Raw genomic sequence first — 115,343 nt, forward strand, 5'->3', positions numbered from 1 at the left:
CTGAAGGAATCATGGATTGCAAAGCGGTGATAAGAAAGCAGACGGTCTCTTCGGCAAGCCATTGCCCGAGCTGTAACATTTCATTTGTTAAAACGGGATAAGGATCAAGCATTTCAGAAATCGGCTTCACTCTGTCAAGCTCCGTATTTTCAGTAATTTCCCATATAAAACCTTGAATCTTTCTCGGCCCAAATGGAACGATCACCCGCATCCCTGGTAAAATTAAATCGATCAGTTCTTCAGGAATACGATAATCAAAAGCCTTATTCGTCTGACCTGCAGTGACATCTACAATTACTTTTGCATACATCATTAAGCGTCCTTTATTAACATATTTTCTATCCGTGCAAGTATTTCTTTTGCTGTTTCTGTTTTTGTCATTAACGGCATGTCTTCTGGATTTTGCTCTCGTTGTACAATAATGACTCTATTCGTTTCAGAACGGAAGCCAGCGTCTTCTGAAGTAATGTTATTTGCAATTACCATATCAAGATTTTTGCGTTCTAATTTGTCTTTTGCGTATTCAACTATATTGTTTGATTCAGCAGCAAATCCAATTAATAATTGATGTGTTTTTTTCTTTCCTAATTCAGCTAAAATGTCTTTTGTACGTTCCATAGGAATGTCCATATCACCATTTTGCTTTTTTGCTTTTTGAGCAAGAATGGTTTTTGGTTTGTAATCAGCCACAGCAGCTGATTTAACAACAATGTCCATAGAGGAATAGATTTTGGTGACTTCATTATACATTTCTTCGGCTGTTGTGACGTTTATCCTTTTTACTCCTGGGAGAGCATTCAGGTGAACAGGCCCTGCAATAAGGGTAACATCTGCACCCATTGCAGCTGCTTCGGCAGCAACCGCAAATCCCATCTTTCCAGTGGATGGATTCGTAAAAACGCGGACCGGATCGACATATTCATAGGTTGGCCCTGCTGTAACCAGCAGCTTTTTCCCTGCTAATGGAGTATGAGCTTTTTCTTCTGCTTCCAAGAAAGCTACTATTTCATCCGGTTCTGCTAAACGTCCTTTGCCTACCCATCCACAAGCAAGATAACCATCACCTGGTTCAATGAAAGTGTAATTGCGTTCTTTCAGCGTATTCATGTTCTCCACTACAGCTGGATGCTGATACATATTTACATTCATCGCAGGAGCAAAATAAACAGGACACGTAGCAGCTAGAAACGTTGTCAAAAGCATATCATCAGCAATCCCGTGTGCTGCTTTTCCAATTACATTAGCGGTGGCCGGTGCAATAATAAAAAGGTCTGCCCAGTCGGCTATATCAATATGAGCTACTTTTTCGGGATCTTTTTCAGCAAACGTATCATCATACACTCTTTCCCTGGTTAAAGCTTGAAACGTTAACGGTGTAACAAATTGTTTTGCGTGCTCTGTCATAATGACTTTTACCGAAGCACCGGCCTGGGTTAACTTACTTGCAAGAGCTGCTGCTTTAAAGGCAGCTATACCACCGCTTACACCTAATAAAATATGTTTATGTTGCAGCATAAATATTCCTCTCCATTTATGTTTTATTTTCAAAACGTTCTTGGAAGTAAAACAACAACCTATAAGTATTATAGGTTGTTGTTATCTTAAGATCCCTCTGTATGTTTATAACCTAACTTTCCATGCTCGATCTCTTCAAGAGCAATGCCGACCAATTTTGATGATTCATAATCATCAATCAGCGGGTCTGCTTCTTCCATTTCTTTTAAGTCACGGGCGCGCCGTGCAGAAATAGTAACCAATGTATACTTTGAATCAATGTGCTTCATTAACGTATCAATAGAAGGATATAACATGAACTATTCAACCTCCGCTAATTGTTTATATTTTTCTATTAAACGGTCTTTTTTGCAATGTTCTGCTGTTACAATCGCTTGAATTCGATCCACTGCTTTATCTACTTCATCGTTTTCCACAACATAATCATAGTTTTCCATCATCTCTAATTCTTCACGAGCAACTGTCATTCTTTTATTAATCAAGTCTTCGTTTTCCGTTCCTCTTCCAACAATGCGGCTTCGCAATTCAGCAAGGCTTGGCGGCATTAAAAAGATAAAAATACCTTCTGGATATCTTTCTTTTACTTTTTTGGCACCTTGCACTTCAATTTCAAGAATAATGTCTCTGCCTTTTTCTATTGTCTCTACCACGTAATCAAGCGGTGTACCGTAATAATTATCTACGTACTTTGCCCATTCAAGCAGTTTATTTTCTTCAATCATCTGCTCAAATTCCTGCTTTGTTTTAAAGAAATAGTTTACTCCGTTTGCTTCCCCTTCTCGAGGCTGTCTTGTTGTAGCAGAAACAGAATATTCTATCTCCGTATCCACGCCGCGCAGGGCATTACACACTGTTCCTTTTCCCACGCCAGCTGGACCGGATAAAACAATCAGCAGCCCTTTTTCATCTTTCATTCTTTCCAACGCCTTTCTTGCCAAAATCCAATCAAATGTTGTTGTTAGTCGTCTGACATATCATCTTTTGTATTTAAACGCTGTGCAACCGTTTCCGGCTGTACAGCAGATAAAATCACATGATCACTGTCTGCAATAATGACTGCTCTTGTTCTTCTGCCATACGTTGCATCAACGAGCATATTTCTGTCCCTGGCTTCCTGAATAATACGTTTAATAGGAGCAGACTCGGGACTAACAATAGAAATAATACGATTAGCTGATACAATGTTACCGAAACCGATGTTTATAAGTTTAATGTTCACTAGTATCCCTCACTTCATCAGGAGCGACAGCTACGCTCTATTTTTACCACTTAACTATAAATATATACGAAAATGCGTTCGCTGGCTACTCTATATTCTGTACTTGTTCTTTAACTTTTTCTAGTTCACTTTTTAAATCTACCACGAGATGGCTTAGTGATGCACTATTTGCCTTTGACCCGATTGTATTGATTTCCCTGTTCATTTCCTGGCCCAGAAAGTCTAATTTTCTTCCTTTTGCTCCATCCGCTTCTAGAGAGAGAATAAACTGATCATAATGAGAAAAAAGCCGGGTTAACTCTTCATCAACGTTGATTTTTTCTGCAAAAAATGCAACTTCTTGCAAAAGCCGGGTTTCATCTGGTTCATATTCACCGTCGATAAATTCTCTAATCCTTTCATACAGACGTTCTCGGTAAAGAGAAACGACTTCTGGTGCCTGTTCTTGAAGCTGCGAGGTTAGATGGTGCATGTTTTCGATCCGTTTTCTCACATCGTTTTGAAGCCTGATTCCTTCTTCAACTCTCATCTTGTGAAGTTCATTCGCTGCTTTTGAAACAGCTTTCTCAATGGCTTCTTGCCACTCTTCTTTCATTTGTGGACTCTCTTCAATTGGAGCAATATCAGGATGAAGTAAAAAATCCTGCAGTCTTAACTTGGATTCAAAGACATTCAGCCGGTCCAGCTCTTCAGCTTGGTCTATATACTGGTCTAAAAGAGACCAGTCCACATTCACCTCTTTTGTAGATGGGGAAATCCCTTCTAATGTTATAAAAACATCTATTTTTCCACGTTCCACTTTCTCTAACACACACTTGCGCAGGCGGTCCTCTAGAGATAACAGCTGCCTTGGCATTCGAAATTGTATATCACAAAATCGATGATTAACTGATTTCATTTCAACTAGAATACTTCCGCCGTCCTGTTCTAGGATCGCACGGCCAAATCCTGTCATGCTCACTGACATGTCTATCACATCCGCTTCTCCTATTCTAACTAATTTTACCACCTGCCACAAGCGCATGAAAAGGGGAACCAGCTCAATCCCATAATTTTTTTATTATGAGGCTTTCGCTTTTCTTACATTAGTCTGACGAAAAAGTGTCTTTCCTGCAAGTGCAAAGGTAGGTATAGAAGCAAGTGCGAGAACAAGCGCCCATTCCATTGCACTAAGGGGAGTGGTATGAAAAATCGGCTGAAGCATTGGCGTGTAAATAACAAGTAAGAGCAAAAAGATTGATGATAAAACAGCTGCTGTTAAATATTTATTTTCAAATGGATTTCTATCAAAGATTGTCTGATTGGTACGGCAGTCAAAAACATGGATAAGCTGAGCCATAACAAGCGTAGAGAAAGCAATCGTCTGTGCTCTAATTAAATCATTTGGCTGTTCATGAAGAGCTGTCATAAACCCAAGCAATGTCACACATCCAATTAAAAATCCTCTAGAGATAATTTTCCATCCCATTCCACGAGCGAAAATACTTTCCTTCGCAGACCTAGGGGGCCGTTTCATTACATTGTTTTCCGGCTGATCGAGTCCTAGGGCCATGGCCGGCAGACCATCTGTAATTAAATTAATCCATAGAATTTGTATAGCTACAAGGGGAAGCGGCATTCCAAGCATAACAGCAAAAAGCATAACTAATATTTCTCCAACATTAGATGCGAGCATATAACGAATGAACTTACGGATATTTTCATAAATATTGCGGCCTTCTTTGATTGCCGAGCGAATAGTAGAGAAATTGTCGTCGCGTAATATGAGAGCCGAGGCTTCTTTTGCTACATCGGTTCCTGTTTTCCCCATTGCAATACCGATATCTGCAGATTTAAGAGCAGGAGCATCATTTACTCCATCACCTGTCATTGCAACAATGTGTCCCTGTTTCTTTAAAACATTTACAATATTTAATTTATCTTCCGGACTAACCCGTGCAAACACATATGCTCGCTGCATAAGTTTTTGTTTTTCTTTATCGGTTGCTTGATTCCACTCTTTTCCGGTAATAACAAGGCCATACTCTGGCAATAAGCCGATGTCTCTTGCAATCGCTGCTGCTGTATCTTTATGGTCTCCTGTAATCATAATTGTTTTAATACCAGCTTGACGACATTCCATAATCGCATCTTTTGCTTCCTGGCGAGGAGGGTCAATCATCCCCTCTACTCCAAGAAAAATAAGATTTCTTTCGGCGGCATCAGCACTATTGATGGTCTCTCCTGCTTTTAGCGGCCGATACGCAACCGCAATCGTACGCAATGCTTTATTTGCCATATACCCGATCGTCTGCTTCACTTCATTTTTCTTATAAGTGGATAGCCGTTCTATTCGTCCGTTCGTATCAATATGAGAAGCTCTTTCAAGCAAAATATCGGGTGCTCCTTTCGTAATAATAAAAGATTCACCCTTCTTGTTTTTCACGAGTACAGACATGCGCTTTCGTTCCGAATCAAACGGGAAATCACGTTCCACTTTATGATTAGATAAAAGCATATTAAGTTCAATCCCGCACGAAGCAGCTGCTTCTAATAAAGCATTTTCTGTTGGATCTCCCTTCATATCACTGTTTGCTGCGGTTTGTGAATGAGTCGAATCAACAGTAATTTGAGTACAAAGTGCACCATACGTTAATAGTTTTTCATTTTTTGTTTTTTGAAAAGATTTTTTTGGTTTTCGAAGCGACAGCCCGCTTCCATCCCATAACGCCGTCACTTTCATTTTATTTTGAGTCAGCGTACCTGTCTTGTCCGAACAAATAACCGAAGCACAGCCCAGGGTTTCAACCGCTGGCAGCTGTCTTACAATCGCATTTCTTTTTATCATGCGTTGTACACCAAGAGCTAACACAACGGTTACAATAGCCGGCAGTCCTTCAGGAATAGCTGCAACTGCAAGTGACACGCCGGAAAGAAACATTTTATACATAGGCTGGCCTTGCATAATACCAAGCACAACTACTAATCCTGTAAGGATAAGCGCCCCTGTAATTAACATCGTTCCTAAGTGAGCAAGCCTTCGTTGCAGAGGGGTTTCATTTTTCTCCGAAGAGCTGAGTAAATGAGCGATTTTTCCCATCTCTGTTTTCATTCCTGTAGCTACAATAACCCCAGTCGCATACCCTTTTGTAATCAATGTACCCGCAAACACCATATTTTGTTTTTCACCAATTGAAATGTCATCTTCATTTAAAACATCCGCTGTTTTTTGGACCGGGAAAGATTCACCTGTTAAGGCTGATTCTTCTGCAGTTAAACCGTTCGCTTCGAGCAGCCGAATATCAGCACTTACTTTATCCCCGCCGGTAAGCTTCACTATATCTCCAGGTACTGCTTCCATTGAAGGTATTGTTTTCCATTGGCCATTTCTTCTCACTGTTATTGTCGGAGAAGCCAATTCTTTTAAAGCATCAAGAGACTTTTCCGCTTTATTTTCTTGAATAAACCCGAGGATTCCATTCATAATGACAATAAAAATTATGGTAATTGCGTCAATATATTCTCCTAACGCAGCAGAAATTGCAGTTGCCCCTAACAGGATGAGAATCATAGTATCCTGGAACTGGTTTAAAAATAAAAGCCAGCCTGGTACCTTTTTCTTTTCTTCAAGTGTATTTGGTCCTACTTGTTTTAAACGAGCTTTAGCCTGTCCATGATCTAATCCTGTTCCGGCAGTGACTTGTAATATGTGTTCCAATTTTTCTTTTGGTTGCTGATGCCAGTTCATTCCATCCCTCACCCCTGGTTAAACGTATCAACACATCATATTCAGACAAGCCGCAATTCATGCTATACTAATTAGAAAAGCGAAGTGCGCTTAAGGTAAAGGTACTTCTACTAGAGACGCCTATGTCAACACTAAACTGACTTCTGCAGGGTGCCTAAAGTATAAGAAAGAGCGCCTTCGTAGGTAGAAGCCGTTAAACAGAGCGTTTCTTTTCCCAATGATTGAAAGTGATATGCTTTCTTAGTATTAGAGAGAGGATGTACTATACATATGTCTTTTGACGGAATTATGACAAGAGCGGTTATCCATGAATGCGAACAGCATTTATTAAACGGCAGAATAACAAAAATTAAACAACCATATAAAACAGACCTGCTTTTAACTATTCGTGCAAATCGAAAAAATAAACAGCTGTTAATTTCTGCAAACCCGAGCTTTTCAAGAATGCATTTGACCAATGCTTCCTTTGAAAATCCTCCTGAACCGCCCATGTTTTGCATGCTGCTTCGCAAACATATTGAGGGCGGTTTTATCAGGGAAATCAAACAAAATGAAATGGAGAGAATCGTCACATTTGTGATAGAAGGAAAAAATGAAATCGGAGATGTATCTATCAAGCATTTAATTATTGAAATTATGGGCAAACATAGCAACATTATGCTTGTCGAAGAAGAATCCAATCAGATTTTAGACAGCATGAAACATCTGCCTCCTTCTGTAAACAGACACCGGACGATATTACCTGGTAGAGAATACATTGGACCGCCAAAACAGCATAAAGCAGATCCATTAGCAGCAGACGAAAACGAGGTCCTTCGAAAGCTCGACAGCAATCAAGGAAAAATCGACCATCAGCTTGTCCAAGCGTTCACTGGACTTTCCCCGCAAACGGCTAAAGAAATTGTTCACCGCGCCGGCCTTGGCAGCACGGAAAAAATCGCTGCTTCGTTTACGGATGTAATGAAAAACGTTAAAGAGCACCACTACTATCCTCAAATAAAAAGTACGGACGGAAAGGAATACTACTCTGTCATAGAGTTAACACACCTAAAAGGCAGCACAAAAGTTTTCGATTCTGTCAGCGAACTGCTCGACCGTTTTCATTCTGGAAAAGCAGAAAGAGATCGTGTAAAACAGCAAGCTCATGACTTAGAACGACTTTTACGAAATGAATGGCAAAAAAATAAGAAAAAGATTAAAAAGCTTGAAAAAACAGTGCAGCAAGCCGAAAAAGCCCATGACGCCCAAAAGTACGGGGAATTGCTCACTGCGAACCTGCATTTAATCAAAGGGGGAGAAAAAGAAATAGAGGTCATAGATTATTATGATGAAAACGGCGGAACCCTTATCATACCTCTTAACCCTGAGAAAACTCCTTCAGAAAACGCTCAATCTTTTTTCCGTAAATACAATAAAGCTAAAACTTCTCTTGAAATGGGAAAAAAGCAAATCAAGCAGACAAAAGAAGAAATGGTTTATCTTGAACAATTAATTCAACAATTAGAGTCTGCTGCTCCTTCTGATATTGATGAAATTAGAGAAGAACTTTCGGAACAAGGTTATGTGAAAAAGCGTGCCAAAAAAGGCAAGAAAAAACATAAACCAGCAAAGCCGGTTCTTGAAAAATATGTTTCTAATGACGGCACCGAAATATTGGTAGGAAAAAACAACAAACAAAATGAATACTTGACGAGCCGAGTCGCTCATAAAGAAGACACATGGCTGCATACAAAAGAAATTCCCGGCTCTCATGTTGTCATTCGCAGTAATTCATTAAGCGAACAAACGCTCTTAGAAGCAGCAAACATCGCTGCATATTATTCCAAAGCGAAAGATTCAGCTTCCGTTCCAGTTGACTATACAAAAATTAAGCACGTGAGAAAACCAAACGGCGCAAAACCCGGTTTTGTCACCTATGAACAGCAGTCTACTGTCTTTGTGACACCTGATGAGGATTTAATTTTAAAACTGCGGGACTCTAGCAGCTAAAACTCATTATTAAATAAAGTCAGTCACAAATGAGGGGATATTAGCGTGTGCTGAAAAAATAATCCATTGATCTTTTCTGGATACATCTCTGTTCATTGAAGAACGTTATTAATCAACGCTTCCTGCTAATAAAAGCTGTATCAAAGAGCCGTCCCCTGCTTGGACGGCTTTGTTTTAGGAAGGTTTAACTTTAGGCGGTTTCTTCTTAATAGGCGGAAAACCAAGATTTTCTAATCCTACTCCGATTCGATTTTTGTCAAAAGGGCCAGTACGTCAAGTGCTGTTTCTTGTTCCAATTTTTTAGTACCATTCTCATATAAAAGTTCACTTAACTGTACGCTGTCAAATCGATGCCTTCTTGGAGCAACATTCGCCCATTTGAGAAAAGTTTTTTTTCAAAAGCCTTGAAATAACTCGTCAGACGCAATTTTTCAGCCGCTAGAGGATCGATCCATTTGGCGTGTCGGGTTTAACAATATACTCACGCCTTTCGATTTTGTTACCGCTCTATAACCAGCGTCGAAATACATCAAGAGTTCCGTCTTTAAAAGGCAGCGCATAAGCGTCCCCTACTATAAAAGCGGAAGATGTTCTTTCAGCTCGAGTCTTTGCCAACTCTCTCGCTTTTTTTATCATTCCTTCTGACAAGTCCACTCCTGTTAAGAGAGATGCTTCGTTAACATCTTTAAATAACAGTCTTTCTGTACCGCAGCCCTATGTCTAAAATTTTCTTTTTTTCCCGCGATCCACTTTTATCTTTTAAAAGTTTATGAAGATTGGACAACCAGTTGGTTTGTGCCATGTTATCAAAGAATGCAACTTGTTCGCTGAATTCCTTCCCTGTCATTTTACGCATGATTAATTTCCTATCTACCACGATTATTGCTCATCTGTCTGCACAACGCCCTGTACCGAAGATATGATGTGGGTTTTTACAGATAAGAATATTATTACGTTTACTTAATCTCTTCAAGAAGGAACTTTCCACGATTGGGTGTAAGGCAAGAAGAGAACATTCTAGATAAATTCAGCTTGCCGGAAAGTCCAAATAACAGGAGTCTTAATCTTTCCTTATATTTTATTTCTATAACAAAGTTAAACTTAATGAAAATAAAAAAAGAGTGCGAAAAAAATTTCACACCCTCATGCATATAACCTATTTACTAGACGAAATGCTCGCTTTTAACCAGTTTTCACTTTCAGGATTCTTCCTCCACATTTTCAGTCTTGTATGTTGTTGTTCCGTTATATATTGGTCCTCAAGAGCTGCCTCAAGCAATGTTTCGTAATCTGTCAGTGTATGACTCTTCAAGTTAGCATCGTTCAGCATACTTTTCCCTTTTTCTAAACCATAAGTGAAAATAGCAGCAGTTCCTAACACTTCTGCTTTTTCTGCCTGCAAAGCTTCTTGTACCTTAATGACACTTCCCCCTGTAGAGATGAGATCCTCCACAATTACTGCTTTGGCACCTTCTTGCAGAAACCCTTCGATTTGATTTCCTTTTCCGTGCGATTTCGAAGAACTGCGGACATAAATCATCGGAAGTCCCATTTTATCAGCAACCAGGGCAGCATGAGGAATTCCGGCAGTAGCTGTACCGGCAATAACGTCTGCTTCCGGGTATTCTTTTTCGATTAAAGCTTTTAACCCTTCTGCAATACTTTGACGAAGAGCAGGGTAGGAAAGGGTTAGTCTGTTATCACAATATATCGGCGATTTTATTCCTGATGACCAGGTGAAAGGTTCATCTGGTTTTAAGCTGACTGCTTCTATTTTTAATAATTCTTGAGCTAACCATTGTTTCATGTTTCATTCCTCCACTGCTTTTTTATTTCGTTATATTGCTGATACGGATTGTCAGCACGCGTAATGCTTCTTCCTACGACGATGGCGTCACTACCGCGCTCGCTTGCTTCACCCGGGGTTACTACCCGTTTTTGATCATCTGCACTATTGTTTGAAAGTCTAATACCTGGGGTGACACAAGCAAAATCGGAGCTTACATGTTGTTTAATATACGGCGCTTCATGCGCTGAACAAACAACACCTTGAAGTCCGGCTTGCTTTGCATTATCCGCATAATGAATGACGGTGTCTTGCAGTGATTTGTCAATAGCAAGTTCGTTTTTCATCATTTGCTCAGACGTACTTGTCAGCTGGGTAACAGCAATACAGTCGGGAGAATTGTTATTCGCTCCAGAAGCTAATCCCTCTCTAGCTGCTTCCATCATTTTTATACCGCCGGATGCATGTACGGTCATTAAATCTACCTGTAAGGAAGCAAGCTGCCTTGCTGCTGCTTTTACTGTGTTAGGAATATCGTGGAGCTTTAGGTCCAAAAACAGCTGATGACCTGCTACTTTCCACTCTTCTACCAATGCAGGGCCTTCTCGGTAAAATAATTCCATTCCTACTTTAAGAAATAATTTTTCGTTCCCAAAAGAAGTGAGAAATGCATTTGCTGATTGCTTGTCTTTAAAATCCATTGCTATAATTAACGGCTTATTCAAAAAGAATTCACTCCTTTTTGCCGGAGCTCCTGAATATTTTCCAATCCTTTTACTTTTACCCAATCTTCTAATTCATCAATAAGCTCAGGGCAAATAAATGGGTTAGTAAAGTTTGCTGTTCCAACTGCTACAGCATCTGCACCTGCAATCATAAACTCAATTACATCATCAAGTGTTGAAATGCCGCCCATCCCGATAATTGGAAGTTCTGTTTGTTTGCGAACTTCATAAATCATACGAATGGCAATCGGCTTAATCGCCGGGCCTGACAGGCCGCCGGATTCATTTGCCAGCAGTGGTTTTCCTGAGTGAATTTCTATTTTCATCCCTGATAATGTGTTGATCATGGATAAACCATCGGCTCCAGCACGTTCAACTGCTCGAGCTAACAAGGTGATATCGGTAACGTTGGGAGAAAGTTTGACATAAACCGGGCAGGTGGACACCGCTTTGACCCGTCTCGTCAGTTCAGCAGCAAGTTCAGGATCTGTGCCAAAAGCAATCCCGCCTTCTTTTACATTCGGACAGGAAATATTGAGTTCTAATGCCCCTACTTGGTTTGTTTCAGAAAGGTTGGCTGCTACTTCCTCATAATCTTCCATCGTCGTACCGGCAATGTTTGCTAGCAGCGGTGTATCATACGTTTCAAGCCAGCTTAACTTTTCTGAAATAACTTTTTCAAGACCGGGATTTTGCAAACCAATCGCATTAAGCATGCCTGCTGGTGTTTCTGCTACCCTTGGCGTCGCGTTTCCAAATCTGGGATGATTAGTCGTTGCTTTTAAAGCAATTGCTCCCAGTTGGTTTAAATCATACAATTTAGCAAATTCTTCCCCAAACCCAAAACAGCCAGAAGCAGGCATTATAGGGTTTTTCATAGATAAACCGGGCAGATTTGTTTGAAGACGGGTCATAGTACCACCTCTCTCCACGGAAATACGGGGCCATCGCTGCAGACTTTCCGATATTCGGTTCCATCTGGGTCATTTTGCGTGTGACACACGCAGGCAAAGCAAGCACCGATCCCGCAGCCCATTCTCTCCTCGAGTGAAAGGCTGCCTTGAACGTTCGGGTAGTTTTCTTCTAAAGCTTTTAACATAGGTGTCGGTCCGCAGGCATATAATCGGTTAAACTGTAATGATTCTCTATCAATCACATCGGTGACTAAACCTTTATTACCAGCACTGCCATCGATGGTGCTCACATATACATCGCCGGCTTCTTTAAACCTATTTTCATAAAAAACGGATGCAGCGTCAGCAAAACCGAGAACCGTAGTGACCTTTACACCCCTTTCAACAAGCGCAAGAGCAAGGGAGTAAAGCGGAGGAACACCAACGCCTCCGCCGACAATTAATGCCGTTTCTTCTTGTTTCGTTTCTTCTAAAGAAAAACCGTTTCCGAGCGGCCCAAGAACATCCACGGAATCATTTTCTTTACGCTGTGATAAAAGCGTCGTTCCTTCTCCTTCTGTCCGGTAAATAATCGTCAGCTCATTATTTTGTTTATTGCTATTACAGATGCTGATCGGACGACGAAGTAAAGGCATAGGCTGTGATGAAGGTTTTATATGCAAAAACTGTCCTGGTGCTGTGATCTCCTGCACTATTTTTCCCTGTAGTGTCATTTCAAAAATATTTTCGGCAATTTCTCTGTTGGAGACCACGATCATGTCTTCTTTTCTCACACTGTCACCCCGTTTGCAGGAACCGCTTCTCTTTTTTCCATTGCCGGCATTGCCTCAGCAGAAAATGTGATCATTTCGAGCACTTTTAAGAGAGCATCTGCAGTATCAATAGAGGTCATGCAAACGACTTCGTTTTCTACAGCTTCCCGTCGTATTCTAAAGCCATCTCGAGCGGGCTGTTTTCCTTTTGTGAGCGTGTTAATAACAAATTGAGCTTTTCCTTCCCGGATAATATCTAACAAATTCGGAGAAGATTCTTCTAATTTATTTACGACTGTTACAGGAATGTTTTCTTTTCTTAAATAGTCTGCTGTTCCTTTGGTTGCGAGCAGATTGTAACCGATTTGGTGAAAACGGCGGGCAAGCGACAATGCTTCTTCTTTATTTTTATCTGCAATTGTAAACAAGACAGAACCATGTTCTGGAATATTCATGCCAGAAGCGATTAATCCTTTATATAATGCTTTTTCAAGTGATACATCTCGTCCCATTACTTCACCTGTTGATTTCATTTCCGGTCCGAGCGTAATATCTACTCTGCGCAGTTTGGCGAAAGAAAATACCGGTACTTTTACAGATACTTCTTTTTTCTCTGGCAGCAGGCCGTCACTGTATCCCTGCGTCCAAAGGCTTTTTCCAGCCATGACTCTCGTTGCGATTGAAGCGATCGGCACTCCCGTAATTTTACTTAAAAAAGGAACGGTTCGGCTTGCTCTTGGGTTTACTTCCAGAACATATACTTCGTTTTCATGGATAACAAATTGAATATTGAGCAGTCCTTTAATATTAAGCCCTTTTCCTATCGCTACCGTACGTTCTACCAATTTTTGTTTCATTTTCTCAGAGAGTGTTTGCGGAGGATACACGGCAATAGAGTCCCCGGAGTGCACCCCGGCGCGCTCGATGTGCTCCATAATCCCTGGAACGAATACGTTTTCTCCATCTGCTATTGCATCAACTTCTATTTCTTTACCGATCATATAACGGTCAATTAGTACGGGATGCTTTTTATTTACCTTAACTGCTCGGTCCATATAGGACAACAGTTCATTTTCGTTATCAACAATTTCCATAGCTCTTCCGCCTAATACGTAGGACGGCCGCACTAGTACTGGATAGCCGATATCAGCAGCAATCCCTACTGCTTCTTCAGAAGAGGTCGCTGTTCGTCCTAGAGGCTGCGGGATGCCTAACTGCTGCAAAGAGTATTCAAATTTATCACGGTCTTCTGCTCTATCCATATCTTCAAGCGTCGTGCCGAGAATTTTTACTCCTCGTTCATGAAGGCCGTCTGCTAGGTTAATAGCGGTCTGGCCGCCAAACTGAACGATAACTCCTTCTGGTTTTTCTTGTTCGACTACATGCATGACATCTTCAAGCGTAAGCGGCTCAAAATACAGTTTGTCGGAAACGCTGAAGTCAGTAGATACGGTTTCTGGGTTGTTATTAATAATAATTGCTTCATATCCTTCTTCTTGCAGCGCCCAAACCGTGTGAACTGTAGCGTAATCAAATTCTATTCCCTGTCCGATGCGGATAGGACCAGAACCCAGCACTAACACGGAAGGCTTATTCGTTCGGCCGCTTTCATTTTCCTGTTCATAAGTTGAATAATAGTATGGGGTTTCTGATTCAAATTCTGCTGCACACGTGTCCACCATTTTATAAACCGGCATGATTTGGCTACGTTTCCTGGCTTCATAGACTTCTGTTTCTGTCCATTCCCACTTCGCTGCGATAAATTCGTCAGAAATCCCCATTTCCTTTGCGAGCTTTAGCATGTCTGGATTACCTGGATGATAGGACAGTTCTTCTCCAGTAGTAATAATTCCCGCAAATTTCTCAAGAAAGAAACGATCTATCTTGGTCAGACCGTGAAGCTTTTCAATCGACCATCCTCTTCGAAAGGCTTCTCCAATTACAAACAGTCTTTCATCTTCCGCTTTAATGAGTTTTTCTTCGAGCGATTCATTGGAGTAATCCGCATATACCGGGTCGCTTAAATGGGGTTTGTTCATTTCCAATGAACGAATCCCTTTCATGATCGACTCTTCAAACGTTCTTCCAATTGCCATTACTTCACCGGTTGCTTTCATTTGTGTGCCTAGTTTTCGATTTGCTGCTTCAAACTTATCAAATGGCCAGCGCGGTATTTTCGTAACGACATAGTCCAGTGCTGGTTCGAAGCTTGCATACGTTGTTCCGGTTATAGGATTTTTTAGTTCATCGAGCCGGAAGCCTGCTGCTATTTTTGCTGCCAGTTTTGCAATTGGATAACCGGTTGCTTTAGAAGCAAGAGCCGACGAACGGCTGACGCGCGGATTAACTTCGATAATATAGTACTCGAAACTGTGCGGGGAAATCGCACACTGTACATTACAGCCGCCTTCAATTTCCAGCGCCCGAATAATTTTTAAGGATGAATCTCGAAGCATTTGGTATTCGCGATCTGATAATGTTTGGCTTGGAGCAGCAACAACGGAGTCACCGGTATGAATGCCGACCGGGTCAATGTTTTCCATGTTACACACGACAATGCTTTGTCCTGAACCATCTCTCATTACTTCATATTCAACTTCCTTGAATCCGGCAATGCTTTTTTCAAGTAAACATTGGTGTACAGGGCTGTATTTTAAACCTGAACTTACGATTTCATGTAATTCATCTTTATTATGAACCAGACCCCCGCCTGTTCCACCTAGCGTGTAAGCTGGACGTACAATGACAGGATAGCCGATTTCTTCTACAAATTTTTCTGCTTCTTCCATGTTGTGAATAATTTCGCTTTCGGGTACTGGTTCATTTAATTCTTTCATCAGGGAGCGGAACACTTCTCTGTCTTCTGCTTTTTGAATGGCTTCAAGCTCTGTTCCTAAAAGAGAAATATTATATCTTTCTAAAACTCCTTCGTTATAAAGCTCCATCGCCATATTCAAACCTGTTTGTCCGCCTAGAGTTGGAAGCAAAGCATCCGGCTTTTCTTTTCTAATGACCCTGCTGACAAATTCAAGCGTGATTGGTTCGATATATACTTTATCTGCCATGTTCGTATCCGTCATGATCGTTGCAGGATTTGAATTTACGAGAATAACTTCATAACCTTCTTCTTTTAACGCCTGACAAGCCTGAGTGCCTGCATAGTCAAATTCTGCTGCCTGCCCGATGACAATCGGACCGGAACCGATAACGAGAATTTTTTTAATATCTGTTCGTTTTGGCATATTTCTCTCTCCTTTAATACTTAGATGGATACCGCTTGATGCTTATCTATCATGTCAATAAAATTGTCAAATAAATCATTGGAATCTGCTGGTCCCGGGCATGCTTCCGGATGATACTGCACACTGAATGCCGGGTAATGGTGATGAGCGACACCTTCTACCGTTCCATCATTTACATTAACATGGGTAAGCTGAAGATCTGTTCCCATTAACGAATCTCTGTCTATTGTGTAGCCATGGTTTTGTGACGTAATATCGACACGGCCGTTTCTGACATCTTTTACTGGATGGTTTCCGCCGCGGTGTCCGAATTTCAGCTTTGACGAGCTGGCGCCGCAAGCAAGACACAGAAGCTGATGACCAAGACATATTCCAAAAATCGGCACTTGGCCAAGCAATGCCTTTAACGTTTCAGCAGCTTCTGGCACATCAGTCGGATCTCCTGGGCCGTTACTTAGCATAATACCGTCTGGATTAAGCTTCATTACTTCTTCTGCTGTGGCATTATAAGGAAGCACAAACACATCACATCCGCGTTCAATAAGATTCCTGGCAATACCATGTTTGGCTCCATAATCCATTAAAACAACTCGCCGTCCAGAACCTGGTGCGTGATAAGCGTTTTTCGTAGATACTTTTTTCACCTTATCTTTTGATGGCTGCAATGCTTGCAGCTCTTCGATGATATCTGCCTCATCGGCTTTTTCATTACAGATGCGTCCATAGAGCGTACCGTGGTTGCGGATTAAGCGGGTAAGCATTCTTGTATCAATTCCCGCTATGGCAGGAATATCTTTTTCCTTCAGCCAGGCATCAAGACTTGCCGCACTCCGGAAATTACTTGGATGTGAAGCGGATTCTCTTACAATCAGCCCTCCAGCTGAAGGGTTCAGTGTTTCAAAATCGTCACGGTTAATCCCATAATTTCCGATGAGCGGATAAGTCAGCGTTATAATTTGATCGCAATAAGAAGGATCAGACAATATTTCTTGATAGCCTGTCATACTAGTGTTAAAAACCACTTCTCCTGAAGTATCTCGTGAACTTCCTAATGCTTCTCCTGTAAATACGGTACCGTTTTCTAGTATTAATTTCCGTTTCATGATTGACGTGCTCCTTCCTTTTCAAATACTATCTTGCCGCCGACCATCGTGATAATCGGAGCCCCTTTCATTTTCCATCCTGCAAATGGTGTATTTTTCCCCTTTGATACAAAAGTATTTGGGTTAATCACTTCTTCTTTCTCTAAATCTATCAACGTTATATCAGCTTGGGCTCCAACGGTCAACGCACCGGCATGAAGGCTGAAAACTTGAGCTGGTTTTCGAGTTAAGCTGTCGAGTAATTGTTCAAGAGTGCAGACTTCTTTTTCGACAAGATGTTTATATAAAAGCGGAAACGCCGTTTCTGATCCGGTAATTCCGAAAGGCGATTTTTCCATGCCTTGTGCTTTCTCTTCTTCTGCATGAGGAGCATGGTCCGTTGCAATAAAATCGATCGTCCCATCGAGCCAGCCTTCGATTAATGCTTCTTGATCTTCCTTTGCGCGAAGCGGCGGATTCATTTTAAAATTAGGATCTAAATCTGGGATATCATCTTCTGATAAGAGCAGATGATGCGGTGTAACCTCTGCCGTTACATGAATACCTGCTTTTTTGGCATCACGTATGACCCGGACTGATTCTTTCGTACTGACATGGCAGACGTGATAATGAACACCTGCCGCTTCAGCTAGCAGTACATCTCTTGCAATATGCACCGATTCACAAACAGAAGGAATCCCATTTAGTTGATGTTTCTTTGAAAAGCTGCCTTCATGCACGCTTCCTTTATTGATTAAAGTATTTTCTTCACAGTGAGCAACGATAGCTTTGCCAACACGGGCCGCTTCTTTCATAGCTGAAAGCATCATCGAAGCGTCTTGAATACCTACCCCATCATCAGTAAACGCAAACGCTCCTGCCTCTTTTAACCCTTGAAAATCTGTTCGTTCTTTACCAAGCTGTCTAGTTGTAATAGAGGCGTATGGTAAGACATTAACCTGAGCCTTGTCATGAATACGATCCCACAGCTGCTCCAGTTCTTCCGGTGTATCCGGTACAGGACGCGTATTTGGCATCGGACAAATTGTCGTAAATCCACCTTTTGCAGCAGCTGCTGTACCTGTTTCAATCGTTTCTTTATGCTCACCACCTGGCTCTCGCAAATGAACGTGAACGTCAACGAACCCTGGGGATAACAGTTTTCCTTCAGCATGTAAAAGTACATCTGCATTTTCAGGGGCACGTCCTATAGAAGCTATCTTTCCATCTTTTATTTCCACATCGTTATGTTCTAATTTTCCTTCTTCTGTAAACAATTCTGCGCCTTTAATCCATCCGTTCATTGTAAAATTCCTCCTCTATTGTGATCAAGCACATGGCTTAACAAGGCCATTCGTACGAAAACACCATTTTTCATCTGCTTAAAGATTCTCGAACGTGCACACTCCACGAGTTCGTCTGCTATTTCTACATCTCGGTTAATGGGGGCTGGATGCATGATGATACTATTTTGTTTCATCTTTTTCTCACGCTTTGCAGTTAGACCATAAAGTTCGTGATAATCCGCTGGGCCGGCTACCATTTTCACCGCGTGGCGTTCATGCTGTATACGAAGCATCATCATCACGTCTGCTTTTTCAACAGCTTCATCCATTGACACATATCGATGCATCAGCTCTTTTGACATCCATTCTTTTGGGCCGCTTACAAAGACGTGAGCCCCGAGCCTCTCAAGCACTTCTAGGTTGGACCTTGCTACCCGGCTATGAAAAATATCACCTGCAATAACGATATTTAAGCCTTGAAAAGTGCCAAATTCTTGTTTTATCGTAAGCAGATCTAAAAATGATTGAGTAGGATGATGACCGCAGCCGTCCCCTCCGTTAATGATAGGGATGTTTATTTTATCTATTAGTTCATCGAAATAACGCTCTTTACTGTGACGAATGACTACAACATTAGCTCCTATGCTTTCAAGTGTCTTCACCGTATCATAAAGAGTCTCTCCTTTTTTGACACTTGACGTATCGGCTTCAAAAGGAAGAACGTCCAGACCTAGATTTCTTTCAGCTGCTTCAAAACTTATTTTTGTGCGGGTACTCGGTTCGAAAAAAAGATTTACTGCAAAAAGCCGCTGAGCAGGAAAAGGTTTGGAGCTCCGTGATAGTATTTCCGCTCGGTCCAGCAGATTATGAATCTCAGTTACTCCCCAGTCCTCCATTGTTAACACATGTGTTGGCTGCAGCTGTTTTCTTTTTCTTTCAAGCTCGGTTTGCATCATCATTACATCATCATCCTCCTCAAAAGAAATGGTTTATCGGTAAAACCGCTAGGCACTCAAATAAAAAGTTAAAAATGTAACCCCTGAAGGCTCTCCTCAGGGGTTAAAGATACAGGGATCCCTTTTGTTGCTAAAGGGTATTAGAAAGCATGTGCTTTTCGTCAGCTTATACTTTCTCACACTGTATATTCACCCTTGAGAGTCTCTCTGTACTCTTTTAAAAGATGGATCAGGCTGCGTTGTTATTCTCTTCTTCTTTTAGTTGTTCTTCTAGGGAAGCAAACATAGCACCGTTTCCTTGGCCGTATTTTTTCCCTGGAAGGATGGCATTTAACAATATACCGATGATCGTTGCTAATGCCATGCCTGCAATTTCTAAATTATCACTGATTTGGATAAAGGCACCGCCAATCCCTGTTACTAAGATTACAGAAGCAATGATAAGGTTGCGTTTTATTCCAAAATCAATTTGGTTATCAATTAACATTCTCATGCCTGAAGAAGCGATAATTCCGAAAAGCAGGATGGAAATGCCCCCCATAACCGCTCCTGGAATACTTGTAATTAAAGCTTCAACTTTCCCTACGAATCCAAAGAGTATGGCTAGTACAGCCGCTCCTCCGATCACAAATACACTGAACACCCTTGTAATGGCTAAAACACCAATGTTTTCGCCGTACGTTGTATTCGGCGGCCCTCCGACAAAGGAAGCGATGATAGTAGCTACACCATCTCCAAGGATCGAACGATGCAAGCCGGGCTTTTTCACAAAGTTCTTTCCTGCTACTTTACTTAACACCATCTGATCTCCGATGTGTTCTGCTAATGTCACAATGGCAATTGGCGCCATAATAGCTACAATGCTCCAAGACCATTGCGGTGTAAAGGTTGCAAAAGGTGTTACGAAGTCGGGGACACGCAGCCACGGTGCTGCAGCAATTTCAGTAAAATTAACAAGCCCCATAAATGCTGCCATCGTATAACCACCGGTTATGCCGAACAATATAGGAATGAGGTTGAAAAATCCTTTGAAAAAGATAGAAGCAACAATCGTTATCGCAAGTGTAACAAGCGCAACACTAAAATGAAGCATAGGCTGGACATACGTTCCGCTTTCCTCATCAAAGTTCATTGCCATTTCGATGGCCGTACTTGCAAGCCCTAAACCGATCACCATAATGACAGGCCCTACCACAATCGGCGGCAGCAAGTTCATCAGCCATTGTACACCTGTCCATTTAATAAGAAGTGCAGTGATACCGTAAATAACCCCTGCTGTAAACGAGCCGATCATTACACCTTCAGGCCCGCCTATAGACATGGCCGCGATCACTGGCATAATGAAAGCAAAAGAAGAGCCGAGATAAGCAGGAATCTGCCCTTTTGTTATAATCAAATATGCCAGCGTTCCAAGACCGCTTGAAATAAGAGCGATTGCTGGGCTCAAACCAGTTAATACCGGTACAAGAATTGTAGCTCCAAACATTGCAAATAAATGCTGCAAGCTTAATATTAACCATTGATTCCACTTCGGCACTTCATCCACACGTAATTTTACGTTGTTTTCCATTTCATTTACCTCCCGATTTGTGATCGCACTTGTTGTCTCATCTCGGCTAAGGTATTAAAAAACTCCTTGCCCGAGAGGACAAAGAGGTACAAATCGCAAGCGGGGACGACAAAAATCTGCCGCTTGATTTATACCTCTTTTCAGCCTCACCGGACTGAATTAAAGAGGTGCGTAATTATTCACACTTAATTTTTTTGCCGAATGGTCACTTCGTCTGTTTTATCTGCTTCCTTCAATTTGACGGCAATGACTTCTTCTTTTGAGGTTGGTATATTTTTCCCAACATAATCAGGTCTAATTGGAAGTTCACGGTGACCTCTATCAATTAAAACAGCGAGCTGGATTTGAGAAGGTCTGCCAAGATCCATCACCGCATCCATTGCTGCTCTTACCGTTCTTCCGGTGTAAAGTACATCATCTACTAAAATGATTTTTTTATCATGAATAGTAATAGGAATGTCGGTACCTTTTAATTCTGGATCAGCGCTTTCTGTTTGATGGCTCAAATCGTCCCGGTACAGAGTAATGTCTGCTGTACCTACTGGAATATCTTTTCCTTCAATCCGTGATATATTTGCTGCCAGCCGCTCGGCTACGTAAATTCCTCTCGTTTTAATTCCAACAAGAATGCAGTCTTCTATGCCTTTATTTTTTTCTATAATTTCATGAGAAACGCGGGTTAACGCTCTTCGTATTGCCTGCTCATCGAGTAATACTCTTTCTTCTGTTTCCATCGTAACCTACCGCCCTATCTTTTTTATCTAAAATCAAGTAATATTGGAAGCTTATTGCATGTTTCCCTTCCGTTCACTGCCGCTTGACACTTATATAAGAAAGTTCGGAAGCTGCAAATTCTTCATCTATTGGTGAAAATCCGATAATCGCGATTTCAGCAGAAGTTTATTTTCTTATAAGCAGCACTGCAGGGAAAGAGCGTCTCTTGTTTAGGTTCTTATACTTTTTTTCTTTAGCAAAGTTACACTTTCCTAAAGAAAAAAATCCTCCCGCCCGACTGGGTGAGAGGATGGGTTACCTATATACAGACATAGGGATACCGCTTCGTTATTATGCGGTCTGTACACAAGCTCCTTCTCAGCCTCACGGGACTGTTTTTAAAGGGTGCTTTTAGTTGGTATTGTGCTGTTATCTTGATATTGATTATGGCAAATCTAGAAACAAAGGTCAAGACCTTTTTCGAAGATCTTCTATAATTTTTGACATGTCTTCTGGCAAAGAAGTTTCAAACTCCATATATTTGTTCTTTACAGGATGTACAAAGCCCAGTTTTGCTGCATGTAGAGCCTGGCCTGCAATCGGCAGCGTTTTGGTTCTTCCGTATTTTGGATCACCTGCAACTGGATGGCCAATGTAGGCCATATGTACACGAATCTGATGGGTACGGCCCGTTTCAAGCCGGCATTCCAAAAACGTATAATCTTTCCATTGTTCTAAAACAGTAAAATGCGTGACAGCATCTTTTGCATTTTTTTCGGTAACAGCCATTTTTTGACGGTCTTTTGGATCTCTTCCAATCGGTGCTTCTATCGTACCGCGTTCGTGCGGGATGGTCCCATGAACAATTACCTTATATAGTCGTTCCATTTTTTTATCCTGTAACTGAACACTTAACTTCTCATGCGCTTTATCATGCTTTGCTGCCACTAATAACCCTGTGGTGTCCTTGTCAATTCGGTGCACAATTCCAGGCCGCAATTCCCCATTGATACCTGACAAATCATCACAATGATACATCAAAGCATTTACGAGCGTACCAGAATAATGTCCAGGAGCAGGGTGAACAACCATTCCTCTTGACTTATTTACGACTACAATATCGTTGTCTTCATAACGAATATCAAGAGGAATATCTTCTGCGGTTATTTCGGGTTCTTCAGGCTCTTTTGGATACACTGCAATCGTGTCTCCTGCCTGCAGGACGTAGTTACGTTTTATGTTTTTTTCATTCACCTGTACATAGCCTTCTTTTATCCATGCTTGAATGGTTGTTCGTGACCAGTCATTTTGTTTTCCAGAAAGAAATTTATCTATCCGTTCTCCTGCTTCTGTTGTCTCGATAAACCATTCGAATTCTTTCATGCTTTTTTCCTCTTTTCTTTCCACTCATCTGCTGTAATTTTAATAACTAGTAGAAGAACTCCAACCACCAATGCAGAATCGGCAATATTAAAAATCGGATAGTTATACGTAAAAATATAAACGTTAAAGAAATCAACAACTTCCCCAAAAAGAAGGCGGTCAATAAAATTACCAACCGCGCCGCCTAAAATAAGGGCGAGAGGAATACCAAAAAGCTTGCTGTCGTTTCCATATTTTTGCAGATGATAAACAACAGCAATAATAACGATGACCGTAACAATGAAAAATAGCCACATCTGCCCTTGGAGAATGCCAAAAGCTGCTCCGGCATTACGATGGGACGTCAAATAAAAAAAATCTGGAATCACTTCTATATTTTCACCAATGTCCATATTTTCAACGACTAAAAACTTTGTAATTTGATCCAAGCCAATAATAAAAACAGTTAATAAATAATAAACGATTAGCATGCTACCATCCACCCTGTTTTTCTGCCTTGCCTGCAAAAATAAGTTTCATACACCTGTTTATTATACAGATGGATGTAAAATCTGTCCGGAAACCAAGTCATAGTACGGCGCCCGGAGTTTATTCATTAGACGTGACTGTAGTGTTCTTTTACGATATCTGTACATTTATCACACAAACCAGGATGTTCAGTATCCTTTCCAACCGTTTCTGTTACGGTCCAGCAGCGTTCACATGTTTCTCCTTCAGCAGGTTTCACTTCTACAGCAACATGTTCCAGGCTTTCAGCAGAAGAAGGTGCATCAGCTTTTGTTCCAGCAATGGACGCATTGGATACAATAAACAATTTAGTTAAATCGCCTGCTTCTTCTAATACTTTTTTAAGCTCAGGCTCTGGGTAAAGTGTAATGGATGCAGTGAGTGACTTTCCAATCACTTTCTCATTTCGAGCATTTTCTAGTGCTTTTAATATGTCATCACGTGCAGTCATGACATAATCCCATTTTTCTTTTAGTTCATTCGCTTGGCTTACATCTTTTTCTTCCGGCATATCTGTCAGCTGTGCACTTTCGGCTTCTACCCCTGGGATAAAGGCCCATACTTCATCAGCTGTATGCGGAATAATCGGAGCTGCTAGTCGAACGAGCGCTACAAGCGTATCGTACATTACTGTCTGGATCGCACGACGATTTTTGCTATTTGGTGCATCAATATATAACGTATCTTTAGCAATATCCATGTAAAACGAACTTAATTCGATCGTACAGAAATTATGAAGCGTGTGAAAAACAGTAGCAAACTGATATTCATCATAGCCCTTTTTCGATTTATTGATCAGATCTTGAAGCTTCACGAGCATATAGCGGTCAAGCTCAGGCAAATCCTTTTCTTTAATACGGTCTTTTGCCGGATCAAAGTCATGCAGGTTTCCAAGTAAAAAACGGAAGGTGTTTCTTAGTTTACGATAAGCTTCTGCAACTTGTTTTAATATTTTATCAGAAATGCGGACATCAGCCTGGTAATCTACAGAAGCAACCCATAAACGCAAAATATCTGCTCCGAGCTGTTTCATTACTTTATTAGGAATGACGACATTTCCTACAGATTTACTCATTTTACGGCCTTCTCCATCAAGGGCAAAGCCATGACTAATAATAGCTTTGTATGGGGCCTGGCCGGTAGTTGCTACACTCGTCGATAAGGAAGAGTTAAACCATCCCCTGTATTGGTCCGAACCTTCAAGATACACATCAGCCGGGCGCTGCAACTGCTCTTTTTCCTCAAGTACTGCTTGGTGGGAGGAGCCGCTGTCAAACCATACGTCCATAATATCCATTTCTCTTGTGAATTCACCATTCGGGCTGTATTCAGATGTGTACCCTTCTGGCAGCAGATCTTTTGTTTCCCATTCAAACCAAATATTAGAGCCGTGTTTGCGAAATAGCTCAGAAACATGATTAATCGTTTCATCGGTTACAATTTCTTCTCCATCTTCTCCGTAAAAAATCGGGATCGGCACACCCCAGGCCCGCTGACGAGAAATACACCAGTCACCGCGGTCACGCACCATGTTATAGAGGCGCGTTTCCCCCCATTCCGGAAGCCAAGTAACATTTTTAACCGCTTCTAGTAAATCGTCACGAAAATCTTCAATCGATGCAAACCATTGCGCGGTTGCCCTGAAAATCACCGGCTTTTTCGTACGCCAGTCATGTGGATACGAGTGTGTTATAAACGTAAGTTTTAATAAAGCTCCAAGTTCTTCTAATTTTTGTGTAATTGGTTTATTTGCTTCATCATAAAACAGTCCTTCAAAGCCAGGAGCGTCTTTTGTAAAGTAACCTTTGTCATCCACCGGGCACAATGTTTCAAGACCGTACAGCTGTCCAACAACATAGTCGTCTTCCCCGTGTCCAGGTGCTGTGTGTACACAGCCAGTTCCGGCATCAAGGGTAACGTGATCGCCTAGAATAACAAGAGAATCTCGCCCATAGATAGGATGAGACGTCATAATATGTTCAAGTTCTTTACCTTGTACTGTTTTTAGAACCGTTGGATTCTCCCATTCAAATTCTGATTGCAGCTGATCTATCAACTCTTGCGCAACTACATATTTTTCACTGCCTGCTTGCACAACAGCATAAGAGAGTTCTGGGTGAACCGTAATTGCAAGGTTGGCTGGAATCGTCCATGGTGTTGTTGTCCAGATAATAAATTTTTCGTCACCATCTAGTACATTTTTACCTTCTTTTACATCAAAACTGACATAAATCGAAGGAGAACGTTTATCATGATATTCAATTTCAGCTTCCGCTAAAGCTGATTCAGAAGACGGAGACCAGTATACCGGCTTTTTACCTTTATAAATATAGCCTTTCTTCGCCATTTCCCCAAATACTTTAATTTGCTGAGCTTCATATTCTTTTGTCAACGTGATATACGGATTATCCCAATCTCCCCGCACACCTAGACGCCTAAATTGTTCACGCTGGCGGTCAAGCTGTTCTAAAGCATACTCTTCGCAGGCCTTTCTAAATTCTGCTATCGTCATTTTTTTTCGGTCTACTTTTTTCTTTTTTGTTAAGGCTGTTTCAATAGGCAGACCATGTGTGTCCCACCCAGGAACATAAGGTGCATGATAACCATTCATCGATTTATATCTCACGATGAAGTCTTTTAAAATTTTGTTTAATGCGTGCCCCATGTGAATGTCGCCATTAGCGTATGGAGGACCGTCATGAAGAACAAATAGAGGCCGGTCTTTCGTACGTTCTTGTACTTTTTCATATATATTTTGTTCATCCCATTCTTTCTGTTTTTCTGGTTCCCGGTTGGGAAGATTCCCTCTCATCGGAAAATCGGTTTTAGGCATTAATAATGTTTCTTTATAACTCATTAACTGTCTTCCTCCTTTATTAAAAAACGACTGCCTTTCTCATTTAAGGTGTTGATTCTTTTAAACAGTAAAAGACCTCCCCATCCCTATCAAGGGACGAGAAGGTCTCGCGGTACCACCCTAGTTATGCTGTACAAAAACAGCATCCACTCTTTTATGTTAACGGTTTGTACCGCCAAAGCCTAGAGAGTGCCGTCACTCTTCGGCTCTGGAACTCCAGGGTGATGTCCAGTTTTGATCATTCACCGTGCTTTCACCATCCACGGCTCGCTAAACGAAAAAATCAAAATGGCGCGTCCCTTTCTTTGTTTTTATATTTTTTGACTGTGAAAAAATGATAAGACGGTCACAGTATAAGCTAAACAACGGTATTTCGCAAATATGGATTCTGCAGCTTACCGAGTTTTTCAAATTTAAAAAAATTATAGAACATACAGCCTGTATTAGTCAAGCTGCCTTTGCCTATCTGTTTCTACCTCTTCTTGGCTTTGTTCTTCTTCTGTATCTATTACAGTATCCCAATCATCATTATGTAACATTTCAAGCTGCGCTTCAATCAGCATTTTAAAACGCATCCGATAAACAGAAGCTTGTTTTTTCAATTCTTCAATTTCAAGTTCAATTTTACGAGACTTATTTAAGGCATCGTTAATAATGCGATCTGCATTTTTCTCAGCTTCTTTAATAATCAATTGTGATTCCTTTTTTGCGTTGCGACGCACTTCTTCAGCGGATTCCTGAGCTACAAGAATAGATTTGTTCAGCGTTTCTTCAATATTAGAAAAGTGTTCTAACCGCTCTTCTAGTTCATTTACTTTTGAAAACAATTCGTTTTTTTCACGAATCACGTTTTCATAATCTTTTATGACCTGATCTAAAAACTCATTGACTTCATCTTCGTCGTATCCCCGAAAGCCTCTGGTGAATTCTTTATTATGAATATCCAATGGCGTCAAAGGCAATTTGCCGCACCTCCATTCTGCTATTATTCAGTAACATGATATTTCGACAGCGCCTGTAAAAATCCTGCCTGTCGTTTACGGATCTTGCTTTTTTCCATAACTAATTTTCCAGCGGCCTTTTTTTGTTTTTCCTTCCGTATGAAGTAATTTTCTTCTTCCAAGACCGCGTACGGAAACATAGTCACCTGGCTTTAAGGGAAAGGATGCTTGATCGACTGATTTCCAGTTGACTTTTACGCGCCCCTTTTCTATAAAAGGGGTCGCTTTGCTGCGGGATAGACGATACATTTCAGCAACCATAACATCGAGACGAAATGATGAAACCGTTGTCTGTACCTCTTCCCAGTGGTCTTCTATCGGCAGCATTTGTTGAAATGGAATGTTATCAAGCGAGATAGAAGCCTTTCCTATTTTTTGAAGATTCATTTCTATAAAAATAGCTATGTCCCTTGCAGCGATAAATTGAAAACGTCCGCTGCCTTCTAAAATATCGCCGTATTTGCTTCGCTTTAGCCCGAGCCCGGTTAGGGAACCAAGTACATCTCGGTGGCCGATAGTCACAAATTTAGACGGATACTTCAGCTCAAATAAAATTAGTTCAAAATCCTCTGGTTCTGCTTTTTCATAAAAAGGATAAAGCAGTGCCCGCTTTCTTTCACACCCGTTTGCTCCTCCCCAAAAAGAGAGATGAACCGTTTCGTCTTTTCCGACAATGGAAGTGAGTATATCTTGTTCACGCGGGTCTAAAAAATCTGTCAGCTTTCTTTCATATTTTGTTTCTACTGCATCTTTCCATTCCATAACTTGTTCAACAAAAGCATGTTCTTCTTTTCTAAAGTGTACAAATACAGACATCGTTTTCTCCCTAGAAAAATAGTGCTTGTACGCCGTAACGTGCGAAATGAAGAGCAATAATAGCAACGATAGGAGAAATATCAATCATTCCAAGAGGCGGTATAATTTTTCTAAACGGTTCCAAATACGGTTCTACTAGAGACCCGAGCAGCTGCCCAAACGTCGATTCACGCGCATTTGGAAACCACGACATTAAAATATAGATAATAATGAGATAAGAATAAAGCGTCATACCTGTCAGCAGTATCGATCCTATGGTATTCATTTTCTGCATTCTCCTTTACTACAATCAATCCTGTGTATCGTATAAAATCTCTGATATAGCTCCAGAAACATCGACGTTATCCGGTGTACATAGAAAAATATTTGTACCTACTTTTTGGATGTCTCCTCCGATAGCATAAACAGTGCCGCTCAAAAAATCAACAATTCTGCGCGCCTGCTCTTTCTGAATGCGCTGGACATTAATGATTACAGATTTTCTATTTTTCAAGTGGTCTGCAATATCCTGAGCTTCATCATATTGGCGGGGTTCCATCAGCATTACTTTTGCTGACTGCTGCACACTTTGCAGACTGACCACATTTTTCCCTTTCCCTTCTTTTCTTTCTTCATACGCTTGCATTCCTTCTGTCATTTCTTCCTCTTCTTCTACTACCTCGTCTTCAAGTTCGAAAAAGCGCTTAAATTTAGATTTGAAGTTCATTCTATTCCCTCCTTTTCGCCTTTAGCCACTGCTTTATTCATGACCTACTAACGTAGAGCCAAGACGAATAAATGTGGCGCCCTCTTCAATGGCGATATGAAAATCGTTAGACATTCCCATCGATAATTCTTCACAAGGAGCGTATTCTAAACGGAGTTCATGAATTTCATCACGTAATTCTCTTAACCTGCGAAAAACGGGACGAGTATGTTCCGGATCTTCTTCATAAGGAGCCATAGTCATCAACCCAATCACTTTAAGAGACGAATATTCTTTAAGTTTATTAATAAAATCAAGCGTCTCTTCAGGTGAAAGACCGGATTTTGACGTTTCCCCAGAAGTATTAACCTGGACAAAACACTGAAGTTTCTTGCCCTCTGGACAACGCTTTTGCAATTCTTTCGCCAAAGACAGCCTGTCCAAAGAATGGATATAATCATACTTATCGACGAGGTGTTTCGCTTTCTTTGATTGAAGGGAACCAATAAAATGAAACTCGGCTTGTCCATGAAATGCTTCCCATTTCTGTAGTGCCCCTTCAAGTCTGTTTTCCCCAATATGATGAATGCCTGCTTCTATAGCTTCTTTTGTTTTTTCAAGTGTGACATATTTAGTAACTGCAATAATCGTTACATCATCAGTGTGCCGGTTTGAGCGGCTGCATGCTTCTTTTATTGTCTGCTGAATATGAGCTAAGTTGTTTGTTACCGTCACTATTTCTTTTTCTCCTTTCTACTTATTTTCCTTTAATCCTATGAAAGACATCATTCGGCCGGTTCCTCCGCCATCTCTTCGATGAGAGAAAAATAATTCTTTTTCGCTATATGTACAATAGCTGCTTACAAAAATGTTTTCTGAAGGAAGACCGGCAACTTCTAATAAAACTTTATTCATTTCTTTCATATCCAGCTGAAACCGGCCTTTTTGTGTAGAATACCAAGGGACAGGTTTGTAGGATGGAATGAGTTTTTCCAATTGAGAAATGACTTTATCATCTACTTCATACGCCTCTTGAGAAATAGATGGACCGATAACAACATAGATGTCTTCTATATTTATTTTTTCGGTTTGCACCCATGTGTTTACAAACTTCCCGCCAATATTAAGTGCGGTTCCTTTCCAGCCAGCATGAGCAAGTCCCACAAATTCGGCAGCTGGTGCAAAAAAGATTAAAGGCACACAATCAGCATAAAAACTTACAAGCAGTAATCCTTTTTCGTTTGTATACATCCCATCTGCCTCACCAGCTGCAGACTGCCGGGATAACGCCCCTTTACCTTTATCCTCACCCCTGATCTTTATTATCTCATTGCCATGTACTTGTTCTGAAGCAGTCCAGCTTGAAAGTGGAAAACCTAATTCTTTTCCAATATTCTTTCTGTTTGCTATAACAGTTTGCGGTTCATCTCCAACATGAAAAGCGGTATTTAACGAATCAAACGGCTTAACCCCTTCGCCGCCTTTTCTTGTTGTTATTCCAGCTAGAAGAGAAGGTTCTCTTTTAAATGGTTTACTGTTTACGCTAAGAATTCTTTCACTTTTTTTAGAAAAAGGATCTTTTTCCATCATACCTCTTCCTTCGTACAAATTCGTCACAATCAGTCTATTTATTTTAACATATTTTGTGCTGTTCCCATAGAAAATTCCTGTAAGACCTTGTTCAAAGCGTTAGAGGCAGCAGTGTTATTCTGCCTCTCCTTCATATAAATTTACCAAAATAACATCAGAACCAATTTTGACAATCTGTGTCCAAGGAACGACAAATTCATTATCACGGTTAAAAAGCGTCATCATTTTCGCAGATCCGCCTACAATGATCGCATCTACTTGACCAGTTTCAACATTTATATCGACATCTCCTGCATGACCGAGCCTTTTGCCTGTATGCATATTCACTATATCTTTTGCTTGTAATTCTGAAATTCTCATCTCCCCGGCTCCTTTACCCAAAAGTTGAATACTACATATATATGTATCACCCCTCTAGAACATATCCTCTAAATAGAAAAACTTATCTTTGTCCCAACCGCCCCCTAAATTTTTGAATTTTTGACGTAAAAATTACCCCGCCTGCTTTTAGGCGAGGTAAAGAAGGGTTAAATGCTTGCTGAGCGGTTCATTTGTTTAATAGCTGCTTTTTCAAGTCTTGAAACCTGAGCTTGTGATATACCAATTTCATCTGCGACTTCCATTTGTGTTTTTCCTTGGAAAAACCTCATACTTAATATCATTTTTTCTCTTGCTGTCAACTGCACCATTGCTTCTTTCAATGCAAGATGCTCCAGCCATTTTTTATCTTGCTCTTTATCATCACTAATTTGATCCATTACATAAATCGGATCTCCGCCGTCATTGTAAATGGGCTCAAATAAAGAGACAGGATCCTGTATAGCATCCAGTGCAAAAACGACTTCTTCTTTAGGCATTTCCAGTTTCGCTGCAATCTCTTGTACGGTCGGCTCTTCTTCGCGTGCTCTTTCAGCCATCAACTGATCACGAACTTGAAGGGCTTTGTAAGCTGTATCCCGCAAGGATCTTGATACTCTAATGGGATTATTATCACGAAGATAACGTCTTACTTCCCCTATTATCATAGGAACAGCGTACGTCGAAAATCTTACATTTTGAGAAAGGTCAAAGTTATCAATGGATTTCATTAGTCCAATGCAGCCAACCTGAAACAAATCATCCATATGTTCTCCACGGTTGTTAAATCGTTGAATGACACTAAGAACAAGACGAAGATTACCATTTACTAATTCTTCTCGAGCTTGTTCATCTCCTTGCTGCATTTGCCTGAAAAGTGCTCTCATCTCTTTATTTTTTAGAACGGGAAGTTTAGAAGTATCAACACCACATATCTCCACCTTGCTACGTGCCACTGTAGTCCCTCCCAAGCAATGATGTAGGGGATGCAATACACACCCCGCTATTCTTGTATGTTCATGTTCAGTATTTCCTCGCAAAGGAAAATTATGCAGACACCAATAAACATAAAAGGAGGCTGTTCTATATCCTTCGTGTCAAAAATTCCAGCAGGAGCACACTTTTCATACATGATAGCCTGCTTTTTTGACTCGAAAAAAATTTTGAACAGCCTCTATATTAAGAGAAGGAATCACACCATTTTATTAAATTCTTTTCGTAATCTTTTGATTATTCTTTTTTCTAAACGAGAAATATATGATTGCGAAATGCCTAATAAATCAGCAACATCTTTTTGTGTTTTTTCTGGTTTTCCCGCCAGCCCGAAACGCATTTCCATGATTTGTTTCTCCCGTGGATTTAAGGTGCTGAGAGCTCTTCTTAGAAGCCTGCGGTCTACTTTATCTTCAATGCCCTTTGTAATAATATCTTCTTCTGTACCAAGAATATCAGAAAGAAGCAGTTCATTACCGTCCCAGTCAATGTTAAGCGGTTCATCAAAAGATATTTCCGAACGTAATTTGTTCGTACGGCGCAAATGCATTAGAATTTCATTTTCAATACAGCGGGATGCGTACGTAGCAAGCTTTATTTTTTTTTCTGGATTAAAAGTGTTTACAGCTTTAATAAGCCCAATCGTGCCGATACTAATTAGATCTTCAATGTTTATACCAGTGTTTTCAAATTTACGGGCAATATACACAACTAATCGCAAGTTACGTTCAATTAAAACCGACCTGGCAGCTTCATCATCTTTAGGAAGCAAACTGATTAAATGGGCCTCTTCTTCTTTGGAAAGAGGCGGCGGTAGAGCTTCACTGCCCCCAATATAATATAGTTCGTCCGGTTTTAAACCAATCTTTTGCAGCAGCCTGTACCATAATAGTTTAAACTTTAGTTTCAGCAAACGTATGACCTCCTACAAAAATAGTTTTACGCACTTTCATGTGCAGAAGCCTGCAGAGGATCAGAAGGAAATATCATTTGAAAATCTTCATTTGAAGATAATGACTGCGACTCTAGACCGACTAATATCGTATCAAAATCAATTTGTCTTTCTTCATATTGAACCGTAACCAAATCTGGTTTCAATGCAAACATCATTTGCATATTTTGCCCTGCTGTTCTATAAGGAACCAGCCTCCACCTCCCTTCCCACCAGGTTACGTATTCTAAATCTTCGATCCGTTTATGGTGAAGCATATTCTGCAGCTGTTTAAACTGTTCTTCAGGCAGTTCTTTTTGCAATAAAGAAATTTGCATCACCATAACTGGCGACCGAGTGACCGGATCCTTTAATTGATTGCCCGTATCAATTAAAGCTTCGCCTTTCCAAGTTGTATTTTCTACTTTAATTGTCACTGTCGCTAACTTAGACCATTGCATTTTTCTAGCTGTTGTCGTGTTGTCTGTCCATTTAAATGTCAACCACAAAACAGGGACCGAAAACACAATAAGTATTATGGAAAAACTGCTGTACATCGAAGCAGCATACTCAGATAAAAATCCTTCTCTATGCTGCAAAGAAAAACGCATGGTTTCTATAGCTGTAATTGTCCCGGCTGCTAAGAAGCTCATAACGTAAAACATAAATAAACTTTGCAAAAAGGCGAAAAGAGACGGAAAACCAAACGCAGCGGAGACTAAAATAATAGATAACAAAACCTTGCCTAACGGATGCACCAGCCATAGCTCAAATGGAGTAAGTACAATAAAAATACTGCAGGATCCGATGACAGAAACGATAAACAGACGTTTTAATGAGAGTTTTCGTTTGATCAACCGCGCAGTCCCAGTGAATAACACAAGATGAATGATGACATTTAATCCAAATAACAAGTCAAGATAATATATTCATATCACCTTCTAGCATTCATCTGTTGATAGAGTATTTCCTATTATATATATAAACTATTTAAAAGTCTGTCAGTTCATGACAGTTTTTTTCTCTTCTTTTCAGTTATTTTGTCATTAGAAAAACGCCTCTTGAGAAATACGTCTAAATTCAGGGCAAGAGTATACTATTTTGATCCTTTAACAAAGTTAAATCTTCCTAAAGTGTTAGAAAAACTTGACTTACCGCCAAGTCCAATGGCGGAAGTCATTGTTTTGCTTATACTTTGATCCTTTAGCATAGTTAATCTTTCAAAGTACAAAAAGAGCTGTCCCTGTAAGCCAAAAAGTCGGCTTAAGGGACAGCCCTTGTAAAATATTCTAAGGTTATTTTCTTCTGCGGCGGTTGCGCAGAAATGTTGGTATATCTAATGTTTCTGTTTCTTCTTGCGGCTGCTGCTCTTTTACAGGTTCATTGACTTCTTCTTGTTGTGGCGGGCGTTCTTGCTGCTGAGCATTCATGCGCGGTGTTACTCCTGCAGCAGGCTGGCTTCGTCTTTGCTGTAGACTTGACTGCCGCTGCGTTTGTTTTTCCTGTTTTTCTTCATTATCTTCAAATCCGGTTGCAATGACAGTGACCACAATTTCATCATTTAAATTTTCATTAATAACAGAACCAAAAATCATATTCACTTCATGATCAGATGCATCTGAAACAATCTCTGCTGCTTCATGCACCTCAAATAAGCTGAGATTCGTTCCGCCTGTGATATTCATCAAGACTCCTTGTGCACCGTCCACTGACGTTTCTAGAAGAGGGCTTGATATCGCTTTTTTAGCGGCTTCTGCTGCTCTGTTTTCACCTGTAGCTATACCAATTCCCATTAACGCCGAACCTTTTTCACTCATAATGGTTTTCACATCAGCAAAATCAAGATTAATAAGACCCGGTACTGCAATTAAGTCTGATATACCTTGCACACCTTGACGGAGCACGTTATCCGCTTCGCGGAACGCTTCAAGCATTGGAGTATTTTTGTCTACTATTTCTAGTAATCGATCATTAGGAATAACAATTAACGTGTCTACTTTTTCTTTTAAGGCTGTAATGCCAGTGGAAGCCTGTCCGGAACGTTTCCGGCCTTCAAAGGTAAACGGCCTGGTTACAACACCAACCGTTAATGCGCCAATTTCTTTTGCTACTTCAGCAATAACAGGCGCTGCACCTGTACCGGTTCCGCCTCCCATACCAGCCGTTATAAATACCATATCTGCTCCCGTTAGAGCTTCTTCAATCTGTTCTTTGCTTTCTTCTGCTGCTTTCTTTCCAATTTCAGGGTTAGCGCCGGCACCAAGACCTCGCGTTAGTTTACCGCCAAGCTGAAGTTTGGTTTCAGCTTCTGATAATTGGAGAGCTTGGGCGTCGGTATTTACCGCAATAAACTCTACTCCCTGAAGACCATTTTCAATCATTCGATTTACAGCGTTGGAGCCGCCGCCGCCAACACCTATTACTTTAATTTGGGCTAGTTGTTCCATATCCATCTCAAATTCCAACATTCAAGGTCCTCCTAATTCATCAGTTCTATCCATGCAGCTTTGCACCTTATTCAAAGAATACTTTAAAGAAATTTTTCACCTTATTTTTCATTCCAGGGTCATCAGGATTTTTTTCTTGTTTTGGTGCTTTTTGCTGATTCGTGCTCTCTTCTGGTTCATTGTTCTTAGTAGAAGAAACCGAAGCAGCTGTCTCCTTACCCTGCATTTTAACATTTCGGTGAGCAAATTCAATCAGACCGATTCCTGTTGTATAAACAGGCTCTCTAACTCCGATATAGTCAGGAACAGCCATTCGGACATTATGGCGCAATACGTCCCTAGCAAGTTCAAGTGCTCCCGGTACCATGACAGATCCTCCCGTGAGTATATAACCTCCAGGAAGATCAGAAAAACCCATTTTATATACTTCATCATCAACCAGTTCTAATATTTCCTCTAAACGCGGCTCGATGATATGAGCTATTTCATATTGAGAGTATTCTTCCGTATTTTCATTGCCAATTGTTTTCATTTCGAAAGTAACTTCATCAGAGGCCTCATCAATAAAGGCATGTCCTTGTTCTTTTTTTACTCTCTCCGCTTCTTCTGTGGTCGTGCGAAGTCCAACAGAGATATCGTTAGTAATATGATCTCCGCCGATTGCTAATACGGACATAGCCTGCATCATTCCGTTTTGGAAAACAGAGATGGTCGTAGAGCCTCCGCCAACATCCACAAGTGCTACTCCTAAAGACTTTTCATCTTTAGATAGAGCTACAGTGCCTGCAGCAAGGGGCTGCAAACAAATATCAGCAACTTCTAGTCCAGCTTTTTCTACGCATCGAAGCAAATTATGTAATGCTGTTTTAGCTCCTGTAATAATTATTCCCTCTAATTCAAGGCGGACTCCAAGCATTCCCCGCGGATCATTGATTCCTTCTAGACCATCTACAATAAACTGTGTTGGAATAACATCAATGACTTCTCGTTCAGGCGGGATCGACAATACTTGAGCTGCATCCATTACGCGCTCAATATCATCATTTCTGATTTCTCGGTCAGGGCTCGAAACGGCAACTACTCCACTGCATGCCTGCATATCAATATGATTGCCATTCACTCCCACAATTACTTGATCCACCTGAAGTCCTACCATACGTTCTGCTTGATCGACAGCCTGTTGGATTGACCTTACTGTTTCATCGATATCAACAATAGCTCCTTTTTTTAATCCGGTGGAAGGAGCATTGCCTACTCCTATCACTTTTAAGGAGCCTCCGGACATTTCTCCTATTATAACTCGAACGCCGGACGTACCGATATCAAGGCTGACATAGATATCTTCGTTGTTCATGTATTGGCACCTCCCGTTGCATATCTTAACTGCATCTATTATTCTTTCTTTTTCTGTTTTTTTCACCTTCCTTCCATCTTAGCATGTGAAAAGATGGTTGGTGTGAAAAAACTAACAAAAAATTATTTACGATTGTTTTTCAATATTATTACACTTCAACAACTAAAGTTGAAATCCTTTGAATAAGAGTGAAAAACTATTCAGCAAGTTTCAAAGATCCATTATTTTATCTTCCACTGTTTTAAAAGCTCTCGTCTCATTATAGCAATATTTCGAAAAAGCCTTACACCAAAAGCAAAAACTGCTGCTAAGTATAAGTCTACACCAAGTTGGTCCCCCAGAAAAGCTAAACTTAAAGCAAAAAAAAGATTTATAATTAAACCAGAAATGAATAAGGAATCTTCAAATTCTTTTTCCAAACTGGCTTTACACCCGCCAACCAATGTATCTAAAACTGCTAAAATGGCTATGGTGATATAAACTGAATATCCAGCAGGAATGTGAACACCTGTCAATAATCCAATCACGACTCCTAGAAACACACCGACGACTGGCAGCCACATGACCTAGTCCTCCTCTACTGCTTCCATATGACGCACTCTTCGTATTTCATCATAAGCAGGAATGGTTACTTCGTCTTTCACTGTTGAGACGGGCTCCACATTTTCAAATGAAAAATATTCCGCCGACTCTGAAACAATAAATTGGTTATGAACTTGTTCTGGGTCATCAGCAATTATTTTTATTTGGACAGGCAATGCCGGCAGTCTATTTCCATTAATGTGAGCTGCCCCTCCAATGTCACGGAAAGCAGTCGTTTCCAAAATTCTTTCTCCTTCAATGGAAATTTCTTTCGCTCCGAAACTATATAGTTCATTCACAAGACGGCGAAGTAGTACAGGTGTTAAACTCACTTCACTGCTGCTTGTATTAGCATGAGTTGCACCTGCTTTCTTCAATTCTATGGTGATGCCTGGCCCGCTCACTTCTGTAAGACCTGCTTTTTCTTCAAGATTAGCTACGGCTTCTTTCATTGCAAACTCTCTGCTGTTTTTCTGTTCAGCTTTATATTCTTCAAGTAAACGTTCATTTTCTCTTATTCTTTCATATAACTCCTGCCTATGCTCTTGTTCTTCTCGAAGGGTCTGCCGCAGCTCTAGAATATCCCTGCTGTTGTCTGCTGCATTCGTTGGAGAGATATTTTGCAGCTGAGTTACAGCGGCAAAACCAACTCCAACACTCACAACAAGAAGGATTGCTTTTATTATGAAACCCATATTATTCACTCTCTCCTACTACGGCTTCCATCATCACTTGATTTTGTTTTTGTGTACGTACTTCTACATTCTCATTAACAAGCTTGTCCTTCACTCCGCCAGATAACTCCAGTGCCGCTTCAAGTTGTTCAGGGTCTCCTACAGCCTGGATCACAAAAGGAGCAGCAGACGTGCTGCTGTCCACTTTAATCACAGGGCCGATACATTGAATATAAGAATTTCGAGTAATACGAAACCCATTAATAGAAATAGCTTCTGCATCTGCTAACACTAATTCATCTACAACTTCTTGTATATGGCGCTCGTGAACTATGTAATCATTAGGGTTGCTGCCATCCGGCACATATGTATGATCATTAAGTGTTACTTCTATTCCGGGCCCCTTTACCGGTACTTCTCCCGTTAGCATACGCAGTCTTTCTAGATCTTCTACCAAATTAAAAGAAGACACTTCTTCCCCGGCAATCTCTTCTTCTATTTCCCGAACTTCCCCTTGCAGAGTACGCCATTCTTCTTCTAATTCCTTGTTTTGTTCCTGTTCTTCTAATACGGAATTTCGCAGCCGGTCTTCTTCCCACAATGCTTGTCCTTCTTCTACTATATTATTTTTTTCCGCTGCCGTTTGATAAGATAGTGTTAATAAAAAACCTAGCACCATAAATAATATAGTGAGCATCCGGACTTCACTCTTCTTCAACATTTTCCTCCTCTCCAGCGCTTTCTGCTTCGGTTTCTTCTATGCCTTCTGATTCTTCCGTTTCATCTGTTTCTTCCTCCGTGCTTTCAAAATAAGGGCTCATTTTCATATGAAGCACACCTGGCGTATTTGGGCTGATCTCTCTTGCCACAGAAGGATACGAAGACATATAACTTGCAAAATTATGGATGGTGGTGGCTACTTCTATGCCATCATTCATATATAAAACAAGTGAACCGCTGTCTTCTTCTTGTACATAAGACACTTCTGAAATCCGGTTTAATATCCCTTCGCCTAGTTGACTTAATTCTTGCGCAAAGGCTTTAAGCAGTCTTTCTTCCTCAAAGTTTTGCAGAACCGGAGCGTCTGCCGGAAGAACAGAAGTAGTATTGTCATGAAGGACCTCTCCATTTTTCAAGATCGGGATGTACTGATCTCCGGTTTCTACATAAGCCATCCGTTTATATTCGTCTATATCAATTTGAATTGTAGAGGGGAATGATCTGCTTACTGCAGCATCTTCTACCTCAGTAAATTCTTTTAATTTAGCTGCTGTTTTTCCCGTATCTATATTCCATATACTTATGCCTTCCTGAATTTCGCTTGCGTTAATAATTTCTTCTTTGTCTACATGGACATTCCCATCAACCTGAATATTCCTTACATGACTTAAAGGTGATTGAAAATAAATAACCATTAAAATCAGAATAAAAAAGATGGAAAGATATATGATCAAGCGTCGGTTAGACCTCTTCTTCCGCTTCTCTTTCAGAGCAGGAATACGATCATCAATTGTCACTACCTTTTTATCCGGCATCTTTTTTATCCCTCCTTAAGTAAAGCGCAAGCGCCCTTGTTTTAAATGACGTTCGGCTAAGTTCCTCACGTCCTGTGAGAACGCCGAACTGGCTTGCCCTGGATGGGCTGACTTCTCCGTTGTGAATTCGTCGCCAAAAACGCCACGTCCTGTGGCATTGGCGACATTAGTACGTCCTGTACGTCGACGTTCACGCCTTTAGCAGAAGTTCCTTTTTCCTGGGAGCCCCCGACAGGTAAATGTTCTCCAGGCAATAAAGGGGCTCTTTGCCTTTAATGAACTGGAGGTTATTTAACCCGAGAGGTTGAGCGCTGAAACTAGACATCAAAGCGCAAAATTTTATACTTTCCTATCTGATTAGAAAAACTCGGCTTACCACCGAGTCCTATGGCGGAAGTCGTTTTTTTACTTATACTTTGTTCCTTTATCAAAGTTAAACATTCCTAAAGTATAAGAAAAGCGGAAGCACACTGATTTAATTTCCAAATAAGACAGGCGGTTACGCCTGTCTTTTTACGAGCTCCACCTCTGTATTCATATCTACCTGATACCGATCACGAATGGTGTCTTGTACATGCTTTATAATCGCTAACACATCAGCTGCTTTGGCTTCATTCACATTAACAATAAAATTCCCGTGAAGCTCTGAGATTTGTGCACCTCCAACCTGGTATCCTTTTAAGCCGGCTTTTTCTATTAAAGCGCCGGCATGATCTGGCAGCGGGTTACGAAACACACTGCCTGCACAGGGATAATTCCATGGCTGGGTTTCACGGCGATAACTTTTATGGCCTTGCATTTCTTCTACAATTGACTTTTTATCGCCTTGTTTCATTTGAAGTTTAGCTTCAACACAAATTCCTTTCTCTTTTTGCAGCCGAGAGGTGCGATAGGAAAAGTTCATATCTTCGTTATTTACCCATTCTAATCTTCCGTCAGGAAATAACACTCGCGCTTCTATTAAAATATTCGACATATCTGAACCATGAGCACCAGCATTCATAAAGACAGCACCACCAACGGTTCCAGGAATTCCACCCGCAAATTCAAGTCCCGAAAGACCCTCTTTACTAATAATAGTAGCAAGTTTAATAAAAGAGTACCCGCCGCCAACACGAAGAGTTTCCCCTTCTATCTCCAAATGACTAATATTTTGGCCCAGTTTTATAACTGCTCCTTCGACTCCATCATCATCTACAAGCAAGTTCGATCCTCTGCCAATAGCTCTCCACGGAAGATTATTTTTGTTTATAATTTCCATCGTTTTAACAAGCCCATCTATGCCGTCCGGTTCGATAAAAATATCGGCTGGGCCGCCTATTTTCCAAGTAGTATGTTTGGAAAGCGGTTCTTTTCCCACTACTTTTCCGACATTTTCCTTTTCTAATTCATTTATTATTTCTTTCATTACCTTCTGATAACCTCCTTTTTTAAGAAGATAAAAACAAATGGAGTTGTTTTCCCATTCCCTTTTTTCTTATTAGGGCGTCATTAATTCTTCCATTAACCGGTATATGTTTTCAGCAGCACGAGGCGCAGCTAATTTTAACGCGGATTTATGCATGGTTTGCCATTTTTCATCATTTGCTAATACCTCATCTATATCTTGTAATAATATATTTGCATCCAATTCTTTTTCCGCCCGTAATATCGCAGCTCCGTTATCACTTAATGCTCTTGCATTTTTTTCTTGATGATTGTTTGTTACATACGGACTTGGAATAAGAATGGATGGCAGACCTAAAGCTGTAATTTCTGCCAGTGTAGTTGCGCCAGCTCTTGTAACCATGAGGTCTGCATGAGAAAGAACAGCAGGCATATTATGAATAAACGGTTTAATCACGACATTCTCCGGATTTCCAGCTTTTTTCACTTCTTCTATTACTTTATCATAATGAGCAGATCCAGTTACATACAAATATTGCCATTTTTTACTGCCTACAGTAGGTAATGCTTTAAGAAAAGCTTCATTTATAGGTCTTGCACCGCGGCTGCCTCCCACAATGACAACTGTTTTCTTTTCTTCTTTCAATCCTAACTCAGGCAGTGGATTTTTCGGTTTCTCTCCTGAAACTTCTGATGCTCTTGGGTTTCCCGTGTAAGTTACTTTTTCAGAAGGGAAGAAGTGCGAGGATTCCTCAAATGACACAGCCACTTTATCTACATACCTGCTTAAAAATTTATTGGTAAGGCCAGGCACACTATTTTGCTCATGAATAATGGCAGGGACTCCCATCTTTGAAGCAGCATAAACAACAGGACCAGCTACATAACCGCCGGTTCCTATAACAATATCGGCTCCAAAGTCTTCAATTATTTTTTTTGCTTTACGTGTTCCTCGAATAAAACGCCATACAGTTTTAACATTATGCAATGATAGTTTACGCCGGAATCCGCTAATCGTGATGGTTTTAATTGGGATTCCAGCTCTTGGTACAATGTCGCTTTCTAGTCCATTTTCAGTTCCTATATATAAACATTCACTGTGCGGTGCAAATTTCTTTATCTCTTTTACAAGCGCAAGTGCCGGGTATATATGACCTCCGGTTCCACCACCTGTCACAATTACTTTCATAACATCCTCCTGATTCATTATCTAACGATGATAATTCGTTCGATACCTCGTAATATTTAATAGTATACCAACAGCTACCAACATAAGTGTAAGAGAAGACCCTCCATAACTTAAAAACGGAAGGGTAATTCCCGTTACAGGAAACAGGCCAGTAACGACCCCGATATTTATCAGAACCTGTATAAATATCATGCCGCATATGCCCGTTGCAAGAAATGCTCCAAACATATCTGGAGCAGTAAGAGCTGTAGCAATTCCTCTCCATAACAGTATTCCAAAAAGGATTAGCACAAAACCAGCCCCAATAAAGCCAGCTTCTTCTGCCAATATAGCAAAAATAAAATCCGTTTGAGGTTCCGGAAGGTAATAATATTTTTGTCTACTGTCTCCAAACCCTAATCCAAATAAACCTCCAGGTCCAACGGCATATAGCGATTGAATAATTTGAAAACCTGCTCCTAATGGATCTGACCATGGATCTAAAAAAGAAGTAATACGCTGTATGCGGTAAGGAGCAGATAATATCAAACCAGCAAACCCAGCAATACCCAATGCACCTAGAAAAACAAAGTGACGAATACGGGCTCCTGCAACAAATAATAAAACGAAACAAGTTCCAGCCATAACCGTACCTGTACCAAGATCAGGCTGAAGCATGATTAAGCCAAAAGCTGTGAATATAAGCAGAAGTGAAGGCAGCATCCCTTTTCTAAAGGAAGTTATTTTTTTATGGTGCTCCATTAAAAAATGGGCCAAAAAAATAATCATTCCAAGTTTCATAAATTCAGAAGGCTGAATAGAAAAGGCTCCGGCTCCAATCCAGCTTCGTGCTCCGCCCCGTACCATCCCGATACCTGGGACGAGTACAGCTATTAACAAGAAAAAGCAAATGACCAGAATAACAACGGACCAGCGCTGCCAAAACCAATAATCTATTTTGGAAATGAATATCATTGCTGCCACACCAACACCGGCGAAAATAAGCTGTCTTTTTAAAAAGTAGAATGAATCCCCTTGTACAAATTCACCCCATACAGAGCTTGCACTATATACCATGAAAAGTCCGGCTGCGAGCAATCCTATAACTGCAGCAAGCAGTACCGTATCTAAAGGGCGTACCGTTTTTTCCATTTCCGTTCACCTCTCGCTTACATTGAACTGTTCTTCTTTCAATGTATGCTTTTAAGAGGTGAACATGCTTACCTGCTCGGACTCCCCCGCGTTAATTTACGTTTGCTTCAAATTTTCTACTGCTTTTATATATTGACTTCCTCGTTCTTCAAACGTCTTAAATTGATCCCAGCTTGCACAAGCAGGTGAGAGAAGCAAAATATCTTTTTCGTCTGTAAATGAGTAGGCTTCGCTCACTGCTTCATCTAGTGACTCCACGACTGAAATATTTTCTACGCCAGCACATTGAGCTGCCTTTTTAAGCTTATCTTTTGTTTGTCCGTAGAACACAGCTGCTTTAACCGTTTTTAAGGAAGGAATCAGGTCATCGAAACCATTGCCGCGATCAAGTCCTCCAGCGATTAAAATAACTGGATCTTCAAAGGCTTCTATCGCTTTTTGGGTAGAAAGTATATTTGTCGCTTTTGAATCATTGTAAACTTTACGGCCAGAGACCTCTCCGACATATTGCAGCCGATGTTCAATTCCTTTAAAATTTCTTAGCACTTCACGTACCGCAGATAAACTTGCACCATGAAGCATTGCTCCAGCTATAGCAGCCAGCATATTTTCCTGATTATGCTTACCTGGCAGTGCCGCTTCGCTTAAGGGAAGTACTTCTTTATTTTGAAAGTAAAGAGACCCATTTTGCACGCAGGCTCCCGTACTTACCCATTTTGAAACAGAAAATGGGATTAATTGAGCCTTTGATTTTTCAGCAAGATCGGCTGCTGACTGGATGTCGGCATTATATACTGCATAATCATCAGGGCCCATATTGGCAAAAATTTTCCCCTTAGAATACTCATAATCTTCCCGTCCGCCGTGATAATCAAGATGAGCATCAAAGACATTTAAAAGCACTGCTGTGCGAGGGTGAAAATGTTCGGTTCCCTTTAATTGAAAGCTCGATACTTCTGTAACCATTACTTCTTCTTCTTGGACAGTTTGGGCTACTGTACATGCTACTTTACCGATGTTGCCAGCAATATGAGCAGGAACAGCGCTCTTTTTTAACATGTCATAAATAAGGGTTGTAGTAGTGGTTTTTCCGTTTGAACCTGTAATAGCTAGGATATCACCTTTCGAAACAAAGTCTGCCAGCTCAATTTCTGTCACTACTGGCAGTCCTAGAGAAAGTGCCTTTTCTATCAGAGGAGTGTCATATCGTATTCCTGGATTTTTCACTACATAATCAACTGAATCATCCAACAAAGACAGGGGATGGCTTCCTGACACAAGTTTTATGCCTTCCCTTTCTAATTCTTGTTCTTCAGCTGTTCCTTGAAGATTTTTAGCGTCATTTACTATTACCTCAGCACCTAATGTATTTAATAGTTTTGCAGCTGCCATCCCGCTTTTAGCAAGGCCAAGTACCAGTACGTTTTTTCCGTTAAACCAGCTTTTATTCATTATACCCACACCTCAATATATATCCCGAGTACAGCACAAACCATTCCAACAGCCCAAAAAGTGACTACAACGCGCCACTCAGACCATCCTGTCAGTTCAAAATGATGATGAATCGGGCTCATTTTAAAGATTCTTTTACCTCTTAATTTAAAAGAAAGTACTTGCATAATAACCGATAGTGTTTCAGCAACAAACACACCGCCGATTAAGATCAACAACAGTTCAAGTTTCGTGAGGATGGCAAGAGATGCAATTGCTCCACCAAGGGCAAGAGACCCAGTATCTCCCATAAATACTTTTGCTGGATGGGCATTAAACACTAAAAAGCCTAAAACAGCGCCCACAACAGTGGAAGCAAATACAGCCGCTTCTCCCATGTCTGCATTCCATGCAAGTACGGCAAATGCCCCAAACGCAATTGCTCCCGTTCCTGCCAAGAGTCCATCAAGTCCATCGGTTAAATTGACAGCATTCGATGCTCCTACAAGCATAACGATGACAAGTACCACATAAAACCAGCCAAATTCAAGTGACCAGCTCGTTCCTGGAATAGAAACAGAAGTATCAAAATTACCATTGTTTAAAACGAGAAAAAAGATAAAAGCAATAACAAGCTGTCCAGCCAATTTTTGTTTTGACGTTAAACCGAGATTTCTTTTTTTTGTAATTTTAATAAAGTCATCTAAAAATCCTAACAGACCAAACCCAATTGTGACCAATAAAAGGAGAAACGCTTCGGTGCTGAATTCCATCTTTACCGCTTGTATAATAAGGGTAACGACCAGAATGGATAGAAGGATCATGACACCGCCCATCGTAGGGGTCCCGCCTTTTTTTATATGTGATTTCGGTCCTTCTTCTCTTATGCTCTGCCCAAATTTCAACCTTTTTAAAAGCGGAATAAATAGCGGGGAGAAAATAACAGTTAATATAAAAGCTGCGACAAGTGCTAGAAATATTGTTGTTAACATGACATATCCTCCTTTCTTATTGTCTGCCTTGTTTTATATCTATGATGGCTTTTTCTGCTTCTTTCCGATCATCGAAGTCTAACACGTTTTCTCCGATCACTTGGTAGGTTTCGTGGCCTTTTCCAGCAATTAAAATAACATCATTGTCGTTTGCTCGTTCAACAGCATAACGAATCGCTTCTCTTCGGTCCGCAATAACGGTATAATCATCCTTTTGCTGCACCCCGCTTACCATTTGATCAAGAATTTGCTTAGGATCTTCATTTCTTGGATTATCAGATGTGAAAATTGCATGATGACTGTATCTCACAGCAATTTTAGCCATTTCGGGCCGCTTGGATGCATCTCGGTCTCCTCCGCATCCTGCAATCACATAAATGCTGCCATTTGCCATATCCTGTAACGTTTGTAACACATTTTCCAAACTATCTGGTGTATGTGCATAATCAACAATAACAGCATATGGCTGACCAGCATCGACTGGTTCAAAACGACCAGCTACTCCGCTTACTTTACTCAAAGCATTTTTTATTGTGTCAAGCCCAACCCCTTCTGCCAAACAAGCACCAGCAGCAGCAAGCGCATTGTAAACACTGAAACGGCCAATTAAAGAAAGTTCAATTTCTCTCTCTCCCCACGGTGTTACCAAGGTAAACGTCGTGCCAGCCGGCGAAATGTTTACATCTAATGCTTGAATGTCACTTGTCTGATCAATTCCGTATGTAAGAACAGGAGCAGCACACATTTTTTCAAAATCCTCCGAAGCAGCATCATCTGCATTCAGGACGGCTGTTTTGCGCTCTCCATCATACGTGTTTCCAAGCTGAGAAAACAAGAGACCCTTGGCCTGTTTATATGCTTCCATTGTTTGATGATAATCTAAATGATCCTTTGTCAGATTTGTAAAGACGGCTGTATTAAAATCACTGCCTCTCACTCGGCCAAGATCAAGGGCATGTGATGACACTTCCATTACACAACTGTCGACTTGTGAAGAGGCCATTTCTGAAAACAGCTCTTGCAATGGCAGTGATTCTGGCGTGGTATTTTTCGTTTCAGCTTTCTTTGCACCAATTTTTGTATACATGGTGCCGATCAAACCCGTATTACGCTTATCTTCTTGTAAAATTGTTACAACTAAATGGCTGGTGGTTGTTTTTCCGTTCGTTCCAGTGATTCCAATTAAACGGAACTTGGTAGTCGGGTGGTCAAAAAACATATTTGCCATTATGGCCATTGCTCGTTTTGAATCTTTAACGAGGACTACGGGAATACTAACATTAAGTTTTTCTTCGGCTACGATAGCGCTGGCTCCTTGTTTTTCTGCCTGCTCGGCAAATTGATGGCCATCTACGGTATAGCCTCGAATACAAAAAAACAAGCCGCCTTTTTTTACTTCACGGGAATCCATATGTATAGAAGTAATAGATGGATTTTCATTAGGTATTATTTTTTCATCAAGCAAATGACTTGTTAAGTCTTTTAATTTTTTCATTGTAAATCTCTCCTGAAACATAAAATAGTAAGAAAAGCGCAAGCACCCTTGTCAGCCTTGACAGGTAAATGTTCTCCAGGCAATAAAGGCGCTCTTTGCCTTTAATGACTGGAGGTTATTTAACCCCGAGAGGCTGGGCGCTGAAGCTCGACACCAAAGCGCAAAATTTTATACTTTCCTATCTTATTAGAAAAACGTAGCTTACCGCCAAGTCAAAATGGCCGAAGACGTAGTCTTACTTATACTTTGATCCTTTAACAAAGTTAAACATTCCTAAAGTATTAGAAAAGCGCATATAAAGATAGGATACCGGCTGAACCGTAATGGAAAGCAGCCGGCTTTCAAAAGACGTCCTTTCTATTTTAATCGGAAGAATCTGTTTTGTCACCAAGGTAAAGTCTAATTGTTGCACCTTCTTTCACTTTTTCCCCTGCTTTCGGAGACTGAGAAACAATTACAGGCCCTTCACCTTCTGTTTCAATATTAAGCGGATAATAAGCATCATGAAGCTCTTTTAACGTTAACCCGGTCATATCAGGCATTTCCATAAGCACATCATCATTCCAAGCTAAATCTTTTTCAATTTGCTCGCTTCTTCTTTCTACTCCCATTACCGTTAAACTATCTTCTATAATGTTTCCAACAATCGGAGCAGCTACAATACCACCAAACTGCAGCGTGTCCTTTGGATTGTCGATCGCTGTATAGACGACAATTTCCGGATCGTCTGCAGGCGCAAATCCAATAAAAGATACGATATGGTTATTTTCTAAATATTTACCACCTACTGCTTTTTGAGCTGTACCTGTTTTCCCGCCGACTCTATACCCGTCCGCAAATGCTCCTTTTCCTGTACCTTTAGCTACGACGTGCTCTAAAGCATTTCTAACTTCTGCTGAGGTGTCCTCAGAAATGACCCGTTTTTTCATAACAGGAGGATGAGACTCTTTCACCTGTCCGGTAACGGGGTCCAGCCATTCTTTTGCTAAATGAGGTTCATACAAATATCCGCCGTTCACAGCTGCCGATACAGCCGCCACTTGCTGCAGCGGGGTAACCGAAACGCCTTGACCGAATGCGGTTGTCGCTAGCTCAAGCGGCCCGACATTTTCTTCATCAAACAAAATACCCTTTCCCTCTCCCTGCAGGTCGATGCCAGTTTTTTGCCCAAACCCAAAATTTTCAATGTAGTCAAATAGCGTTTCCTTCCCAAGCCTCTCTCCTAATACGACAAAGCCAGGGTTGCAGGAGTTTTGAACAACTTCTAAAAATGACTGCTCACCGTGGCCGCCTTTCTTCCAGCAGCGAAGCTTCGTTCCGTTTACTTCAATATAGCCCGGATCGTGGAAATGATCATGCTCAAGGTCGACCTTGCCTTCTTCTAATGCTGCTGCAAGTGTAATGATCTTAAACGTAGAACCCGGTTCATACTGGGACCAAACCGGCTTATTCTGGTTATAGATTTCCGGCGGAACTTCCCTGTATTCTTCTGGATGAAAATCAGGCCGGCTGCTCATTCCTAAAATCTCGCCCGAATCCGGGTCCATTGCTATGGCAAGTGCTCCGTCCGGATCATATGTTGCCTCTGCTATATCGAGTTCTCTCTCTATTATAGTCTGGACTCTAGAATCAATTGTTAACCTTAAATTTTCCCCTTTTTCTGGACGTTTGTACTGATCTGCCATGCCCTGCATACGCTGGCCTTTTGCATCCGAAAAGAAGGACACTCGTCCTGGTACACCTTTTAACTTCTCATCATAATATTGTTCAATCCCTGTCAGTCCTTGGTTGTCAATCCCCGCGAAACCAAGAACGTGGGAAAGATATTTCCCTTTCGGATAGTGGCGTTTATTGTCTTCTGCAATATAAATCCCTTCTATTTCAAGGTCTCTTACTTCTTTTGCTTTTTCTTTGCTGATTTTTCGTCCTTCAGGGGTAAGGCGGACCATCCGTTCATTTTGGGTAACCCACCCATGGGCTTTCTCAACGCTCACACCGAGTACTTCTGCTAGCTTTTGTGCGGCATCGTCCGGGTCTTCAATTTGTCTTGGCACAGCCAAAACGGAAGGGGCACTTACATTTGTTGCAAGAACTTCTCCATTCCGATCAATAATCTCCCCGCGTTCTGCTTCAAATGGAACATCTCTGCTCCAAGAATCCTCTGCTAATTCAGTCAGCCACTCTCCCATGGAAAATTGAACATAGCCAAGGCGTATGAGAAGAATCATTATTGCAAGCCCGCCTGCAATGAGTACAAAAAAAAGTCTTTTTCTAACCGTTACAAATGATACGCGCATGTCCGAAACACCACCATAAGGTTGATAGTAAAAAGAAAAATATCTGCCTCTTTACACCTTATGCTTGTTTCTTTTTTATAAGAACGGTCACAAATTCAGGCTTTTTTTCTATCAATCTCTTCGTTGTATATCTTCACCTGTTTCTTCTTCAGCTTGTCCTTCTTCAGACGGTTGTTCGACACTTTCTTCCTCTTGATTTTCTCTAATTTGGGAAGGTGTATTTAACTCTACGGTTACGTAACCTTCTTTTTGTACAGAAGCTCCTGGTTCAACACTTTGGTCAGTCACATAACCAGAACCAATATGGTGCAGTGATAAACCGAGCAAATCGCTCATCCTCTTCACATCTCGCAGAGACCATCCTCCTAAGTCTGGCATCTTCACTTCACCATCGGTGCGTAAAAATACTTTTTCTCCTATAATTAACGGTTCACCTTCTGCTGGATATTGATCAACAACCGTGCTGCCATCACCAAGCACAACCGGTTCAAGTCCAAATTCTTCTAATTCATGAACTGCTTCATTCATTGACTGATCAACATACGATTTAGCTTCAATACCCTCTTCTTCATATACATCTTCGTCTTCTACATCTTGTGGAGTCAGGTTCATATAAGACAAACTTTGTTTCATAACAGGATTAAATATTGCAGCAACTGGAGCGGAACCGGCTTCATGCCCTTCTAACTTAGGGCGGTCAACCGCAACATATACAATAATACTCGGATCATCTGCCGGGGCCATGCCCATAAAAGAGAAAATATTCTGGTTATGTCCGGAAATATAGCCTCCACCCTCAGGATTACTGATTTGTGCCGTTCCTGTTTTTCCGGCTACGTCAATTCCATCTATATAGAACGGACGCCCTGTTCCATTTTCAGAGGTTACTACTCTCTCTAGTTTTTTTCTCACTTCTGCTGCTGTTTTTTTACTAATTGGATTACCAGCACTTTCCGGGGCAGATTCATAGGTATACGTTTGATCACTAGAATTATAGATTTTGTCGATAATATATGGATCCACCATTTCTCCATCATTAGCTATGGCTGTAGCTGCTTTTACCATTTGAATCGGAGTTACTGCTGTTGCCTGGCCAAAAGCAGTAACAGCCGCATCCAATTCACTTGACTCTGCAATACTGCTGTTAGCTTCATTTGGCAGGTCAATTCCAGTTGTCTCTCTGAATCCAAATGCTTCAAGGTAATTATACAGCCTCTCTGGCTTTAACTTTTCTAGAGCTAGCTTAGCAAACGCTACATTAGAAGAGCGTTCAAGGCCTTCATCGTACGTAATTTCACCCCAGCCTTTGTTATTATTATGATCTCCTATTGTGGTGCTTCCAATATCATAAGTGCCTGATTCATATGTCTCTTCTCCATTATATACTCCTTCTTCTATTGCAGCTGCCAAGGTGAACATTTTCATGGTAGACCCCGGTTCAATCCGGTCTGAAATGGCATAATTCGTATAATTGGTAATGGATTCATATTCATTTGGATTAAAGCTTGGACGGTTGCTCATCCCAAGAATTTCTCCTGTTTCAGCATTCGCTACGATAGCTGTCATTTTATTTGGCTCATATTCTTCTTCAACCTCTGTCATCGCTTGTTCCAATGCGGTTTGAATATTCGAGTCAATCGTAAGGTATACGTCTTCCCCGTCTATTGGCTCCTGGAGAACTTCCTGTTTATCAAATAAAGGAATTCCTTTCACATTACGCTTATATGACAAAGAACCATCTGTAGGAGACAGGCGTTCGTCCAATCCTTTTTCTAATCCCATTCTTGCTTCACTCATATCTCTTTCGGTATACCCTAATACATGAGAGGCAAACGTTTGATTAGGATAATACCTCTGTTCTTCTGTACGAAAGTGTATTCCAGGAAGTTCTAATTCCTCGATCTCCTGTTTTTCAGATAAGGTTAAGTATTTCGAACCCGGTCCCAGCTCTACCTGAAATACTTCCTCTCGTGTTAAAAGGTCGATTAAATCCTTTTTTTCTATATCAATTAACGGTGCCAGCTTTTCTGCTGTTTCTTCAGGCTCTTCTACATGTTCTTCATAATTTTCATCGAGCACTGCAAATGCAGTATATGACTGCACTTCTTCAGCAAGTGCTCCTCCTTTACGATCAAATATTGTACCCCGTTCCCCATGCAAAGTCTGAGTCGTCGTCCAACGTGACTCTGCCATTGCCTGTAAATCCTGTCCTTTCACTTCTTTTGCTACTTGCACGTACACCACTCGTCCGGCAAATATTAAAAAAAACAAAGATATAAGAACCATTAATAATAATGCTCTTTTTATAATGGTTTTCCGAGTTTGCGCCAAATTAATCACCACCTGTAGATGTAAATGTCCTCGTTGTTTTCCTTTCACCTTAAAAGGGGCGGCCAGTAGTAATTGCTACTTTCGGCCGACCCCCAAGATTTACTTATATTATTGTTAAGGCCTTGAGTTTTGAATAACTTTCACTTTATCATCATTGAGTTCCATTCCAAGCTCCTCTTTAGCATAGTGCATAATGCGATCTGGAGCGCTCAATTCTGATACTTCTAATTCAAGGCTTTTATTTATATCAGATTGTTGATTGATTGAATGGTTTAAAGATGAAATTTGTCGTTCTTGAGCGTATATGTTTGCATAATTCGTAACAACAAGAAGGGAAGCTGTTATCACAGCCACCAGCATGCCTGTAATAATCAGTTTCTCTCCTTTCGTTACTTTTCTCTGAATTGAATGTTGCTGCACTTGCTGCTGTACAACTTGTTTCTCTTGTTTTTGGCGCTGAAGTTGACGGGCCAGATTATCCATATTACCTTCCCCCTAACGTTTTTCCGCAATTCTCAATTTAGCAGAATGAGCACGGTTGTTCTCTTTTAATTCTGACTCGTCTGCCAGAATAGGTTTTCTTGTAATAAGCTTTAAGTTAGGTGCCGCTTCATCCGGGATGACAGGTAACCCTTTTGGCAGATCAGGCGGACTGCTTTCCTTTTTAAATACTTGTTTACAAATCCTGTCTTCTAAGGAATGAAAGGTGATTACACAGATGCGCCCACCGCTGTTTAAAAGGGAAATTGCATCTTTTAACGCCCTTTCAAACACCTTCAATTCATCATTAACTGCCATTCGAACAGCCTGAAAAGTACGCTTTGAAGGATGCCCTCCTTTTCTTCTCGCTGGAGCAGGAATAGCCTCTTTAATAATATCTGTTAATTCAAACGTCGTTTCAATAGGTTTTTGAGCTCTTGCAGCCTCAATTTTTCTTGCGATTTGTTTCGCAAATTTTTCTTCTCCGTATCTTGAGATAATATAGGCCAAATCCTCAAAACTCCAATGATTAATTATCTCTCTGGCGGTCAGCTCTTGATTTTGATTCATCCGCATATCAAGAGAAGCATCAAAACGATAACTGAATCCTCGTTCTGCATGATCAAATTGCGGAGAGGAAACGCCAAGGTCAAATAATACTCCATCAATTCCTGTTACATTTTTTTCTTGAAGTTTTTCTTTTATCTTTTCGAAATTCGAGTGAATGAACGTAACAGAACTGCTGTAATTATTTAAGCGATCTTCTGCATGGTAAATGGCTGTTTCATCTTGGTCAAAGGCATATAAATGACCTGTTCCTTCTAAACGCTGCAAAATGGCCTCACTATGGCCGCCGCCGCCAAGGGTGCAATCCACGTATGTACCATCCTTTACTGCCAGTCCTTCCACTGCTTCTTCTAGTAATACGGTATCGTGCTTAAACGAGTCCAACGAAGCGCTTCCCCCCTTTTTATGTTTCTATGTTATCTTTTCTCTTTTCACCATTTTTTAAAAATCAAAGTCTACAATATTTTCTGCGATCTCTGAGAAAGATTCCTGTGACTCTTCAAAATACTCATCCCAGCGTTCTTTACTCCAGATCTCCACGCGTGTAGACACTCCAATAACAACACATTCTTTGGTCAGGCCAGCATAGTGGCGCAAAGTGGAGGGAATACTTGTCCTCCCTTGTTTGTCCAGTTCGCATTCAGCCGCTCCTGAAAAGAAGAAGCGGGTAAATGCTCTAGCATCTTTTTTTGTAAAAGGAAGAGATTTAAGCTTCTTTTCAAGCCGTTCCCATTCATCCATGGGGTAAATAAATAAGCATCCATCCATTCCCCGTGTGATAACGAAGGAAGCCCCCAGCCCTTCCCGAAATCGGGATGGTATTATCATTCTTCCTTTATCATCCACGTTATGGTGATACTCCCCCATAAACATTGCGGAACCATCCTCCTCCACTTTCTATATTTAAGTTACCACATTCCCCCACTTCGTACCACTTTTTCTATAAATTTTTTCACGACAAAAAAGCCCCCTTCTTATGAAGGGGACTTCCAAAAACAGCCTTTAGTTTTAATGAATTGCACCTTTTTTACAAATTAATTATTTTATGCAAATCACTCCCATAAAATTCTAGAGCATTTAGTGCTGATACTAAATCATCGCCATATTTATTAACAAAGTATAAAATGTTAAAAACTCGTTCCTGAGGCCTATCTAAAGGGCGTAAAATTTGAGCCGTTGTTCTTATTTTTTGAAGGCGACATTCTTCCTGGTTCTCCTGGAATCCGTCTATTTTTTTCGCTAAATCCATAATATTTTTTTTCAGTAATAACCAATTTTTGTCACCGAAACTTTTTTCTGATGGATTTAAATGCTCCCACTCCTCCCGCATCTTTGCATGATAGGGAGAAATTTCAGCTAGAAGAACCTCTGCCATATCGCCGCCGTCGACTTTTTTTGCCCTCTCTTTAAGCTGATTGATTATTTTATCTGCTTCACCGCTTAAAAACTGGATCGCTGAAAGGTTTTCATCTCGTAAAATGGATTGAATTCTCCGGGGAATAAACGTAAACTCGTATCTCGGAAAAACAGGCGGAACTTTCACATGAAAACTGTGAAAAAGCGGCTTCAGCATAGACCAATAGTTAATTTCACCCGGGCCAGCTACAAAAGTTAGCAACGGCAGTAATTTTTCTTGTATTAGCGGTCGTGTAAATACATTTGTGCTAAAAGAAACAGGAGAGGAAGACAATGAATCAAGTAATTCCTCTTTATAAAACACACCACGGCCTTTTTTATCAGTAAAAGACCGGCTGTCTCTTTCAAATAATAAATGCCTTTGAGAGCGATAATGATAGAATACGTGAAGACCTTTCTGGGGAAGCCCTTCCGGCAGCGGGTACTTGGCTGCCTCTCGATTCTTTCTTCCATATTCTACTGCCTGTTGCACGGTTTCATGATTTTTTATTAAAGAAGCAAACGTATCTTTTTCTAACGCTCGCAGTTCAGGATTATGAGCATCTAACATAATTAGACCAGTATCCCTGAAAAGCCAGCGCATTACTTCACCAAAAAAATCTGTGTAATAAAAAGAACGCCCGGCTAATTTTTTTAAGGTATAGTAAATGCCTTTTGTATGATTGGTCTCCGGCAGATATTCTTTCAATTCATTCCACCATTTGATTATTGCATCTTCTTCCATAAGCTGCTCTGACACCGGAACTCCCGGACGATACGAACCTTTATATGTAAATTTCTTTGGGCTGGCCGGCCCAGGAAGAAATATATGGTTTACTTCTTCCCAGTCGTGGTCCTCCCCTGCTATCCAAAAAACCGGGAGCACCGGAATTCCTAGACGCTTTTCTTGTTTTTGTGCTTCTTTTAGCGTCGTTAATGCTTTCGATATTGTATACAAAGGACCAGCTGCAAGACCTGCCTGCTGGCCGGTTACAACCATAACAGCATCTGAATCCTTAAGCTTCTCGATTTCTTCGAGGGCTTTTTCGTTATAAAGAAAAGAACTATTGTATGTATGCAAATGATGATATAGTGCTTTTTTATCAAATGATCTTTCCTTTAATTCTTTAAAACGGCGATGGATTTCATCACCTGACAAACCATAATCGAAAAACGATGCGGCCTGCTCAACATTTTCTTTATAATCTCTTACAAAAGAATTCGGATGAGGAAAATACGATTCAAAAACATCCATGTACGGTCCAACCTTTCTACTTCACCCGCGTTAACTTATTCTGTTTATCACAATATCACGTTGTTTTAAGCAAGAAAAGCCGAAAATAAATAGCTCGTCAACCCATAGAAAGCGAGCAGAAAGTAGGCTGTAAAAAAAAGAAAAAAATTAAATCTCCAAATTCCTTTCATTAATTTTACAAATTCGACTTCTTCTCTAGAACGGTAATGTAAAATTGTAAAAATCGCAGCAATCAATAAAATAATAATTATAATAATCCAAAAAAAAGACTCCCCCCATATGGCATTGGCGAGAAAATGGACGGAACCGATGAATAGAATAGTAGATGAGTCTGCAGCAAGCCGGATAGCTTTCCCTTTTCTTTTTGTCCATTTTACCGTAATGATATATACGATATACCAGGCTAAAAACGGGAGAGTGATCATGGTGGCGAATAAGAAAACCATTACATCAATCAAAATCAAACACACTCCCCTCTCCTGCCAAGCACCGCGTGGAAAACCGCTCACGGTTAAACAGGGCAAAAGCGTTTTTCTAAAATTCAGCATATACGACTATTACTCATTAATCAAGGGGGAAGACTGTTTGAAAGTTAAAATTATTGCGCCTATTTGAAGTGAAGATATCTTTTACCAAAAGTGTTTTACGGTATAGTACAATAGAGGTAGATCTAAGTAGAGGAGGCTTAATATGAGTACACATCATGTAAAGCGCTTACTTGTAAACTACAAAACATTAGAAGAATTCAATAACTTTAAAGAAATTGGAGCACAAGAACTTTCGATGAAAGAGGAGTTAGAAGAAAACATTATTGAAAACGACAGCGAGTCCCCTTTTTATGGTATTTATTACGGTGACCGGCTCGTTGCCAGAATGTGTTTATACAAAATTCATAGTAAATTTGATCGCTACTTTGAACCGCCTCAAGATTATTTAGAACTCTGGAAACTAGAGGTCCTTCAGCCATATCGAAACAAAGGGTTTGGAAAATCACTTGTGGATTTTGCAAAAAGTTTTAATCTCCCGGTAAAGACGAATGCCAGACAGCGTTCCGATAATTTTTGGGAGAAAATGGGCTTTGAGTCTGTTGAGTATAACCCTGAACGTGACCGCGGAGAAAATCCATATGTATGGTACCCAGCAGGAGTGCAAGCTCAAGAACAGCCGGGTTCAGTAGGCACAACAAATTTAGGCCCAGAATAATAAAAATATCAATGAACCAGGGAATATTGGATCTGTTTACACTACATTATTCTATGAAATAAGAGATGCTCCCTGGTTCCTTTTATTTGAATCTGCCATCGGTTGTATCTAGCCGCTTTCTTCCATCTCTTTGTCTTCATTCAAATAAGGCAAGGCCCCTTCCGACAGAGCTCTGGCTTTTTCCATGACTTCTAACAACGCCTTGTAATCTTCCTTTAATCGATTGAAATCTTTTTTAACTTGATTTAGTTCTTGATCAAGTTTTTCTTTTTCACGCTGCAGTTCGTTCTTTTTTTCAAGCAGCTGTTCTGCTTGTTGGGCTTCGTTTTCTTCCAAGTAATCAGATAGCTCCCTTAAAAAAGAAACCATGTTTTTTAACTCTTCAGCCATTTTAGCCGGCTCTAAGTTCTTTTGTACTGCAGGAACATTCGGGGATTCTTTTTTCATCGATGTTTTTGTCTGTGTATCTTCTTCTACTAGTTTTTCAATCTCTTTTTCTGGGGAAGCAAATGTTTTTTCTGTATTTCCTTTATGTTTTCTAGCTAATTCAATGGCTGCTTCATATTTTTTTCTAATACAAGCATTCCAGCGAAACCCACAAGCTGCAGCTGTTCTAGAAAGTTTCTCACCTGCTTCTTGAAAAGCTGCCAACTGTGTACTTCCTTCTCTTACATGTCTTAAAACAATTTCTGCCAACATGATATCTTCATCAGCAGACCAAGCATCCTGACGTGGTAATGCCATTACGATCCCTCCGATCTTTTTCTTTATTTCTATGATTAAAAACTAGAAGATAGAATGACTCTATCAAAAGATTATCTCCTACTTCACAAAAAAATATTCCAAGTTAAAGAAAAAGAAAGGAAAGATCGAAAATATTTATCGTTTTCGCTGCCGAAAAACCTCTACTGCTTGATGATGAATATCAGTCTCCCAAAGGATCGAGCATTCTTCTACTTCTTTTTGAATCCTTCCTTTCAAGGAGGAAAGGTTTGTTCTATCAAGCTTTCGTTGTTTATAAGCTTTAAGTACTTGTAAAGGCACATTCCGCCACGCCGAAAAATGATTCTCTGCTTCGGTCTTTACATCATTGTTACCTAATACTTGTTGGACAAAGCCTAGTTCTTTGGCTTGCTGTGCGGAATATATTTGGCATGACAACAGCATCTCAAACGCATCCTCTGGACGAAGGCGTTCCATTAGCATAGAAGCCCCTCCCCATCCTGTCGTTATAGCAAGCTTTCCTTGAACAAAACCAATTTTTGATTGTGGAGCAGCAAGCCGAAAATCACAAGCTGTTGCAAGCTCTGCACCGCCTCCTATAGCTAATCCATTTAAAAGGGCAACTGTTGGTATATTAAGCGCATACAATTTGAACAGTACCCGGCTCATTTGATGAAGCATTTGGTAAGCGTCTTCTTTCGTATACAGTTCATGAAACACGGAGAGATCTCCACCCGAACAAAAAGCATCTTCACCTGTACCGGTAATAACCAGGCACTTGTCCTCTTGTTTTTCCTTCACTTCGTCAAGCATGACATGTAATTGCTCTATGACTTCGTAATCTATTGCGTTTCGTTTTTCCGGCCGATTTAATTCAATATATGTAAAAAAATCAGTCCGTTTCAGATTGAGCTTATTTCCCACTTGGTTTCTCCCCCTTTTACTAAGATAAGGCTGTTGTTAAAAACTCGGCTTACCGCCAAGTCTAAATGGTCGAAGCCGTGGCTGCGGCAAACGCAGCCATTGGTGATTTCATATACTTTTAACTATAGCAGAATTTAACTTTTCTAAAATATTAGAAAAACTCAGCTTGCCGCTGAGTCCTATAGCGGAAGTCGTAGTTTTGCTTATACTTTAATCCTTTAACAAAGTTAACCACTCCTAAAATATAAAAAAAGCTGTTTCTACAAAGGGGAATAGCCCTTGTAAAACAGCTTTTTTACCATACTATTACTTTTCCACTACCGTTTCACCTTTGTAAGAACCGCAATGCTTACATACACGGTGAGATAGCTTCATTTCGCCGCACTCTGAACATTTAACCATTCCAGGCACTTCAACTTTGTAGTGCGTGCGACGTTGTCTTGTGCGGGTTTTAGAAGTACGTCTTTTTGGTACTGCCATTCTTCCCACCTCCTTTACGGGGTTGCATTTTTTCACAACAAGAGTTCCTCGTTATTTCTTTTTGTCAAAAAATTTGGCTAGATCAGCCATTCTCGGATCAACTTCATTTTGTTTTTCTGCTTTTTGATTTTCCGCTGCCTGCTGGCTTATAACTTCCCAATCCTTGCCTTCTTGCGGAGCAGGTGATTCCTTTTCATCTATATCTTCCGCAAATATTTGAATCGGCAGTTCAAGCAGAATATTTTCTTTAATATACGGCAGCAGATCGACGTAACCATTTTCCGGTTCATGCAGAGAAATGTCCTCTTCATCGACAGGCATGCCATCTAAACGAAAACGTTCCGTTGCTTCTATATCAAAAGGAAAGTCCACATCGGCAAGCGTACGGGAACAAGGTAAAGTCATCGATCCTTTAATCTTTAAATAAAAAGCGACCGTTTCACCAGAAAATGCTGCACTGCCTGTAACCTTTACAGGCGTGATATCTCGAATCTCCCGGTCACGATCTATTAATTCTGATACATCTACCTGTTCGTTCACCGTAAGACCTTCATGCCTTTTAGCAAGAAGTTGTTGTATACTCCATTTCATCGGGTATCACCTCTAGGCAACAAGAGTAATTATATCCACCATGTATCTATTTGTCAATATTTTTTCTTTACATTATACTGATATGAAAAGCATATGCGTCCTGTTAGAAGAACTTGGCTTACCGCCAAATCCTTCTGGCCATATACTTTGATTCTTTAGCAAAGTTAAACTTTCCTATAGTAATAAAACGAACTTCGTCTTACTCACACACTTCAGCATGTAGAAGGTGCTGACGCTGTCAAAGTGACAGGGCATTATTGTTTATTTTTTTATATAACAGTTAGTATATCATAACATGCTGCATTCTTAAGAGAAAGATGTGTGTGTTAATCAAATACCTATATCTTATTATGAAACAAAGGGAGGAAATTATGAAAGCACTAGGTTTAATTGTAGAATATAACCCATTTCATAATGGGCATGCCTACCACCTTCAAGCTTCAAAAGAGAAAACAAAAGCAGATGTTGTCATTTGCGTAATGAGCGGCTATTTTCTGCAGCGAGGCGAACCTGCTCTTATGCCTAGAAGAGAACGAACGTTAATGGCCCTTCAGGGCGGGGCTGATTTAGTTGTTGAACTTCCTTATATTTTTTCAAGTCAGCATGCCAGCTGGTTTGCTAAAGGCGCTGTCTCTGTTTTGCACCACCTAGATGCTGATGTTCTTTGTTTTGGCAGTGAACACGGCGATATCCAGCCATTTCTGGATGTATTAGCATTCCTTCAAACGAACGACAAAATATACAATCAATACATTAAAGAATTCATTTATGAAGGGTACAGCTATCCAAAAGCAGTTTCTCTAGCTTTTTTAAAGCTTGAACCAGAAAAAGATTGGCCAGACTTAACCCAGCCAAACAATATACTTGGATATCATTATATTCAAGCAGTACACGACTTAAAAAGTTCTATTAAACCAGAAACCATCCGGCGCACAAAAGCTGGTTATCACGATCAACATATTTCTGAAAAATCGATTGCAAGCGCTACCAGCATTCGTCGGTCTCTTATCGATCAAGGGGAAAAACCAGGAGATATAGGACATACAATCCCCGTTCCAACACGAATTCTAATGGAAACTTATTTAAAAAAGCAGGCGAGTTTTTTTGATTGGGAGCAATATTTCCCGTTATTACAAGCGAAAACATTAACTTTATCTCCCTCGTACCTCGAGCAAATCTATGAAGCGGAAGAAGGGCTTGAGCACCGATTTCAATCATTTATTAAAACACATGATTCTTTTCAGTCATTTATGAGCGCGTTAAAAACCAAACGATATACGTGGACAAGGCTGCAGCGGCTGGCTGTCCAAACGTTAACAGGTACTACGAAAACAGAAGCAAATGAAGCATTGCTGACAAGCCAGGCGGATCATATCCGCATTTTAGGAATGAATAAAACCGGACAATCGTATTTAAACCGAATAAAAAAACATGTGGATATCCCGTTGATTACAAATCTCCCAAAACAAAAAACACCACAGCAAAAGCTTGATGAAAGAGCTGCTCTCGCTTATTACAGCCCGTTACCGCCAAATAAAAGAAATACGAAATGGAAGGAAGAATATCAGCTTCCCCCCGTTTTTTTTTCATAACGACCGATAACGTTACATGTAAGAAAAGCATCTTCATCAAAACATAGGGTGCTGACTCATAATTTTTTTCATCGGATACAAAGAGAAAGGTTTTAGCCCACAGCTAAAACCTTATTTAACGTCACTGATTTGTAAGAATAAATTAGGATGCTTGATCCGTCTCATTTACTGTTTTTTCTTCAAGCCTGCTTTCTAAATAGGATACAGCATCATCAAATTCTTTTACAGGGACAACCTTCATGTCCGTATTGATGTCTTCAGCTGTTTTAACAGCTGTTTCATAGTTAGACGGATCAGCTATATCATCATCCGGGGCAAAAAAGATATCCACGCCTGACTTATCGGCAGCTACAATTTTCTGAGCAATGCCCCCGATTCTACCTACATTGCCTTCATCATCAATGCTGCCGGTTCCTGCCACATCCATTCCCCCGGTGAGATCTCCTTCGGTTAATTGATTATATATTTCAAGAGCGAACATTAATCCGGCAGAAGGCCCGCCAATAGCACCTGCTTCTATAGTGACCTCTGGGTCAAAATAAACACTTCTTTGAGTAAAAGGGTATAGCAACCCAAGCCCTGTGTTGCTCTCTGCATTCATCTCTTCTGGAAATGTATCTACTTTTACTGTTTCAGTTTGCGTTTGATCGCCTCTTTGAACGGTAAGCTCCACTTCTTCCCCAGCTTTTTTACCTTCTAATAAAGCGTTCATTTCTTCCAGGGTTTGCAATGTTTCCCTGTTTAATTCCGTAATAAGATCGCCTTCTTGCAAGTGATTAGATGCATCCATTTTCTCTATTACTTCCGTTACACGTATCCCTTTATACTCCACATCAAATTCAAAGCCTGCTTTTTCATAAGCAACCATTTTAGAAGCTTGCTGAGCGCTGTCCATCATCATTTCCTGACGATGAAAGTATTCTTCATCTGTTTCATTTTCTTGTAAATAAAGATCAGTTGGCACTACTTCGCGGTAATCCGAGAACTGAGCCCAAATGTATAATGGAACATTTGCTCTGCGCTGCCTTATCGTTGTCAAATAAAATTGACCTTCTTCCCCAAAACCTTCTTCTACAGTAATCATGTCAGCAAGTGCCGTTGCTTCTCCCGGCTGGGAATAAAAATACGGTAATGGAATTTGATTCAACAGAAGAATGAGGATCAAAACAATAAGTAATACCCAGCTTCTGCGGATGCCTGGTTTCTTATTCCTTGCCATGCTCGGTCTCCTTCCACTCATTTATCATTTTTAGTATCTCTGGAATATAGCTTTCTGCTGTTTCTCTTCCGGCTTCTATTAATTTATCCACATTTTCAAAAACGACCGCATTGTAATACGAAGATATAGGTTTAATAAGCACATCTGCATCGACTTCTTTGTATTTTATTAATTGTTTCCCCATAATATCCATGCTTTGCATAATCACATCATAAATAGAACCAATCACTGGTTCTTTGTTATAAAAAGATACATCTACTGCTATGGTTAAATCTGCACCCATACTGCGAGCCGTGCTTGCCGGCACTCTATCTGCTACACCGCCATCTACAAGCATCCGTCCTCTATAATTTTCAGGAACAAAGATTCCTGGTATGGAAATACTTGCTCGAACAGCATCCGCTGCACAGCCATCTCGGAATACAATAGCTTCGCCGGATGTAAGATCGGTTGCCACAATTCCAACAGGAAGTCTCATATCTTCAATATTCATTTTTTTTGAGAGCATATAAATAAGTTCTTTTACCCGCTGGCCTTGTACTAAACCCATTTTCGGGACATTAAAATCGAGGTAATATTTTCGTTTGAAAAGCCGGGCAAATTTTTCTAGCGTATCGGGTTCATGTCCTGCTCCATAAAGTGCAGCAACAAGCGCCCCCATGCTGCTTCCAGCTATTATATCTACCGGTATGTTGTTTTCTTGCAATTTCTCAAGTACTCCAATATGTGCGTATCCTCTAACACCACCTGCCCCTAAAGCAAGCCCAATGGATGGGCGCTGCTGTTTCACTATTTATCACCCTCCTTGCCCTTGCTTTTTGATTTCAACGTCATTCCGTTAGAAACAAGCATGAATATGGTCTAAAATATGATGTCTCTTTCATATTCATGTATAAGGACAACCAATCTTACGGCATGCAGGTGTTTTCATTCTAACACGAATCCAGCGGGAAATTCCTGGAAAAAAGAGGGTGTCCCTTCAGTGTCTGGATGCTTATACAAGGAGATACATTCTATAATTCTCTATTACAAAGCGTACTTCTATGGATTATACGACAGCAGCTATGTAGTAAAATTCCACCGCAGCAATATTATTATAACCAAGCTTGAAGGAGGCAAGCCATTTTGAGAATGAAAGACATCCGGATGCTTTTTATGGCGCTCGGACTTTTTATATTTGCACTTTGTCTCATCCTTTTCCCAAAAGACGTTTTGGAAGCATCTAAAAGCGGGGTAGCAATGTGGAGTGACTCTGTCTTTCCTTCGCTTCTTCCCTTTTTCATAACAGCTGAATTACTTATTGCTTTTGGAGTCGTCAGTTTTTTAGGAGTGTTATTAGAACCACTAATGCGCCCTTTGTTTAATGTCCCAGGCTGTGGTGGATTTGTTTGGGCGATGGGGCTTTCATCCGGCTTTCCATCCGGGGCAAAATTTACAGTGAAGTTGCGTAAACAAAATAAACTAACGAAAGAAGAAGCAGAGCGATTAGTGAGTTTCACAAATTCTTCAAGTCCTTTATTTATTTGTGGAGCCGTAGCAGTCGGTTTTTTTCAAGATGCTGCATTCGGTTTGCTGTTAGCCGTTTGTCATTATGGTGCCAACACATTAGTTGGAATTTTTATGCGTTTCTATAAAAAAACATCTCCACCTTCTTCACCAACAGCGTCATCTGCTTCTTTAAGAACAGCCTTTCAAGCTTTGAAAAAAGAACAGGAAGATGATGTACGCCCGCTCGGAAAAAAAATAGGAGATGCTGTTACGACCTCTATTCACACCCTCTTTATGATAGGGGGGTTTATCATTTTGTTTTCTGTGTTATACCGTATTTTAAAAGTAACTGGCGCCATTCATTTTATTGCTTTGCTTCCAGCTTCGGTTTTATCTGTTTTTCAATTCAGCCCAGAACTCGCCTTTCCTTGGCTGTCTGGTTTTTTTGAGATAACGGTAGGGAGCAAATTAATTAGCGATCTTACTCAACCGGATATGTTAGAGAAAGGAATCATTGCTTCCTTTGTCCTCGGATTTAGCGGATTTTCCGTACAAGCTCAAGTAGCCAGCTTGCTTGCTGAAACTGATATTCGATTTGGACCATTTTTTGCTGCCCGGTGGATGCATGGTTTTCTAGCAGCTTTGCTTACGTATGTATTATGGGAACCATTGTATATAAGACAAATCGATCAACCTGTCTTAAGCACCGAGCCGGCCGCATCTTTTTTTGTAACATCATGGCAGACAATAGGTACCTGGCTGTCTATCTATGGAAGCTATATTACAATCGGAGCCCTGTTTCTATATTTGTATATCATTCACACGAAAACGTTTCATTCTTAGAAAACGCTGGAGAAAGAAAAAGGGTGTCCCATTAGTGAAAAACACTTTCGGAACACCCTTTTCTGCCTACTTTTCATCCGTTAAATGGCTGTATTTTTGCAGAAGCGCTTTTTGGACGGAGGCTGGAACCAAATCTTGCACATTTGCCTCGTATTTCGCTACTTCTTTTACAATACTAGAACTTAAATATGAGTATTGATTATTTGTCATCATAAAAAATGTTTCAATATCTGGGTCAAGCTTACGATTAATGGAAGCTGCCTGCATTTCGTATTCAAAATCAGATACTGCTCTTAAACCCCTTACAATCGTCCTTGCATTTTTTTCACGAATGTAGTCAATTAAAAGACCATTGAAAGAGTCTACTTCGGTATTGGTTATGTAGGCTGTGGACTCCTCTAGCATCGCAACACGTTCCTCAATAGAAAACAACGGAACTTTATTACGATTATGTAGTACGGCGACAACCACCTTGTCAAATACCTTTGCACTGCGTTCGATTATATCAAGGTGACCGTTTGTTACAGGGTCAAAACTTCCAGGATAGACAGCTATAGCAGTCATGAGCTTGTTCCTCCTTTATTTATCCAATGCATATATAGAAACACCTGTATCTCCATATAAATCTTCGGTTTGTTTCGTTATTAAAGAAATGGTATCCGGCAATTTTACAGAAGAACGGTGTTCGCAAATAATTTTTCCTGATGGAGTGAGAAGTTCCTTATCATAAATGGCTTGCAGCATTTTAGCGAGTTCTTGCTGATCGTATGGCGGATCCATAAAAATGAGATCAAATGTTTTCTTTCTCTTTTCCAGCGCTGCTAAAGCACGTTTCGCATCATTACGGTAGATCTCACAAGATTCGAGTAGATTTGCAGCCTTCACATTTGCTTTGATTACCTTTACGGCTTGAGGTGATTTATCGACAAATACAAAGGAGGAAAATCCTCTGCTCATAGCTTCGATTCCTAGACTTCCAGTGCCTGCATATAAATCAAGTCCGCTGCCGCCATTGAAATATGGACCGATTCGATGAAAAAGTGCTTCTTTTACTTTATCAGAAGTAGGCCTGGTTTTCATCCCCGGTACCGCTTTCAAGGTAGTGCCTTTGCTTTTTCCAGAGATTACACGCATACCACTCACAATCCTTTTTATACATTAGAAAATAAAATAAATATGTGCTTATTAGGAACAAATCTCGCTGTTTCCTATAATGAACGAAAGGTCGTATATAAAATTGATGATATCGACCTAATCCTACCACAAAATTGGCAGATGGCAAAGAATTTCCCGAACGTGAAATTTTATTTTAGGTGTATAAAAGTACAGGTCAAGGTCCATACTGACAAACAGCAGCATGAATCCATGTTGCTGATAACCGCGGAGAAGGCTTACGTTTCCCCATAAGCTCTTCCTCCGGTTTCTCCTCTCCCATAGCCCGGGATATACGGGCAAGGCTGTTCCTACACCCTGAGGAACAGCCTTTTTTTATACTGATAGGAAAGTATAAAACTTTAGCGTGGAAATCAGTATAAGTGCAACTAGGCAATCGCCTTCGCCTAAAGGCTTGGCGCTAGCCAAGTTTTCTTTACATTATTAGAAAATGTAATTGGCAGCAAAACATTGCTTCTTAGAAAAACTAGGCTTGCCGCCATGACATTCATTTGATGGTATATCGTTAAATACATGTTGGTCTTCACGTACAAAAAGGACGAACAGTAGTCAAAGTGAGCTGAATAACTCCCCTATTGTTTTCTATTCGATACACTGACTATGAGGTTTGTTTTAATCTAGGAACCACTCGATGTTTCATAACGAAAACGCCGATTATTAAGAGCAGTGCAGACAAAACGAATAAGCCTCTCACCCCAGCTGCTGCAGCAATCATTCCTCCTATCATCGGGCCGAGCATGGAACCAAGAAATAAGAAACTATTGGAAAACCCGTAAGTTCTGCTTTCCATTCCTTCTGGTGCTAATTGACGAATTAATGTATTTGCTGCCGGAAGTAATCCCCCTAAACACAGTCCTGTCATAAACCGCATAACGATCAGCTGCCAGAGTTCTGTCACAAAAGCCTGAGGAATAGCAAACAGTGCTGCACCAATTAAAGAACCATATAATACATACTGTGCACCTTTTTTGTCACTAAGCTTTCCAAGACGAGGGGAAGCAAGCATATTTGCAAACCCCATGACAGAAACAGCAAGACCTGCATAAAAAGCACTGTTTTGCCCTCCGCTTAAGTCTTCAATAAATAAAGAAACGAGAGGATTCACACCGATTAAAGCAAACTGGATAATAAAAATAATTACATAAACAAATGGAATGGGCTGAATAGCCGCAACTGTTTTGAAGTCCTGCCATGTGCTTGTTTTTTCTTCATTTTTCGGTGGAGTAAAATCTTCTTTTACAAACAGCGTAACCGTAAGTGCAGCGAAAGCAATACATACGCCTGTAATATTGAATATGGCCCGAAAACCGAGTATTTCGGCCATCAACCCTCCAAAAAGCGGTCCGCAAATACTTCCAGCCACTGCCCCTGCCTGTAAAATTCCCAAGGCATATCCTACATGCTGTTTCGGAGTGTTCGTAGAGATAAGCGCAATCGAAGCAGGGTTAAACCCAGAAATCGTTCCGTTTAATAAACGGAAAAAAAATAAGCTCCACGGACCTGTCGCAAACCCCATGAGTATCATGACCACCGCCATTCCAAATCCTGAGCGAAGCACCATTAATCGTCTCCCGTGCCGATCTGCTAATCGTCCCCAAAAAGGAGATACAAGAAAAGCACTAAAAAAGTTAATGCCAAAAATAACACCTGACCAGATGCTTACCTGCTCAGAATCGGTAACGCCAAGGTCTTGTAAATAAAGAGGCAAAAATGGAATGATCATGGTCATAGCTGCCATCACAATAAACAAAGACGCTGTTAATATATATAAATTTTTCTTCCAATTAATCATGAAAGAGGATCCCTTCTTTCTATTTCGCTATTATATTATATTTCGAATAACGAAACAAACAGAAGGATTTAACTATTTTTGTCTGTTCAAAAGATCTGCACCCATTCTCATCACCTTTAGCGGAACATCCCGGCTTATTCTTTTATATGCAAATGCCGTCACCGTTTTCATAACAGTATAAAAAAACTGCTCTCTTCCCATCAGGAAAGAAAAGCAGCCTAAATACCTACGTTATAATCAAATGTTTTTTCTTTAGGATACACCGGTCCGCTAAATTCTGTACGAATTTCCGGCTTCATTGACCGTTCAGCTTTATTTACAAATGACAAGGAATTCAAAGTTTGAACCGTATCATCTGTATCTTTTAGGTCACAATATAAAATAGCGTACTTCATGCTTTTCGAAACGTAATGAACAACTCCGTACTTTCGTAGCTGACGTACTTGCTTCATTGAATGAAGCCAGACCGCAATACCCGCTCTCTTTGTTAACATTATACGGTCTCCTTTTCAAAGATTTGTCTATAGTCTAGCATGCAGACCTAATGAACAGCAATGTTTCTTCCTATTTAATATTAAAAACCACTTTAAAACTTTACATAATATAATTATATTAAACTTATTTTTTCTGAAATTGCTTTTTTCCTGCTTTTTCCACTAACCCGGGAAAAAGTCCATACAGCTTAGAAAGTCCTGCCATCCACCAAGGTATGTTTATTTCACGTTTTGGTTTTTCGATTGTACGCATGACTTTTTTTGCTAAATCATCTGGTTCTATAAGCAGTTTTTCTACCGCCTTTTCATAACTTCCGCTAGGATCTGCTTTTTGAAAAAATGGTGTGCGAACTGGTCCTGGATTAACGGAAGACACATAAATGTGATAAGGTTCGGCTTCTAACCGCAGTGCATTGCTAAAACCAATTAACGCGTGTTTGCTTGCAGCATAGATCGATGATTTCGGTGTGGCAAGACGACCTGCTTGAGAACCGATATTGATGATATGACCTCCCCCGTTCTTTTTCATACTGGGCAGCACAGCTTTTACGAGATAAAATACCGACAGCACATTCACTTCTAACATTTCCTTCGTTTCTTCTGCAGTCAATTGTTCTACAAATGCAAACCTTCCCACACCAGCATTGTTGATTAAAACGTCTACGCTCGAAAAAGATTCATGAAGAAAGGAAACGACTTCCGCTACTTCTGTTTCATTCGTGACATCTGCTTGAAAGGTAGAACACGTTTTTCCTTTTCCTTCTATTTCCCTTTGTACGTTTTCTAATTTATCCCTAGATCTAGCAATTAAAACAGGATGATGGCCCTTTTCTGCTGCATTTTTTACTATAGCAGCACCAATTCCACTCGATGCTCCTGTAACAACGATCACTTTCTCTTTCATAGTCATTGGACCAATTCCTCCTAAAAAGATATAAATCTGATTAAACTCCTTGACAAAACGGCAGAATTTTTCACATAATATTATAACTAAACATATTTATTTTTTTACAGCTAAATGCTTATATTAAAAAAACATAACTATTCATAGGCTTTGAAAGGGAATAGTAAGAGATCAGACTTCACCAGAGAGCAAGTCCCCCGGCTGAAAGGATTTGCAAGAAGAAATGTCTCTGAACCCGCCCTGGAGCTGTCTGGGATATAACCTGACCGTAAACTCCTTCGTTACAGGAGAAAGAGGGAATACGTATGTAATAAACAGTATTGCTGATCATTACGCGTGTTTCAATAAAGGTGGTACCGCGGAATCAGACTCTTCCGTCCTTTAATGGGGACAGAAGAGTCTTTTTATTTTACTAATTTTTAACTAAGGTGATCCTTATGAAAAAAGAACGCATTGTTGTCAAAATAGGAAGCAGTTCCTTAACCAATCCCGGAGGTGAATTAAGCCGGGAAAAATTAAATGGATACACTACAGCCATAGCCGAATTAAGAAAAGCCGGTCATCAGGTAATTCTTATTTCATCCGGCGCCGTAGCTGCAGGTTTTTCCGGTTTAAAATATCCCTCACGTCCTGTTACTGTAGCAGGTAAACAAGCTGCAGCAGCAGTCGGGCAAGGTTTATTGATGCAAGCCTATACAGAGGCGTTTAACCAATATGGTATTGAAACAGGACAAATTTTGTTAACGCGCAGTAACTTCTCCAATAAGTCTCAATACCAAAATGCTTATTCTACTTTGTCCGAATTACTGCACCGCGGTGTCCTTCCTATAATAAATGAAAATGATTCGATAGCAGTAGATGAGCTTACTTTTGGAGATAACGATATGCTGTCTGCTCTTGTCGGAGGATTGATTCATGCAGACTGTTTAATGATTCTAACAGATATAAACGGTATTTACGATTCTAACCCGAAAACAAATCCAGACGCTAAGCGGTATCATTTTTTATCAGAAATCACGCCGGACCTTAACGATCAGGCAGGTGAATCAGGCAGCAGCGTGGGAACCGGGGGAATGAAATCAAAGCTTGAAGCTGCAGATACCGCACTTTCCCTTGGCGTCCGTGTCTTTATCGGCACTGGAGACGGTCCTGTTTTCTTAACGGATATCCTGGCAGGAAAAGGAGACGGTACGTACATCGGATTTCCTGGCGGTTTTATATTGAACAGCAAAAAACAATGGCTGGCCCTTCATTCTCTGCCTGCCGGAGAACTTATTATTGACAGCGGCGCAAAAACTGCACTTTTGGATAAAGGAAAAAGTCTGCTCCCAGCTGGTATTACAAAAGTACATGGAACGTTCGAAAGTGGAGCTGTAGTAGAAGTAAAAGATACAAAAGGCCAATTATTAGGAAAAGGCCAGGTCAACATGTCCGCAGAAGAAATAAAAGAAATAAGAGGAAAATCATCTAGTGATGCTGCAGCTCTTACTGTAACAAACAGAGCTGAAGTGATTCACCGTGATGAATGGGTCAATATTTCAAAGGAGAGGATATGAAATGGGAGTTATGCTAGAACAAGGAAAAAAAGCAAAGAAAGCTGCAGAACAAATCTCTCAACTCACAACAGAAGAAAAAAATAATTTATTACACGCTATGAGTGTACAACTTGAAACAGATACGCAAGACATTTTAGCTGAAAACGAAAAGGATTTGCTTGCAGGCGAGAAAAACGGATTATCGATAGCCCTTCTTGACCGTCTTCGTTTATCTACCGATAGAATCAAAAGCATGGCCGAAGGGTTTAGACAAGTAGCTTCTCTTAACGACCCTATAGGAGAAGAAATAGAAAGCTGGGATCGCCCTAACGGTCTTCATATTCAAAGCATCCGTGTGCCATTAGGAGTAGCTGGCATCATTTATGAAGCAAGACCTAATGTAACAGCAGACGCTGCTGGACTTTGCTTAAAAACAGGCAATGCTGCTTTTTTAAGAGGAAGTTCTTCGGCATATCACTCTAATAAAGCGATTGTGGCATCTATTCACAAAGCATTGCGTTCACAAAATATACCGACAGACGCAGTACAGCTTGCAGAAGACACTTCAAGAGAAGCAGCATCAGAAATGTTTTCGATGAACGAATATCTTGACGTCCTTATCCCTAGAGGAGGCGCCGGTTTAATTCAGGCAGTAGTGAAACATTCATCTGTGCCAGTACTTGAAACCGGTGTAGGAAACTGCCACGTCTACATTGATGAAACAGCAGATAAAGAGATGGGGATTTCCATAGCCGTTAATGCGAAAACCCAGCGTCCGTCTGTTTGTAACGCTGCTGAGACCATTTTGGTGAACAAAACATGGGCCGAACAAAATGGAAAAGAACTTATTGAAACGTTGTTTGATAAAGGGGTAGAAATAAGAGGAGACACAGTCATTCAAAGCTTGCATCCGAACGTCCAGCAAGCAAGTACAGAAGACTGGAAAGATGAATACCTTGACTTGATTGCTGCGGTTAAAAGTGTAGAGAACACAGAAGAAGCGATCGATCATATTAAGCAGTTTGGAACAGGGCACTCCGAGGCTATTATTACAGAAACAGAGCAAAACAAAACTATGTTTCTCAGCCAGCTGGATGCTGCCGCTCTATATCATAATGCTTCTACCCGTTTTACTGACGGTGATGAATTTGGTTTTGGAGCAGAAATCGGCATCAGCACACAAAAGCTTCACGCCCGCGGACCAATGGGGCTGAAAGCTTTAACGTCCTCAAAATATATCATTTCCGGAAGCGGACAAATTAAAGAGTAGGAGGAGAGAAAGATGCTTGAAAATAAAACCATTGCTTTCATCGGAGCAGGCTCCATGGCAGAGTCTATTCTCGGTGGCTTGCTCTCTGAAAAACTCGTAAATCCTCAGCAGATTGTTGTAACCAATAAAACGAATGATCAACGGTTAAATGAATTAAACGAACGCTACAGTATTAGCATTGCTGAATCAAAAGAAGATGCTATGAAAAAAGCAGACCTCGTGATTCTTGCGATGAAACCAAAACATATTGAAGATGGTATTTCTTCTATTAAAGAATACACCACGGACAATCATTTGATCATTTCTGTATTAGCCGGTGTTTCTACTAGTTATATAGAAGAACAGTTTGGTATGAAAACAGCTGTCGTCAGAGCGATGCCCAACACTTCTTCAAAAGTCAGTGCTTCAGCTACTGCTCTTTGTAGGGGCTATTATGCAAGCGTTCATCAACTTGATACGGCTTCCGCGTTATTTGCAGCAATTGGTACTGTATCCATTTTTGATGAAGCAAAAATGGATGCAGTTACTGGAATATCCGGGAGTGGACCAGCTTATTTCTATTATTTCGTAGAAGCAATGGAAATAGCAGCAAAAGAAGCAGGCCTTCCAGAAACAGAAGCAAAAGAATTAATCGTTCAAACACTTGCAGGAGCGGCCAAACGCTTGCAAAACTCAGATCAGCCGCCAAGTGCGCTTTATAATGAAGTAATGAGTCCTGGCGGAACTACCGAAGCAGCGTTTAAAACACTAGAACGCCATAGTGTACAAGAACATTTCAAAAACAGCATTAAAGAAGCTATTAAACGATCAAAAGAACTGGGCTCCGCCACACGCAGCCCTATATCTTAGTTCAATGGAAGCTGTCTCGAAATCACCGAGACAGCTTTTCTTCTGCTTGGGGGCCCTTTTGAAAAGTCAGTCTGAATTTATTATCATACCAGATACATTATAGAGTACGATGTATATGATATGTTTCTCATACCAATAACAGGTATCCTCTATTTTTCACCATTTATCCATTTGTTTTCACTCCTTCTCCCTTTCTTCTTTGTTATTCTTTTAGTAAAATTTAATAGGTATTTACATTACATAAACGTTAAAGGAGAGGAAACCAACACTTATGAACAGCGAGGCAGTAGATCGTTTTAGAAATAATATCGCCCGCCTGGTTGAACACCGCGCTTTTATAAACACAGTAATGATTTTTATCCTTATTAATGCTGCTATTGTTGGCATAGAAACATTTCCTGCTATCTATGAAAACAATTCTTCTCTCTTCTATTTGGCAGACAGGATGCTCTTATGGATTTTCACTATAGAAATTGTACTACGTCTCATTGCTGCCAAACCAATGCTAGGCTTTTTTAAAAGTTCATGGAACTGGTTTGACTTTCTTATTGTGTTTGCTGGGCATGTTTTTGCTGGTGCTCATTTTGTAACCGTACTTCGGATTTTAAGAGTGCTGCGCGTACTTCGTGCTGTATCTATTATCCCTTCCCTGCGCCGGCTTGTTGACGCCCTTTTGTTAACCATTCCGGCTTTAGGAAACATTATGATATTAATGAGTATTATATTTTATATTTACGCTGTTATCGGCACAATGCTGTATCAAGAGATTGCGCCTGAATACTTTGGGAACCTGCAGTTGTCTTTATTAACATTATTCCAAGTCGTCACTTTGGAATCGTGGGCCAGCGCCGTCATGCGTCCGATTTTCGAACAATCTCCGATGGCATGGATTTATTTTGTAAGCTTTGTTCTCGTAGGCACCTTTGTCATTTTTAATCTCTTTATTGGTGTTATTGTTAATAATGTAGAAAAAGCAAGTGAGATGGAATTACCTGGTAATGATACCGATTTAGAAAAGAAAGAACCTACTCCCTTTACGAATGAAAATCAAATTGATGATTTGCAGCGAGAAGTTCAGGAATTAAAAGAGCTTTTATTAGAAGAAAAACGTGAACGAATTAAGTAGAAAGAGGAGCCCCTTCCAATCTATTTGGAAGGGACTCCTCTTTCTTTTATTGCAGTACTTCTTTTGTACTAAAGAACTCTTCATATAAACCGCGGATAGCAAGGTCTACGTTGTCTTCGTGAATACCAAATGATAGTGATACTTCAGAAGATCCCTGGTTGATCATTTCAATATTAACACCTTGTTCAGATATAGCTTTTGCTGCTCTTGAGGCAATACCTACCGTTTCATGCATACCTTCTCCAACCAGCATAATCATAGCAAAACCTTTTTCAATATAAGCATCATCCGCATCTAGTTCATCTATGACTCGACGGATAATTGTATCTTCCTTTTGAGGTGTTAATTGACTGTCATCTAAGATGACGGATGTATCGTCAATACCTGAAGGAATATGTTCATAAGATATCCCTTCATCTTCGATAATTTGAAGCAATTTGCGTCCAAAACCAACTTCACGGTTCATTAGGTATTTACGCACATAAATAGTGCTGAACCCTTTTTCTGCTGCAATCCCGATGACAGGGTTCATGGCGTATTCACGCTCATTAATAATCATGGTTCCGTCTGCACTCGGATTATTAGTATTCTTTACACAAACAGGCACGTTCTTTTTAAAAGCAGGGATAAGCGCTTCATCATGAAACACCCCAAATCCAGCATAAGAAAGTTCTCGCATCTCACGATAAGTCATCCGCTTAATAGAACAAGGATTGTCTACTACTTTCGGATTGGCTGCAAATACCGAATCAACATCTGTAAAGTTTTCGTAAAGTTCTGCTTGTACTCCAGCTGCTACGATAGAACCTGTAATATCTGAACCGCCGCGCGGAAAGGTAACTAGGCGGCCTTCCTTTGAAAATCCGAAAAAACCAGGAATAATTAAGATGCCGCTTTTTTCCCTAAGCTTATACAAATGATCGTATGCTTCCGGAAGTACTTGGGCATTACCTGGTGTATCACTTACGTATAACCCTGCTTGTTCAGGATGAATATATTCTGCAACAAATCCCATGCTTTGTAAATAACGGGCAATTATTTTAGCATTATTGTCTTCCCCGCTCGCTTTAATCTGGTCCATAAACTGCCCTTCATTGGATGGATCAAAGGCAAGTCGACTTTTTAAGTCATCTTCAATCGTATGGACAATATCTTCATCAAGCCCGAGACCTTCAGCAATATCACGATAGCGTTCTACAACTGCTTGCAGTTCAGCCTCTGCTTTTCCTTCCTTTAAAAAGGTCTCCCCAAGAGTAATCAACAAGTCTGTTACTTTTGTATCTTCATCATTGCGTTTCCCTGGTGCTGATACAACAATAAACTTTCTGTCTGTATCAGAGGTAACAATATTTGTTACTTTTTTAATTTGTTCTGCACTGGCAAGAGAAGTGCCTCCGAATTTAGCTACTTTCATCTCTGTTATACATCTCCTATGCTTTGTTTGTCTTCCGTTTCTGTTTATCAGAAAATTTCACAAATATTAGCTTATCACACGTATTAGCTCATCACAAAGTGCTTTTTACAGCATTAAACACAGTTCTTATGCCTATAGATGTGTGAGAGGTAGTCATCCGCCATACGCTCTTTATCTGTCGATGGTTCTGTTACGTGCTTAAAAATATTAATAACTCGGCTTATCGCCATGTAACGGAAGCCGTTTAAAAACGCTATATCCTGTCGGAGCATTGGGATTGGTACGTCCTGTACGATGAATGCCGCCGGTTTGATTATACTGTTTACCCATAACATTTTATACTTTTGTTACAGTTAAACGATACTATATCTCCCTTAAAAGAGATATCCACTTAACCCCAAATCGTTTCATCATCCCATTTTGTTTCTGAAATGCCGATTGTTTTTAATAACGCAATATTAATCGGTACATTTTTTTCTATCAATGTTTCTTGGGTACAAGAGGATTCTGGCTTATAATCTAAATCTTTTGCCTCACTATAATCTGCTTCTTGCAAGTAGTTGCTTAAATCCGCTTGGTTAAAACAAGGCGGCGTAACATATATGTGATTCGTGTGATCCACGATCGTACGCGCATCAGGAGGCGCGCTTAATTGAATAGGAATGAAAAAACCTAAAGTTACTAAGAGAGAAAGCACTGCTGCTGCCGTTATTACAATGTTTTTCATATTCCCTTCCTCCTCAGTCAAGCCAGCTTATACTATCTTGTTCTTTTCGTGTTTTTATCTTCGGGATATCTTTTGGATAGCCGAGAAAAAGAAAACCAATAATTTCTTCTTCTTCTCCAGGATTTATAATCTCCCTCGCTTTTTTATCTTTTACAAGCTGACCAGTGGCCCATTTGGCTCCTACTCCTTCATTCCATGCTGCGAGCATAAAATTTTGAATAGCACAAGCAGTTGCTGCAAAATCTTCTTTCTCACGTACAGGATCAACACTATAACGGTGAGTCGTTACAGCAATCACCCAAGGAAGTTCTGCCATAAACGTATACGCTTGTTCCTTTGCTTTTATGGCACGCTCTGAATCTTTATCCATAAATTTTTCTATTTTCAATTCACTTCTTCTTTTCGCTAGTTTTTCTTTGGTTTTTCCTGTTATCGCATAAAAGTGCCACGGTTCCGTCATTTTATGATTCGGTGCATGAATGGCACAATGAATAGCTTTTTCAATAATAGACCGCTCCACTGGTTCTTTTTTAAAAATATGTATCGTTCGTCTAGACAACAATCCTTTTGTAAGTTCCATTGTCCTCTCTCCCATCTATTTATTACGTTCTCACCATATATATTATACCGCGAGCGGCTTCCTTTCTCCTAGAGGAAATGTAAATATTCATAACAAAACTTAAGCACCTTAAAAGAGGAAGTTTCACTAAGTTAAAAGATATGGTGTGCGCCCGAGCGGCTAGGCGCTGAAGCTAAACGTACATCAATAATATATAAAGCAAAAGGCCGTCCCCTGCTTTTTTTGGGACGGCCTTTTCCAATTAAGACGGTTCTGGAACAGCATATTGTTCAACTCTAAAGCCCATATCCTCGATCATTTGATGATCATCCTTTACTTTTTGTCCGCCTGTTGTCAAATAATCACCTACAAATATGGAGTTTGCAGCATACAAGGTGAGCGGCTGTAATGAGCGGATATTCACTTCTCTTCCGCCTGATACGCGTATTTCTTTGTCCGGCAGAATATACCTAGCAGCTGCAAGAATTTTTAGTGAGCGCATAGGAGCGACACCATCTCTATCTTCAAGCGGCGTGCCTTTTACAGGATGTAAAAAGTTTACCGGAACAGAATCAGCATCCAATTCCTTTAATGCAAATAATGTTTCAATTAATTGTTCATCTGTTTCTCCCATTCCTGCTATCACACCAGAACACGGAGAGATACCTGCATTTTTCGCGTGATTGACCGTTCTTTCTCTGTCTTCATACGTGTGAGTGGTAGTTATAGCTGCATGATGGTCTTTATGTGTATTTAAATTATGATTGTAGCGGTCCACCCCAGCTGCTTTTAAACGCTCAGCCTGGCCTTCTTTTAAAATTCCAAGACAAGCACATATTTTAAGCGGCATTTCCTGTTTGATTTCTTTAACCGCTTCTGTGACATGATCTACTTCCTTTTCCGTCGGACCTCGGCCGCTGGCCACAATACAATATGTACCGGCCTTACGTTCCATAGCTTCTTTCGCTCCCTTTACTAAGGAGTCTTTATCGAGCAAAGGATATTTATCTGCATCAGTATTTGCGATAGAAGATTGAGCGCAATACCCGCAATCTTCAGGACACAGTCCGCTTTTAGCATTCACAATCATATTTAATTTAACGTCATTTGCATAGTAATGATATCTTAGTTTATAAGCTCCATTGAGAAGCGACAGTATATCCCTGTCCGGTACTGAAAGAATATTAAGTCCATCTTGCTTCGTTACTTTTTTTCCTTGCAATACTTCATCTGCTAAACAATTCCAACTGTTATTCATACCTCACACTCCAAATGTAAACATATTTTATATAAACGTTAACATTATTTCAATTTACAAGCAATTACTTTTTGGAAACATATTCAAAAATGTATTCATGTCAATTTTTTTAATTTGTTATGTTAGTTTTTCTTACATTAATCCTCTATTTTGTTTTAACATGTGGTATATTAATGACAAAGTAAAAGAAACTTCGTTAGATATTGTTTAAAAGGAGCGCACGTTTATGTCTTCTTCTTACAAAGATAAAAAAGTAATCACAATAGGAGTCGTAAGTGAATTAACAGGATTGTCTGAACGAAAAATCCGTTATTATGAAGAAAGAAAGCTTGTCTTTCCTGAAAGAACATCGGGCGGTACCCGCAAATACTCCTTTGACGATGTGGAACGATTAGTTGATATTGCCAATAAAATGGAAGATGGAATGCAAACGTTTGACATCCGAAGAATGGAACAGAAAAAGTTACCAAAAAAAGAATTGCGTGAACGTATGCTGCGTGGTCAGCTTAATGCAGCTTTTAACATGAGAAAATAAAATCCTTATACGATCATAACGACAAGAAAGCACCCGTTCACTCTTTGATGAGCTAAAATAAAAAATACGTTCAGTTGTATAAGTGAAATGGCGACGTTCGCTTTGAAGAAAACGAAATAAGCCGGATTTATCAAATCATAGGATCTTAGAAAAACTTTGGCGGAAGTTTTAGATTTGCTTATACTTTGATCCTTTAACAAAGTTGAACTTTCCTAAAGCATAAAATAAACCGTTTTAAAAATGTAAAATTCCCCCTCTTTGAAGAAAACGCTTACATTTAGCACTTGACATATTCTCCCTACCCCTCTACTATTATATTGGGTCACATTTTTAGTTTTTTTAGGGCCACTTTCTTTTTCAACGGATAAATTATTATTAAGAAAGAAAGTGATGAAGATGTTACAAACATTAAAAAACAGCCAAATTATGGATAGTGAGATCAAGGAACTGATGATTTCGCATGAAAAAGTAGCACATGTTCAATTAAACAATCCGCTTGACCATGCACTGCTCGTTTTAATTAAATCTGGCTACACAGCAATCCCAGTGCTTGACACAGAATATAAAGTACACGGGCAGATTAGCAAAGCCCAAATTCTTGATTCTATTTTAGGTATTGAACGAATTGAAATGGAACGCCTTCATGATTATAAGGTTAGTGATGTTATGACTACGAAAGTACCTAAAATGAATAAGAACGAAACCTTCGGAAAAGCGTTAATGCTGTCTATTAACCATCCATTTGTTTGTATTGAAGACGATGAACGTTCTTTCATAGGGATAATGACACGCCGGTCTATTCTTGCTTTAATTCATCGTTACCTAGGTAAGTGATAATACAAGTTTATTTTGCTTATTCATTCTATCGCTGATAGGAGAAAGATGGCCCTTAGGGTACATGAGTCAATATTCAACAAGAATGAATCTAAAGCTCTGAGCAGATGCTCAGAGCTTTTTCTTTCATTCCATTTTTAAAAACTGGTAATATAAGAACGTACCGTACAGGGGAAATAAAAATGAAGGAGGAGTTACTGCATGAAACCAGCATTATTTACCTCTTATTCGATCAAAAACATAACATTAAAAAATCGAATTGTGATGTCTCCCATGTGTATGTATTCTTGTTTTAACCAGGATGGAGAAATAACGGATTGGCATCTTTATCATTATATAACCAGGGCCATGGGGCAAGCTGGTCTTATATTTACGGAGGCTGCTGCTGTAACCCCTCAAGGTCGTATCTCACACGAAGACCTTGGTATTTGGGATGACAGTCAACTAGAAGGATTAAAAAAACTAACTAGAACAGTTAAAGAATATGGTTCTCATATTGGAATTCAGCTCGCTCACGCCGGCCGAAAAGCTACAGTAGATGGACCGATTATCGCTCCCTCTCCCATCCCTTTTAATGACGACATCAAAACGCCAGATGAAATGAGCGAATCAGACATTCATGAAACCATTAAAGCTTTCAAAAATGCGGCGAAACGGGCAATCGAAGCAGGATTTGATGTATTAGAAATACACGCAGCGCACGGATATCTGATTAATGAATTTCTTTCTCCTCTCACCAATCACCGTACAGACAGCTACGGAGGATCACTAAAAAACCGTTACCGATTTTTAGAAACAATCATCAAAGAAGTGAGAAAGATTTGGAATGGACCACTATTTGTCCGGATCTCTGCAAATGAATACGAAGAGTATGGAAACAAAATAGAGGACTTCATTCAGCTGGCATCGTGGATGAAGCAGGACGGTGCAGACCTTGTGGACTGCAGCTCTGGCGGTATCACACCTAAAAGACCTCATGCGTTTCCAGGTTTTCAAGTTCCAAACGCAGAAACCATCCGCAAAAAAGCGGGATTATCAACAGGAGCTGTAGGTTTAATTACGAGCGGCATTCAAGCCGAAGAAATTTTGCAAAATGAACGAGCTGATCTCGTGTTTATTGGAAGAGACTTGCTGAGAAATCCATACTGGCCGCTTAAAGCAGCGAAAGAACTGAATTACTCTCTTGAGGGTCCTAAACAGTATGATAGGGGCTGGAAGTAAGTGAAATGTTACGACAGAAAAGCAGCGGAGCAGATACTTTTTCTATAGCTCCACTGCTATTCTGGCTTGAATCTCCTCACAATAACCATTTCTTTCTCATTTTACCTCTATCGTAAGAAAATCTAGACTTTATCTCTTTAGTATAAAAAAATACAACCCCGGATGCGCTTTGCAGCCAGAGTTGTATAAAAACTGATTTTAACCGCAGCCGCAGCTTCCACCGGTGCCGCAGCCGCCTCCACATGAAGCATTATCAAAATACGGATTGCCAGTTGGCACCTTAATTGTTGGAGAAACAGCACCTGCAACTTCTGCACATATCTCATTTAGGAGCCGCTCTAATTCCTTTTCCGCTTTTTTAAAACTCGCAATCGGTTCATACAAATCAAGCTCTCGTTTAATTTGACGTACTTGTTTGGAAATGGTCTTATAATCTGGGTGATACTTCCCAAACCTCTGAACCTCATCATATTTGTCTTTCCATTCTGCAAACTCAGCGATTAAACGTTGTGCCTTTTTATCGCTTTCCATCTGCTTTCTTGCTTGTTTATAATGTATAAAAACCTCAGACTGGAGAACGATTTGTCCAACTAAGGCAGATTCATCTAGCAAATCAACCGAGGTTGATAAAACTGCAGACATGAGAACACCTCCGTTATTCCATTATACACGGGTTGCCCGCAATAATGAAACAACGTATTTTAAGGACCAGCGATTTCTATTTCAAATGATATGGTTTCGGCTTTCGATTTCCCATCATAAGAAACCGGCCTAATATCAATGGTATGCTCTCCAGGAGGCAGACTTTTCATAATAAAAGCTGCTTGATTCATTTTGGCAGCTTCCTGTCCATTCATTTGAACGAGTAAATAACCGTCGCCGCCTTTTTCTTTCTTAGCAAGTGAAAAATCTGGTATCACACATTCAAGATATAAATCTTTATTTTTTAACTTGTATTGTAACGTCCAATCTTCTGATTCTATTCCTTTCATTTTAGCAGCTGGGACAGCAGCATCTTCTCGCACTTCAAGAATTTCTAAGGCATTCACGCCCTGCTGCCCAAAACATACAGCTGCTGTCATCAAAATAATAAAAGCTGCAAGCCCTTTTATCATATTAAAAAAACCCTCCTTTGCTCATTTAGTATGCAGCATTGGAAGGTTTTTAAACGTTTTGTACTTTATTTATTGTTTAATAATTTTAAAATCATGAGAACCATATCCATATTTTTCTGGAACCGTTCGAGCCGCTGCGGAATCGTTTGCCCATGATATACTTTAGAGGCTGAGATAAACTCTTCTATTTTTTCTGGATGCTTATTTAAAGTACGGTACCATTGAGGATGAAAACGGAGAAACTCCTTGTATTCTGGTTTCGTTTTAATAAGTGCATACGTTTGTGGATGCATATACTAATGCCTCCCTTCCGTTTAGAAACCTCTGAAAGAAAAAGGATCTTGCGGCGGCCGCGGCGGTCCGGACGGTTTTTGAAACTGCTGCAGTACACGTTGAACATTTCCCATCATACCACTAAACTGTGAGATCTGTTTCTGCAAATCTTGAATGTTTATTTGTCCGATCGTCTTCATTAAATTGGATAACGAATCCGACTGATCTGGATTATCATTAGATTTCTCTTCTTCAGAAACTCGGAAAGGCTTCCAGTCATCATGTTCCTCCCCTAATATAACCCAATCTTGATAAAGTTGATTCCATGTACGATTTCCTTCCCTTACTTCTTTTATTAAGCGTGGATGCTTTTGAAGAAATTCACGAAAATCATGAAGTGACGGCGGCAAGGAGTCTTTGCTCATAGATTTTCCACCTCCAGCAAAACTTGTTGCTTTTATCATACGCATGCGCCTTGTTTTTGTTCACCCAGATTACACTTTCTTTGCATTGTTTGGCTATTACGTTACAATAATATTGTTTAAGCAATATACACAAGAAAGGAACTACTTCATGATTATGTCAAAAAATGAATTACAAGAAAGATATGCTGCTTTTATTGAAGATGCAACAGAAGAAGAGCAAAATGTGATGGAAGAAATGATTCGCGGATGGGAAGGCAAACGGAAGGGTCAATATTATTCCTTTGTTGGAAGCTGGCTGCAAACCAACAGAAATTGGAAAGATGATGAAACATATGAGGTAACTATCCCTCTTCATAAAGGATTAGAAAACCCTTTATCTATGGTACACGGCGGGGTCACTGCCACCCTTCTTGATTCAACAATGGGCGGTCTTGCAAATGAAATTACTCCTGAAGGTAAAGGATCCGTTACGTTGGAAATGAAAATTAACTATATTAAACCTGGAAAAGGAGAAACACTACGCTGTGAATCAAAGGTTATCTCAAAGAGCAAAAGTATGATTGTAACCGAAGGAAAAGTATACAATGATGACAATCAAGTTATAGCTTTCGGTTCCGGCACCTTTTATATTATAAACCTTTAATAAAAATTCACCAGAGATGTATTTACATGTATTTAAAACGTGCAGACTTATAATTTTCAGCCGTCAGACTTTACTCATAGCAAAACATTCGGTCAAATTCAGTCCCTTTAAAACATAGATAAGAGCTGCCCCTTAGGACAGCTCTGTTTTTAGTGATGTACTTCCGGCCTCTCTGAAATTTCACTGAGTGCAAACGAAGCCTCTTCATCCGTCGTAGTATCGACAGCCATATCTCCGAGCGAAGCAATTCCTACTAGCTGTTGATTTTCAACTATCGGCAGACGACGAATTTGTTTTTCAGCCATCATCCTTGCTGCTTGGTGAATATCCATATTTGGTTCTGCCGTAATAATATTAGAACTCATGACATCAGAAACCGATGTAGTGTTTGGTTTCTTTTCGGCAATGCAGCGCAGCACGATATCCCGGTCTGTAACCATGCCCATCAGATTTTTATCTTGCGTTACAGGTATAGAACCTACGTCATAATCTTTCATTTTCATGGCTGCATCATATACGGTTTCATCTGGTCTGCAGCATTCCACATCGGTTGTCATTACATCTTGTACAGTCTTCATTTTATTTTTTACCTCCCTCATTTGGATTCGATTGTTACTATGCCCAGCTTTTTTTTATTTATACTTGAGTAAAAGTTCATGAAAAGTTTCTATGCCCCGGCGTTGCATCTTCTTATTTTTCGTACTATGATTAAATAAGATTTGTATGTAACTAATAATCAGGAGGGAATTGACATGAAAATTGAAGATTTCGATTTCCATGGAAAAGAGTTTCAATTCGGAAGTTTAGAAAGAATTATGAAAAAAAATGGCTTTATCCATGAAGGTCAGTGGGATTACGAACGCGTTACATTTGATTATAAAATGCTGGACAAAACAGATGATGCTACCTACTTTTTACGTATTCAAGCTTTTGCCGTCCAAGGAGAAATTCCAAAAGAAGATGCAGAAGTTCAATTACTGACTCCATTCCTTGGAAGACACTATTATCCGCATGGTGTAGAATATGATGAAGATTTCCCAGATAAAATTGTAACGAAGTGCAAAAACAAAATAGAAAGCGTGTATAATGAATTGGTGGAAGCTGATAAATAAGGAAGTTATAACTGCCATTACATATGTTAAAGAACCGGATGAATTCATATTCACCGGTTTTTCTCTTTAAACATTCGCTTCTAAAAAGCTTCAATGTGTTTTTCTGTTCAATCTAACGGTTTCATATTATAATAATATGTAAAAAGGAACTGGCAACGCTAAGTTAATGGCAGTGCCTTACAACAGAACTGCAGAATCAGGTATTGGTCGAAAGGAGCTTGGCTGTGTCATCCATTTTCAACAAAAAAATATTCTTGCGCATCTTAACAATTGTACTTATACTACTTGGCGCATACTTTATTCTGCCGGTCTCCGGTCCTATTATACTTGCACTGTTAACCGCTTTGCTTTTATCTCCAGCTGTACGGCTTATTATGGCAAAAACCGGCATCAAACGAAGTATGGCTGTTACTCTCGTGTTCACCTTATTTCTTTGTATTCTTGGTCTAAGCGGCTACATACTTGTTACACAAGTCGTTACTCAAGTTGTTTATCTTATTGAGAACCTGCCTGCTTATGTCAGTGACTTAAATCAAACCTGGCTTAATTTTCAATATAAAATAGAAAAAGCTTACGAAGACTTGGATTTGCCTCCTGAAGTAATTCATGAGATAAATAATCAAATTACGGATATGCTAAATAATCTTCGGGATCAACTATCGAGCGGGGATTTAATCAATGAAATTACTGGCATGGTTGCAGCTATTCCAAGATATCTTGTCACATTTCTAGTTTACTTAATCGCTCTTTTTCTATTTTTAATTGAACTGCCAAGGCTTAAACAAAAAATGCATGCTTTTATGAAAGAAGACACTTCAGAAAAATTTAAATTTATGACATCCAGACTTTCATATGTTATTTTAGGTTTTTTCAAAGCTCAATTTTTAGTCAGCATTATCATTTTTTTAGTTACGATTGTCAGCTTATATATTTTCACACCTGATGTGGCACTGATTATGTCAATAGTTATATGGCTGATCGATTTTATACCGATTATTGGATCTATTGCCATACTTGCCCCGTGGTCGTTGTATTATTTCATTTCTGGAAACGTACTTACTGGAACGCAGCTTCTCATATTAGCAGCTGTTCTGCTGATTATACGACGAACCGTCGAGCCGAAAGTGATGGGGCACCATATCGGATTATCTCCGTTAGCCACCTTGATATCGTTATATATTGGCCTTACATTATTTGGCATAATTGGTTTCATCATTGGACCACTTGCTGTTATTGCATTTACTTCAGCGAGAGAAGCAGGTATTATCAAAATGAATTTCAAAATTTAATAGTTAGATATAGAAAAGGCTGTCCTGCTTATAAAAGAGGACAGCCTTTTTCTTAATAATAAGGGGATATCATAATATACACAAGCACGCCAGTAATGCTGACATATAACCATAAGGGCATTGTCCAGCGCGCAATTTTTCGATGCTTCCTTACTTGATATTTAATTCCGCGCATGAAAGACAGTACAGCTAAAGGAACAATAACAATAGCAAGTATAATATGTGTTATTAAAATAAAATAATAAATAGCTGCCATCGCTCCGCTGCCGCCGTATTCCGTTGACTCTGCTAAGTAATGATAGGTAACATACGTAATCAGAAAGAATGCGGTTGATGTAAAAGCAGCGTAAATAAAGCGGCGGTGCATTTTAATATTTTTACGTAAAATGAAAAACAAAGCAGTAAATAAAAATACAGTGGTAAAACTATTGAAAATTGCATTCAACATCGGAAGAATCGTTAAATCAAAACCTTCTACTTCCCTGCTAAATCCATCCATAAAAAATAAAACGGTGACGAGTCCATTAATGATAATCGTTAATATAACAGCAATCCATACATTGGTTTTGTCGTTAGCATTCTTATTTTCATTGGGTAAAGATGACTCGTTGTGATCTCCCAATTCATTTACCTCCTTTTCACCTCTACTGCCCCCATTATACATGAATAAAGCACATTCTATGATAGAACCTGTAACAATCAAGTGAACAGGAAAAACTGCTCCAAGGTTAAAAACCCGGAGCAGTGCATTCACTTAATATTTTGTTACACCTAATAGAAGGATTAATGCAATTAAAGCCGGTGTAGAAAGAACAACACCAGAAATAATGAAAGCATTCGGCCAGCCGTGGTCTTTGTCTTTAAGATGCATAAAGTAATACATTTGAAGGAAAAACTGTACCACAGCTAAAAGTAAAATAAATGGTATAGCAAATCCTACTTCAATCGTTTCTGTTGCTACAGCAATAAATGCGAGGATGGTTAAGAAAATCATGAAAGCAAAGGAGGTTACTTGAATCTTTCTCTCCTTATTGATTTTCATTATCTCTTCTTCCGACATCGAACTTTTCGTAAATGGTTTCGATAAATCATCAGACATTTTTTATGCACCTCCAATTCCCATTAAATAGACAACGGTAAAGATAAAGACCCACACCACGTCAATAAAGTGCCAATATAGACTTGCTACATAAAATTTCGGCGCATTGGTCAGCGTAATGCCTGAACGGCTGTAACGAATAATTAGTGTGGTAATCCAGCAAAGTCCAAAGAGTACGTGAGCTCCGTGAAGACCAACAAGGGTATAGAAAGATGATGCAAATGCACTGGTAGTATACCCAAGGCCGTGATGGACATATTCCACGAATTCGTAAATTTCAAATCCTAAGAACCCAACACCTAATAAAACGGTCACTATCATTAAAACCAGCATGTTTTTAAAATTATTTTTCTTCATGGAAAACATTGCCAAAACACTTGTCAAAGAGCTCGTTAATAACAGCATCGTCATGATGAATACTAGCGGCATCGAAAATAATTCTTCTGCAGACGGTCCGCCAGCCGTTCCTTCTCTAAGACCTAGAAACGTACCAAAAAATGTAGCGAACATGATCGTTTCCCCGCCTAGAAAGATCCAGAAACCTAAAAATTTATTTTTCCCTTCTAACGTTGATTTTTCCGGATGAGAAGGGAGGCCTTTTGAAAGATCAACCGAGCCTGCCATATCAGCTAACCTCCTTTTCGATTTTCTTTACTTGTTCGAGAGGTATATGATAGCCATGGTCCTCTTTAATTGAACGTATAAGCATCGATCCAAAGGTCAGAATAACTCCTGTACCAATTACTAAGAATGGAGGAACAATGGTATCGTCCATATTTATCATAATCATTCCAAATCCCCAAATAAACAGTCCAAGGCCAATAACAAACGGCAATATAGATCCGTTCGGCATATGAATATCCGTCATTGGTTCTGCCGGCTTCATTGTTCCATCACCATGAACTTTTTCGTAAAACCATGGATCCAATGAACGAACCTGTGGGGTTTGAGCAAAGTTGTACTCTGGGATAGGCGTTGGTGTAGACCATTCTAATGTACGTGCATCCCAAGGATCATTAACTGTAATGCGCTCTGAATTAAATGCAGAGTACACGACGTTAATGATAAGAACAAGAATTGCTGCCCCCATAACAAAGGAACCGATACTTGAAACGAGATTCATCGTTTCCATGCCTTGACCTTCAAGGTACGTATATACACGTCTAGGCATACCGATTAAACCAAGAATGTGCTGAATAAAGAAAGTCATGTGGAAACCGATATAAAACAGCCAAAACATAAGTATACCTAATTTTTCATTTAGTTTATGGCCGAACATTTTTGGATACCAGTAGTAAGTACCAGCTAGTAACCCTAATACAATACCACCGATAATAATGTAGTGAAAGTGAGCAACAACAAAGTATGTGTCATGGTACAAGTAATCTACAGGCACCATTGCAAGCATTACACCTGTTACACCGCCCAGTACAAATGTCGGTACAAAAGAAGATGCACAGAGCATTGCTGTGTTGAACGTGATTTTTCCGCCCCACATTGTAAATAGCCAGTTAAAGATTTTGATACCTGTTGGAACGGCGATACCCATAGTAGCAATGGCGAATACAGAGTTCGTAATCGGGCCTAAACCTACTGTGAACATGTGGTGAACCCAAACCATAAACCCTAAAAATGCAATGACTAATGTTGCAAATACCATTGCTGTATAACCAAACAAGCGTTTTCTTGAAAAAGCCGGAATAACTTCTGAAATAATACCAAATGCCGGCAAAACAAGAATATACACTTCCGGATGACCAAAAATCCAGAAGATATGCTGCCAAAGAACAGCATTCCCCCCCATATCAGGAATAAAAAATTGTCCGCCAAATATTCGATCGAGCATTAAAAGTGCCAGACCTGCTGCAAGCGGTGTAAAAGCAAATACAATAAGGATCGAGACAACAAGGCCTGTCCAGCAGAACAATGGCATTCTCATCATTGTCATACCTGGAGCACGCATGTTAATGATCGTTACAATAAAGTTTATAGCAGATACCAGTGTACCAATCCCACTCACCTGTAGACCTACTACATAGAAATCCAAGCCAAGGTCAGCATACTCTCCGCTTGAAAGCGGCACGTACGCAGTCCAGCCTGCATCAGGACCTCCTCCAAAAAACCAGCTTACGCTTAACAAAAGGCCGCCAAAGAAGAAAATCCAAAAACCGAGAGCGTTAACAAAAGGAAATGCAACGTCCCTAGCTCCGATTTGTAATGGAATAACAAAGTTCATAAACGCAAAAATCAGCGGAGTTGCTGCTAAAAACAACATAATCGTCCCATGCATTGTAATTAATTCATTAAATGTTTGTCCGGTAAGAAAATCATTTTCAGCTGACATCAGCTGTATTCTCATAAACAAAGCCATCATACCTGCTTTAACGAAAAACAGCGTGCCCGCGATCAAATATAATACCGCCAGCTTTTTATGGTCGACAGTAGTCAGCCAATCCCATAAAACACTTTTATCTTTAGTAGCTGTTGCAGTTGCCACGTGGTTTACCTCCTTTTTAAATTATTTTACTCTTCATCTTCCACGCTAAGAGTATTTAGATATTCAATAATCGCTTCCATATCCTCGTCGCTCATATCTGGATATGGCTGCATGTTATTACCTTGCTTGAACGATTGTGGATCACGGATCCATTCTTCTAGATTTTCATTATTAAAATCAATTACACCTGCAATATACTCGCGGTCTGCAAAGTTCGTAAGTGCCGGACCTTGTGCAGAACCTTGTCCTTCTACAGCATGACAGCCGATACAGCCTTGATCTTCAAATACTTGACGCCCTTCGGCTGCTACAGAATTTTCCTCTGGCGCTTCTTCTTCTTGAGACATACTATCAACCCATGCATCATACTCATCACGTTCCAAAGCCACTACTTTGAAATCCATTAGAGCGTGAGAAGGTCCACAGAGTTCAGCACATTTTCCTTTATAAACTCCCGGCTCATCTGCTTGTAACCACAGGCTGTTCTCAACCCCAGGAATAGTATCAATTTTTCCGCCGAGTGCCGGCACCCAAAATGAGTGGATAACATCGTTACCGGTTACATTAAACCAAACCTTTTCGTCAACGGGAATGTAGACTTCATTTCCAGCTGTAAAACCTTCTGGATAATCAAATTGCCACCAGTATTGATGTCCCGTTACATCAATGACAACAGCATCCTCACCTTCTTCTGCTGCTGCTTCTTCTGCTTCTTCACCTTCTTCTTCGCCGCTTGAGCCTGCGGCTTCCGGAGCTTCCTCAGCTAAATAATATGTACCTGCAATGGTTGGCACAGCAAGAATGACAAGCAATATAATTGGAATAATGGTCCACGTTAATTCCAGTGTCTTACTGCCTTCCACCTGTTTTGGAATCTCATCATCGCCAGGTTTTCTGCGGAACTTTACCACGGCAATAAAGAATAAGGTAAAAACAACAATGATAACTAAAGCCATCACATACAAGCTCAAAATCATGTTGTCAAAAATCCATTGAGCCTGCGGGCCATAAGGATCTAATGCTGTTAACCTATCCTCTCCGCACCCTGCCAGAAATAAAAGCATTGCGGACAAAGGAAGGAAACGCAATAAGCCTTTGCGTCCTTTCATAAAGCAATCAAACCTCTCTTTCAAGTAAAATAGTTACAAAATTTATCTTGTATTTATAGTCATTCTCCCTCTCGACCCTTTTTATGAGAAAACTGCATTCACAGGACACTTTCAAAAGTACTAAGTCCTGTGAATGTAGTAATTCGTTTTAAAGAGGTGAATTGCACCTTGCAGCGATTTTACATGTGGACAATGACCATAAGTACAAACAGTATGGTTAGGTAATTCAAGGAATACACAAACATTAAACGGGCCCATTTAATATCATCTTTCATTTTGAATCCTGCGAACCCTAAAAGCAGCCAGCCCAACCCTAAAGCAGCTGCTGCAATCGTATATACTAGGCCAAATTCATATAACAAAAGTGAAATTGGCAGCAGTGTTGCTACATATAAAACGATTTGCCTTTTAGTCATAGCAAAACCAGCAACTACAGGAAGCATTGGAATTCCTGCTGCCTTATATTCATGAGAGCGCTTCATAGCTAACGCTAAAAAGTGCGGCGGCTGCCAGATAAACATAATAGAAAACAACAGCCAAGCATAAATATGAAGTCCTGGATCAACTGCTGCCCAGCCGATTAACGGCGGAACGGCACCAGAAATGCTCCCAGCGACTGTATTTAATGTAGACACCCTTTTAAGCCACATCGTATATATCATCACATAAACAACCAAACCGATAATGGCAATAATCGCAGCAACCATTTCTACTGCTGCAAGCATCAAAATCCCGGCAGCAGACTGTATTAACCCTGCTACAAGAACATTTGTCGGTTTGATATTTCCTGTGACAGTCGGCCTTTCTTTTGTACGCTCCATTAAATGATCTATGTCACGATCAATATAATTATTTAGCGTACACCCCCCTGCCATAACCAAACCAGCACCAATGATTGTCAAAATAAGAATGTGCAGATTTTGAACCAATGGAAAACCTGTATATACAGAAGCAAGAAACAGACCTGTAAACGCAGTGATCAAGTTTGAAGTTACGATGCCCATTTTAGCAAGGGTTACGTAATCTTTCCAGGATTTCCCCCCAGAAACCGCTCTAGTCTCTTCTGTTTCTATTACTTTTGTAGATTCTATGGCCGTATTCGTCTTACTCAAACCTTTCACCCCCTTCAAAACTAGCGGTCGCAGACAATCAGCTTGTCCTTATGAAGAAAGCAAATATATCGACAGCATTTTTCTTGATTCTTCATCAATAAAAAGATTGTACCACATAACCGCATTGTGAGAGAAACTCATTCAAACTTTCTTCACCCAATATCATACTACAGACATTATAGCTTAAAATCATTTTTGTTTCATTAGTTTCACAAGTTTCACACTTTCTTCACATTTGTCCATTTCCTTTGAATGTTCATTCTTCTAAAATTGACTTTTTTCGTAGTTTTTCTTTACGATTAGAGTGTTATTGATCAAACGTTATTATTTACCGTCTAAAAAGGGGACGGGGAGGTGAAAGCAGATGAAAAATAAAGGATTAAAAATATTTGGCATCATTACATCCATTGGTATGTTAATTGTACTCCTGCAAGGGGCACTTGTTACAAAAACTGGGTCAGCAGAAGGGTGCGGAGCAACCTGGCCGCTATGTTTTGGAGAAGTAATTCCTGAATCTCCTGCACTTGAAACGATTATTGAATACAGTCACCGGCTTTGGTCTGGATTAATGGGACTATTCGTTATTATTTTGGCTGTGTGGTCCTGGAAGAAGCTTTCACATCTTCGCGAAACAAAATTCATGGCGCTTATGGCTGTATTATTTATTATGTTTCAAGGTTTAATGGGAGCTGGTGCTGTCATTTGGGGTAATTCCGATATTGTTTTGGCCCTTCATTTTGGTATTTCGACCATTTCATTTGCATCGGTTGTTTTATTAACCGTTCTTGCTTTTGAAAATGATCTGCAGCATGTTTTGGCACCAATTGTGTCAAAGGGATACAGAATCTATCTCTTTTTTGTGCTGATTTATTGCTACGCTGTCATTTATACAGGAGCGTATGTCAAACATACTGAAGCAACGTATGTTTGCGGAGGTTATCCGTTATGCAATAATGAACTTATACCGAACATGAGCGGCGGTTTAGGCTTTGAAATTGGTGTTCACTTTGCACATCGCGTTTTCGCAAGTCTGTTAGTGATTTTTCTTGTTATTTTGCTGATTTGGACATTGAAGCGTTTCCGAACGTATAAAAGTTTAGTTTGGACGAGTATTTTAGCAAACCTTCTCGTCTTTATCCAAGCCGCAGCTGGAATATCTGTCTTATATTCCGATAACTACTTAACTCCTGCCCTTTTTCATGCCCTTACAGTAACTGTTTTATTTACTATCTTAGGGTACATGGCAATGATTATTACCAGAAACAAAACTTCTTAATCAGACAAAAGCGGAGCTTTCCCATTTATGGGAAGCTCCTTTTTTGCTTAAGCATAAGATTATACAGCTTTTTGCATGGCAGCAGGGCGTTTTTTCCTAAAAAAAATCATAAATAAAAGGGGCATTTGTCACAACGCTTTGTTTCAGCTTTTGAAATTCTCTTTTGTTCCCTGCAATTTTGCCAGTATCAAAAGCTGTATCAACAGGTAAATACCCTAAAAAAACGGCGGCTGCGGTGCGGATGGACATAGAAAGGGCACCTTCTCCATTTCCTGTTTTTGTAACTTCATTTTTATTTGGAGCATAGGTGACATGAAATATACCGTCATTCCAATCACAATTTTCATCTCTTATGTGTAACGTAAGAGAATTTCCTTCTTCCAGCTTTAATGGATACTGTATTAAAAATCCTTTCATATCGATAATTCGTGCCATGAAATAACTATTTCTCGTTTCAATTATTTTAGGGTCCGGTAAAAAATAGCGTGTGGGATCATCAATCGGCGGTTTCACATCTGCTTCGTTTATCATCGAGTCATGATTGGCAATAAATCTCCAAATCTGTTGTCTTGTTTCTTCATCTATGGCAGCATACTCATGCACAGTCATCATTTTGTTTTTGACATTATAAATAATGTATCCTTTTTCTTCTCCGTCACTATTAGTATAAACAGCAATTTGTGCTTTTTTTATTTTTCGGTGGACATAACGCCACCAATTCTCATCGCGCTCAACAGCTCCATTATACCTCCGTGCGAAGGATTGATATATATTGTTAAGAATCGGCCAATCATCAATGGCAGCACGGTGGAAGCTGCCTTTTTCGATACCGCCTTTTTCTGGAAGCTGTTCTCTTTTTAAATGCCATGTAAGTGAATCTGAAAACAACTCCCAGCCGAACTTACGATAAAATCCTATGGAAAAAGGAAATAAAAAGGAAAGCTGATGCCCTCTTTCGTACATATCTTTTAAAGAAGCTTCCAATAGCTGCCTCACAAGACCGTTTCTTCTTGCTTCTGGCCAGGTAGCTACCCCGGAAACTCCCCCCATCTTCATTTTCCTGCCTCCTACAAATACATTGGCTGGCAGTATGTGAAGCTTTGACAGTAACCTGTTTCCTTCTGCAGCAACCCATGTATTCTCCGGTATCATAACTCGTTCCATGTTGATTCTGTCTTCATCAGACATTTCAAATTGAAAGGCAAATTGATTAAGTTCGAGGCTCTGTTCTAGCTCTGTTTCTTTTATTTTTCGAATTTCCATAGCGAACAGTCTCCTTTAAAGATGTAAGTTATTTTTCAGACCCAACCTTACCATTCTAAACCATTATGAATTTTCCTTCTTTTGATATGTTAGAAAAAATCGGCTTGCCGCCGAGTTACTGGGCAGAAGTCGTAGTTTTGCTTATACTTTGATCCTTTAATAAAGTTTAAATATTCCTAAAGTACAAAAAAGGCTGTCCTCTCACTCGGAGGACAGCCTGCAGTGATCAAATTAATTTTCAAGTTCAATTAATAGATCGCCGGATTCAATCGTATCACCGTCAGAGACATGAACGTTTTTTACTTCTCCATCAAATGGAGCTTGTACAGTCGTCTCCATTTTCATAGCCTCTGTGATCATAAGATGATCGCCTTTTTTCACTTTTTCTCCTTTTTCAACGAGCTTTTTAACAACTGTTCCTGGCATAGATGCACCAATCTGGTTTGGATTCGTTTTATCCACTTTCGGACGATCTGTGTCTGCTGTCTTTACATTTTGATCTTTAATTATCACTTCACGCGGCTGTCCATTCAGCTCGAAATAAACAATACGATTTCCGTTATCCTGCGGTTTAGAAATGGAAATAAGCTTCACAATTAATGTTTTTCCTTGTTCAATTTCTACTTCGATTTCTTCACCTAATCGCAAACCGTAAAAGAACGTTGGTGTGTCAAGAACTGAGACATCTCCAAACTGCTGGCGGAAACGTTCAAAATCCATAAACACTTTCGGATAAAGAGCGTAGGAGATCATATCATGGCTCGTTACTTGACGATCGAGTTTATGATACAAATCTTCTTTTACCTCTTGGAAGTTCACAGGCTCTAATCTTTCTCCCGGACGGTGTGTAATCGCTTCTCTTCCTTTTAAGATAATTTGCTGTAATTCTTTCGGAAACCCTTGATATGGCTGTCCAAGAAAGCCTTGGAAAAATTCAACGACTGAATCTGGAAAATCAAGGTTTTCACCTTTTTCATAAATGTCATCTTCTGTTAGATCATTTTGAACCATGTATAATGCCATATCTCCGACTACTTTGGAGGATGGTGTTACTTTTACTACATCACCAAACATGTCGTTTACGCGGCGGTACATTTTCTTTACTTCATTCCAGCGGCCCTTTAAGCCAACTGCTTTTGCTTGCTGCTGTAAGTTACTGTATTGCCCGCCCGGCATTTCATGTTCATATACTTCTGTGTGCGGCGCATTCATTCCGCTTTCAAAACCTTGATAATATTTACGGGTATAATCCCAATATTCACTAAGCTGCTCAAGAGCTTTTATATCAATGTCCGGCTGACGATCTGTTCCCTTTAATGCATAGTAAAGGCTGTTGGCACTTGGCTGAGAAGTAAGGCCTGCCATAGAACTTGCCGCCACATCTACAATATCTACGCCTGCTTCAACGGCCCGTGCATAAGAGAGAATACCGTTGCCGCTTGTATCATGGGTATGCAGATGAATCGGAATATCAATGGTTTCTTTCAACTCAGAAATCAACTGATAAGCAGCTTCCGGCTTTAATAAGCCTGCCATATCTTTAATACCTAAAATATGAGCACCGGAATCTTGCAATTGTTTTGCCAGGTTTTTATAGTAATTCAAGTCATATTTATCCCGTTTCGGATCAAGAATGTCACCAGTATAACACATGGAAGCTTCAGCAATTTTATCTTGTTCGCGTACTTCATTGATAGCAAGCTTCATGCCTTCTACCCAGTTAAGAGAATCAAAGATCCGGAAAACGTCTATACCAGCGGCAGCTGATTTTTCAACGAATTCTTTGATTACATTATCAGGGTAGTTTTTGTAGCCTACCGCATTAGAAGCACGAAGGAGCATTTGGAATAACATATTTGGCATTTTTTCTCTAAGTTCTATGAGACGCTCCCACGGATCTTCATGTAAAAATCTCATAGACACATCAAACGTAGCCCCTCCCCACATTTCAGAAGAGAAAAGATTAGGGAGCAATCTGGATGTCGGCTCTGCTATTTTCTTTAAATCGTGTGTACGAAAACGAGTAGCAAGCAGAGATTGGTGGGCATCACGGAAAGTGGTATCCGTAAGCAATACTTCTTTTTGATTTTTTACCCATTCAGCCAAACCTTCCGGGCCTTTTTCGTCAAGTATTTGCTTTGTTCCATTTGGAAACGGCTCACTATGTTTAATGTTAGGTACCTCAGGCTTTTCAAATATCGGCTTTTTCTCTTGTTCGAGACCTGGATAACCGTTAATAATCGTTTCACCGATAAATGTCAGCATTTTCGTTCCGCGGTCTTTTCGTTTCGGGAACACGAACAGTTCTGGAGTAGAATCAATGAAAGACGTATCGTATTCACCAGTTAAAAACTGTTCATGCTGAACGACATTTTCTAAAAATGCAATGTTTGTTTTAATACCGCGGATTCGGAATTCACGAAGGTTACGGAGCATTTTAGCTGCAGCACCTTCAAAAGTAAGCGACCATGTTGATACTTTTACAAGGAGCGAGTCGTAGTGCGGTGTAATAACGGCACCTTGGAAACCGTTACCTGCATCAAGTCGTACGCCAAAGCCGCCGCTGGAACGGTAAGCCATAATTTTCCCTGTATCCGGGAAGAAATTATTGGCTGGATCTTCTGTCGTTACACGGGATTGAATCGCATATCCATTGGTTGTGATCTTATCCTGGCTTGGGATCCCAATTTCAGCACCGTGAAGGGACTTTCCAGCTGCGATATACAACTGTGTTTGGACAATATCCACACCGGTTACCATTTCTGTAATTGTATGCTCTACCTGTACACGTGGATTTACCTCGATAAAGTAAAATTCGCCGTCTGGATTGACGAGGAATTCAACGGTTCCAGCGTTTACGTAATTAATGTTCTCCGCCAGCTTTAACGCTGCGTTACAAATGTTTTCACGAAGTTCTTGGCTTAAAGACACACTTGGAGCGATTTCAACTACCTTTTGGTGACGGCGCTGCACTGAGCAGTCTCTGTCATATAAGTGAACGATGTTGCCTTCTTTATCACCAAGAATCTGTACTTCAATATGTTTTGGATTTTCAATGAATTTTTCAACGTATACTTCATCGCTGCCAAATGAAGATTTTGCCTCAGAACGAGCGCGGTCATATGCTTCCTCTAATGCTTCGGGACTGCGAACAATACGCATCCCGCGGCCGCCCCCGCCAAGAGCCGCTTTAATAATAAATGGAAAACCATTTTCATCCGCAAATTTCTTTACTTCATCCAACCCTGATACTGGTCCGTCACTTCCAGGAATGACAGGCAGATCAGCCTTTACAGCCGTTTCTCTGGCTCTTACTTTATCCCCAAACATATGAAGGTGTTCGGTACCAGGGCCGATGAAAATGATTCCTTCCTCTTTACAACGTTCCGCGAATTCAAGGTTTTCTGATAAAAAGCCGTAACCTGGATGGATTGCATCCACATCATTGCTTTTCGCTGTTTCAATAATGCTTTCAATATCCAAATACGCATCAATCGGCTTTTTTCCTTCACCAATCAAATATGCTTCATCTGCTTTGTATCGGTGGAACGCACTAGAGTCTTCTTTGGAATATACCGCAACAGTTCGAATATGTAATTCGGTACATGCCCGGAAAATCCGGATTGCTATTTCTCCTCGGTTAGCCACCAGTACTTTTTTTATGTTGCCTATGCCATTCATACAATTCCTCCTTGGTATAATTTGCTCTCCACTCAGTCAATGATTCATTCATATAGATTTTTTGTTTTTATTTTCGTTGACTGACTCGTTGACTGACAATTCTAAATATAAATTATCATACCACGTATTGAGAATCTGTCAAAAAGTAGTTTGTAAAAATAGTACTAAAATATTATGGTTAAACGCAATTTCATGCATTTTTTTAAACTTTTTTCAAAAATTTCAACGTACAGGTCATTCTATCGCAGCATTAGCTTTTTCCTTCTGCCTGATTATTATTTAACATTGATAAGAATTTTTATCTAAATCCGCCGGTATACTTATTATTTATACATATTCTATCTTCCTCATAAACCTTTAAATTATGGCCATATAAAAACAAGGTAAGTAACTAAGCATCTATGAATAGGAAAGAAATAGATTACTACCGAGCTCTCAGGCACACATACTAATAAAAAAACCAAGCTACTCTTTAGAATAGCCTGGCTTTTTTCTATTTACCAACGGTGGCTTCATGAAATGCTGCCAGTTTCCGTTCAAGCTCAGAGAGGATATACTTTCCAGTTTCCTCATCAATTAAATTTAAACGAATGGCAAAGTCGATTTCACGGGAAAGGCCAAACATTTGCGTATCCAAAACCTCTTCATAAAGAGGACACTGGGGCATAGTGAGATTATCCATTTGTACTTCAATTAATTTCCGGATCTTTTCTGCGTCGGCTTTAAGCAGAGCGTATGCTTTCTCGCTATGTTCGGTCATCGCCTTCACGCTCAAGGTGATCCCTCCTACTCGTTAACTCCCTGTCCCTATCTTATCCGTTATGTGAAAAAAATGCAAGATAACTCTTATAGTTCTAGTAAATTTTTATGAAAATATGCTCAAGCTATATTTTTCTGCTAACGTTTCTAACAGCTTCAACCCAGCTGCGCTATTGCCTTTTTTATCTAGCGGAGGACTGATGATTCCCATTCCTGTGCCATCCGGAAGAGCAGCAACAAGCGCACCAGAAACGCCGCTTTTCGCTGGTATTCCTGCTTTAATTGCAAACTCTCCAGATGCATTATACATACCGCACGTGACCATAAATGTTTTAACAATTCTGGCTATCCGCGGGGGGATTATATTTCTGCCGCTGTTTGGATCCCTGCCTTTCTTTCCAATAATACTCCCTATACGAGCCAGATCTTTGCAATTTAACTGAATCGAGCATTGTTTAATATATACGTCAAGAAGAGACTCCATATCACCATCAATCACATCATGACTTTTCATGAAATAACTTAATGCTCTATTTAAATCAGCATTTTCCCGCTCCGATTTCGCTGTTTTTTCGCACACAGAAATAGATGGGTTATCTGTCAATTCATGAATAAATGTTAATAGCCTTCCAATTTTTTCATCTCCTGAATTTCCTGCTATTAAACTGGTTACTGCTAAAGCTCCTGCGTTAATCATCGGATTAAGCGGTTTTGATGGCTTTTCTTCTTCTAGAGCTTGAATGGTGTGAAACGGATCGCCAGTCGGCTCCATTCCTACTTTCGAAAAAACTTTCTCTTCTCCGTGGTCCATTAGCGCTAGAGCTAAACTAATTACTTTCGAAACACTTTGAAGGGTAAATAAAAAGTCGGCGCTGCCAGCAGCAACGATATGTTCGTCTTTATAAACGGCACATCCAAAAAGATCTGGGTTCATTTGATTTAATTCTGGTATGTATGTCGGCATACTGCCTGTTTTTGCATAAGGTTGCAGCGTTTGCAGCAATGATTCTAACTCTTTATTATCAATAAAAAGACTGCTCATTGGCCCTCTCCTTTTCATTAGTAAGGCAAAAGTATATGTTTTATCATTGTAAACGAGTTTCCTTGTTCTCATACTCTCTTAAAATTATGTTAGGATTAACAGGGATGTGTTTTTTACACTATTAGAAATGAATACGTTTTATTGTTAATAAGTATAAACAAATAAACGCCATTTAAAGGACATACGAATTCCGCTGCTTTGAGGCTGTTCCCTTTACAAGGCGGCAAGCTAAGTTTTCTATTTTAGGAGGAGATTAGACATGGACTTTATCGTTATGATTAATGGCAACGTTAAACACACAATAACGATTGACCCGACTGTGTGGATATTTGACGACCGCAAAATCGACCTGAAGACGTGGACGGGGGAAGAAAACAGAAAAAGTGATGAAATGGAACAGTATAAGAAAGACATTTCTAAACAATGGGATAAAGAGATAACCGAAGGAGCACAACTGCCAAAACGTAATCAAACTAACCGCATACGAACAAAGAAGGAAGAATTGATCAATGGTACTTTTGGTATCCCTTTTGGATCTTTTTTAAAAAATGCTGAACCTCATTCTGATGCAGCAAAAGTAGTAGTAGAGACTAATGGCGGTAATGATACCGATCATATCGTCAACCTTGAAGAGGCGTCTCAATTTGTGATTGGTTTTTCCGAAAATGGTAAACCATTAAAAGAAACTGGACCGGTTCACGTATATTATGGCGACGGCAGTAATAAACAAAACCCCATCACGCATGTAAAAGGATTTAGAATTGTCTAAAGTACATAGTATTATAAAGTAAAAGAAAGGGTTGTCTCACAAAGGGATAACCCTTTTTGGGGCTTTATACCCTGTTATTTCTTTTTTTATGTTAAATGAATCAATTTCATAAGTACTATTTTGATTATCAAAAACGAACATTATATCGACTGTAGTGGAAGGCGGCGACTCCCTCCGGAAAGGTTGATATACCAGGCGTTAGAAGATGATAATATTTTTTTGTTGTCAAAGAGCGTCGGATATATCCACCTGACATGAAAACTTGGTGACAAACCAAGTTTTTTTGTTTTTACATTTGTAAAACTCGGCTTGCCTTCGAGTCCTTATGGTGGAAGACTTAGTTTTACTTATACTTATTAAACAGTCAAAGAAATATCGTATGAATTGTGTATAATTTTTCTGCTCCTTGGGAATGTAACACTATTGATGGATAGAGCAGCAAATAATATTTTTACCTATTTGAAGGGAGAAAACAATTAAATGGCGGAAGACAAGAAAAATTCTACCATGACTCGACGAAAATTTCTTAAAAACTCTGGTTTTGTAGCCGGCGGTGCGATCGGCGGGGGCTTGTTCGGTTCTATTATCGGAAGAAATCTACCAGGCGGCACGACAGCTGACCCATCAACTGACTCCCAAAGCAATAAAAATTTTAATCAAGCCTTCATGTATTTTAGAAGGCAATCTGATTAGGTGCCGCTTGTCCTGATGTTTTTGACAGCAGTCGGCTTAGTGACCCCGCGTAAATTAAGAGAAAGTAGAAAATATGGGTATATTCTAATTGCTATAGTCTCTGCTCTTATTACACCACCGGATTTGATCTCTCAACTCAATTGTATTGGGACCTTTATTTGCCTTATACGAGTTAGGGGTAGTGCTTTCTAAAGTTATGTATAAACGTAAATGGGGAGAAGCGAACCAAAAAGCCTGCCGTGATAATTTTTCACAACAGGCTTTTTTTGGGTTCTTTATTGTTTCATATCTAAAAAGATTATAAAAGATCTGCTGCAAGCTGCGCTAATCCTGATCTTTCCCCTTTTTCTAGCTTAACATGACCGCTGATTGCTTGATCTTTAAACATTTCCACTACATACGCAAGACCGTTATTTAATTCATCGAGATAAGGATGATCAATCTGAGCGGGGTCTCCCATAAACACAATTTTACTGCCTTCTCCAACTCTCGTTAAAATGGTTTTTACTTCATGCTTCGTTAAATTTTGTGCTTCATCGATGATGATAAATTGATCAGGAATGCTTCTTCCACGTATATACGTTAATGCTTCAACCTGGATAGAACCCATCCCAGCTAATATTTGATCGAGCTCTCCAGGTTTTTTCGTATTAAACAAATATTCAAGATTATCAAATACCGGCTGCATCCACGGCCGAAGTTTTTCTTCTTTCTCTCCAGGTAGAAAACCAATATCTTTTCCCATCGGAACAACCGGCCTTGCAACCAGCAGTTTATTGTATCTGCCCATATCTTCTGTCTGCAGTAACCCCGCAGCAAGAGAGAGAAGCGTTTTACCTGTACCAGCTTTCCCAGTCAGCGTTACAAGCGGTATATCTTCTCTTAATAAAAGTTCAAGCGCCATTTTTTGTTCTACATTTCGAGGTTTAATTCCCCACACATGTTCAGGTTCTTTCGCAAAAGGCTTGACCAACTTTCCTGTTTCATCCACTTTTGCCACAGCAGAAGCAGGAGTGCCCAGGGCATCTTTTAAAACGATAAATTGGTGGGGATACAGTCTTTCTTTTTCTAATATGCTGACGGGCAGTTCTTGGTTTTCATAAAATTGATTGAGAACATCTTTTGATACTTCTTGATAGAGCTTGCCTTTATAAATATTGTCATACTCGGTAACTCGGTCGCTGAGAAAATCTTCTGCCACTATACCAAGCGCATCGGCTTTCACTCGTACTAAAGCATCTTTACTTACAATAATAACTTTTTTTGCTGGATCAGAAGCTTGCAGTTCTGATTGTAAATTCATCGCCACAGCTAAAATTCGATTATCATTGGTAACCTCAATAAATGTTTCTTTGAGATATTGAAGAGAACGATGATTTAGTTCTACTCTTACCGTACCGCCATTTTCTAAAGGAATACCTTCATGAAGTTTTCCTTGATTACGGAGCCGGTCCAGCATTCTCGAGAATTGCCTTGCGTTCCTTCCAATTTCATCCATATATCTTTTTTTGGAATCAATTTCTTCCAATACGACAGCTGGTATAACCACCTCATTATCTTCAAATTGAAATATGGCACGGGGATCCTGCAAAAACACGTTTGTATCTATCACATATACCTTTTTCAATATATTTCCTCCCCACTGGATAATAAACCTCTTTTCCCTTTTATCGGGGGACTCAAAAAGAGTTACTTCGGAGGATGCGAAAAAAATTGTGCTTATTCTTTCTTATGCTTCAACTTGGACAAAGTTGACGGCAAAAAGGAGATAGATGAAAGAAATCTTTATATTATTTTATTCTTTTCACTTTTACTTTAAACTCATTGAAATAACAAAAAGGACCTAACCTGGTATAAAGCCGGACTAAGCCCTTTTCATTTCTTCCATTACTTGATTATCTAATTTAACAGCTGCTTCTGCATCATACGTTTTTTCATAATTTGGTTTAGAAATCATTTTAGCTCCATAAAACATAACATCCCGTACTTCTTGAACGGTGCATTCCACCAATGCTAATTTGATAGGTACATCATCCATTTTTTCTTTTAGAATAGTACCCTCGCCTGAAATGGCGTACGTCGTGCCATCTGCAATAAATGAAATAACTAAACCGCTATTGTTTTTTAAATTTTCTACGATTCTCGAACGATTATCAACCGAAAAGCGAATAGTGGACTCGTCTGGGGCATAAACCCAGGATATCGCGTTAACATTTGGGGCACCTGATTCATGATCTACCGTTGCAATCGATACAAATGTTTCTTGACGCAATAATGTGAGTAATTCCTTAGATAGTGAAGTATCTACCCTATTTGCCATGTCTAGACCTCCTGTCTTATCCAGGTTCATTCAGTGAAGACGAAAATGAAGAAAACTCCATTTCACTTATCATATTACGACAGACAGCCGGTTAATTCCTTTTTTTCTGCGGGAATTTTTCTTTTACGGCAAGTTATCAGTGTGTTATATATTTTCTGCACATGACCATGTTATAATGAAACATGCTTAGGAGTTTCTTTCACGTAATATTGGAGTGTGAAAAAATGAAAGTGAAATGTGTATTGTGTGATAGTATTAACGACCTTGATGATAAAAATCCGCTTGCGAAAAAACTTCGCAATCGGCCTATTCATACCTATATGTGTGATGATTGCAATGAACGTATTGACAAACGAACAAAGGAAAGATGGGAGAGCGGATTTAAACCCTACAGAGACCCCAAACAAAATGATGATTGGTAACGGACTGGCAGCTTTAAAGATCAGACAGATATAAAATTTTAAAGTAAACAGAAATCATTTTTACTAAAAACAGGACTGCAATTTAGCAGTCCTGTTTTTATATAAGGACGCTCAAACTGCGTTAATTAAACAGGGCTGCTGCATTTTTTTCGAACATCGTGTCTAATTTTTTTTCAGAAACTCCTCTTTCTTTTAGAGCAGGAGCAATGTTTTCAAATAAATGGTCCGGACGCCAATGCTGCAGCTGCTGCTGCAGTTCTTCTGACAGGACCGGCGGACGTCCCCACCACACGTTGACGGTGTCATGAGACAAAAATAGTTTGTTTTCGTACCCAGCTCCAAGAAGTCCAAGTAATACAGCCATTCTTTCCTCATCTTGGGGAGTGCCGACAGCACCTTGCAGTCCAAAACGGTCTAATGCGATAAAAACACCTTGCTCTAATGTTTTTAGATGGTCCTGTATATTTGTTGTACCACACATATGTCCAATGACAATACGAGTTGGATCTGCTCCTTGTTCTATAAGAAATTCGGCTTGTTCAAACCCCATCGTTCCTTCCTGGGTGTGAGTCAGGAGTACAATGCCTGTTTCTTTCTGAACTTTAGAAGCTGCTTTAAAAAACATTTTTTCGTAATCTGTTATTTCTCCTTTGCTTGAGGCTAGCTTGATAATACCAGGCTTTATTCCTGTGCCTTCAATACCATTTTTAATTTCTTCCTTGAACAGTTCATATATTTCTTGTTCTGCATAACCGAGTGACTGGCGGAACTTAAAATAGGGAGTCGCTCCTTCACCTTCATAATAATATCCGGTTGCACAAATAATATTAAGCCCTGTTTCCTCTGCAACAGCTTTTAGCAGCTTGACATCTCTTCCGCATTCATTTGGCGTCGGGTCAATTACCGTTTGGACACCATGTTTTTGCATGATTTCAGCAGCTGCTGTACCTTGTTTTACTTTTTCTGTAAAGTCATATGTGCCTAACGTCATATCCCCTTGAAAACCAGGATAACCAAAGAAAAAATGTTCATGAATTAATGTTTTTCCGAGCTCCTCAGCATCCACCGGTCCTAATACTGTCTCTACTTTCGCCATCATCAGCCCCCCTTATTTTTGAAACTCTTTATTTTGCAAATGACGCCAAAGAATTTTTCCGCTTGCCGTTTTCGGAAGCTCGTTAATAAACTTAATAATCGTTGGACTTTTATAAGCTGCCATTTTTTCTTTAGAAGGACATTGGCCAATGGGCTAGACGTCTTTGACTTTAAGGGGCACCGCCCTCATTTTTAATCCCTGCTTTTCTTTTGAGTATTAAAATAGTATGAAATATTTTAATATTATATTAACCGTTTAAACTTACCTTCCATAAACTTATATTTTAATAGGTTATAAGGAACTGTCCCATAAATCAGTTCTCGGCAAGCGCAACTGGAATCGTTTTCACCCTCGGAACAATAGTGCGGCATCTACTCGAACTATCTTTGCTCGTTTTCGTAGTGTCTTCTTTGCCGCAGAAGTCCCGCAGTTCTAGTTACTAATTTACCCATCACTCCTTAACTAACCATTTGAGACAGTCCGTTCATTGTTAGGGAGTGAGAATAAGCTTCCCTTTTGTCTGCCGGCCTTGAAGTTTGCGGTGAACATCAGCTGCCTCTTCTAATGGAAATACACCGCCAATTTCAAGTTTGATTTTTCCGTCTTCAATATATTGTAAAATCTCCTGAAGGCTTTGCTGAAAGAGCTGAGGCTTTTTCATGATCTGCGGAAGAAAAAATCCGATGACACTTTTGTTCTCCGCCATTAATCTTGCAGGATTAAAACTCGGCTGTTTTCTGCTTGCTGTACCATAATAAACCAACCGGCCAAAAGCAGCTAAACAATCAAGGGTTTGGTGAAAAATGTCTCCCCCGACCATTTCGAGTGCTATGTCCACCCCTTTGTTATCTGTTGCTTGAAGAACTTCTTTTTCCCAGCCATCTTTTGTGTAATCAACTGTGACATCAGCCCCGGCTTCAAGGGCAAGGTCACGCTTTTCATTCGTGCTTGCGGCAGCAATGATGCTGCCTGCTCCAAAAATTTTTGCAAGCTGAACAGCAAAAAGACCAACACCACCGGCTGCGGCATGAACTAGAATAGATTCTCCTTGTTCCAATCGTCCCATCGTTTTAATCACGTGGTAGGCACTTAACCCTTGCAGTGGAATAGCAGCTGCGTGATTATCATCTACTCCTTCTGGGACAGGAATTAACCCTCTTTCATCAGCTATGGTGTATTGTGCATAACCGGTGGCATGTTTACCTCCCAGTAATGTGACGACCCTGTCGCCTTCTTTGAACCGAGTCACACCAGGTCCCGTCTTTTGAATGACGCCGGCTACTTCTGAGCCCGGCACATGTGGAAGAGGTACATCGGTTACATATTGTCCCTCTCTTCGCGCTGTATCCGCATAGTTAACACCAATAGCATTTATCTTTACTACTACTTGATTTTCACCTGGCTCTGGATGAGCAATATCAACAAGCTCGAGCACTTCCGGTCCGCCGTATTCTGTAAATTGTATTGCTTTCATACCGAGACCCTCCTCTTGTATTTATGCACCTGAAAAAACAGGCTTTCTTTTTTCTTTAAAGGCATTGACACCTTCTTGATGATCTTCACTTGATGCAAGCAATGTTTGGGTAATTCTTTCTTCTTCTAAAATTTCATCAAGACTTGCATTTAATGAGTGGTCCATTGCTTTTTTCATCATGCCAAATGCTCGCACAGGACCGGCAGCTGCTTTTAAAGCATACGTCTTCACAGAAGCTTCCATCTCTGTGTCATCAAATAATTGATTCACAATTCCCCATTTTTTTGCCGTTTCGGCCTCAATAGGCTCTCCATTGAACATGCATTCCTTTGCGAGATGAATGCCAATCAATTTAGGAAGAAAATAAGATCCGCCGCCATCAGACATTAACCCAACCTGGGTAAAACTTAATGCGAATTTACTGGATGCAGCAGCTAAAACGATGTCACAAGCCATTACAATATTGAAAGCAGCTCCGGCAGCAAATCCATGGACCGCAGCAATAACTGGTTTTTCTAATGATTTTATACACCGAATAACATCGTTTAAGCGTCCGATATGATCATATATTTGCTGCGGTGTTGTCTTCCCCATTGACTTCACGTCACCTCCAGCGCTGAATGAGCGCCCTGCGCCGCTTAACACTACCACTTTTACATCATTGTTTTCCTTTGCCTTTGTCAATTCTTCTTCTAATCGGCTCATCATTTCTGGACTGAATGCATTTAAACGATCAGGGCGATTCAGCGTCAAATAAAGTACTCCATTTTCTTTGTTAGTAAGTAAATGATCATTCATTCATTATTGCCTCCTTTAAAAACCATAAGATCCTTTATCATATAACCTTTCAGCGATGGTTCGATTTCTTTCCACCGAGGGAGAAAAGTGTTTCTTCCATAATACGTCAGGAGAAGCCGGGCTCCTGCCTCTGGTTCTGTTAGGCAATAAGCTCCGATATATTCACCACTGGCCAGCTTTGGCAAATATTTTTCCTTTTGCTGTTTTGTTCCGTAATACGTTATGGGAAGCGTTGCAATACAGGTATGGTTAGAATGAGCCACACCATAGCTTCCCGTTCCGCCTAGCTGTTCACCAACTATTCCTTTGCTGATTTTATCAAGTCCAAGGCCGCCATAAGCTTCAGGAACTATGTGCTAAAAGCCCAAGATCTCCAGCTTTATTCATTAAACGAACAACTGTCTCAAAATTTTGGGATTCTATTTCGTCTAAAACCACTTCTACTTCCTGTACAGCAAATTGTCTTCCTGTTTTTTGAATCATGGCATGCTCTTCAGTTATATCTTCTGGAAAAAACGCTTCCTGTTCATTGGTTTGTGTACCAAATAAGATCCTCCGCGCAATTGGCGGTTGTATTACCCATTTAATACGCTCCCCTTATTTGTCATCCATCCGTTCGGCTGCATGATTGGCAGTACAGGATAGATGTCTTTATTCGCTGCATAGATAATATCTTTTTCATAACCAAATCGTTTCAGCATTTTACCAACTGCCGTATCTTGTAATATACCAACTGTATCTTGGTTCCCTTCAAATAATTTCCAGGCGCCAATCGCTGCATCGCTTAATTCTATCGATTCATCTAACCGGGTTAAATGACTAATTAAATGACCTGCGCCATAGTAATCCTCAAGACAAAATTGACCGCCTGAACCTGCACAAATAATTGTTATATCCTGGTTTTGTTTTTTCAAAAGCTCTTTTGCAGTACAATAATTGTTTAATAATGATGAAGCATATGTCCTTTCTGCTGCTTCCGCTCTTCTTAAAGCTACGGTTCCGTTTGTGGTAGATAAAATAATATGCTTACCTCGTGCTTCCTTTTTCAATACCGGTGGACTAGGAGGTTGAAATCCTTCCAATGGCAAGCCTTTCTTCTCTCCAACAAGCAGGGGGCGTTTCGGTTTTTCTTTTTCATTTGCAGTCAATCCTCCTTGGCATCAAGAACGGGATAAAGGGCTGCCGCCCCTCCTGCAAAAAAAGAAGTGATCACTGTCGTAGCAAGGAGCACATCGAATACTACCGCTTGTTTTCCTTCTAAGCGCTCCGGTATAATATCTTCTTTTTTCATAATTACATGTATTCTTTTACTCATAGGTTTCCCTCAATATCCATATTTTGCAACATTTTTGGCGTGTGTCATTAAAGCGGAGACTCTAATACCTAACTGGGCAAATCTCTCATCATTTGTTTGTCCTTTTTTATAACGATAATAGATTTGCTGAACAATAACTGCTAGTTTGAAGTAGGCAAAAGTTAGATAAAATGATAAATTATCGATGTTTCTACCCGTAAGCTTCGCGTATTCTTCCGCAAATTCCTGTCTGCTGTAAAATCCATCTTTCACCGTGACCGGCGGTTTGCCAAAGCCTTGTTTTAGAGATTCAGGGTCTTCTTCTTCGATCCAATAAGAAAGTGCTATTCCAAGATCTGCAAGGGGATCTCCGACAGTAGTCATTTCCCAATCAAATAATCCTCTCATTTCTTGAAGATTTTCCGGATTAAACATTGCATTGTTGCATTTATAATCATAATGGATGACCGCTGGTTGAGGAGAAGCTGGAATATGTTGCGAAAGCCACTTTCTCAGCTCCTCAACTTCAGCTATTTCAGCGGTTTTCGCTTTATCATAACGTTTGATCCAGCCGTGAACTTGCCGCTCTAAAAACCCATCCGGCTTTGTCATATGCACAAGCTCTGTTTTTTTGTAGTCTAATTTATGCAAGCGGGCTAACGCTTCTACCATGGCTTTGGATATGCTGCGGCAGTTATCAGGAGTCGGGGCTATCCCTTTAGGAAATTCGGTATCAATGACGGCTCCTTTTCTTCGTTCCATGAGAAAAAATTCGCTTCCTATCACGCTCTTATCTTCACAATAGAGATAAGGTTTGGGAGCAAGCGGAAAGTGAGGGTGCAATGTACGTAAAATCACACTTTCTCTTTTCATATTATGAGCCTTGGGCGCCACTGGTCCAAACGGAGGCCTCCTTAGTACAGCTTCCCATCTGCCGGCTGTTATCACATACGTTAAATTAGAATGGCCGGACGGAAATTGTTCGATGTGCAGCTCTTCGTCAGGAAAAGGATCCATTTCCTGACGCAAATAGTTTTCTAATCGCCTGAGCTCAATCTCTTCCCCTTTCCGGACAGGGATAGTGTCCTTATAAAGATTGGCACTCACGCGTTCCCCTCCTTTATCATCTTGTTTGATTCAAAAGCGGAAAGCTTTTGACGAATTCCATGGGGAATCGATTCGCTTTTTTGTGTTTCAAAGTTAAAATGTACAACAACCGCTTTTCCTCTCGCTATTACTCCACGGCTGCTTGAAATTTCATGATCTATTTCAAAGCTTTTGTTCCCTATACGTGAAACCGTTGTAAATATGGTAAGACGTTCATCAAAATAAGCTTGCTGAACAAAATCACAACTTGTTGACGCCAATATAAACGGCCATTTATCCATTTCCATCATCGTGTCCAGCTCACGAAATAATTCTATCCTTGCTTCTTCTAAATAAATAAAGTAACTTATGTTGCTGACATGACCGAGTCCATCTGTTTCACATGCTCTTACCTTTACCTTCCATTTGTGTACCACTTTTTACATGCACCGCCTTTCTCATTCGCAAATAATCCATTCGTCAAGCTGTTCATAGCATGACCACGCTCTCTTCACTGACAGGAGATGATGCTTATCGGTGCTTAAAATTGGGTTTTCTTTTTTCGATAAATGCATTTACCCCTTCCTTGACATCCTCGGTTTGAAAAACGTCAACAAATAGATCTGCTTCTTTTTCCAATCCATCAGACAGGTTCATTTCTATTCCTTCGTTAACCGCTTTTTTGATACGCGAAAGAGCTTGTAACGACTGATCTGCCATATGAGAAGCTGCTTGCCTTGCCATTTCCATTCCTCTTCCGGTTGGTACAACTTTATTGACGAGGCCGATTTTTTCTGCTTCCTCTGCGTTAATAGGTTCACCGCTAAACATTAATTCTTTAGCTTTTGCTGTTCCTACTAATCTTGGTAAACGCTGGGTGCCTCCCCCGCCGGGAAACAATCCGAGTTTTACTTCAGGAAGACCTACTTGTGCATGGGCCTCTGCAATTCTCATATCACACGTTAAAGCTAACTCACATCCACCACCGAAAGTCATCCCATTTAATAGAGCTATGGTTGGTTTAGGTAAATCTTCTAATTCTTGCAGCATGTGATGAGAATTCATAACATAGTTTTTCATATCCGGATTTCCCATCAGCTCTGGAAATTCTTTTATATCTGCGCCAGCCATAAATGCTTTATCACCAGCTCCAGTTAAAATAACGCAGACAACCTCGTCGTCTTCACGAATGTTCTCAGTGATTTCTTTTAAATCAGATGTCACTTGCTTACTCAACACGTTTAAAGGCGGATTATCTATTGTAACAACTGCAATACCGTCTTCTTTCTTCCATTTTACTACTTCAGCCATTATACTTTCGCTCCTTTTTCGTCATAGTTATACCAGCCTTTTCCAGTTTTTCTTCCTAATTCGCCAGCTTTTACTTTTTCTTCTACGGATTTAGCAGGTTTATCGGCAGGATTGCCTGTTTCCTTGTATAGCTGCATATTGCCGTAATAGCCTACATCGATTCCAGAAAGATCCATTAAACCAAATGGCCCCAAAGGATGGTTTAATGCTTTTTCACAAATAACATCAATGTCTTCAACATCAGCATATCCTTCTTCATACAAGGAAAGGGCTTCTTTTGTAAGCGCAAATAATATACGATTTGCGATAAAACCATATATCTCTTTTTGTAATAGTACTCCGGTTCTTCCAATTCTTTTGCATACGTCCATCGCCGTTTGAGCTGTTTTTTCAGAAGTAGCATCACTTTTTACAACTTCTACGCAGTCCATGACAAGCGGCGGAAAGAAAAAGTGCATGTTGCACACTTTGTCCGGACGGCTAGTGACATCGGCAATTTTAGAATTTACAATAGTAGAGCTGTTGGTTGCTAATACGGCATGGGAAGGTGCGTATTGATCAAGTTTTTCAAATACTTCTCTTTTCACTTCAAGTTTTTCTACGACAGCTTCAATGACAAAGTCCGTTTCAGCTGCCGCTTCTTCTAAACTAGTTGTCATATAAAGCTTAGAAAAAGCTTCTTCTTTCTTTCCTTCTGATATTTTTTCTTTTTTTACCCACCTGCTCATATGTCCTTCAAGTTGTTCTCTTGCTTTTTGTAAAGCGTCTTCGTTAATATCTTGCAAATAAGTAGTAAATCCTCCGAGTGCACATAGGATGGCAATTTGATGTCCCATCGAACCAGCACCAAGCACCGTTACTTTATTCACGTTTTCTGCTTTCATATATATCCTCCCTTATACTAACTAGTCAGTACGTTACTTTTTTAACAAACATTATTTATTCTTTGTTTTGTTCTGTACTGATTCCGTTAAGAATCATGTCAACATATATAGATGCTACTTCTTTGTCAGATGTTTTTCCTTCAGGATTGAACCACTGGTACGTCCAATTACAGGCTCCTAGAATTCCTAGAGTTATAATATCGGGTTGTAAGTTTGATCGAAATACACCAGCTTGCATACCATCAATGATCACTTTTTCAATCGCGTTTCGAATTTCATCCCGCTTTGGCCTTACTTCATTTAAATGGGATTCGCTTAAATGACGAAATTCTCGGAAGAATACTCTGGCACTTTGGCCTCTAGGAGAAATGTTAGTGATGAGCATGTCAATAAGCTGATGCAGCTTTTCTACGTGGCTAAGGTTTTTATTTTTTAAAATCGCCTTCTGCTGCTCTAGCACGTTATCAATATATGAACTGTGTATAGTCATCAAAACCTGTTCTTTACTGTTAAAATAGTAATAAAATGTCCCTTTTGTAACGCCGAGTGTCTGGACGATATCCCGGATCGACGTTTCAATGAACCCTTGTTGTTCAAATAATTGAATACTTGTCTTTATAATTTCTTCTTTCATCGTAATAGCCCCCTTGCTGCTAAACTTACAGTTTCATAGTATATCACAGCGGCCGTCTTCTTGGGGGCGGTCCTATGCTGTGGGTTTTATGCTCTTTTAGCAGATTCCTCCCTGATGGCTCGCCTTAAAATTTTACCTACATTTGTTTTCGGCAGTTCTTTGCGAAATTCCACTTCACTTGGAACTTTATAGGCAGACATATATTTCCTACAATAATTAATAATGTCTTCTTCGGTGGTGTGCTGCCCTTCTTTACACACGACCACGGCTTTGACAGTCTCTCCTCGGTATGTATCAGGCACACCGATTACTACTGCTTCTTTTACGGCTTGATGCTGATAGATGACCTCTTCAACATCACGTGGATAAATATTAAAGCCGCTCGCAATAATCATATCTTTTTTTCTGTCGATAATATAGAGATAGCCGTCTTCATCCATTTTTCCAATATCGCCAGTGTACAGCCAGCCATCTCTTATAGTAGAAGCGGTTTCTTCCGGCATATTCCAGTACCCTTTCATAACTTGCGGCCCTTTAATAACTACTTCACCGCTTTCTCCAGCCGTCATTTCTTTTGATCCTGTCGCTGTATCGACAATTTTGTAATCTGTTGATGGAACACCGATGCCAACACTGCCCACTTTTCTTTCAGCAAACACAGGGTTGCAATGAGTCGTGGGAGAGGTTTCTGACAGGCCGTATCCTTCTAATATTCGAGCTCCCGTTCTGCGTTCAAAACTGCGCATCAATTCACCTGGCATAGGTGCGCTTCCGCTATTACAAACACGGATAGAGTCCAAACCGTATTTGTCTGCATCCGGATGGTTGGTCAACGCCACGTACATCGTAGGAACTCCCGGGAACACGGTTGGCTGAAGCTTTTTAATGGTCTCTAATACTTCATCTAATTCAAAACGAGGCAGCAAAATGTTCATCGAGCCCGTATAAACACTCATGTTCAGGCATGAAGTCATACCGAATACATGAAATAGAGGAATAACGGTTAAGTATCGTTCTGAACCCTTTTTCATTTCATCTTTAAAGTATTCATCAATTTGAATAATATTGGCTATGATATTGCGGTGAGTAAGCATGGCGCCTTTAGGACGACCTGTTGTTCCGCCGGTATATTGCAAAACGGCAATATCTTCCTGAGGATTTATCGAGACAGGTGCTGGCGGTTTTTCTGATTGCTTTAAAAATGCCGAGAATTCTATTTCACCATATTTCGAAGCGTATTCTCCGTTGAACTCAACAGCGATTATTTGTTTAATAGAAGTGTTTTGTTTAATACTCTCTAAAACAGGCACTAGAGGAGCGTAAATCACAATCGTTTGCGCCCCGGAGTCAGTCAGTATGTGTTCGAGCTCTCTTTCTACGAGCATCGGGTTCACTTGCGTAACGGTTGCACCAGCTTGTAATGTTCCATAATAGCTTATGGCAGATTGAGGACAGTTAGGCAGCATGATAGCAACCCGGTCGCCTTTTTTTATTCCGTTTGCTTGAAGTGAAACTGCAAAAGCTCCTGTTTGCATCCCTAATTCTTTATAGTTGATGGTTTTTCCGTAAAAATATAAGGCAGAGTTATCTGGGTAGCTTTCAATTGTTTGTTCAAGCATTTCCGATAATGTCATTTCAGGAACCGTAATTTCTGATTGGATATGGTCTGGATAATGCTTTTTCCATACATTATTCATATCTGCCGCTCCTTTCAAATTCTATTAGAAAGTTAATCCTCCGCCATCAACCATTAACGTTTCACCAGTTATAAAGGATGCTTCATCACAAGCTAAAAATAAGACAGCTTCTGCCACCTCCTCTGGCTTTCCAATTCTTCCAAGCGCGTTCGCAGATGAAATAATCTGCCATTTTTTTTCATCTTTTCTCCAAGCATCGATAATTGGCGTATCAATGACCCCAGGGCCGATGGCATTCACTCGAATGCCGTAGCGGCCGTATTCTAATGCTGCATTTTTTGTAAGAGTGACAAGTCCTCCTTTAGCTGCATTATATGGCCCCGTTCGTTTTTTCCCTTTAAAACCTAATACACTTGAAGTATTTATAATTGTTCCTTTTCCCTGGTCCAGCATGAAAGGAACCACAGATTTTATACCTAAAAACACTCCTTTTAAATTTGTATTAATAACCTGGTCCCATTCCTCGGCTGAAATTTCGTGGAGCTTTTTTTCTTTTCCACTAACACCAGCATTATTAAACAAAATATCGATTGCTCCCCATTGTTTGAAAGCATATTGCAAACTCTGCCGTACACTGTCTTCATCTGTGACATCCGTTTCTATGAAAAGAGCAGTTCCCCCGTCTGCTTGAATACGTTTAGCAGCCCCCTCGCCTTCTATTACATTTTTATCACATAAAAGGACAGAAGCTCCTTCCTCTGCCATTCTTATTGCTGCTGCTTTGCCAATACCGCTTGCTGCCCCGGTGACTACCGCGTTTTTTCCTTGCAGCCGCATTACACTCCCCCTTTCTTATTAAACAGCATTCATCCCGCCGTCCACGGCAAGTATTTCCCCGGTCACATAGTCAGATGCTTTAGAAGCAAGGAATAAAGCAGCCCCCATTAAATCTTCATCGCCCCCTAATCGCTGTAAAGGAGTGCATTCTATGATTGCATCTCCTCCCATTTCTAAGACACCTTTTGACATTTTCGTAGGGAAAAATCCCGGAGCAATCGCATTTACGTTTACATTGGAAGCTCCCCATTTCGCAGCCAAGTCTTTTGTAAAGGTTACTATTGCTCCTTTGCTTGCATTGTACCCGATCGCGTCCATAATCTTGGGATCTACTCCTTTTAAGCCCGCTATAGAAGCAATGTTAATAATTTTTCCTGATTTTTGATCTACCATATGTTTTCCAGCTGCTTTTGTCATTAAAAACGTGCCGGTTACATTAACATTCATTACTTTATGCCAAGCGTCTATTGGCATCTCTAATGTCGAAGCCCCCCAAGAAGCACCGCTGTTATTCACCAAAATATCCACCGCACCAAATTCATCTATTGTTTCTTTCACTGTGCGATGCACTTGTTCTTGGTCCGTTACGTCGAAAGGCAAGGCTAGTCCTTTAGTTCCTTTTTTTGTTATTTCTTCAGCAACTTCTTCGCATGCTTGAACCTTTCTAGAACATATAACTACATTTGCACCTGCATCTGCGTATGCCAACGCCATCTGACGGCCAAGTCCACGACCGCCCCCTGTAACAATGGCTGTTTTGTTTTCTAAATTAAATAACTGTTGAATGATACTCACTCTGTACCTCCTTCTTGTTACCGCTTTCAATTAATTGTATAAGCAGTTGTTTTCTCTAAGTGACGCTTGTTCTCCTAATTCTAATTTAGCGACAGCTTGACGATGTACTTCATCCGGTCCATCCGCCAGCCGCAACGTTCTAATACCGGCATATTGATTAGCCACCGGGAAATCTTCACTCACACCTGCTGCCCCTAAGGACTGGATTGCTCGGTCAATGACTTTTAAAGCCATATTCGGTGCTACTACTTTAATCATGGCAATTTCTTTTCGCGCTTCTTTGTTCCCTACTTTATCCATCATATCAGCAGCTTTTAAAACTAGCAGCCGGGCCTGTTCTATCTCAATCCGTGAGTTTGCGATCCATTCACGAATCACACCTTGCTCTGAAAGCTGTTTGCCAAATGTTTTTCGTTCCTCCACTCTTTTGCATAAAACCTCAAGCGCTCTTTCTGCCGCACCAATGATTCTCATACAATGGTGGATACGCCCGGGGCCAAGCCGCCCTTGCGCAATCGCAAACCCTTCTCCTTCTCCAACTAGTATGTTTTTTGCGGGTACCCGGACATTATCAAAAGTGATCTCCGCGTGCCCGTGCGGTGCTTCATCATATCCAAACACCGGCAGCATCCGTTCTACTTGTACTCCTGGTGTGTTCAACGGAACTAATATCATGGATTGCTGTCTATGTCTTTGTGCATTTACA

General features: G+C 40.1%; 116 protein-coding genes, 1 pseudogene and 2 other annotated features (2 of these 119 cut by a window edge). Of the genes and pseudogenes, 19 read left to right on the top strand and 98 right to left on the bottom strand.

From position 1 onward, the window contains the following. The 7 genes from priA to CEF16_RS05920 form a co-directional block, all read right to left on the bottom strand. Positions 1 to 313: the 5' end (the start) of a primosomal protein N' gene (gene priA / locus CEF16_RS05890; RefSeq protein ID WP_091582951.1), read on the bottom strand. The gene continues 2,102 nt to the left of window position 1, outside the view; 313 of the gene's 2,415 nt are visible here — the first part of the coding sequence; the start codon lies at positions 311 to 313; the stop codon falls past the left edge of the window. Further along, a complete protein-coding gene (gene coaBC / locus CEF16_RS05895; protein ID WP_091582948.1) occupies positions 313 to 1,515 on the bottom strand; it encodes a bifunctional phosphopantothenoylcysteine decarboxylase/phosphopantothenate--cysteine ligase CoaBC in 1,203 nt (400 codons plus the stop codon). Before coaBC ends, priA begins: the two co-directional genes overlap by 1 nt. A gap of 86 nt (positions 1,516 to 1,601) precedes the next feature. Then, entirely contained in the window at positions 1,602 to 1,811 is a 210-nt protein-coding gene (rpoZ, locus tag CEF16_RS05900; protein ID WP_091582946.1) for a DNA-directed RNA polymerase subunit omega, read from the bottom strand. Between the two features lie 3 nt (positions 1,812 to 1,814). Then, the gene (gene gmk / locus CEF16_RS05905; protein ID WP_091582943.1) at positions 1,815 to 2,429 is read right to left on the bottom strand and encodes a guanylate kinase; all 615 of its coding nucleotides are present in this window, start codon (positions 2,427 to 2,429) and stop codon (positions 1,815 to 1,817) included. 44 nt (positions 2,430 to 2,473) lie between these two features. Continuing rightward, complete coding sequence (gene remA, locus CEF16_RS05910) at positions 2,474 to 2,734, bottom strand: extracellular matrix/biofilm regulator RemA (RefSeq protein ID WP_091582941.1); 261 nt, start codon at positions 2,732 to 2,734, stop codon at positions 2,474 to 2,476. An 85-nt stretch (positions 2,735 to 2,819) separates the two neighbouring features. After that, entirely contained in the window at positions 2,820 to 3,701 is an 882-nt protein-coding gene (locus tag CEF16_RS05915; protein ID WP_245917971.1) for a YicC/YloC family endoribonuclease, read from the bottom strand. Between the two features lie 93 nt (positions 3,702 to 3,794). Beyond that, positions 3,795 to 6,461: a calcium-translocating P-type ATPase, SERCA-type gene (locus CEF16_RS05920; protein ID WP_091582935.1), complete on the bottom strand. Its 2,667-nt coding sequence runs from the start codon at positions 6,459 to 6,461 to the stop codon at positions 3,795 to 3,797. 270 nt (positions 6,462 to 6,731) lie between these two features. Here CEF16_RS05920 and CEF16_RS05925 point away from each other — a divergent pair, with 270 nt between their 5' ends. Further along, complete coding sequence (locus CEF16_RS05925) at positions 6,732 to 8,450, top strand: Rqc2 family fibronectin-binding protein (protein ID WP_091582932.1); 1,719 nt, start codon at positions 6,732 to 6,734, stop codon at positions 8,448 to 8,450. Between the two features lie 507 nt (positions 8,451 to 8,957). Here CEF16_RS05925 and CEF16_RS05930 read toward each other — a convergent pair. From CEF16_RS05930 to CEF16_RS06140, 44 genes are all read right to left on the bottom strand, one after another. After that, the gene (locus tag CEF16_RS05930; protein WP_245917774.1) at positions 8,958 to 9,104 is read right to left on the bottom strand and encodes a class I SAM-dependent methyltransferase; all 147 of its coding nucleotides are present in this window, start codon (positions 9,102 to 9,104) and stop codon (positions 8,958 to 8,960) included. 31 nt (positions 9,105 to 9,135) lie between these two features. Further along, complete coding sequence (locus tag CEF16_RS23605; protein ID WP_170031634.1) at positions 9,136 to 9,306, bottom strand: hypothetical protein; 171 nt, start codon at positions 9,304 to 9,306, stop codon at positions 9,136 to 9,138. Positions 9,307 to 9,606: 300 nt separating this feature from the next. Next, a complete protein-coding gene (pyrE, locus tag CEF16_RS05935) occupies positions 9,607 to 10,257 on the bottom strand; it encodes an orotate phosphoribosyltransferase (RefSeq protein WP_091582926.1) in 651 nt (216 codons plus the stop codon). Continuing rightward, a complete protein-coding gene (gene pyrF / locus CEF16_RS05940) occupies positions 10,254 to 10,961 on the bottom strand; it encodes an orotidine-5'-phosphate decarboxylase (protein ID WP_091582924.1) in 708 nt (235 codons plus the stop codon). The genes pyrE and pyrF overlap by 4 nt, the downstream gene beginning before the upstream one ends. Next, positions 10,958 to 11,875, bottom strand: a complete 918-nt coding sequence (locus CEF16_RS05945) for a dihydroorotate dehydrogenase (protein WP_091582921.1) — start codon at positions 11,873 to 11,875, stop codon at positions 10,958 to 10,960. The genes pyrF and CEF16_RS05945 overlap by 4 nt, the downstream gene beginning before the upstream one ends. Then, complete coding sequence (locus tag CEF16_RS05950) at positions 11,872 to 12,633, bottom strand: dihydroorotate dehydrogenase electron transfer subunit (RefSeq protein WP_245917972.1); 762 nt, start codon at positions 12,631 to 12,633, stop codon at positions 11,872 to 11,874. The genes CEF16_RS05945 and CEF16_RS05950 overlap by 4 nt, the downstream gene beginning before the upstream one ends. An 11-nt stretch (positions 12,634 to 12,644) precedes the next feature. Further along, entirely contained in the window at positions 12,645 to 15,869 is a 3,225-nt protein-coding gene (carB, locus tag CEF16_RS05955; protein WP_091582915.1) for a carbamoyl-phosphate synthase large subunit, read from the bottom strand. A gap of 20 nt (positions 15,870 to 15,889) precedes the next feature. Next, positions 15,890 to 16,972 (bottom strand): carbamoyl phosphate synthase small subunit, encoded by a 1,083-nt coding sequence (locus CEF16_RS05960; RefSeq protein WP_091582913.1) that lies wholly within the window; start codon positions 16,970 to 16,972, stop codon positions 15,890 to 15,892. Next, entirely contained in the window at positions 16,969 to 18,255 is a 1,287-nt protein-coding gene (locus CEF16_RS05965; protein WP_091582911.1) for a dihydroorotase, read from the bottom strand. Before CEF16_RS05965 ends, CEF16_RS05960 begins: the two co-directional genes overlap by 4 nt. Continuing rightward, on the bottom strand, positions 18,252 to 19,196 hold the full coding sequence (locus CEF16_RS05970; protein ID WP_245917775.1) for an aspartate carbamoyltransferase catalytic subunit: 945 nt from the start codon (positions 19,194 to 19,196) through the stop codon (positions 18,252 to 18,254). Before CEF16_RS05970 ends, CEF16_RS05965 begins: the two co-directional genes overlap by 4 nt. A gap of 226 nt (positions 19,197 to 19,422) precedes the next feature. Continuing rightward, on the bottom strand, positions 19,423 to 20,763 hold the full coding sequence (locus tag CEF16_RS05975; RefSeq protein ID WP_091582908.1) for a solute carrier family 23 protein: 1,341 nt from the start codon (positions 20,761 to 20,763) through the stop codon (positions 19,423 to 19,425). Between the two features lie 185 nt (positions 20,764 to 20,948). Beyond that, positions 20,949 to 21,497, bottom strand: a complete 549-nt coding sequence (pyrR, locus tag CEF16_RS05980; protein ID WP_091582906.1) for a bifunctional pyr operon transcriptional regulator/uracil phosphoribosyltransferase PyrR — start codon at positions 21,495 to 21,497, stop codon at positions 20,949 to 20,951. 448 nt (positions 21,498 to 21,945) lie between these two features. Further along, positions 21,946 to 22,860 carry an RluA family pseudouridine synthase gene (locus tag CEF16_RS05985; protein ID WP_091582903.1) on the bottom strand — a complete coding sequence of 305 codons (915 nt, stop codon included), beginning with the start codon at positions 22,858 to 22,860 and terminating at the stop codon, positions 21,946 to 21,948. Beyond that, positions 22,857 to 23,330 carry a signal peptidase II gene (gene lspA, locus CEF16_RS05990; RefSeq protein ID WP_281259150.1) on the bottom strand — a complete coding sequence of 158 codons (474 nt, stop codon included), beginning with the start codon at positions 23,328 to 23,330 and terminating at the stop codon, positions 22,857 to 22,859. The genes CEF16_RS05985 and lspA overlap by 4 nt, the downstream gene beginning before the upstream one ends. Positions 23,331 to 23,455: 125 nt before the next feature. Continuing rightward, positions 23,456 to 26,224 (bottom strand): isoleucine--tRNA ligase, encoded by a 2,769-nt coding sequence (ileS, locus tag CEF16_RS05995; RefSeq protein WP_091582900.1) that lies wholly within the window; start codon positions 26,222 to 26,224, stop codon positions 23,456 to 23,458. A gap of 89 nt (positions 26,225 to 26,313) precedes the next feature. After that, positions 26,314 to 26,539, bottom strand: a binding site (T-box leader). Positions 26,540 to 26,667: 128 nt separating this feature from the next. Continuing rightward, complete coding sequence (locus tag CEF16_RS06000; RefSeq protein ID WP_091582897.1) at positions 26,668 to 27,186, bottom strand: DivIVA domain-containing protein; 519 nt, start codon at positions 27,184 to 27,186, stop codon at positions 26,668 to 26,670. Between the two features lie 75 nt (positions 27,187 to 27,261). Next, complete coding sequence (locus CEF16_RS06005) at positions 27,262 to 28,041, bottom strand: YlmH family RNA-binding protein (protein WP_091582895.1); 780 nt, start codon at positions 28,039 to 28,041, stop codon at positions 27,262 to 27,264. 10 nt (positions 28,042 to 28,051) lie between these two features. Next, positions 28,052 to 28,306 carry a YggT family protein gene (locus tag CEF16_RS06010; protein ID WP_091582891.1) on the bottom strand — a complete coding sequence of 85 codons (255 nt, stop codon included), beginning with the start codon at positions 28,304 to 28,306 and terminating at the stop codon, positions 28,052 to 28,054. 24 nt (positions 28,307 to 28,330) lie between these two features. Further along, entirely contained in the window at positions 28,331 to 28,747 is a 417-nt protein-coding gene (locus tag CEF16_RS06015) for a cell division protein SepF (RefSeq protein WP_091582888.1), read from the bottom strand. Between the two features lie 33 nt (positions 28,748 to 28,780). Further along, entirely contained in the window at positions 28,781 to 29,461 is a 681-nt protein-coding gene (locus CEF16_RS06020) for a YggS family pyridoxal phosphate-dependent enzyme (RefSeq protein ID WP_175488341.1), read from the bottom strand. Positions 29,462 to 29,479: 18 nt separating this feature from the next. Continuing rightward, positions 29,480 to 30,316 (bottom strand): peptidoglycan editing factor PgeF, encoded by an 837-nt coding sequence (pgeF, locus tag CEF16_RS06025; RefSeq protein WP_091582884.1) that lies wholly within the window; start codon positions 30,314 to 30,316, stop codon positions 29,480 to 29,482. Positions 30,317 to 30,430: 114 nt separating this feature from the next. Further along, entirely contained in the window at positions 30,431 to 30,676 is a 246-nt protein-coding gene (locus CEF16_RS06030) for a YlmC/YmxH family sporulation protein (protein WP_091582872.1), read from the bottom strand. Between the two features lie 167 nt (positions 30,677 to 30,843). After that, positions 30,844 to 31,629, bottom strand: coding sequence for an RNA polymerase sporulation sigma factor SigG (sigG, locus tag CEF16_RS06035; RefSeq protein ID WP_091582869.1), 786 nt, complete (start codon positions 31,627 to 31,629; stop codon positions 30,844 to 30,846). Positions 31,630 to 31,865: 236 nt separating this feature from the next. Continuing rightward, the gene (gene sigE, locus CEF16_RS06040; RefSeq protein ID WP_139185919.1) at positions 31,866 to 32,585 is read right to left on the bottom strand and encodes an RNA polymerase sporulation sigma factor SigE; all 720 of its coding nucleotides are present in this window, start codon (positions 32,583 to 32,585) and stop codon (positions 31,866 to 31,868) included. A 20-nt stretch (positions 32,586 to 32,605) separates the two neighbouring features. Further along, positions 32,606 to 33,511 (bottom strand): sigma-E processing peptidase SpoIIGA, encoded by a 906-nt coding sequence (locus tag CEF16_RS06045; protein ID WP_170031637.1) that lies wholly within the window; start codon positions 33,509 to 33,511, stop codon positions 32,606 to 32,608. Between the two features lie 381 nt (positions 33,512 to 33,892). After that, positions 33,893 to 35,065, bottom strand: coding sequence for a cell division protein FtsZ (gene ftsZ / locus CEF16_RS06050; RefSeq protein WP_091582861.1), 1,173 nt, complete (start codon positions 35,063 to 35,065; stop codon positions 33,893 to 33,895). 46 nt (positions 35,066 to 35,111) lie between these two features. Then, on the bottom strand, positions 35,112 to 36,398 hold the full coding sequence (ftsA, locus tag CEF16_RS06055; protein ID WP_091582858.1) for a cell division protein FtsA: 1,287 nt from the start codon (positions 36,396 to 36,398) through the stop codon (positions 35,112 to 35,114). A 221-nt stretch (positions 36,399 to 36,619) separates the two neighbouring features. Then, positions 36,620 to 36,961: a small basic family protein gene (locus CEF16_RS06060; protein ID WP_091582855.1), complete on the bottom strand. Its 342-nt coding sequence runs from the start codon at positions 36,959 to 36,961 to the stop codon at positions 36,620 to 36,622. A 3-nt stretch (positions 36,962 to 36,964) separates the two neighbouring features. Then, on the bottom strand, positions 36,965 to 37,675 hold the full coding sequence (locus CEF16_RS06065; protein WP_091582853.1) for a DUF881 domain-containing protein: 711 nt from the start codon (positions 37,673 to 37,675) through the stop codon (positions 36,965 to 36,967). Position 37,676: 1 nt separating this feature from the next. Next, entirely contained in the window at positions 37,677 to 38,375 is a 699-nt protein-coding gene (locus CEF16_RS06070; protein WP_091582850.1) for a DUF881 domain-containing protein, read from the bottom strand. Next, a complete protein-coding gene (locus CEF16_RS06075; RefSeq protein WP_091582847.1) occupies positions 38,359 to 39,189 on the bottom strand; it encodes a cell division protein FtsQ/DivIB in 831 nt (276 codons plus the stop codon). The genes CEF16_RS06070 and CEF16_RS06075 overlap by 17 nt, the downstream gene beginning before the upstream one ends. Before the next feature lie 499 nt (positions 39,190 to 39,688). Beyond that, on the bottom strand, positions 39,689 to 40,597 hold the full coding sequence (gene murB / locus CEF16_RS06080) for a UDP-N-acetylmuramate dehydrogenase (protein ID WP_091582844.1): 909 nt from the start codon (positions 40,595 to 40,597) through the stop codon (positions 39,689 to 39,691). A 72-nt stretch (positions 40,598 to 40,669) separates the two neighbouring features. After that, positions 40,670 to 41,764 carry an undecaprenyldiphospho-muramoylpentapeptide beta-N-acetylglucosaminyltransferase gene (gene murG / locus CEF16_RS06085; protein ID WP_091582842.1) on the bottom strand — a complete coding sequence of 365 codons (1,095 nt, stop codon included), beginning with the start codon at positions 41,762 to 41,764 and terminating at the stop codon, positions 40,670 to 40,672. A gap of 21 nt (positions 41,765 to 41,785) precedes the next feature. Next, a complete protein-coding gene (gene spoVE, locus CEF16_RS06090; protein ID WP_091582839.1) occupies positions 41,786 to 42,895 on the bottom strand; it encodes a stage V sporulation protein E in 1,110 nt (369 codons plus the stop codon). Positions 42,896 to 42,991: 96 nt separating this feature from the next. Continuing rightward, a complete protein-coding gene (gene murD / locus CEF16_RS06095; protein WP_091582836.1) occupies positions 42,992 to 44,347 on the bottom strand; it encodes a UDP-N-acetylmuramoyl-L-alanine--D-glutamate ligase in 1,356 nt (451 codons plus the stop codon). Beyond that, a complete protein-coding gene (gene mraY, locus CEF16_RS06100) occupies positions 44,347 to 45,318 on the bottom strand; it encodes a phospho-N-acetylmuramoyl-pentapeptide-transferase (RefSeq protein WP_091582833.1) in 972 nt (323 codons plus the stop codon). The genes murD and mraY overlap by 1 nt, the downstream gene beginning before the upstream one ends. A 16-nt stretch (positions 45,319 to 45,334) precedes the next feature. Further along, positions 45,335 to 46,813: a UDP-N-acetylmuramoyl-L-alanyl-D-glutamate--2,6-diaminopimelate ligase gene (locus CEF16_RS06105; protein WP_091582830.1), complete on the bottom strand. Its 1,479-nt coding sequence runs from the start codon at positions 46,811 to 46,813 to the stop codon at positions 45,335 to 45,337. A 362-nt stretch (positions 46,814 to 47,175) separates the two neighbouring features. Continuing rightward, positions 47,176 to 49,110 carry a stage V sporulation protein D gene (locus tag CEF16_RS06110; protein WP_091582828.1) on the bottom strand — a complete coding sequence of 645 codons (1,935 nt, stop codon included), beginning with the start codon at positions 49,108 to 49,110 and terminating at the stop codon, positions 47,176 to 47,178. A 111-nt stretch (positions 49,111 to 49,221) separates the two neighbouring features. Continuing rightward, the gene (locus tag CEF16_RS06115) at positions 49,222 to 51,450 is read right to left on the bottom strand and encodes a penicillin-binding protein (RefSeq protein ID WP_245917974.1); all 2,229 of its coding nucleotides are present in this window, start codon (positions 51,448 to 51,450) and stop codon (positions 49,222 to 49,224) included. A 105-nt stretch (positions 51,451 to 51,555) separates the two neighbouring features. Continuing rightward, on the bottom strand, positions 51,556 to 51,924 hold the full coding sequence (gene ftsL / locus CEF16_RS06120; protein WP_091582825.1) for a cell division protein FtsL: 369 nt from the start codon (positions 51,922 to 51,924) through the stop codon (positions 51,556 to 51,558). Between the two features lie 12 nt (positions 51,925 to 51,936). Next, positions 51,937 to 52,872 (bottom strand): 16S rRNA (cytosine(1402)-N(4))-methyltransferase RsmH, encoded by a 936-nt coding sequence (gene rsmH, locus CEF16_RS06125; RefSeq protein ID WP_091582822.1) that lies wholly within the window; start codon positions 52,870 to 52,872, stop codon positions 51,937 to 51,939. A 57-nt stretch (positions 52,873 to 52,929) separates the two neighbouring features. Beyond that, positions 52,930 to 53,361 carry a division/cell wall cluster transcriptional repressor MraZ gene (gene mraZ / locus CEF16_RS06130; RefSeq protein WP_091582820.1) on the bottom strand — a complete coding sequence of 144 codons (432 nt, stop codon included), beginning with the start codon at positions 53,359 to 53,361 and terminating at the stop codon, positions 52,930 to 52,932. 154 nt (positions 53,362 to 53,515) lie between these two features. After that, a complete protein-coding gene (gene bshC / locus CEF16_RS06135) occupies positions 53,516 to 55,138 on the bottom strand; it encodes a bacillithiol biosynthesis cysteine-adding enzyme BshC (protein ID WP_091582817.1) in 1,623 nt (540 codons plus the stop codon). A 65-nt stretch (positions 55,139 to 55,203) separates the two neighbouring features. Beyond that, on the bottom strand, positions 55,204 to 55,602 hold the full coding sequence (locus CEF16_RS06140; protein WP_245917776.1) for a DUF3397 domain-containing protein: 399 nt from the start codon (positions 55,600 to 55,602) through the stop codon (positions 55,204 to 55,206). 226 nt (positions 55,603 to 55,828) lie between these two features. On the opposite strand from CEF16_RS06140, the gene CEF16_RS06145 reads away from it, so the two are divergent. Further along, positions 55,829 to 56,341 (top strand): N-acetyltransferase, encoded by a 513-nt coding sequence (locus CEF16_RS06145; protein ID WP_091582814.1) that lies wholly within the window; start codon positions 55,829 to 55,831, stop codon positions 56,339 to 56,341. Positions 56,342 to 56,449: 108 nt separating this feature from the next. On the opposite strand, the gene CEF16_RS06150 is transcribed toward CEF16_RS06145, so the two are convergent. The 4 genes from CEF16_RS06150 to CEF16_RS06165 all read right to left on the bottom strand — a co-directional run bounded on the left by CEF16_RS06150 (position 56,450) and on the right by CEF16_RS06165 (position 59,059). Next, on the bottom strand, positions 56,450 to 57,085 hold the full coding sequence (locus CEF16_RS06150; RefSeq protein ID WP_139185918.1) for an RsfA family transcriptional regulator: 636 nt from the start codon (positions 57,083 to 57,085) through the stop codon (positions 56,450 to 56,452). A 135-nt stretch (positions 57,086 to 57,220) separates the two neighbouring features. After that, positions 57,221 to 57,988, bottom strand: coding sequence for an enoyl-CoA hydratase/isomerase family protein (locus tag CEF16_RS06155; RefSeq protein ID WP_091582812.1), 768 nt, complete (start codon positions 57,986 to 57,988; stop codon positions 57,221 to 57,223). Between the two features lie 306 nt (positions 57,989 to 58,294). Further along, entirely contained in the window at positions 58,295 to 58,468 is a 174-nt protein-coding gene (rpmF, locus tag CEF16_RS06160) for a 50S ribosomal protein L32 (RefSeq protein WP_091582809.1), read from the bottom strand. A 51-nt stretch (positions 58,469 to 58,519) separates the two neighbouring features. Beyond that, the gene (locus CEF16_RS06165; protein ID WP_091582806.1) at positions 58,520 to 59,059 is read right to left on the bottom strand and encodes a YceD family protein; all 540 of its coding nucleotides are present in this window, start codon (positions 59,057 to 59,059) and stop codon (positions 58,520 to 58,522) included. Between the two features lie 371 nt (positions 59,060 to 59,430). Here CEF16_RS06165 and CEF16_RS06170 point away from each other — a divergent pair, with 371 nt between their 5' ends. Next, positions 59,431 to 60,651, top strand: a complete 1,221-nt coding sequence (locus tag CEF16_RS06170) for a nucleotidyltransferase (protein ID WP_091582803.1) — start codon at positions 59,431 to 59,433, stop codon at positions 60,649 to 60,651. Positions 60,652 to 60,793: 142 nt separating this feature from the next. Here CEF16_RS06170 and CEF16_RS06175 read toward each other — a convergent pair whose 3' ends face one another. Both CEF16_RS06175 and CEF16_RS06180 read right to left on the bottom strand, forming a co-directional pair. After that, positions 60,794 to 61,870 (bottom strand): SepM family pheromone-processing serine protease, encoded by a 1,077-nt coding sequence (locus CEF16_RS06175; protein WP_091582801.1) that lies wholly within the window; start codon positions 61,868 to 61,870, stop codon positions 60,794 to 60,796. Continuing rightward, the gene (locus tag CEF16_RS06180) at positions 61,857 to 62,660 is read right to left on the bottom strand and encodes a patatin-like phospholipase family protein (protein WP_245917777.1); all 804 of its coding nucleotides are present in this window, start codon (positions 62,658 to 62,660) and stop codon (positions 61,857 to 61,859) included. Before CEF16_RS06180 ends, CEF16_RS06175 begins: the two co-directional genes overlap by 14 nt. A 341-nt stretch (positions 62,661 to 63,001) precedes the next feature. On the opposite strand from CEF16_RS06180, the gene ylbJ reads away from it, so the two are divergent. Then, complete coding sequence (ylbJ, locus tag CEF16_RS06185; protein ID WP_091583204.1) at positions 63,002 to 64,201, top strand: sporulation integral membrane protein YlbJ; 1,200 nt, start codon at positions 63,002 to 63,004, stop codon at positions 64,199 to 64,201. A 66-nt stretch (positions 64,202 to 64,267) separates the two neighbouring features. Here ylbJ and coaD read toward each other — a convergent pair whose 3' ends face one another. The 5 genes from coaD to CEF16_RS06210 form a co-directional block, all read right to left on the bottom strand. Next, on the bottom strand, positions 64,268 to 64,765 hold the full coding sequence (coaD, locus tag CEF16_RS06190; protein WP_091582796.1) for a pantetheine-phosphate adenylyltransferase: 498 nt from the start codon (positions 64,763 to 64,765) through the stop codon (positions 64,268 to 64,270). 15 nt (positions 64,766 to 64,780) lie between these two features. Then, a complete protein-coding gene (gene rsmD / locus CEF16_RS06195; protein WP_091582793.1) occupies positions 64,781 to 65,335 on the bottom strand; it encodes a 16S rRNA (guanine(966)-N(2))-methyltransferase RsmD in 555 nt (184 codons plus the stop codon). Between the two features lie 637 nt (positions 65,336 to 65,972). Further along, positions 65,973 to 67,166 (bottom strand): MFS transporter, encoded by a 1,194-nt coding sequence (locus CEF16_RS06200; RefSeq protein WP_091582788.1) that lies wholly within the window; start codon positions 67,164 to 67,166, stop codon positions 65,973 to 65,975. A gap of 218 nt (positions 67,167 to 67,384) precedes the next feature. Continuing rightward, positions 67,385 to 67,660 (bottom strand): YlbG family protein, encoded by a 276-nt coding sequence (locus CEF16_RS06205; protein ID WP_091582785.1) that lies wholly within the window; start codon positions 67,658 to 67,660, stop codon positions 67,385 to 67,387. A 124-nt stretch (positions 67,661 to 67,784) separates the two neighbouring features. Next, positions 67,785 to 68,570, bottom strand: a complete 786-nt coding sequence (locus tag CEF16_RS06210; RefSeq protein ID WP_091582783.1) for an SDR family NAD(P)-dependent oxidoreductase — start codon at positions 68,568 to 68,570, stop codon at positions 67,785 to 67,787. A gap of 135 nt (positions 68,571 to 68,705) precedes the next feature. Further along, positions 68,706 to 68,949: a binding site (T-box leader), on the top strand. A 52-nt stretch (positions 68,950 to 69,001) separates the two neighbouring features. Between CEF16_RS06210 and proB the strand changes: the two genes are divergently transcribed. From proB to CEF16_RS06230, 4 genes are all read left to right on the top strand, one after another. Further along, complete coding sequence (gene proB / locus CEF16_RS06215; protein WP_091582780.1) at positions 69,002 to 70,120, top strand: glutamate 5-kinase; 1,119 nt, start codon at positions 69,002 to 69,004, stop codon at positions 70,118 to 70,120. A gap of 1 nt (position 70,121) precedes the next feature. Further along, the gene (locus CEF16_RS06220) at positions 70,122 to 71,369 is read left to right on the top strand and encodes a glutamate-5-semialdehyde dehydrogenase (protein WP_091582778.1); all 1,248 of its coding nucleotides are present in this window, start codon (positions 70,122 to 70,124) and stop codon (positions 71,367 to 71,369) included. A 12-nt stretch (positions 71,370 to 71,381) separates the two neighbouring features. Further along, positions 71,382 to 72,218 (top strand): pyrroline-5-carboxylate reductase, encoded by an 837-nt coding sequence (gene proC, locus CEF16_RS06225; protein ID WP_091582775.1) that lies wholly within the window; start codon positions 71,382 to 71,384, stop codon positions 72,216 to 72,218. 271 nt (positions 72,219 to 72,489) lie between these two features. Further along, the gene (locus tag CEF16_RS06230; RefSeq protein ID WP_091582773.1) at positions 72,490 to 73,344 is read left to right on the top strand and encodes an ion transporter; all 855 of its coding nucleotides are present in this window, start codon (positions 72,490 to 72,492) and stop codon (positions 73,342 to 73,344) included. Positions 73,345 to 73,390: 46 nt separating this feature from the next. Here the strand turns inward: CEF16_RS06230 and CEF16_RS06235 are convergent, their stop codons facing one another. The 4 genes from CEF16_RS06235 to bioB form a co-directional block, all read right to left on the bottom strand. Continuing rightward, positions 73,391 to 74,758, bottom strand: coding sequence for an aspartate kinase (locus tag CEF16_RS06235; RefSeq protein ID WP_091582770.1), 1,368 nt, complete (start codon positions 74,756 to 74,758; stop codon positions 73,391 to 73,393). 391 nt (positions 74,759 to 75,149) lie between these two features. After that, positions 75,150 to 75,485: a hypothetical protein gene (locus CEF16_RS06240; protein WP_091582767.1), complete on the bottom strand. Its 336-nt coding sequence runs from the start codon at positions 75,483 to 75,485 to the stop codon at positions 75,150 to 75,152. A 13-nt stretch (positions 75,486 to 75,498) separates the two neighbouring features. Then, the gene (locus CEF16_RS06245) at positions 75,499 to 76,065 is read right to left on the bottom strand and encodes a nitroreductase family protein (protein ID WP_170031640.1); all 567 of its coding nucleotides are present in this window, start codon (positions 76,063 to 76,065) and stop codon (positions 75,499 to 75,501) included. Between the two features lie 241 nt (positions 76,066 to 76,306). Continuing rightward, positions 76,307 to 77,302, bottom strand: coding sequence for a biotin synthase BioB (gene bioB / locus CEF16_RS06250; RefSeq protein WP_091582763.1), 996 nt, complete (start codon positions 77,300 to 77,302; stop codon positions 76,307 to 76,309). Positions 77,303 to 77,528: 226 nt separating this feature from the next. Between bioB and CEF16_RS06255 the strand changes: the two genes are divergently transcribed. The 3 genes from CEF16_RS06255 (at position 77,529) to namA (ending at position 79,892) form a co-directional block, all read left to right on the top strand. Continuing rightward, positions 77,529 to 77,837, top strand: a complete 309-nt coding sequence (locus CEF16_RS06255) for a MerR family transcriptional regulator (RefSeq protein ID WP_091582760.1) — start codon at positions 77,529 to 77,531, stop codon at positions 77,835 to 77,837. 396 nt (positions 77,838 to 78,233) lie between these two features. Then, the gene (cbpB, locus tag CEF16_RS06260; RefSeq protein WP_091582758.1) at positions 78,234 to 78,671 is read left to right on the top strand and encodes a cyclic-di-AMP-binding protein CbpB; all 438 of its coding nucleotides are present in this window, start codon (positions 78,234 to 78,236) and stop codon (positions 78,669 to 78,671) included. A 201-nt stretch (positions 78,672 to 78,872) separates the two neighbouring features. Then, positions 78,873 to 79,892: an NADPH dehydrogenase NamA gene (gene namA / locus CEF16_RS06265; RefSeq protein ID WP_091582755.1), complete on the top strand. Its 1,020-nt coding sequence runs from the start codon at positions 78,873 to 78,875 to the stop codon at positions 79,890 to 79,892. A 198-nt stretch (positions 79,893 to 80,090) separates the two neighbouring features. On the opposite strand, the gene CEF16_RS06270 is transcribed toward namA, so the two are convergent. The 4 genes from CEF16_RS06270 to ylbD all read right to left on the bottom strand — a co-directional run bounded on the left by CEF16_RS06270 (position 80,091) and on the right by ylbD (position 81,705). Next, positions 80,091 to 80,534 (bottom strand): YlbF/YmcA family competence regulator, encoded by a 444-nt coding sequence (locus CEF16_RS06270; protein WP_091582752.1) that lies wholly within the window; start codon positions 80,532 to 80,534, stop codon positions 80,091 to 80,093. 59 nt (positions 80,535 to 80,593) lie between these two features. Further along, the gene (locus tag CEF16_RS06275) at positions 80,594 to 81,007 is read right to left on the bottom strand and encodes a hypothetical protein (protein ID WP_091582750.1); all 414 of its coding nucleotides are present in this window, start codon (positions 81,005 to 81,007) and stop codon (positions 80,594 to 80,596) included. A gap of 65 nt (positions 81,008 to 81,072) precedes the next feature. Beyond that, complete coding sequence (locus tag CEF16_RS06280; protein ID WP_091582748.1) at positions 81,073 to 81,300, bottom strand: YlbE-like family protein; 228 nt, start codon at positions 81,298 to 81,300, stop codon at positions 81,073 to 81,075. A gap of 21 nt (positions 81,301 to 81,321) precedes the next feature. Beyond that, complete coding sequence (gene ylbD, locus CEF16_RS06285) at positions 81,322 to 81,705, bottom strand: YlbD family protein (RefSeq protein WP_170031643.1); 384 nt, start codon at positions 81,703 to 81,705, stop codon at positions 81,322 to 81,324. Here ylbD and CEF16_RS06290 point away from each other — a divergent pair. Further along, on the top strand, positions 81,698 to 82,348 hold the full coding sequence (locus tag CEF16_RS06290; RefSeq protein WP_170031645.1) for a PaaI family thioesterase: 651 nt from the start codon (positions 81,698 to 81,700) through the stop codon (positions 82,346 to 82,348). The two genes, ylbD and CEF16_RS06290, sit on opposite strands and share 8 nt — an antisense overlap. A 149-nt stretch (positions 82,349 to 82,497) precedes the next feature. Here the strand turns inward: CEF16_RS06290 and CEF16_RS06295 are convergent, their stop codons facing one another. Continuing rightward, entirely contained in the window at positions 82,498 to 82,926 is a 429-nt protein-coding gene (locus CEF16_RS06295; RefSeq protein ID WP_091582738.1) for a CBS domain-containing protein, read from the bottom strand. Positions 82,927 to 83,100: 174 nt separating this feature from the next. Here CEF16_RS06295 and CEF16_RS06300 point away from each other — a divergent pair, with 174 nt between their 5' ends. Together CEF16_RS06300 and ytvI are read left to right on the top strand one after the other, a co-directional pair. After that, positions 83,101 to 83,460: a YugN family protein gene (locus tag CEF16_RS06300; protein WP_091582735.1), complete on the top strand. Its 360-nt coding sequence runs from the start codon at positions 83,101 to 83,103 to the stop codon at positions 83,458 to 83,460. Positions 83,461 to 83,684: 224 nt separating this feature from the next. After that, positions 83,685 to 84,749, top strand: coding sequence for a sporulation integral membrane protein YtvI (ytvI, locus tag CEF16_RS06305; RefSeq protein WP_091582733.1), 1,065 nt, complete (start codon positions 83,685 to 83,687; stop codon positions 84,747 to 84,749). Positions 84,750 to 84,801: 52 nt separating this feature from the next. Here the strand turns inward: ytvI and CEF16_RS06310 are convergent, their stop codons facing one another. The 6 genes from CEF16_RS06310 to cyoE form a co-directional block, all read right to left on the bottom strand. Next, positions 84,802 to 85,371: a DUF420 domain-containing protein gene (locus CEF16_RS06310; RefSeq protein WP_425427962.1), complete on the bottom strand. Its 570-nt coding sequence runs from the start codon at positions 85,369 to 85,371 to the stop codon at positions 84,802 to 84,804. A 132-nt stretch (positions 85,372 to 85,503) separates the two neighbouring features. After that, the gene (locus CEF16_RS06315; RefSeq protein WP_091582730.1) at positions 85,504 to 85,848 is read right to left on the bottom strand and encodes a cytochrome C oxidase subunit IV family protein; all 345 of its coding nucleotides are present in this window, start codon (positions 85,846 to 85,848) and stop codon (positions 85,504 to 85,506) included. 3 nt (positions 85,849 to 85,851) lie between these two features. Beyond that, entirely contained in the window at positions 85,852 to 86,472 is a 621-nt protein-coding gene (locus CEF16_RS06320) for a cytochrome (ubi)quinol oxidase subunit III (RefSeq protein ID WP_091582727.1), read from the bottom strand. A 1-nt stretch (position 86,473) separates the two neighbouring features. Further along, on the bottom strand, positions 86,474 to 88,345 hold the full coding sequence (ctaD, locus tag CEF16_RS06325) for a cytochrome c oxidase subunit I (RefSeq protein WP_091582725.1): 1,872 nt from the start codon (positions 88,343 to 88,345) through the stop codon (positions 86,474 to 86,476). 26 nt (positions 88,346 to 88,371) lie between these two features. Beyond that, positions 88,372 to 89,454: a cytochrome c oxidase subunit II gene (gene coxB / locus CEF16_RS06330; RefSeq protein ID WP_091582722.1), complete on the bottom strand. Its 1,083-nt coding sequence runs from the start codon at positions 89,452 to 89,454 to the stop codon at positions 88,372 to 88,374. A 179-nt stretch (positions 89,455 to 89,633) separates the two neighbouring features. After that, entirely contained in the window at positions 89,634 to 90,566 is a 933-nt protein-coding gene (gene cyoE / locus CEF16_RS06335; protein WP_091582720.1) for a heme o synthase, read from the bottom strand. 364 nt (positions 90,567 to 90,930) lie between these two features. Here cyoE and CEF16_RS06340 point away from each other — a divergent pair, with 364 nt between their 5' ends. Then, positions 90,931 to 91,842, top strand: a complete 912-nt coding sequence (locus CEF16_RS06340; protein ID WP_091582717.1) for a COX15/CtaA family protein — start codon at positions 90,931 to 90,933, stop codon at positions 91,840 to 91,842. A 96-nt stretch (positions 91,843 to 91,938) separates the two neighbouring features. On the opposite strand, the gene CEF16_RS06345 is transcribed toward CEF16_RS06340, so the two are convergent. The 4 genes from CEF16_RS06345 to glsA form a co-directional block, all read right to left on the bottom strand. After that, a complete protein-coding gene (locus CEF16_RS06345; RefSeq protein ID WP_091582714.1) occupies positions 91,939 to 93,105 on the bottom strand; it encodes a GNAT family N-acetyltransferase in 1,167 nt (388 codons plus the stop codon). A gap of 231 nt (positions 93,106 to 93,336) precedes the next feature. Beyond that, positions 93,337 to 96,786 (bottom strand): pyruvate carboxylase, encoded by a 3,450-nt coding sequence (pyc, locus tag CEF16_RS06350; protein WP_091582712.1) that lies wholly within the window; start codon positions 96,784 to 96,786, stop codon positions 93,337 to 93,339. A gap of 493 nt (positions 96,787 to 97,279) precedes the next feature. After that, positions 97,280 to 97,546: an Fpa/YlaN family protein gene (locus CEF16_RS06355; protein WP_091583199.1), complete on the bottom strand. Its 267-nt coding sequence runs from the start codon at positions 97,544 to 97,546 to the stop codon at positions 97,280 to 97,282. 105 nt (positions 97,547 to 97,651) lie between these two features. Then, a complete protein-coding gene (glsA, locus tag CEF16_RS06360) occupies positions 97,652 to 98,587 on the bottom strand; it encodes a glutaminase A (protein WP_091582709.1) in 936 nt (311 codons plus the stop codon). A gap of 259 nt (positions 98,588 to 98,846) precedes the next feature. Between glsA and CEF16_RS06365 the strand changes: the two genes are divergently transcribed. The 3 genes from CEF16_RS06365 to CEF16_RS25245 all read left to right on the top strand — a co-directional run bounded on the left by CEF16_RS06365 (position 98,847) and on the right by CEF16_RS25245 (position 100,241). Then, on the top strand, positions 98,847 to 99,356 hold the full coding sequence (locus CEF16_RS06365; RefSeq protein WP_091582707.1) for a hypothetical protein: 510 nt from the start codon (positions 98,847 to 98,849) through the stop codon (positions 99,354 to 99,356). A 480-nt stretch (positions 99,357 to 99,836) separates the two neighbouring features. Then, positions 99,837 to 100,049: a hypothetical protein gene (locus CEF16_RS06370; protein ID WP_091582704.1), complete on the top strand. Its 213-nt coding sequence runs from the start codon at positions 99,837 to 99,839 to the stop codon at positions 100,047 to 100,049. Between the two features lie 15 nt (positions 100,050 to 100,064). Then, complete coding sequence (locus tag CEF16_RS25245) at positions 100,065 to 100,241, top strand: twin-arginine translocase subunit TatC (protein ID WP_170031648.1); 177 nt, start codon at positions 100,065 to 100,067, stop codon at positions 100,239 to 100,241. Positions 100,242 to 100,347: 106 nt separating this feature from the next. On the opposite strand, the gene CEF16_RS06380 is transcribed toward CEF16_RS25245, so the two are convergent. Both CEF16_RS06380 and CEF16_RS06385 read right to left on the bottom strand, forming a co-directional pair. Beyond that, complete coding sequence (locus CEF16_RS06380; protein WP_091582697.1) at positions 100,348 to 101,676, bottom strand: PhoH family protein; 1,329 nt, start codon at positions 101,674 to 101,676, stop codon at positions 100,348 to 100,350. A 237-nt stretch (positions 101,677 to 101,913) separates the two neighbouring features. Beyond that, a complete protein-coding gene (locus CEF16_RS06385; protein WP_091582695.1) occupies positions 101,914 to 102,369 on the bottom strand; it encodes a pyridoxamine 5'-phosphate oxidase family protein in 456 nt (151 codons plus the stop codon). A 224-nt stretch (positions 102,370 to 102,593) separates the two neighbouring features. Between CEF16_RS06385 and CEF16_RS06390 the strand changes: the two genes are divergently transcribed. Further along, entirely contained in the window at positions 102,594 to 102,791 is a 198-nt protein-coding gene (locus CEF16_RS06390) for a YlaI family protein (RefSeq protein ID WP_091582692.1), read from the top strand. A gap of 121 nt (positions 102,792 to 102,912) precedes the next feature. Here the strand turns inward: CEF16_RS06390 and CEF16_RS06395 are convergent, their stop codons facing one another. The 15 genes and pseudogenes from CEF16_RS06395 to CEF16_RS06460 all read right to left on the bottom strand — a co-directional run. Beyond that, positions 102,913 to 103,887, bottom strand: coding sequence for a phosphotriesterase family protein (locus CEF16_RS06395; protein ID WP_175488338.1), 975 nt, complete (start codon positions 103,885 to 103,887; stop codon positions 102,913 to 102,915). Between the two features lie 490 nt (positions 103,888 to 104,377). Next, entirely contained in the window at positions 104,378 to 105,361 is a 984-nt protein-coding gene (locus tag CEF16_RS06400; RefSeq protein ID WP_091582687.1) for a quinone oxidoreductase family protein, read from the bottom strand. Between the two features lie 21 nt (positions 105,362 to 105,382). After that, positions 105,383 to 106,159: an enoyl-CoA hydratase/isomerase family protein gene (locus CEF16_RS06405; protein ID WP_091582684.1), complete on the bottom strand. Its 777-nt coding sequence runs from the start codon at positions 106,157 to 106,159 to the stop codon at positions 105,383 to 105,385. A gap of 110 nt (positions 106,160 to 106,269) precedes the next feature. Further along, positions 106,270 to 106,722 (bottom strand): annotated as a pseudogene (locus CEF16_RS24770) (acyl-CoA dehydrogenase family protein); the annotation flags it as partial. Positions 106,723 to 106,734: 12 nt separating this feature from the next. Further along, on the bottom strand, positions 106,735 to 107,307 hold the full coding sequence (locus CEF16_RS06415) for a 2-phosphosulfolactate phosphatase (protein ID WP_091582681.1): 573 nt from the start codon (positions 107,305 to 107,307) through the stop codon (positions 106,735 to 106,737). Beyond that, entirely contained in the window at positions 107,304 to 107,474 is a 171-nt protein-coding gene (locus tag CEF16_RS24775; protein WP_139185915.1) for a 2-phosphosulfolactate phosphatase, read from the bottom strand. The genes CEF16_RS06415 and CEF16_RS24775 overlap by 4 nt, the downstream gene beginning before the upstream one ends. 9 nt (positions 107,475 to 107,483) lie before the next feature. Beyond that, positions 107,484 to 108,560 carry a phosphotransferase family protein gene (locus tag CEF16_RS06420; RefSeq protein WP_245917778.1) on the bottom strand — a complete coding sequence of 359 codons (1,077 nt, stop codon included), beginning with the start codon at positions 108,558 to 108,560 and terminating at the stop codon, positions 107,484 to 107,486. Beyond that, positions 108,557 to 108,976, bottom strand: coding sequence for an acyl-CoA thioesterase (locus tag CEF16_RS06425; RefSeq protein ID WP_091582679.1), 420 nt, complete (start codon positions 108,974 to 108,976; stop codon positions 108,557 to 108,559). The genes CEF16_RS06420 and CEF16_RS06425 overlap by 4 nt, the downstream gene beginning before the upstream one ends. Before the next feature lie 94 nt (positions 108,977 to 109,070). Next, the gene (locus CEF16_RS06430) at positions 109,071 to 109,850 is read right to left on the bottom strand and encodes an enoyl-CoA hydratase/isomerase family protein (protein ID WP_091582676.1); all 780 of its coding nucleotides are present in this window, start codon (positions 109,848 to 109,850) and stop codon (positions 109,071 to 109,073) included. Continuing rightward, positions 109,850 to 110,734: a 3-hydroxyacyl-CoA dehydrogenase family protein gene (locus CEF16_RS06435; RefSeq protein WP_091582674.1), complete on the bottom strand. Its 885-nt coding sequence runs from the start codon at positions 110,732 to 110,734 to the stop codon at positions 109,850 to 109,852. The genes CEF16_RS06430 and CEF16_RS06435 overlap by 1 nt, the downstream gene beginning before the upstream one ends. Before the next feature lie 55 nt (positions 110,735 to 110,789). Next, positions 110,790 to 111,368 (bottom strand): TetR/AcrR family transcriptional regulator, encoded by a 579-nt coding sequence (locus CEF16_RS06440; RefSeq protein WP_091582671.1) that lies wholly within the window; start codon positions 111,366 to 111,368, stop codon positions 110,790 to 110,792. 86 nt (positions 111,369 to 111,454) lie between these two features. Next, positions 111,455 to 113,065 (bottom strand): long-chain-fatty-acid--CoA ligase, encoded by a 1,611-nt coding sequence (locus CEF16_RS06445; RefSeq protein ID WP_091582668.1) that lies wholly within the window; start codon positions 113,063 to 113,065, stop codon positions 111,455 to 111,457. A gap of 24 nt (positions 113,066 to 113,089) precedes the next feature. Continuing rightward, complete coding sequence (locus CEF16_RS06450; RefSeq protein ID WP_091582665.1) at positions 113,090 to 113,842, bottom strand: SDR family NAD(P)-dependent oxidoreductase; 753 nt, start codon at positions 113,840 to 113,842, stop codon at positions 113,090 to 113,092. Positions 113,843 to 113,860: 18 nt separating this feature from the next. Then, positions 113,861 to 114,637, bottom strand: coding sequence for an SDR family oxidoreductase (locus CEF16_RS06455; protein WP_245917779.1), 777 nt, complete (start codon positions 114,635 to 114,637; stop codon positions 113,861 to 113,863). A gap of 30 nt (positions 114,638 to 114,667) precedes the next feature. Next, positions 114,668 to 115,343, bottom strand: the 3' portion of a protein-coding gene (locus CEF16_RS06460) for an acyl-CoA dehydrogenase (RefSeq protein ID WP_091582662.1). It continues 563 nt past the right edge of the window; the window shows 676 of its 1,239 coding nt (coding positions 564-1,239); its start codon lies off the right edge, out of view — the gene reads right to left on this strand; its stop codon occupies positions 114,668 to 114,670.

This window comes from Alteribacillus bidgolensis, assembly GCF_002886255.1.
GTDB lineage: Bacteria > Bacillota > Bacilli > Bacillales > Marinococcaceae > Alteribacillus > Alteribacillus bidgolensis.

What these genes read in the sequence shown, in the direction of transcription:
- CEF16_RS06275 (WP_091582750.1), bottom strand. Translation starts at nt 81,007, where the DNA reads ATGATAAAAGGGCTTGCAGCTTTTATTATTTTGATGACAGCAGCTGTA.
- CEF16_RS05970 (WP_245917775.1), bottom strand. Translation starts at nt 19,196, where the DNA reads ATGATGATGCAAACCGAGCTTGAAAGAAAAAGAAAACAGCTGCAGCCA.
- proC (WP_091582775.1), top strand. Translation starts at nt 71,382, where the DNA reads ATGCTTGAAAATAAAACCATTGCTTTCATCGGAGCAGGCTCCATGGCA.
- ylbD (WP_170031643.1), bottom strand. Translation starts at nt 81,705, where the DNA reads ATGAGCAAAGACTCCTTGCCGCCGTCACTTCATGATTTTCGTGAATTT.
- mraZ (WP_091582820.1), bottom strand. Translation starts at nt 53,361, where the DNA reads ATGTTTATGGGGGAGTATCACCATAACGTGGATGATAAAGGAAGAATG.
- rpmF (WP_091582809.1), bottom strand. Translation starts at nt 58,468, where the DNA reads ATGGCAGTACCAAAAAGACGTACTTCTAAAACCCGCACAAGACAACGT.
- CEF16_RS06210 (WP_091582783.1), bottom strand. Translation starts at nt 68,570, where the DNA reads ATGACTATGAAAGAGAAAGTGATCGTTGTTACAGGAGCATCGAGTGGA.
- CEF16_RS05920 (WP_091582935.1), bottom strand. Translation starts at nt 6,461, where the DNA reads ATGAACTGGCATCAGCAACCAAAAGAAAAATTGGAACACATATTACAA.
- pyrR (WP_091582906.1), bottom strand. Translation starts at nt 21,497, where the DNA reads ATGGAAACAGAAGAAAGAGTATTACTCGATGAGCAGGCAATACGAAGA.
- CEF16_RS06445 (WP_091582668.1), bottom strand. Translation starts at nt 113,065, where the DNA reads ATGAATAATGTATGGAAAAAGCATTATCCAGACCATATCCAATCAGAA.
- glsA (WP_091582709.1), bottom strand. Translation starts at nt 98,587, where the DNA reads ATGAGCAGTCTTTTTATTGATAATAAAGAGTTAGAATCATTGCTGCAA.
- CEF16_RS06175 (WP_091582801.1), bottom strand. Translation starts at nt 61,870, where the DNA reads ATGGCAAGGAATAAGAAACCAGGCATCCGCAGAAGCTGGGTATTACTT.
- CEF16_RS06170 (WP_091582803.1), top strand. Translation starts at nt 59,431, where the DNA reads ATGAAAGCACTAGGTTTAATTGTAGAATATAACCCATTTCATAATGGG.
- rsmD (WP_091582793.1), bottom strand. Translation starts at nt 65,335, where the DNA reads ATGCGTGTAATCTCTGGAAAAAGCAAAGGCACTACCTTGAAAGCGGTA.
- CEF16_RS06105 (WP_091582830.1), bottom strand. Translation starts at nt 46,813, where the DNA reads ATGAAAAAATTAAAAGACTTAACAAGTCATTTGCTTGATGAAAAAATA.
- CEF16_RS05985 (WP_091582903.1), bottom strand. Translation starts at nt 22,860, where the DNA reads ATGAAAGAATTCGAATGGTTTATCGAGACAACAGAAGCAGGAGAACGG.
- CEF16_RS06385 (WP_091582695.1), bottom strand. Translation starts at nt 102,369, where the DNA reads ATGGCAAATAGGGTAGATACTTCACTATCTAAGGAATTACTCACATTA.
- CEF16_RS05960 (WP_091582913.1), bottom strand. Translation starts at nt 16,972, where the DNA reads ATGAAACGGAAATTAATACTAGAAAACGGTACCGTATTTACAGGAGAA.
- CEF16_RS06365 (WP_091582707.1), top strand. Translation starts at nt 98,847, where the DNA reads ATGGACTTTATCGTTATGATTAATGGCAACGTTAAACACACAATAACG.
- coaD (WP_091582796.1), bottom strand. Translation starts at nt 64,765, where the DNA reads ATGACTGCTATAGCTGTCTATCCTGGAAGTTTTGACCCTGTAACAAAC.
- CEF16_RS06355 (WP_091583199.1), bottom strand. Translation starts at nt 97,546, where the DNA reads ATGACCGAACATAGCGAGAAAGCATACGCTCTGCTTAAAGCCGACGCA.
- CEF16_RS06255 (WP_091582760.1), top strand. Translation starts at nt 77,529, where the DNA reads ATGTCTTCTTCTTACAAAGATAAAAAAGTAATCACAATAGGAGTCGTA.
- CEF16_RS06270 (WP_091582752.1), bottom strand. Translation starts at nt 80,534, where the DNA reads ATGTCTGCAGTTTTATCAACCTCGGTTGATTTGCTAGATGAATCTGCC.
- CEF16_RS06400 (WP_091582687.1), bottom strand. Translation starts at nt 105,361, where the DNA reads ATGAAAGCAATACAATTTACAGAATACGGCGGACCGGAAGTGCTCGAG.
- CEF16_RS06150 (WP_139185918.1), bottom strand. Translation starts at nt 57,085, where the DNA reads ATGGCATTACCACGTCAGGATGCTTGGTCTGCTGATGAAGATATCATG.
- CEF16_RS06070 (WP_091582850.1), bottom strand. Translation starts at nt 38,375, where the DNA reads ATGTTGAAGAAGAGTGAAGTCCGGATGCTCACTATATTATTTATGGTG.
- pyc (WP_091582712.1), bottom strand. Translation starts at nt 96,786, where the DNA reads ATGAATGGCATAGGCAACATAAAAAAAGTACTGGTGGCTAACCGAGGA.
- ftsL (WP_091582825.1), bottom strand. Translation starts at nt 51,924, where the DNA reads ATGGATAATCTGGCCCGTCAACTTCAGCGCCAAAAACAAGAGAAACAA.
- CEF16_RS05950 (WP_245917972.1), bottom strand. Translation starts at nt 12,633, where the DNA reads ATGATCGTGGTCTCCAACAGAGAAATTGCCGAAAATATTTTTGAAATG.
- CEF16_RS25245 (WP_170031648.1), top strand. Translation starts at nt 100,065, where the DNA reads ATGTTTTTGACAGCAGTCGGCTTAGTGACCCCGCGTAAATTAAGAGAA.
- CEF16_RS06110 (WP_091582828.1), bottom strand. Translation starts at nt 49,110, where the DNA reads ATGCGCGTATCATTTGTAACGGTTAGAAAAAGACTTTTTTTTGTACTC.
- CEF16_RS06240 (WP_091582767.1), bottom strand. Translation starts at nt 75,485, where the DNA reads ATGAAAAACATTGTAATAACGGCAGCAGCAGTGCTTTCTCTCTTAGTA.
- CEF16_RS06450 (WP_091582665.1), bottom strand. Translation starts at nt 113,842, where the DNA reads ATGCGGCTGCAAGGAAAAAACGCGGTAGTCACCGGGGCAGCAAGCGGT.
- CEF16_RS06005 (WP_091582895.1), bottom strand. Translation starts at nt 28,041, where the DNA reads ATGTCTGTATTTGTACACTTTAGAAAAGAAGAACATGCTTTTGTTGAA.
- coxB (WP_091582722.1), bottom strand. Translation starts at nt 89,454, where the DNA reads ATGAAAGGACGCAAAGGCTTATTGCGTTTCCTTCCTTTGTCCGCAATG.
- coaBC (WP_091582948.1), bottom strand. Translation starts at nt 1,515, where the DNA reads ATGCTGCAACATAAACATATTTTATTAGGTGTAAGCGGTGGTATAGCT.
- ftsA (WP_091582858.1), bottom strand. Translation starts at nt 36,398, where the DNA reads ATGAACAACGAAGATATCTATGTCAGCCTTGATATCGGTACGTCCGGC.
- pyrE (WP_091582926.1), bottom strand. Translation starts at nt 10,257, where the DNA reads ATGAAACAATGGTTAGCTCAAGAATTATTAAAAATAGAAGCAGTCAGC.
- CEF16_RS06390 (WP_091582692.1), top strand. Translation starts at nt 102,594, where the DNA reads ATGAAAGTGAAATGTGTATTGTGTGATAGTATTAACGACCTTGATGAT.
- namA (WP_091582755.1), top strand. Translation starts at nt 78,873, where the DNA reads ATGAAACCAGCATTATTTACCTCTTATTCGATCAAAAACATAACATTA.
- CEF16_RS05945 (WP_091582921.1), bottom strand. Translation starts at nt 11,875, where the DNA reads ATGACCCGTCTTCAAACAAATCTGCCCGGTTTATCTATGAAAAACCCT.
- CEF16_RS06395 (WP_175488338.1), bottom strand. Translation starts at nt 103,887, where the DNA reads ATGGCGAAAGTAGAGACAGTATTAGGACCGGTGGATGCTGAGGAGCTC.
- CEF16_RS06435 (WP_091582674.1), bottom strand. Translation starts at nt 110,734, where the DNA reads ATGAAAGCAGAAAACGTGAATAAAGTAACGGTGCTTGGTGCTGGTTCG.
- ftsZ (WP_091582861.1), bottom strand. Translation starts at nt 35,065, where the DNA reads ATGTTGGAATTTGAGATGGATATGGAACAACTAGCCCAAATTAAAGTA.
- mraY (WP_091582833.1), bottom strand. Translation starts at nt 45,318, where the DNA reads ATGTTAACAACAATATTTCTAGCACTTGTCGCAGCTTTTATATTAACT.
- CEF16_RS06340 (WP_091582717.1), top strand. Translation starts at nt 90,931, where the DNA reads ATGAAAAATAAAGGATTAAAAATATTTGGCATCATTACATCCATTGGT.
- lspA (WP_281259150.1), bottom strand. Translation starts at nt 23,330, where the DNA reads ATGCTAATCGTTTATTATTTATTAACTGTTTTTATTATTGGCTTGGAT.
- CEF16_RS06320 (WP_091582727.1), bottom strand. Translation starts at nt 86,472, where the DNA reads ATGGCAGGCTCGGTTGATCTTTCAAAAGGCCTCCCTTCTCATCCGGAA.
- gmk (WP_091582943.1), bottom strand. Translation starts at nt 2,429, where the DNA reads ATGAAAGATGAAAAAGGGCTGCTGATTGTTTTATCCGGTCCAGCTGGC.
- CEF16_RS06300 (WP_091582735.1), top strand. Translation starts at nt 83,101, where the DNA reads ATGAAAATTGAAGATTTCGATTTCCATGGAAAAGAGTTTCAATTCGGA.
- CEF16_RS06065 (WP_091582853.1), bottom strand. Translation starts at nt 37,675, where the DNA reads ATGGGTTTCATAATAAAAGCAATCCTTCTTGTTGTGAGTGTTGGAGTT.
- CEF16_RS06165 (WP_091582806.1), bottom strand. Translation starts at nt 59,059, where the DNA reads ATGAAATGGAGTATACAACAACTTCTTGCTAAAAGGCATGAAGGTCTT.
- rpoZ (WP_091582946.1), bottom strand. Translation starts at nt 1,811, where the DNA reads ATGTTATATCCTTCTATTGATACGTTAATGAAGCACATTGATTCAAAG.
- CEF16_RS06370 (WP_091582704.1), top strand. Translation starts at nt 99,837, where the DNA reads ATGGCGGAAGACAAGAAAAATTCTACCATGACTCGACGAAAATTTCTT.
- bshC (WP_091582817.1), bottom strand. Translation starts at nt 55,138, where the DNA reads ATGGATGTTTTTGAATCGTATTTTCCTCATCCGAATTCTTTTGTAAGA.
- CEF16_RS06205 (WP_091582785.1), bottom strand. Translation starts at nt 67,660, where the DNA reads ATGTTAACAAAGAGAGCGGGTATTGCGGTCTGGCTTCATTCAATGAAG.
- CEF16_RS06075 (WP_091582847.1), bottom strand. Translation starts at nt 39,189, where the DNA reads ATGCCGGATAAAAAGGTAGTGACAATTGATGATCGTATTCCTGCTCTG.
- CEF16_RS06295 (WP_091582738.1), bottom strand. Translation starts at nt 82,926, where the DNA reads ATGAAGACTGTACAAGATGTAATGACAACCGATGTGGAATGCTGCAGA.
- CEF16_RS06440 (WP_091582671.1), bottom strand. Translation starts at nt 111,368, where the DNA reads ATGAAAGAAGAAATTATAAAGACAAGTATTCAATTATTTGAACAACAA.
- pgeF (WP_091582884.1), bottom strand. Translation starts at nt 30,316, where the DNA reads ATGATGGAAAAAGATCCTTTTTCTAAAAAAAGTGAAAGAATTCTTAGC.
- CEF16_RS06220 (WP_091582778.1), top strand. Translation starts at nt 70,122, where the DNA reads ATGGGAGTTATGCTAGAACAAGGAAAAAAAGCAAAGAAAGCTGCAGAA.
- CEF16_RS06200 (WP_091582788.1), bottom strand. Translation starts at nt 67,166, where the DNA reads ATGATTAATTGGAAGAAAAATTTATATATATTAACAGCGTCTTTGTTT.
- CEF16_RS06280 (WP_091582748.1), bottom strand. Translation starts at nt 81,300, where the DNA reads ATGCATCCACAAACGTATGCACTTATTAAAACGAAACCAGAATACAAG.
- proB (WP_091582780.1), top strand. Translation starts at nt 69,002, where the DNA reads ATGAAAAAAGAACGCATTGTTGTCAAAATAGGAAGCAGTTCCTTAACC.
- ileS (WP_091582900.1), bottom strand. Translation starts at nt 26,224, where the DNA reads ATGAGTTATAAAGAAACATTATTAATGCCTAAAACCGATTTTCCGATG.
- CEF16_RS06405 (WP_091582684.1), bottom strand. Translation starts at nt 106,159, where the DNA reads ATGAATGATCATTTACTTACTAACAAAGAAAATGGAGTACTTTATTTG.
- CEF16_RS06245 (WP_170031640.1), bottom strand. Translation starts at nt 76,065, where the DNA reads ATGGAACTTACAAAAGGATTGTTGTCTAGACGAACGATACATATTTTT.
- CEF16_RS06315 (WP_091582730.1), bottom strand. Translation starts at nt 85,848, where the DNA reads ATGTCTGATGATTTATCGAAACCATTTACGAAAAGTTCGATGTCGGAA.
- CEF16_RS06060 (WP_091582855.1), bottom strand. Translation starts at nt 36,961, where the DNA reads ATGTGGCTGCCAGTCGTCGGTGTGTTTCTAGGAGTCGTGATTGGATTA.
- CEF16_RS06230 (WP_091582773.1), top strand. Translation starts at nt 72,490, where the DNA reads ATGAACAGCGAGGCAGTAGATCGTTTTAGAAATAATATCGCCCGCCTG.
- CEF16_RS05915 (WP_245917971.1), bottom strand. Translation starts at nt 3,701, where the DNA reads ATGTCAGTGAGCATGACAGGATTTGGCCGTGCGATCCTAGAACAGGAC.
- CEF16_RS06430 (WP_091582676.1), bottom strand. Translation starts at nt 109,850, where the DNA reads ATGGCTGAAGTAGTAAAATGGAAGAAAGAAGACGGTATTGCAGTTGTT.
- CEF16_RS05965 (WP_091582911.1), bottom strand. Translation starts at nt 18,255, where the DNA reads ATGAACGGATGGATTAAAGGCGCAGAATTGTTTACAGAAGAAGGAAAA.
- ylbJ (WP_091583204.1), top strand. Translation starts at nt 63,002, where the DNA reads ATGAAAGACATCCGGATGCTTTTTATGGCGCTCGGACTTTTTATATTT.
- CEF16_RS06030 (WP_091582872.1), bottom strand. Translation starts at nt 30,676, where the DNA reads ATGAGAATTTCAGAATTACAAGCAAAAGATATAGTGAATATGCATACA.
- cbpB (WP_091582758.1), top strand. Translation starts at nt 78,234, where the DNA reads ATGTTACAAACATTAAAAAACAGCCAAATTATGGATAGTGAGATCAAG.
- CEF16_RS05975 (WP_091582908.1), bottom strand. Translation starts at nt 20,763, where the DNA reads ATGGAAAACAACGTAAAATTACGTGTGGATGAAGTGCCGAAGTGGAAT.
- CEF16_RS06235 (WP_091582770.1), bottom strand. Translation starts at nt 74,758, where the DNA reads ATGAAAGTAGCTAAATTCGGAGGCACTTCTCTTGCCAGTGCAGAACAA.
- CEF16_RS06145 (WP_091582814.1), top strand. Translation starts at nt 55,829, where the DNA reads ATGAGTACACATCATGTAAAGCGCTTACTTGTAAACTACAAAACATTA.
- CEF16_RS05925 (WP_091582932.1), top strand. Translation starts at nt 6,732, where the DNA reads ATGTCTTTTGACGGAATTATGACAAGAGCGGTTATCCATGAATGCGAA.
- murG (WP_091582842.1), bottom strand. Translation starts at nt 41,764, where the DNA reads ATGAAAGTAATTGTGACAGGTGGTGGAACCGGAGGTCATATATACCCG.
- spoVE (WP_091582839.1), bottom strand. Translation starts at nt 42,895, where the DNA reads ATGGAAAAAACGGTACGCCCTTTAGATACGGTACTGCTTGCTGCAGTT.
- CEF16_RS23605 (WP_170031634.1), bottom strand. Translation starts at nt 9,306, where the DNA reads ATGCGTAAAATGACAGGGAAGGAATTCAGCGAACAAGTTGCATTCTTT.
- CEF16_RS06015 (WP_091582888.1), bottom strand. Translation starts at nt 28,747, where the DNA reads ATGAACTTCAAATCTAAATTTAAGCGCTTTTTCGAACTTGAAGACGAG.
- murD (WP_091582836.1), bottom strand. Translation starts at nt 44,347, where the DNA reads ATGAATAAAAGCTGGTTTAACGGAAAAAACGTACTGGTACTTGGCCTT.
- CEF16_RS24775 (WP_139185915.1), bottom strand. Translation starts at nt 107,474, where the DNA reads ATGAGTAAAAGAATACATGTAATTATGAAAAAAGAAGATATTATACCG.
- bioB (WP_091582763.1), bottom strand. Translation starts at nt 77,302, where the DNA reads ATGAATAACAGTTGGAATTGTTTAGCAGATGAAGTATTGCAAGGAAAA.
- carB (WP_091582915.1), bottom strand. Translation starts at nt 15,869, where the DNA reads ATGCCAAAACGAACAGATATTAAAAAAATTCTCGTTATCGGTTCCGGT.
- CEF16_RS06345 (WP_091582714.1), bottom strand. Translation starts at nt 93,105, where the DNA reads ATGGAAATTCGAAAAATAAAAGAAACAGAGCTAGAACAGAGCCTCGAA.
- CEF16_RS06010 (WP_091582891.1), bottom strand. Translation starts at nt 28,306, where the DNA reads ATGAATACCATAGGATCGATACTGCTGACAGGTATGACGCTTTATTCT.
- murB (WP_091582844.1), bottom strand. Translation starts at nt 40,597, where the DNA reads ATGAAAGAAATAATAAATGAATTAGAAAAGGAAAATGTCGGAAAAGTA.